The sequence below is a fragment of the Symmachiella dynata genome (genome assembly GCF_007747995.1).
GTDB classification, from domain to species: domain Bacteria; phylum Planctomycetota; class Planctomycetia; order Planctomycetales; family Planctomycetaceae; genus Symmachiella; species Symmachiella dynata.
The window spans coordinates 173015-288357 of sequence record NZ_CP036276.1; the positions used below are offsets into that span (position 1 = coordinate 173015).

A 115343-nucleotide genomic window follows, 5' to 3' on the forward strand; every position below is an offset into this window, starting at 1 on the left:
CCAAGGGGTACGGTTCCATTTGCTGGCCTATCCCCGCGCTGCTCCGCAAAACGTGGCCGTTCGTGTGACGGACGTGCGGCGGCAACAAACCAGCGAGGGCGTTGAGTTGTTAGTGTCGCTGCATTTGACGCGGGAAGGGGATTCGGACGAACGATTGGCGGTCCCGGTACAACTGGAGATCGACGGGGCCCGATCGGAAATCAATGTCGACATGGTGGGGACACAATACGAACTGAAGGATTACCGCATCGGTTTGACGGAAAACCAGAAACAGGGCTGGGGACGCGTGTCGATTCCCGCCGACGCCAATCCGGCCGACAACGATTTCTATTTTGCCTTCGATGAACCCCCCGAGCGGCACACGCTGATTGTGGCCGACGATCCAACCAACGTCCGGCCGCTGCAACTGACCGCATCGATTTCTCCCGATCCGCAAGCCAAGAGCGTTGCTACTGTCGTGACCGAAGATCAGTTGGGAACCGTCGAGTGGGAGCAAATGGCGTTGGTGTTGTGGCAGGCTCCGCTGCCCGACGCAGATGTCGCCCAACAACTGACCCGTTTTGTCGGCCGTGGCGGCCGTGTTGTGTTTTTCCCCCCGCGGTCGACCAGTGGACGGGAATTCATGGGCGTGGCTTGGCAAGACTGGCAGAAACCGCCCAAGGAAATTGGCATCGAAACATGGCGAAGCGATCAGGATATCCTCGCGCACACGCTCAGCGGCACCTCGCTGCCGGTTGGCGAACTGCAGATTCGCGAATACTGTGAACTGTCCGGTGAAGTGACTCCCTTGGCTCAGTTGCCCGGTGGCACGCCGTTGTTGGCACGCGTGACGACCGATCATGGCGGCGTATATTTTTGTGCGACCACTCCGGCGCCGAGTGATTCAACGCTGGCCACCAACGGCATTGTGCTGTATGTCGCTGTGCAACGGGCTTTGGCGTCTGGAGCCGAGGCGTTGGGTAATACACGGCAACTGATCGCCGGTGAACAGCCAATTGAATTGGCGACCACTTGGGAGCGATTGACCGGCGACGAAGAAGGGTTGTCCACGGAGTATGCATTTCATCGCGGCGTTTATACGGCGGGTGACCGCTTGTTGGCGGTCAACCGTTCGGCCGAAGAAGAACAAGCCTCCCTGTTAGCCGATGAGAAGGTGGCGGGGTTGTTCAATGGACTTGATTTTGCCCGTGTGGATGATGAAGCGGGAACGATCAATTCGTTGATCGAGGAGATTTGGCGGGTGTTCTTAGCCATTATGATGGTATCGATGATTGTGGAAGCCGCGCTGTGCTTGCCGAAAATTCGGCCGACTCAAGGAGCCGCCGCATGAACACCACACGCACGCTGACATTTCAGTGGACCGGTTGGTCGTTGGGCATCTCCATCGTCGTGGTACTGGTGACAGCCGCCTATTGTTACGCCGCCTGGCGCCGCAGCGGCTATCAGCGGACGTTCGGGCTACTGGAGTTGTTACGGCTGGTGTTGGTGATCTTTGCGGCAGTCATGTTCAACCAACCGGAATACATCGAAGAGTTCTTGCCGGATGAAAAGCCGTCGGTGGTGGTCCTCTGGGATGACTCACGCAGTATGGAAACGCGGGATGTCAAAACCGCTGGACAATCGGCCGATGCGTTGACAACACGTCGTGACGCCATTGCCCCGCTGACGGAATCCTCGGCATGGCACAAATTGCAGGAGCGGATCAATGTGGTCCTGCAACCGTTCTCGTCTCCGAAGAGTCCGGGAAGCAATCTGTATCAACCGCTGAATGATGCCATGGAGAAGCAATCCAATTTGTTGGGCGTGGTCTTTGCGTCGGATGGAGATTGGAATGAAGGCCCGCCTCCCGTGCAGGCAGCGACACGCATGCGGCTGAAGGAGATCCCCATTTTCGCGGTTCCAGTCGGTAGCTCGATCCCGTTACCCGATGTGGAGTTGTTGAGCCTCGATGCGCCCACATTCGGCGTGGCCGGTAAATCGGTCCGCATTCCGTTTTCGATCAATAGCTCGCTGCCGCGCGATCATGTGGCAACGGTGACGATGCGGACGTCCGATGGTGAGGAGTTGCAGAAAGAAATCAACGTCAAGGCCATGGGCCGCACCAGCGAATGGATCATCTGGAAACCGGAGCAAATCGGTGATTACCAACTCACGGTCAACGTCCCCACGCATCACGACGAATCGCTGACCGACAACAATGAGCTCTCTGCGCCGATATCAATCCGCGAAGAGAAACTACGCGTACTGGTTGTGGAATCCTACCCGCGTTGGGAATACCGTTATCTGCGTAACGCGCTCTCGCGCGACCCGGGTGTGGAGGTATCCTGCCTGTTGTTTCACCCCGGCCTGAGTAAAGTTGGCGGCGGCAATCGGGATTACATCAAAGAGTTCCCCGACGGGCTGGATGAACTCTCGCAGTACGATGTGGTTTTCTTGGGCGATGTGGGATTAGATGACGGGCAGTTGACCGTCGAACAGTGCCGGTTGCTCAAAGGGCTGGTCGAGCATCAGGCGAGCGGGTTGGTGTTCATGCCCGGTTTTTATGGACGGCAGTTTTCGTTGTTGGAAACCGAATTGGATGCGCTGTATCCGGTGGTTCTCGACGAAGCGCAGCCAGGGGGATGGGGCTCGCGGACGCCGAGTCATTTTGAATTGACCGAATTAGGCCGGCGGAGTTTGTTAACCAAACTGGCCGACACGCGCGAGGACAATATCGAGGTTTGGAGCGGATTGCCCGGCTTTCAATGGCACGCACCGGTGCTCCGCGCACGGGCAGGGACCGACGTGCTGAGTGTCCACGAAAGTGAAACCAATAAAAATGGCCGCGTCCCCTTGCTGGTGACGCGGACATATGGCGCGGGCAAAGTGTTGTTCATGGGAACCGACGGCGCTTGGCGCTGGCGGAAAGGGGTTGAGGACAAATACCACTATCGTTTCTGGGGCCAAGTCGTCCGCTGGATGGCGTATCAGCGCAATATGGCCAAAGGCGAATCGATGCGGTTGTATTACTCGCCCGACCAACCACAAATCGATCAAACGGTCATGTTCAATGCCAACGTGATGGAGAAGAGCGGCGAACCGTTGACCAAGGGAGATGTTGTGGCCCGAATCACGTCACCCTCAGGAAAACTGGAAACCGTGCGGTTTGTTTCGGCAGGGGATGAATGGGGCGCATTCGCGGGCCGGTTCACGACCGCAGAGCCTGGTCAACACGAAATGGTGCTGACCTGCAAGCAAACGGGCACAACGTTAGAAACCTCGTTTTTCGTCCAAGGGGTCGCCAACGAACGGGCCGGTCGACCGGCGCGGCCGGAAGTCTTGGATGAATTGGCCCGCGTCACCCGCGGAAAAGTTATCGCAGCCGACAAAATCGATGATGTGATGAACTCATTGGCTGCACTACCCGATCCACCCGCCTCGGTGCGGCGTGTACAGTTGTGGAGTCATCCCGTTCCGGCAGCCTGTCTGATTGCCCTGTTCGGCGTATTTTGGGTAGGACGCAAGGCGGCCGGCCTGATATGATAATACTGCGGTCAAACACCATTTCCTCATGCTCTCAAGGAACACGGCCATGAGCACTGTTTCCAAGCCCACTCACCATTTGGAACTGCCGCCGTCACTCAATTCGCAGCTCGACGAATTTCGTCGCCGAGTGTGGACGATCAAAATGATCGAAGCCGCCTGCGTGGCTGTCTTCGCAGTGGTCGTCGCCTTCTTGTCGGTCTTTGTGCTGGACCGCTTGTGGGATACGCCGCAGGCGTTGCGTCTGGGTGTCTTCTTCGCGGCTCTGGGTGGATGTTTGATTGTGCCGTGGTATTTGCATCGCTGGATTTGGAGCCAACGTCGCCCAGATCAATTGGCGCGCTTGCTGGGCAAGAAAATGCTGCTCGGCGATCACCTGCTGGGGATCATCGAGTTGGTTCGTAGTGATTCCGAACAAGCCCGCTCGCGCACGCTGTGTGAAGCGGCGATTGTTCAGGTTGCCGAAGACGCGCAGACTAAGAATTTTCAAACCGCGACTCCACGAACGCGGCATCGCTTGTGGAGCGGACTGGCGATCGTTGCCGTCGCCATCGCAGCCGGTTTGTCACTCTTCGTTCCGGCAGCCGCCAGCAATGCCTGGGCGCGTTTGCTCACTCCCTGGAACAACACACCGCGCTACACCTTTGCCGCTGTCGAAGCCTTGCCGGCGGAATTGGTCATCGCCCATGGCGAACCGCACCAGTTGCGGATTGCTCTCCAAGAAGATTCAAAGTGGCAGCCGTTGCAGGGCGAGATTCAAGTGGGGCGGCAACAAGCGATTGCCGCGGAGTTGAAGGACGGTGCGTACGAGTTTGAAATTCCGCCGCAGATCGACGACGGGCCCATGAATGTTCGTATTGGCGATTCGCGACAAAACCTGTTGATCCGCCCGACGTTGCGGCCCGAGTTGACCTCGGTTGTTGCCAACGTGCGGTTGCCGGAATATTTAGAACAAGACAAGCCGTTTGAACGCGACGTCCGTGGCGGTTCGATCTCCATGGTCAAAGGCAGCCAAGCCACGTTTTCAATGACAGCCGGACGCAATTTGCTGTCCGCTTCGGTCAATGGCCAGCCGGTCAAATCCTCAGGGGCTGACATCACGGGCATCCCGGTGACCGCCGATGAATCGCGCGAGTTGGTGATCGAATGGCGCGACGAATTTGGATTGGCCGGTAAAGAGCCGTTTAATCTAATGGTCAAAGCACACGACGATGAGGCGCCGACACTCTCCTGTGAAAACCTACCGCGAAAACGCGTGGTGCTCGATTCAGAACAACTGACGTTCCAGGTCAAAGCCCGTGACGACTTCGGCGTCCGCCGCATTGGCATGGAATGGCAAGGGTTGGATGAAACACTTGTCGAAAAACGGGCGGAAGGGGAACGCATTCTCGCCGCCGGTGGCAGCGAACTGGCCGCTCTTGATATCACCGGGACCTTTTCAGCGCAATCACAAGGAATCGAACCACAACCGATTAGCCTCCGCATCTTCGTCGAGGATTATTTCCCCGGCCGTGAGCGGGTCTATTCACCCGAGTATGTGATGTACGTGCTCAATGCCGAACAGCACGCGATTTGGCTCACCGATCAACTGAGCCGTTGGCATCGCCAGTCGTTGGAAGTTCGCGACCGCGAATTGCAATTGTATGGGGTCAACAAAGAACTGCGTGAACTCACGCCGGACGATCTCGACAAGCCGGAAAACCGCGAACGCATCGACCGTCAAGCCGCAGCGGAGCGAGCCAATGGGCGCCGTCTGTCGAGTTTGACCGACAGCGGCACGGAGTTGATTCGCCAAGCTTCGCGCAACCCGGAATTCGGCGTGGGCCATCTGGAACAATGGGCTGAAATGTTGCAGATCCTTAAAGACATTTCGGACAATCGTATGCCGTCGGTGGCGGATCTACTTAAAGAAGCGTCCGAAGCTCAAAAAACCGCATCCAACCAGCCGGCCAACAAAGCTCCCACGATTGGAAATGTGCGCGACATCAAATCGGGGCAACCGGCTCCGACGAAAGAAGACAAAGACGCAAAGCCGACAGCCGTGCCGGGCATCTCCGACGTGGAATCGTCGCAGCAGTTGGCGGACAAGAATAAAAAGCCGGAAGAAAAACAAGAACCGAAGGATCCGAGCAGCCCGTCATTGCGGTTGCCCGTCACGACGTTGATGGATAGCAGTGGACCTTCCAGCGGTAAAAAACCGCCGCAGAAAAAGAAGATGGACGAGGCGATCGCCGAACAGGAAGACCTGTTGGCCGAGTTTGACCGCATCGCTGATGAGTTGAACAACATTCTGGCCAACCTCGAAGGCAGCACGCTGGTCAAACGGCTCAAGGCGGCGTCTCGTGAACAATACAAAATTGCCGGCAAAATTGGCGACCAGATCGATGGTGCCTTCGGCGTCGCTACTTCGCGTATTAATAAACCAAGTCGCGAAGTATTCAAAGGTCTTTCCGGCCGTGAAGAGCAAAGCAGCCAAAACGTGTCGGTGATCATGGATGACATGCAGGCTTACTTTGAGCGCCGCAAGATGATGAAGTTCAAGTCGACATTGGAAGACATGAAGGAACAGGATGTCGTCGGCAACCTGCGTCAATTGGGAGATGACCTTCCCAAAGAACATGGACTGTCGATCGCGCAAGCCGAATATTGGTCCGACTCGCTGGACCGTTGGGCCGAAGACTTGGTCGACCCCGCCTGTGCCGGGCAATGTCCGGGATGTAAATCAAAAGGCAGCTTACCCCCTTCTATTATCTTGGCGGTGTTGCAGGTCTTAGAAGCGGAAATCAACCTCCGGGAGGATACGCGCGTCGCCCAACAGGCAAAGGCCGCGCTGGCCGAAGAAAAATATGAAGGCGAAGCGAATAAGCTGGCCAATACACAGAAGGGTTTGAAAGCCAAGATCGAAGATGTGGAGAAACGGATTCGCGCACTGAAGGATGGCGAACAACTCTTCGGCAAGGAAATTGCCTTGATGCAAAAAGTCGCCTCCGTCATGCAGGAAGCGGCCGAAATTCTGGCATCGCCGAATACCGATGCACCCGCGATTGCCGCCGAGACGGAGGTCATTGAACTGCTGTTGGCCTCGAAACGGATCAAACCCGGCGGAGGTGGCGGCGGGGGTTCCAACCCGGGTGGCGGCGGTGGTGGCGACACACAGGATGCGGCCATCGCGCTGATCGGCAGCGGCGTGAACGAGAAAGAAGTTCGCGAAGATCATGGCGCGCAGCAAGCGACGGGCGAAACGGGATCGGGATTGCCCGAAGAATTCCGCGCCGGTCTGGACGAGTACTTCAATCAACTCGAACGCCCGAGTCGATAACGGGAAGGAAGTTCACGATGCGATACGCAATGCGAGCAATCCTCCTCGCCGTTTGTCTCTGCCTCACTTCTGGTAGTCCTGCGGCGTGGGGCGAGGAAGCTGCCGCGAAGAAAAATACGGCCGACGAAAACAAGGCGGCCGCAGCGGCAGAGGCTGCGCAAAAGGATGCTCAACAGAAAGCAAAAGCCGCAGTGGCAAAGCAGGCGGCGGCACAGCAGGCCGCAGCAGCTGCGAAGAACGCGGCTGTTGCCAAAAAGTTAAAATTTATCGCTCAACAAAGACAGGCCAAGCAGAAGGCTGTGAAGGCAAAGGCACTCGGCGCCGTGATCTTTCTACAAAACGGTCAAGCCATGCGGGCGGATCAAGCCCGTAAGCAACTCCGGAATTTGTATAAAGTCGAGCTGGCGTACGCAAACCGTATCTGCGACATGTCGCCGGAGCAGCGTGAGCAGGTGGCGGTTGCAGCTGTGGAATCGATAGATGTCTTCATGAAGAAACTCAGTAAGAAAAAAAAACTTCGCGCGCGGGGCGGAGGGTTCATCAACGGTCAAGCGACCTTGAGTGTCGACCAGCGGGCGACGGTTCAAGCGGAAGTCAAGAAACTGGTTGATACAAACTTACGACCCGAACAGGCCGCTCGCTATCTTGAAGAGATCACCAAGCGGGACAAACGGTTTCAGCAAGCGACCGTTCAGTTTTTTGTGGCTCGCATAGACGAGAAGTTACGCCTGACGGAGGAGCAACGAACAAAACTTCAAAAAGCACTAGAAGACAATTGGCGGGAACAGTACGGCCAGACTGTTGAGGTTTTGATGATGAACCCTCAGTTCGTGCCACAAGTTTCCAGCGGGTCGCTGATGGCAATTTTAGACGACTACCAAAAAGATGTCTGGCGGACGCTGCAAAGAATAGGACCACAACAAGTCGGCATTTTTGGGCGAGGCCGCGTCAACGAAATAGTTGACGACTTTGAATTGCCTGAGGAGGAGGCAAATGCCGAACCGGAGAATGGCGGAGCTGATGTGCTCATTGAAGGCGGAATCGATGTATTGATTGAGTAATGGCCGTCTAACAACAAGGAACCACTCTGGTGCAGACCGTCGTCACAACAATCCGAACATTGCCGAGTAGTGGCCGCAGTCGACGTGTCGGTGGAGTAATCTCGAGACCAGTCAGACGCACGGCTATTTACGGAATCGCAGGTTTGTTGGTGTGCCAAGTAGCTGTGGTACGAGTGGATGCTCAGGACGATGTCCGTGCGGCTGCGATTGTCGAAGAACGCGAACGACTTCTAATCAATAGATTCCTGGGTAATTCGGCGGATGGCAACCACATTGCTCTTTATGTTTTGCAAAACGCGATTAACGTTGAACAAATCCGGGAACAAATTGATCAACAGTTGATGGCCCAGATAGCGGACATCGATCGTGGCTGTCTGCTGACCGATGTGCAAAAACAGAAACTGAGTCTCGCAGCCGCCGGGGACATCAAACGGTTCTTTGAAAAACTGGACCATTTGAAAGACAAAAATAATAAGGACCGCAACGGCCGACGTCACATACAAAAGTTTCTATTGGAAATCGCACCGCTACAGAAGCAATATGTCTCTAATCTATTTGGCGACCAATCTTTATTCGCAAAATACCTCCAGAGCACACTTTCGGCCGAACAATCCGCTCGTCTTGATCACTGGAATAAAACAAAGTGGCAGCGACATTTCGAGGCGCGTGTGATACTTGCTGTGAACGACTTGGAGAAGACGACTCCGCTTAACCCGGAACAGCGCAAACAACTCATTACTTCAATTGTCGCTGCCGGAAAGCCACTCATTAAAACAGGACATCTCGACTATCATGTCGTCTGGTATTACGCCGCTCAAGTTCCTCACGAGGAGCTCAAACCACAGTTTACTGCTATGCAATGGGAGGCCATCAGCCATCGCATGGCGCTCGGAAAGCGGTTGGAGGTGACACTCAAGCGGAACGGATATATCAATTGATCGCTGATTGGTGCGCGACCCAACTTTGGGCCGCACGGGCGGCTTAGAATAAATCGAACAAACAATCCACTCGTCTCATAACCAACAAGGAACCACGCTGGTGCAGACCGACGTTTCAACAACCCAAACATTGCCCAACCGCCATCTTCGTGGCTGGTCCGCTGTGGCGCAGTTGCTGCGCCATGTGGTGTGGGGCGGGTTGTTGTTGCTGTGCGGTTTCTGGAGCGGGATAGCTTTTGGACAAGACGATGATGGTTTGGTCGAGGGAGATGCGCCGCAGCCAGTGGCCGTCAATCGATTTCAAATCAGCCCCGAACAATTCGATCAATGGGTCTTCCGCGGCAATGGGAATGCGCGGCAAGCTCGCAAGCGGCTGGATTCGCAATTGACGATGCGGATGAACGAAATCCACCGCATCTGCAATCTCGATCAGACTCAAAAACAGAAGCTGTCGTTGGCCGCCGCAGGGGACATCAAACGGTTTTATGACGATGTCGAAAAGATGCGCGCCAAATTCATGGCCGTCCGCAACGACCGCAATGCGTTTGGAAATATCTGGCAGGAGATCCAACCGCTGCAACAAAAGGTCAGTTCCGGACTCTTCGAAACGGATTCATTGTTTCACAAAACAATCCGCGGCACATTAACGCCACAGCAACGGGTAAAATATGACCGTGCCGAACTGAAGCGGCGCAATTTCCGCTTCAATGCCCAGGTAGCGGTTGCGGTCAGTTTGCTGGAACGCCGCATGCCCCTGACCGAAGCGCAACGCAGTCAATTAATCAAGCTGATTTCAGAGGTCGCCCCGCCGCCGCTGCGATTCGGGCGATATGACCAGTATGTGGTCTGGTTTTTCGCCTCCCAAATCCCCGAGGCAACAGTCAAGCAGATTTTAGATGAGGCGCAGTGGGAGGTTTTTAAACCGCAGGTAAGGCAAGGGAAGGGCATGCAGCAAACACTTCGGCGCGAAGGGTATATCCCTTGATCTTAAAGGCACGTTTTTCATTCGACCAATTGCCGGAAGGCACGAATTTGATGACTCAAACCAAACCACGACGACCCAGACGCACCCGCTCGCCGCGCTCTGTCAGGCATCTGCTGCTTGCGGCGGTTCTGGGAGGATTGATTCTCTCGCCCGCTGTGTCGCCCGCAGTGGCGAAAGCGCAGGCACCATTGCCGGGTATCCGCCACGGCGACGTTGTGCCCCGCGATGTCCGCGAAATGTATGACCGGGGTTTGCAATACTTGGCCACCACGCAAGCGGCGGATGGCTCCTGGTCCGACGGCCAAACCGGCCCCGGCGTCACCGGCTTAGGGCTGATGGTGTTTCTCGCATCGGGAGAAGATCCGAATTACGGGAAATACAGCAGTAACATCCGGCGTTGTTTGCGGAGCATTATTTCCGAACAAAACGCGGGGACCGGTTTTTTTGGCAACAGTATGTATCACCACGGATTTGCCATGTTGGGCCTGGCGGAGGCCTATGGAGCGGTGGATGAGCGCAACCTGTGGCCCGTCGGCAAAAAGAACAATGCTCGCTCAATCGGCGAAGCGTTGGAGTTGGCCGTCCGCGCCGCAATCACGTCGCAGAAAAAAAACCCACTCAACGCATGGCGATATTCGCCCGATTCCAACGACGCGGATACCTCGGTCAGTGGATCGGTGATGGTCGGGTTGCTCGCCGCCCGGAATGCGGGGATCGAAGTTCCCGACACGGCCATCGATAAAGCCGTCGCCTATTTCGCCAGCATGACCTCCGGGTCGGGCGAGGTTGGCTATTCTGGCTTGGGTGGGTTTGGTGAATCGTTGGCGCGGAGTTCGATTGCCACTTTGGTCTATGCCGTCGCACATCGCAAGGACTTGGACAAATATAAAGCGACCGTCAAATATCTCACCGACCGAGTGGAAAGCGAAGCGGGCAGTTGGCCGGAATACGCCCGCTACTATCAGGCGCAAGCGTTGTTTCAAGGGGACGTCGAAGCCTGGGAGAAGTGGAACAAGATTCTTATTCGCCGGCTCAAGACCGTTCAACAAGCCGATGGCAGCTTTCAAGGCCAGTTCGGAGCATCGTTGAGCACATCCATGAATTTGCTGGCCTTAGCATTGAATTACCGATTTCTGCCGATTTACGAGCGATAAGCTATGACTTTTCAAAGCGCTATTTTAACGTCGATGTTGTGCTTATCGGCCCTCGCCGGATTTGGCGGATCGCTGAGCGCCGCGGATGATGTTCGCAAAGATGCCATTTTACGGTTGGCAAGCGGCGACTACATCACCGGTAGCCTGGGTGATTCCGCGACGCCCGATGTCGTGACCTGGAATTCGCCGCAATTTACAAAGCCGTTGACCTTCCCCGCCGGGCGAGTGGTTTCGGTGCATTTTCCCGTGGGCCTCGACCGCCCCGCACCGACGGGCGCTTATTGCGTGGAACTTGCCGGTGGTGACCAACTGTTCGGCGAATTGGTCAGCTTGTCGCCGACGGAGATGGTGCTCGACTCGACGCGGTTTGGCAAACTCAAGATCGCCCGCAGTCACATCCGACGGATTCTCAGTTGGGGCGAAGGCGCCAAGGTCATCTGGCAAGGTCCCAACGGTTTGGGGGGCTGGGATCACTCCGGTGAGACTGCCACATGGACTGAGGAAGGGGGGCAATTGGTCACGAACAACCAGGACGCCTTCTTGCAGCGCGATTTAGATCTTCCCAGCCGCGCCGGCATTGAATTAGAAATCTCTTGGAAGAAAAAAGCGGACTTTGTGATTGCGCTGGGCGTCGACGACAACCCCAAGAATATCCAACAAGCATTTCGCCTCGAGGTCTGGGAACAGGACTTGGTCTTAATGCGCGAAACCGATGACGAGGTCGACGTCACGTCGCTGCTCAAACTCAAAGCGGGTGACGGGCAATTGCATTTGCAGATCTATCTTGACCAAGAAAAAAACCGCATCTTTGCCTATACAGCTGACGGTCGTCGGTTGGGAGATTTGGAAGTCGCCAAGTCAAACTCCCCCGCCGCGTTTACGCTCGCCGGATTGCGCGTGATGAACAAACGGGGCGACCTGCGGTTGGATCGCTTGCGGATTACGGAATGGAACGGCGAAGCGCCCCATGATGTCCAGGGGAATGCATCGCGCGCACACCTTGCCGACGGCACAATCATCAACGGCAATGTGCAATCTTATGATGCGGAGACAAAGGAATTCATCATACTCAGTGACGACAAACCAGTCCGTATCAAAGAAGGCCAGGCCGTTAGTTTCTCGATGCCCGCTGAGACACCCGAGGAACCGCGTGTGATAAGCGCGATTTTTCCCGACAACAATCGCATTAGCGGGTCGATTGTCAAAATCGAAAAAGGCAAGATGTTCTTCAAATGCCCGGGTATCGAAAACGAACTCGTGTTTCCTGCCACGGATTTGCATTCGCTGGCCTCAACCGACAAACAACTCCCACCGCAGGCTCATGAAGAACGCGAAGGTCGATTAGAAATCCCCGGTCTTCGCCTGCGAGGCTATTTGGTCGACGCTCAGGCCGAAGCCGATGGCAGTTGCCTGATGTTTCATCCGCGGGAAGGGCTCTCCAGCAGTCCACTTAAAGCAGAGGCTTCCGGCCGGATCGTCTATCGCGATCCGCCGCCGCCACAACCAAAAAAACCGGTGCAGCAGCAGCGGAGACGGGTGGTCCGTCAGCGGCGCGGATTTTGGGGCGGCGTGATCGAAAAACTATCCACTGGAAATTCACCCGGCGCAGTCTCGGGACCGTCTGGACGGGCCATTCATCTTTATACCGGGGACGTGATTCCCGGTAAGGTGAAACGGATTGATGAAAAAGGGGTCTACTTCGATTCGACGATGACCGACGCCAAATTCGTGCCCAACGAAAAAGTCAAAGCTGTGGAATTTGTCAGAGCGCAATCGACTATCAAATTCAGCAAGAAAAAACGAGAGCGGTTGTTAACGTTGCCGCGCATGCAAAAACACAATCCTCCCACGCACATGATTCGGTCAATCAAAGGGGACTACTTGCGGGCACGGATTCTGGACATGGACGAGGAATACCTCACCGTCGAAGTCCGGTTGGAAACGAAAAAAATTCGCCGCGAATATGTTTCACGCATCATTTGGTTGCATGGCGATGACCTGAATCTCGACGAATCGGCTGACGAAGCCCCAGTCGAGAAACCGCCCGCCAAATTACGGGTGCAAACCATGCGGAGTGACAGCTCCCGGTTGACCTTCGAACCGAGCGAAGTGACCAATGCAACGATTTCGGGTGCCAGCGATGTGTTGGGGCAATGCCAAGTCGAGATCAAGGTTGTCGATCAACTGATCTTCGGCGATGCTATCGAAGAGGCGGCGTCCCAGTTGACCTACCATCAATGGAAACTCAAGCACGCTGTCGAACCCAGCTACCTCTCCGCGTCGGGCGGGCAAAATACCGGCCTGGATTCCGCATTGGTGGGCGAAATGGCACCCGACTTTACTTTAAAGCTGATGCAAGGGGGCGACTTTCACCTCGCGGACCAGAAAGGGAAAATCATCATCCTCGATTTTTGGGCCACCTGGTGCGGTCCATGTATGCAGGCGATGCCACAAGTGGACGGCGTGGCACGCGAGTTCGAGGGACAGCAAGTCGAATTGATCACCGTAAACCTGGAAGAAAATCCCGAGCGTATCAGTCAAACGTTGGAACGTCTCAAATTGTCGCCGACAGTCGCGTTGGACCAAGATGGGGCAGTCGCCGACAAGTATTCCGCTACCTCCATCCCGCAGACGGTGATCATCGATCGAGATGGCAAAATTGTGCGGCTGTTCATCGGCGGGGGACCGCAATTCGGTGAACAATTGCGCAAAGCACTGCAAGAAGTCATTTCCGGCAAACTGCCCGGCGAAGACCCACCAGCCGACGCGCAGCCTGCAGCCGATGAGCAACCGACCCCAAAAGAAGAGTCCGCAGCAGACGATGACTCCACAGCCGAATAGAGAGTCGACCGAGTCCTACGACTGAGCGGCGGAAATGCGGCGGACTTCATCGCGGCTCAGTTTATCGGCCCAATGGGTCGGTTCAGGAAGGCGATGTCCGGCCAGCAGGCTTTGCGTGACTTCCAAGGCTGTGGCAAAATCGATGCGATGCCCCGGGGAAACGTAAATCAACTTCGAGCTGTTGCGCGATTTGAGCGCCATCCCCAAAACTTCTTCGCCATCCACCACGGGACGCGCTTCGCGATGCGCCATATCATCCGTCTCAACGTGGCCACACAATAATTTCTTGCTGATCCCCACCGTCGCCACGTCAGCGGCGATACCTAACATACTGGCAATACCCATGCGGCGGTTGTGCATGACGCCGTTGCCATCGACAAAGACCAGATCCGGCATGCGATCCTCCCGCCGGACTTGATCCAACAGCTGCAACAACAACGGCAATTCCCGGAAGGACAAAAACGTAGGGATATACGGAAACGCGACCGCGGCTGTCAGTGTGGTCGACCATAGCAGTTTGCGTGTGGCCACATCGATCAACGCGTATCCAGCAACAGCCTTCTCGTCCGTGATGTAAGAAAGGTCCACCCCGCCCACGGTTTGCGGCCGCGCTGCGGGACGCGTCAGTTGCAGTCGCTTGGTGTATTCCTCTTGCAGCGCGCTCAATGTCCGTAGCGGCTGTGATGATTGAAAGTCATCGAAAAACCACCGTGATAATTCAATGCGATCTTTCTCGACCTCGATGCCTTCGGATTGCAATTGGAGACATTTGTCGGCCGCATCCCCTGTGTAATACAAGCCCAGTTCGCCAGCGGCGCGGACAATGCGGTGCACGGGCAATGCGGCTGCGACCAGCGGATCCAAAACAAAGCTACCGACCCAGCGGGTCGCGCTATCGCTACCCAGCGCTGCGGCCAATGCACCATAAGTGGTCACGCGGCCCGGTGGAATCTGGGCAATTAACGCCCGCAACGCGGCCGGCAGATCGGGAATCTCAACGTCAATTTCCATGCAGCAACAGTTCCGGCGGCGGGAAATGAACTCAGCCGCGCAACTTCAGCGCGATGGCACGATGATACAATTGCCCAGCAATGGCAATCAAGCAGCGCAGCAGTGAGCGTTGGCGAGTTCGGCTACGCAACCGGGACGGAGTCGACCAGCATGGGGCGGCCGAAGAAATAACCTTGCGCGAAATCAAATCCGATTTGCTGACAGACTTCAGCTTCTTCGGGGCGCTCAATCCCCTCCGCCAGAGCGGCGATCCCGAAATCACGAACCATCGTGACCAGCGATTCGACCATCTGTTGCTGTTGCGGATGGAGATGGATATCGCGAATGAGTTTGATATCGAACTTGAGGTAATCGGGGGGAACCGCAACCAAGTCGAGCAACCGCGTCTGTCCAGCGCCGAAGTCGTCGTAGGCCAAGCCAATATTTAGCTCGGTGATTGCCTCCCGAAAGGTCTGCATCTCCTCTAAGTCCGTGACAGCTCCTTCGTGAATCTCAATGGTTAATGGCCGCTCGGGGAATCGTTCGCGGAGCTCACGCAGATTGTCGAGCAGTCCCAGTGTCATCTTTTCACACGGGTGTGTGTTAATAAACAAGTTGGTCGCGGGAATGATCTGATCGCCGGTTCGTACTCCTTCCCAGCGTAGCATCGTGCTCAATTCCGCAGCCAAATGTAATCGTTCGGCCACCAGAAACATGTCACGTGGTGTTTCCAGTCCATCAATCCGGCTCCGCGACAAGATTTCATATCCGATGACGCTCTTGTCGGCGAATGCGATGATTGGTTGAAAGACCGGAACGACCGCGCGGGACGACATCAGGTTGTGAAACCGTGCCAGCATCCCACTCAGGTCGCAGGAGGAATCAGAAACGGTATTGTTGAAGCTCTGTGCAGCTTCGCGTTTCACTCGAAAATCGATTGTAGCGAATTGGATCAAGTCCCCTTCGCCAATCGGAGTCGTCCCAGCGACGCGATGGCCGTTGACGAATGTTCCATTGGTGCTATCCAAATCTCGGAGAAAGAGTTTATCTCCGACCGACACAATTTCGGCATGTGCTTTGGAAACCGCGGGCGAGGGCAAGCAGAGTCCCAGCTCGGCGGAGCGACCGATGCGAAACGGGACCGAGTTGATCGGAATATGTTGCACCCGATCGCGCTGATCGATGAGCCCTTCCAAGAACCATAGTTCTTGATCGGTCGCAGGTAGTATTTGAGTCGTCATGGCGAGCTACTCTACGTAACGTTCCGCGGTTTTGGGAAAAATCAATCGGGACCTTGCGACGCAGTGATTCCGCTAAATGATTGTTTCGATTTTCCAGCGCTACATTAAAGTGTGGCTCGCGAAATGCTCCTAAGCAAACGCTCTCCGTGAGTTTCCGTGGTTGTGAATCGCGATCGTAGCAAAAACAGCGGTTGTTCACGGAAATCAAGGTGAAACATGACTTCGTGCCTAGGGGTTTCCCGTGTGCTGCAAGCGTTATTTTCGCGATAAGTCGCCCAAACCATCGTGCGGAATCGCCGGTTGCGGTGCGGACGGATCCTCCACTCCGGGGCCAATCAGTACGAATGGTGCCCAGAAGAAGGGATGTGACCACCGGGCATTGTTGCGGACGCGGCGACGAGCTGTTTGTAATGCTTTTGCATAGTTCACCGGCTGATCTGTTTTGGACTGATCGGCCATCTCTTGAAAGAATTCTCCCACCAGTTCCGAGGTCGATTCATCTTCGACCGTCCAGTGGCTGGCAACCACGCGCCGCGCACCGGCTTTAAAAAAGGCACGTGCCAAGCTAAACCCGGCCTCCATCGTTCCATCGGGACCGACATTGGTTTCACAGGCACTGAGCACAGCTAACTCGCATTGATTCAGCTTTAAGGTATAGATTTCATTCAGCGCCAGGACACCATCAGACTGTTCCGCAGCGGACGCAGTCTGGGGAGGCGTTAACAAAATGCCTCCTAGCAGGTTGCCGTGCTGTTGGTCAACGAACGCATGCGCGGCAAAGTGCAAATAACGTTGCCCCGGCAACGCCGCCAACACATTGGCCTCAGTCGCTTTTTCGCCCCGCAGGGCTGTGACGCGTTTCTGATCGAACAGGCTAGCGACGCGGCGGCTTTCAGCGTCGGTATTCGGTAACCGGTCGACTTGGCCTCGCATGCCGAGATAGTCACCGTCAATCGGGTCGGCTGCAGCGAGTAGTTTCTGAGAACGATTTGAAAGCGGATAGGCTGGATCGCCAATTGTGAGCAATGTCGCAGCACCGCGCGTGTCGTTACGCGGCTGCGCTACAAGCGCGGCCAAGGCCCCTGCGGAAGGAGCATACGAAATCGGTGGAAATTCATCCAAGACATACCGCGGCTGTGGTTTGTCGCTGAGTACCAAGGCTTCCAAGGGAAGTTTATGCAGCGCTCCATCCGGAACCACGATCAACCGGTCGGGCTTGGATTGACGAATGTGATCCCTCACCGCTGCCGGCAATAGAATGTCCGCCATGGCTGTGGAACTCGGTCCGAAAGCATCTTCCTCTTTTTTAACACGTTTTCTTCGGACGCCACGTACGGACTCGACTCCTTCGATCATTAATGACTGCAGGTAGTTGTCGACCAACACGTCTGCGCGGGCGCGGGTTAACGGCAATGGTTTTTTTGTGACCTGAATCCCGGCGGGGGTGGGGATATCGACACGCTGTCGTTTCAGCCCGCGCGTCGACAACGCCATTCGCCGTTGCCGTGCTGTGACCACGTTTGCATTCACGTGATATCCGACCGGGATGTCCAACATAAAGACTTCCGGTTGTTTCATTTCATCGCCGATGACCACCAAATAGCCGCGACTGCGGCCCAAATAGTAGTACAACAACATTGTTCCTGGGCGGACCACGTCACGTTGCAGTTGGCTCCATTGGTTCAGGTTTTTGACCAGCAGATTGCGATATTGCGGACTGGCATCGAGAATCTGGTGCCAGATTTTCGCATATTCATCTTGGGCCTGTTGCAACTCAGCTAAGAGGAGTTGAGTCTCTTCACTGTTGGCGTCCGACTCGGCCATCTGTTGCGCCTGCGAGCGAACGTGATTGATGCGGCGTTTGAGGCTCTGTTCTTTTAGCAACAGTGGTTCATCTGCTGTGCCATACAGTCCCTGGCGGGGGTCGACACCGGCTGATTTGAGTTGGTCAAGAAACGTGCGACTGCGACCCCGTTCGGCATAGGCCAAGGCTTGTGCATAGTCGCCGTCGCGGAGGCTCAGGTGAAACACTGCGTCAAAGGCGGGGGCAAATTGCGAGAAGAAATCAGCGCGATGTTGTTCCGCTCCATACGTATCAACGCGCGTCTCTTCGGCAATGTCGATCGCTTCGTCCAGCAATTCTCGCGATTCCAATTCGTCACCGTCCAAGTGCCGAAGCTGCGCCAGCCTCCACAAACTGACGAATCGCATGACTGGATAGGTGTCGGAATCGTCGTTGAGTACATGCAATGCCGCGCGATACGACTGTTCGGCTTGTTTCAAATCGCCCTGCAATTGCGCCGTCGCACCCAAATAGTTATAACTCCGAGCGGTAAGGGCATGCTGCCCCGATTGTTGTTGTTGCTGCAGAACCTGTTGCCAAAGTGCATTGGCCTGTGCATAGTCTTTATCGACCAGTGCAACAATCGCCAGGCAGTGTTGAGCGGTGCTCATCACCGGGCCGTCGGCGACGTTCAACTGTTTGCAGAGTTGCAGCGTCTTGTTGGCAAATTCTCGAGTCTTTTCAAAATCCTCTTCAGCGGCATACATCGTTGCCAAAGCGCAATAAACCGCAGGTTCGCTGACAGAATTGGCAGACGACATGCCCGAGGACTTGGCGATAGCGAGTGCTTCTTCGCATTGCTCAATCGCGTCAGCGAATTGACCTTGGGACTTGTAGGTCTTTGCCAGGTTGAGCAACAAGTTTCCACGATGGCCGTCCGCTTTCGTGCCGCACTTGCGGCAGATTTCGATGCCGCGACGGTACAGACGAACCGCTGTGGAATAATTCGCAGCCAAGGCTGCGTTGGTTGCCAGCAGATTGTAGGTTTCAGCAAGATCACGATCTTCCGGCAGTCCGTATTGCTGGTAGAGTTGGAGGCACTCTTCGCACAGCGCGTCGGCCTCGGCCAGATTGCCTGTTGCTTGTTCAACGAGTGCTAAGTTATTCAATGTGCGCGGCAACTGGCTGAGGTCCAGCGGATTTTGCTCCCGTCGCGTTTTTAAAGCTTGTGTCAAAAACTGGCGGGCTTCGGGATAGGAACCAACGGCGGCGTGCAATGCGCCGCGCTCACTGGTGAGGTGATAGGCCGGTAGGCTGTCCTTGGACCAATTCCAAGGCTGATCCGAAACCAATTCGACTGCTTGTCGGTATTGTTGTGTGTAGCGCAGCAGGTCTTTGAGTTTCCAAAATGCATTCATCGATTCCAACGAATCGTGGCCTTTGCCGGCCGCCTGTTGAATGATGTTGTAATAAAGTTGTTCCGCTTGTTCGGCGGCTTGTCGCGCGGCGTCGGCTTGGCCATGACGATTCAATAGAATCGAGTATTGGCTATACAGGTCGGCACGAGACATCGCCGTCGCGGGACCGTCGTTGGTTTTGAGTGCCAAGGCGCTCTTCAGGGCACCAATTGCACGGCCGAGATCCCCCATCGCCTCGTATTGATTTGCGAGCTCAGCCAAGAGTATTTGTCGGCCGCGAACGTAATCATGAGTTGCGGATAATGTCAGCAACGATTGCAACTGGGCGACAGATTGTTCGGCCTGTCCCGTTTTGCGAAGTGCGCGAGCCAAGTTGTGGCCCAGGACGATTTGGTCTCTCAGCGGCAAGGCTTCGCGATGGTCGCGCAGAATCGTCCCTGCAAAATTTGCAGCCGTCTGCCAGCGCCGGTCTGCGAGGTCTTGCTCTTCAAGACGATCGGCGATCATCGCCAACGTCACCAGTCCCTCCATTTTCAGGACCGGGTCCAATGGGCGATCGACTGGGAGTGCTAGCGCTTGTTGCAAGAAATCTTCTGCCTGTCGGTAATGCGCCAATGTGAAGTAGCATTTCCCCAGTCGCATGTCGGTGGATCGCAGGCGACTCGGTTCTCCCGCTGTTTGCAAAGCTGTGCGCAAGCCAACCCCCAGTTGGACAGCTTTATCGTAATGCCCCAACCGATAATAGATCTCAAACAATTGCTCCGCACAGATTCGGCGCGTGGCACTGTCCTGTGGGTCTTGTTCGGATGTCTCGTCGTAGACTTGCCGAAACAATTGCTCGGCTTGCAGGAAACGACCCGCATTGTAGGCCACATGCGCCTGTTGCATGATGTCACGATGAGGCGGCGCCGACATGACCGACTGGCCATCAGTGAAGATCGCGACGAATAGTCCGCAGCAAAAGATTGCTGCGCGCGGGAGATGAATCAATTTGCCGCCATTCATGACTTGGGATTCTCGTTGAGGGGGGGAGAAAACCTGTGTTTACTCGCTGCTTTGCGCTGCTGCGTACTTTTCCGATGGGAAACATGTCCGGCGGCGATTGTTGTGGCGATGACCGCCAGCACGGATTGGTCGACATGTGTCGAGCTGAGTTCATCGCCGGAACCAAAATAGGACTCCGAGTCTTCCGCAGGCACTGGGGAGGTGATCCACGTTTCGTCGCCTGTATGCGGTGATTCGTCTCCTTCCGGCAGCTGCCAGGGGACCATGGCGGGAACAGATTGCACCAATTTGGCATCGCTTTCGGCCAAGATGCCGGGCTGAACATCCTCTGGATTCACCGTGTCGGAATTCTGGGCTGTGGAGCTTTGTTCGATAATCCGGTCAAAGACAAAAGCGCTTTCATCCCCTTCAAAATAGGCGGAGTTCAGCAACAGGTCATCGTCGACAGGCACCGCCCAACTTCCAGTCCGAAGCTGCATCGCGTTATTACTATCAGCCACCAACGCGCCGTTCCCACCAGCGGCATCTACGTCGCCCAGAGGTGCATCAGAATGCGCGTCCGTAAATTGTCCGACTAGTTGCGGATCAGTTACCCCACCGCCAGTGAGAGAGTACAGGCCGAGGTCGTTATCCGATCCGTGAAATACGAAATAATTCGATTCATCTGTGTCGGTCACAGAATTCAAATGCGGAGCTTGCGAAGACGTTTGGGCCGCGACCGCGTCTGAAATAGCGGCCGCTGCCTGCGAAGAATTGATGAGTTCATTCGTCGAGTCAAAAGGATTCTCGATACCTGTCTCAGCGTCATTCAATACCAGTGGTGGCGGTTGGACATCAATCGTGACCGCGGCCGCTGCCGAGGTGGAGTCCGACCCGACAACTCTGTAGCTGAAGCTGTCTTGACCGACATAGTCGGCATCGGGTGTGTAGAGAAACTCCCCATTGGCGTACAATCTGACCGTTCCATGTGCCGGTCCGGAGACAAGTTCCACCTGCCCAATGTCTCCATCTGCGGGGCTGTCATTGTTCAACACGCCGCCGTCGCTGACCAACAATGGTGTATTTGCAATGACCGCAAAGTCATCACCCTCGGCTGTCGGCATTCGGGCTACTGACAAGGTTACTGTCGATGTCTCCGAAAGCGCACTCCCATCGCTGGCCGCGTAGGTGAATTGATCAACGCCGTAAAAACCCGCATCGGGTATATACGAGAACGTCCCATCGGATGCCAAAATCACGCGACCATGCGCCGCTCCTCGGACCAATACCGCTTGCAGATCGGACGACTCTACGTCTGAGTCGTTGTCGAGCACGCTATTGTTGGTGTCCAATCGACTGTTCTGCCACAGCTGATATGAGTCATTGTCGGAAACCGGAATGTCATTTTGTGATATCACGGTGATCCTGAATGTCGTATCCACCCATTCCCCGCCGGTATCGATTGCACGAATGGTGATATCCGACGTCCCGAATTGATTCGAGGCTAAATTCACCGACAATTTTCCCGTCACCGGGTCAATGGAGATGTCGGAGAAGAGCAGGGGGTTGGTATTGTTGGTCACTGTATAATTCAGCGCCGTATCCGCATCCTCCACATCGGCAAACGCGTCAAACAAATCGATGTGGTTGAGGAGAGAGTCCTCAAGGACGGTAATATTCGCAATTCCGACTGTGGTCGGTGTGTCATTCTCAGGAGCGACAGTCACCGTGAATGTGGTCTCAATAAACTGACCTTCCGTGTCGGTCGCTCTTACGGTGATCAAGCCTGTTCCGAATGCGTTGGCCGCATAGGACAACGTGAGAGTGCCCGCGCCCCCATCAATGTTGATGCCGGAAAACAAACCGGCGTTTGTGTTGCCGGTGATCGAGTAGACCAAAGTTGAGTCGGAATCCTCAACATCGGCAAATGCGGTGAACAGATTGATCACCGTATCGGCTGCGTCTTCTGCAACAGAGACATCGCCGATCCCAGACGTTGTCGGATCATCATTTTCCGCGGCAACGTTCACCGTAAATGTCGTTTCCACATAGAGGCCGTCGCTATCGGTGGCTCGGACAGTAATGACCGAACTGCCGAAGGCATTTTCATCGAACTGGAGCGTCAATGTGCCGGCTACACCATTGATGAGGAGACCCGAAAAGAGCGCGGCGTTCGTATTGCCCGTAATGGTGTATGTTAGATCGGCATCCGCGTTTTCATTATCACTGAAGGCGGCGAAGAGGTCGACCACCTCGTCGGCGCCGTCTTCGGTGGTGTTGACGTCGCTGATTCCAGACGTTGTCGGTGGTGTATTATCAAATAGAACTTGAAGAAAGATGTCCGAACCGCCCGAGGAAACGACCGTCTCCGTTGAGGCGGTGGGATCTAGGTCCGTCGTGCCAAAGACCGAACCGGTACTCAACAGCCGACCGTTCATGTCAACGGCGATGCCATAAGCATAAGCGTCGCCCGCTCCTTCGGAGGTGGCTGCCCATTGAAAGTCACCTGCCGAATTTAGTTTTACGGCAAAAGCGGAATAGGAAGCCGTTGAAATCAGGTTGAAAATATCGAGCCCCAAGGGGTTGAAGTCGGCTGTGTTTTGATATTGTCCAACGACAAAGACGTTGTTATTAGCATCGACATCCACACCGTAGGCGATATCTTCGTCCTCTCCCCCCATGCTGGCGGTCCAAAGCAGCGCTCCGGAGGAATCCAGTTTGGTGACAAATATATCGTTGCCGCCTTCGCTGGTTAACGAGGCCACACCCACACCGGGATCAAAGTCAACCGTGCCTGTGTAGCTGCCGACAAACACAATATTGTCATCCGCATCGACAACCACGTCGCGCGCAACATTCTGACCCGCTGCTTGAGTGGTGGTGACCCACAAAAACGTACCATCCGAGTCAAACTTAGAGACAAACGTATCGAAGCTATCGGCACCGCTGATTCCGAAGGACGTACCGACTCCCGTATCGAAGTCGACAGTATCCATGTAGTAACCGGTCGTCACGATATTGCCTGACGAATCCAAGTCGATTCCTGAAATCCCGTCAATGCGGCCGGCACCGAATGTTTCGACCCAGACCATATCGCCGTCACTGTTCATTTTTGCGAGATACGCATCGAAAGAACCGTTCGTGGCGATTGGTATGATGACCCCAGCAAGCGGGTCGAAGTCCGCTGTCCCGGTGAATGAGCCGGCGGCATAAACGTTGCCGGCAGCGTCGACTTCGAGGTCTGTTCCGGAAATGAATCCGGCGCCGATGAAGGTATTGCTCCATTCGTATTCGCCGGCAGCATCTAGTTTGAGGACGAATGCATCGGAGGTACTGCCTCCAGCCTTGATGTCCGAATCAACGCCGGGATCGAAATCCACGCCGACTGTACCATCGAAGTTTCCAATGACATAAATCTTGCCGCTAGCATCGACCGAAATACTCTGCCCGGTGTCGTCTCCCGTCCCGCCAAAACTTTTGGCCCACAGAAAGTTTCCATCAGAGTCGTACTTTGCAATGAAGACGTCGCTGCCTCCGTTGCTCACCAAGTCTGTCACACCGGCCGTCGGATCAAAATCAACAGTCCCGCGAAACTCACCCGTGACATAGACGTTCCCTGCGCTATCGGTATCCAACTCATAACCAACATCGTCCTGGTTATCGCCAACTCCAAAGGCAAATCCTAGGTCGGCAGACAGGAGCGTCCGTCCTTCCATGCATTCAAAATCTAACCGCCGAAATAGCGCAAGTTCGCACCGATCCGTACCCAGTCCCATGATTTGCCGCAGGCGCGGAGTTCGCGCATCGGTTGGTAGCCCGATAATGCGTTCCAGCTTGCGGATAAGATGTTCGCCGATGTTTCCCAACATAGTGGTTCCCAAGAATGGCACCGAAGACCGTTTGAAATTCAGTTCTTCCTTGAAACAAATTGAGGAGTCATTGCTCAGAGTAACGAGCCGATTATGAAACGAATTGCGAACGGGTCATTCGCGACTCGACAAGGGAATCGACAAAAACAGGTCGGGTTTCACTTTGTCATCGTAGGAACCGACGACCACCGTCTTGCCGGTATGGCCCGGTTTGGTTTTGGGTTGCCAGGACATACCTCGCAATCGAATCCGCGGTCCGCTCAGGTCCCGCCGCTGCGGCCGGCCCTTTCCTGGGTTCACATTCATGGCCGTGTTAAAAACGCGGTCTTGCTGTTTCTTCAGCTGCGAGCGTTGGCTTTCGGTCAATTGTGCCGGTTCGGTGAAAGCTTCGGTGGACGTCAGCTCCGGCCGTTTTTCAGGTGTCGCGAAGACCATCAGGCGTTCAATCCCCAGTGGGGGCGTGACTTCAAAATAGCCATCTTGCGGAATCGTCAGCGGCTTGCCCGGCTCCAAACGTGGAACATATCCAGCTGAATCATGCCGGTCGGGCACCAAAAAACTCCGCAGCCCGTTGTTTGATTCATGAAACACGTACAGAAACAATTCCGTATCGGCTTCGACAACCAAGCGAAACTCCTGCCCTAATTGGAAGGTGTGTTTCGCTTCGTCGACGGCCGATTCGCTGCCATCCTCGTTGCGGAGTATGATCGAATATCGCAAAGATGTGATCCGCTTCAGGCCCGTTGTCGATAGACTTTCGCCGATGACCTTGCCATCGCTGTCGACTTGGCGGCGCGGCGCAGCTGTGTTGGGTGAACTGTCATCAGCGAATGCGCTGAGGGCGGATCCAGCACTAATTACAACAATCCACAGTGTGACAAAGTAGCGAATCATGTTGGTACTTCCCCTGTTCAATTCTCGGTGCTCCGGTTCACGACATGCAACGGGACTGTTTTTCTGGCCCACCACGTTGCCGGCGGGATTGGGGGTTTGGTGAACGGGTAGGATTCTCCCGTCTTCAATTTTTGAATCACGTTTTGAAAAATTGACGGCTTGGCAAACGCCGCTTCCAAGTTGTGCTGATCACTTTTTGTGTACCTGGCGCCGAACTGGCCTTGGACAAAACCGTCCCGCTTTTCGAAATACAGCGGAGCAGCAGAACTCGGACGTTGCGGCGCTCCTTGCAATGGATCACTTTCGGTGAGATACAACACCACCAAATCGTCACCTGCTGACGCGGCACTCGGTTCAAAGGCAGTCAGCCAACGTCCCGATTCAAGCGGTTCGGTCCAATGAAATTGAAACAAGTTGCCGTCGCTGCCAAAGACAAGCATCGTGAGATAGCCGCTATGGGGCGCACGGACGCGGATCGTGGCAAATTCATCCGGTTGAGGATTATCGTCGTCATCGACAAACACTGTTTCGGATGGTTTGCCGGCGACCAGCATTTGAACGTCCAAGTTGCTGTCGTGCCGCAATTGCGGGGCCGATTGAAGTTCCGTCAGCCATTGAGCCGTGTGCAGAAAGCTGTCGTTGTTGTAAGCTGCGAGCACTTTTGCTTCGTCATCCGCAGCATATGCGGGAATCATGGGTGTTGCGAGATTCTCAAATGGGCGTCCCGACAACTCATCGCCCTGCGGAGCACGTGCGGCTGGCTGAGTTGCAGAGGAATGTTGCCAGCCCGCCGCAGCCACCACCGCCAATGCTCCCATAATCCCCGCGATTAAAGCAAAAACTCGGACCTTGTGTTTCTGATCGCCCGTGTCGGCCAACGGCGATGCGGTAATGCGATTGGCAAAGGGCAACAACGCCGCAATCACTTCGGCACACGATTGATAGCGGTCCTGTGGGTAGTGCGCCAGCATGCGGCGAATGACTGCCGACAGTTCCTGGGGAACATCCTCGCGAAAGTCGGTCGCATTGGGCCGCGGTGCACTCACCACGGCGCACAGCAGCTCTTCGCGCGTCTCACTCACAAACGGCATCCGCCCGGTCAGCATGTAGAACAAAGTACAACCTAAGCTGTAAATGTCCGCTGCCGCCGTCACGCTCTGCGCATCGGCCCATTGTTCGGGGGCCATCACTTCGGGGGTGCCTAAGGAGACCGCCCCTTGGGTCAGTTGTGACGAACTGCTGCGCTTCGTCGATTCCGGATCCCGCAGTTGCGCAATTCCCAAATCGAGAACCTTCAACCCGCCATCCGGCGTGACCATGATGTTGGCCGGTTTGATATCGCGATGGATCACGCCGCGCTCATGCGCGTGTGCCAAGACTTCGGCGACGGTGATCACCGAATCAATCGCCATCCCGATCGACATCTCACCGCCGTCACTGTAAAGTTCCTCGACATACTGTTTGAGGTTTCGTCCACGAACGTATTCGATCGCAATAAATTGAACGTCCCGGTCGTGCCCCGCGTGGAAAATGGTCGTGAGATGTGCGTGTTGCAGTTGCGCCAGCAGTTGTGCTTCCCGTTGAAAGCGTTCCATGTTCAAGCTGGCATCCGACTGTCCCGTTCCGGTGGCGGTCTGAATCGTCTTGATCGCTTCCAGACGCGGCAAACGTGTGTTACGGGCTTTGAACACATCTCCCATCCCGCCGCTGCCCAGTTTTTCCAGCAGGATATAGTGGTCCAACCACAAATCCTCGGGCTTGCCCGCCATCGTTTTTTGTGCCTGAAACGACGTCAGTACCGGAAACCGTTCCTCGGACCCGGAATTCCAACTTGCATCCATCAATTGCAATTGCGCGAGAATGGGGACCAAGTCCTCCGCTGAACCAGCTGCCTCGGCAGCTGCATCCCATTCCTCCAGCGTCACTAACTGCAGATCAATGAGTTTTTGTTTCGCCAAAGCGGCTTCGAGAATCGGGCGCGTATCGATAGCAACGGCCACCGTCGAATCGGCGGCGATGAGTTGCGATTCATCACTTTGTGGAGAAATTGCGTTGTCGATAACGGCAGCCACTGCTGAAACCTCTGGGTTGACGAATAAGTCTGACCGTGGTTTGCAAAAAAGTCGGCAATCCGTTCGCCCTAATCGATCTCGAACGAGAACGGTCCACGTTGCGCAAGCATGAACCGCAGTGAAACCCTAGGTTGCGTTTGGTGACCTGTCAAAAATGCCCGCCCGACCCTCGCACATATGGCTGGCCTTCGTTTCCGCAGCATTGGTGGAACGGTCCCTATCGTCACAACCCGCATCGCGCGAACTGCCGGCGTCTGCTCGTGTCGTTCACTTAGCCACCGGTGCAACTTTGCCAATGCGGTTTGTAACTCTTGCCGAATTGGCGGTTCGAGATGGACTGAGATAGGAGCCGCGCGATCCGCAGCGCGGGAATTTGCACAATTGCAACCGAATATGAATTCGATGGTTGCGGCGGACGGGTTGCCCCAGCAACGGATTTTGGCCGTATTTGGCATTTGTCTTGCGTATGCCAATGGCGTGACAGGACGTGACGCTTCGTCTGTTCACGAGCTAAAACAATCAATCGCAATCATGACCAGGGGGGAACCTGAGAATGTCCGCGTGCTTTAATAAAAATCCGCAAAAAACAGCCTGCGATACAGAAACATCGCAGGCAATCTGCCGAACATCCACCGTAAAAGCGACCGTGGATGCCATTGTTGACGACATGGCGCGGCGCCGCGTCGACCTATCACAGGTCACGCTCGACGAGATGAAAGGGTATCTCACCACGGCGCTGCGGCGGTGCGACAAATCCGCAACCGCCATGCGCCGTCCGAAATGTGTGACATGATTAGCGTCCGGCTATTTACTTTTAGCCGGGGCACGCTGGGTCACCGGGACGAATTTTTGCGCCCGTTCACCGTAGATGTCGCCCACATACAAATTGCCCTGCGAATCCTGCGCAATACAGTGCACACCGACCGCTTCGCCCGGCTTTAGCCGTGAGACGTCCGGTTTGTCTTTGTTCTCGCCGATGTCGCCCAGCGGGATCGACCAGACTTGTTGGACGCGGCCATCGGTGTTGAAACGCATGAACAATTGGTCCTTGTATTCCGGCGCTTTGCCGTCCCGTACCCACCAATGGGGTGACGATCCACAGACCCAGATTTCATCTTTCTTGTTAATCGAAATCCCCCAAGGCATGATCAAATTCGACCATTGATCAACCAGTTCACCCTCCTGCGTGAAGATCTGAATCCGCGCGCTATTGCGATCGGCGACGTACAGCAAGCCTTTGGAGTCGAGTTGAATCGCGTGCGGCAAGACAAACTTGCCCGGTTCCGTACCGTAGCTACCCCAGGCCTTCACAAATTGGCCATCCTTATCGAAATGCACGATGCGACGATTCCCGTAACCATCGGTAACGAAAATATCTCCTTTGGGCGTAATCACCATATCGGTCGGCATATTGAAATGCAGCTCATCATCCCCTTTTTCACCGCGGACGCCGAGCGTCTGTAGCAGTTCTCCTTCGGGAGTAAATTTCTGCACGACATGCAAACCAAAGTCGGCCACCCAGATGTTCCCGTCGGGACCGATCCGCAATTGGTGCGGGTTAAGGAATCGATCCTTTCCCCAGGAACGGACGAATTCGCCACTGGCCGAATAGACCTGAACCGGATCGGGACCTTTGCGAAAGAACCACACCTGATCCTTGTCATCGACTGCTAACCCGGAGACCCAACCAGCACCGCTAATCGTCTCCGGCCGTTGTGGCCATGCGGGGTCGACATCGTATTCGGTGATCGTCGGGGTCACCGCATGCGTCGGATTCTGCGCAGCTGCTTGGCCAACAAACAGAGACGATGCTGCCAATGCCAACATCAACGGAACAGCGGAATAGAAATGATTCATAGAGACGATTCCTGGTGTTGAAAGGCTGTCGGGTGCGTCGCGACGCACCCGACAATGTTTATTGAGTCGGCAATCAAAATCCAACCGTCAATGCACCCATGTTTTCGGGTACCCGTCAAACGGCGAATCCTCGCCCGGTTTCCAGAGGACAATCTCGTCAATGCGTTTCGCCAGTGCAATGTCCAATTGCGTGATGCCTTTCACGCGATGCGTCTGCAGTTTGACGATCACTTGTGCATACCCCAGCGCCAAATCGGGGTGATGATAGGCGGCATCGGCGAGATAGCCGATTGTGTTGGCCAGCATCAATGTGTGTGACCAGCCGGGGGTTTTGTATAGCCGGCGAATCCAACCATCGCGGTATTCCCACTCGGGCATTGATTGCAGCGTCTGTTTGATTTCTTCGTCGGACAATTGAACGTAATCGGGCATGGCCTTTTCCTTTCAGATTCTGGAGCTATCGAATGGCCCCTCCGTTGGCGGCGATGACTTGTCCCGTGATGTAGTCGGCATCGCGCGAAACCAAAAAACGGGCCAGTTTGGCAATATCTTCCGGCGTGCCCCACCGCTGCAGCGGCGTTTCTGCAATTACTCGTGCTTGCCACGTCTCGCTCGCATGATCACCCCAGGCGGTTTGAATCCATCCCGGCGCAATGCAGTTCACGCGGACTTGCGGTGCGACACTGACCGCTAATGAACGGGTGAAACCCATTACCGCATTTTTCGCTGTCGCAAACAACTCTCCACTGTCCCCCTCCATACCTCGGTCCGCCTGATCCCAACCGATATTGAGAATCACGCCGTGACCCACCTCCTGCATACGGCGACCAACCTCTTTGCCAATCAGCACCGCCGATCGCACATCAACGTCCAGCAACCGTTGTAACTTTTCGCCATAGTCCAACGTTGCTCCATCACCCGTCAATAGATCCACACCGGCATTGTTGATCCAGATGTCGATGCCGTTCCAGTGACTCCAAGCTGCGTCGATTAGCCTCTGTGCGGAATCGGGCTCTCCTACATCAGCGGAAAGCAGATGAGCTTCGCCGCCGGACGACTGAATCTCCTCACACACTACAGTTGCCGCCTCCAGTGATTGACGGCAATGCACAATGGTCCGCGCTCCCCCGCGCGCCAACTCCAAAGCAATCGCACGGCCGATGCCTGTCGACGCACCGGTCACGATCGCCCGTAGCGAGGATAAATCCGCGAATTGTTTCCCGTCTGTCATTCCCGCACCGTAAAAAAACGCCTGTTAGTTCCGAATTTGTTCAAACAATCAATCAACATGGAGTGAAATCAAACGAGTCCCCCGAAGGGGTTCGTCATCGTAGCCTAGGGTAAGCGGCAACGCCGCGCCACCCTTGGATAATGGCTTCGTGACGATTGTCCTTGCTCGTCCCCTCGATCGGTCGTCCATCCCACCCCACTCTACATGCGACGCCTTCCCCATGTCCATCGAATCCACTTTCCGCCGGTCTGGTGGCAGGGTTGAACCGCAGTGCGCCTCAGAGTAGAAGTGTGGTAGTGACATCGTGAATTTTTACTCAGAGATCCAAGGAACCCTGCCCATGCCTGCGCTACGCCGGAATTTGCTTCTGACCGGTTGTTTGTTACTTGCCGCTTTTTCCACTCCACATACGATTCGCGCTGACGTCAAGATGCCGGCGCTGTTCAGCGACCATATGGTCTTGCAACAAGGGCAACCGATTCCGATTTGGGGCTGGGCCGATCCCGGCGAACAAGTGCGGGTGACGCTTGGCGGTGACGTTCGCACGGTCACCGCCGATGCGGAGGGCCGGTGGAAGGTCCTGCTCGGCAAACTGAGCGCCGGCGGCCCGCACAAGTTAGAAATTCAGGGGAACAATGCCCTGACGCTCAGCGATGTGCTCATCGGCGAAGTCTGGGTTTGCTCCGGCCAATCGAACATGCAATGGGACGTATCACGTTCGAATGACAGCGACCTAGAAATCGCCTCAGCAAAGTATCCCAACATTCGGCTGATCACCGTTCCCCAAGTCGGCACACAGGAACCACAGGACGACTTCAAGGGCAAATGGGAACTCTGTTCGCCCGAAACGGTTCCCTCGTTCTCCGCCGTTGGTTACTTCTTTGGCCGCCAATTGTACCAGACTTTGGATGTCCCGATCGGGCTGATCGACAACTCGTGGGGCGGTTCCTCCGCCGAAGCTTGGGTCCGCCGGGATCTGCTCGAAGCCGATGCCCAGTATGACCCCCTGATGGAGCGTTGGGAAAAAACCGAATCGACGTACGACCATGACAAAGCTGTCGCCAACTACAAGGAAAAACTCGTTGCATGGAAAACCAAACAAGCAGCCGGTGAAAAAGTTGGTCGTCAACCGCGTGCTCCACGCAATCCGCTGACGAATCAGCATCGCCCGGGCAACCTCTACAACGGCGTGCTCAAACCTGTGATTGGTTACGGAATTCGCGGTGCGATTTGGTACCAGGGCGAATCCAATGCCGGCCGCGCCTATCAATACCGCAACTTGTTTCCGCTCATGATTCAAAACTGGCGCGACGAATGGGGCCAAGGCGATTTCCCCTTCTATTGGGTGCAACTGGCCGACTTCCGCAACGAAGTCCCCGGACCGGCCGATTCCACCTGGGCCGAGTTGCGTGAAGCTCAAACCATGACGATGACCAAATTGCCCAACACGGGCGAAGCGGTGATCCTCAATTTGGGTGAGTCGAGCGACATCCATCCCAAGAACAAACAAGACGTCGCCAAACGTCTCGCCCGCTGGGCGCTGGCTCACGATTACGGCATGGATATCGTCTATCGCAGCCCGATTTACAAATCGATGGAGACAGACGGCAATAAAATCGTACTCACATTTGACCACGTGGGCGGCGGGTTGGACACCTTCGACGTGCCAAAACTGATCGGCTTCACGATTGCTGGAGAAGACCAAAAGTTCGTGCCGGCGACCGCCAAGATCATCGGCAAAAACCAAATCGAGGTGACCAGCGATCAAATCGAAGCCCCCGTAGCAGTCCGCTACGCCTGGGCCGACAACCCCGTCTGCAACGTGCAAAACGTCGAAGGCCTACCGCTCACGCCGTTTCGCACCGACGACTGGAAAGGTGTGACCGCGGATTCGCACTAGCCATTCATCGTTGCATGAAGGCAAATCCCCCCCAACCCCCCGGTTCTGCCGGGGGGTTTTTGTGTTTCAGGTCCAGTAAATCAAAGCAATTCGTTTCGTCTCTGCTAGACAAATTCTGCGATTCCGTGGATCAACACCGTACTCGTTGCATTACAGAAGGTGATTAACCGCCGGAGATCGCACATGTCCCAGCCCGCCACCAGCGAACAACCACCCGTTGACCCGCCCCTGTCGCTACGGTTTCGATTATTTTTGTACGCGTTGCTTCTAGCGTGCATCGGACTGCCGCTTGCCGGTTGGTGGTGGATTCGTTACCGCACGGCGGTTGCGCTGGAACTCCAGGGATTGGGTGGAGACGTCACATTTTATGAAGGACAGACCAACGTATTATTCCAATCGCCTCAACGGATCTCTTTGAATTCCAATAAAATTGACGACGCCTTGGTCAGCCAAATCTCCCGCTACGGAAATTTGCAAGAACTGGACCTCAGGGGAGGTGAACTCTCCGAGGTCGGCATGGCTGATTTAGGGAGGCTGACACAACTCAAGAGGCTTTTCTTGTCCAATATGCAGATCAGCGGCGGTCTGGAACACCTCGAGAACCTCACTGATATCGAGGACTTGATGCTGTACGGGGCGACCATTGGCAATGAGGAACTGAAGACGATCGGACGCCTCACAAATTTGCGTTCCTTGAACTTGGGGCGTACGCAAATCACCGATGCGGGACTGCAGCATCTTTCCGGGTTGACCAAACTGAGAGAACTGTGGTTAGCCGACACCAAGATCAGTGATGCTGGGTTGGCCTTTCTACCAACAACAATGCCGCTCGAACTCTTAGATCTTTCGGGTACCAATATCACCGACGACGGGTTGGCGCAATGGAAGCTGGCTACGGCGCCTCGCTTTTTGGATTTACGAAGGACACAAGTCACCGGCCGCGGATTTGCGTCGATCCCATTTTTGCAAAACGTCTCTAGTTTGGATCTCGGCGAAACACCGCTCGATAATGCTGGTTTAAGTGAAATCGGCCAATTAAAAAACCTCGAAGTTTTGCGTCTTTATAAATGCCCCGTCACTGACGCGGGACTGGAAAATTTGAAATCGTTGTCGTCATTGCAAGACCTGAATCTTTCACAAACCAGCGTCACTGAAGAGTCCGTCCCCTTGTTGAAGTCGGCCTGGAGGCTCAAGTCGATATCACTCAAGGGTTTGGATATCAGCGATGACGCGATCATGGAATTTCAGAGCGCTCAGCCAAACTGCAAAATCAGGCGGTGACGTCGCCACGATAGAATTCCTGCAGTCTCGTGGATCAACACACTCGTTCCTGCACCACGGAAGCCGTTGTATACCGCCGGAGATCGCACATGTCCCAGCCCGCCATCAGCGAACAACCACCCGTTGACCCGCCCCTGTCGCTGCGGTTTCGATTATTTTTGTACGCGTTGCTTCTAGCGTGCATCGGACTGCCGCTCGCCGGTTGGTGGTGGATTCGTTCCCGAGCGGCGGTCATGCAGGAAGTTCAGGCGCTCGGTGGAGAGGTCACATTGTTCGAAGGAAGTACGAGCGTCCTGTTTCAATCGGTGAAAGAGATTCGCTTGAATTCTAAAGAGATTGACGACGAGTTGGTCAGCCGTATTACCAGCTATGGAAATCTGGAAGAATTGCGACTCAGCGGAGGGGAGTTGTCCAAAGATGGCGTGGCCGAGTTGGGGAGTCTGACACAGCTCAGGATGCTTTCCCTGACGAATATGCAAATTCCTGATGGTCTGGAAGACCTTGCCAACCTCACTCAGTTGGAGGATCTCACGCTGGACGGGCCAGCGATTGGTGACGAGGAGCTGAAAACGGTTGGTCGGCTCACGAATTTGCGGGCCTTGTATTTGCATCGCACTCAGATCACCGATGCCGGATTACAGCACCTTTCCGGGCTGTCAAAACTGCAAAGACTGATGATTCGCGACACCGGGATCACTGATACCGGGTTGGCTTTTCTGCCAACAACACTACTTCTCGACTACTTGGATCTTTCCGGTACGAATGTCACTGACGACGGATTGGCACAATGGAAGCTGGCTACGGCGCCTCGTTTTTTAAGTTTACGAAGAACGCAAGTCACGGGCCGTGGATTTGCGTCGATTCCATTTATGCAAAACGACGCTGTTCTGGATCTCGGCGAATCACCGCTCGATAATGCCGGTTTAAGTGAAATCGGCCAATTAACAAACCTCGAAGACTTGCGTCTCTACAAATGCCCCATCACCGACGCGGGACTGGAAAATTTGAAATCGTTGTCGTCGTTGCAAGACCTGAATCTTTCACAAACCAAGGTCACCGAAGAGTCCGTCCCCTTGTTGAAGTCGGCCTGGAGGCTCAAGTCGCTATCCCTCCAAGGTTTGGATTTTAGCGAGGACGCGATCTTGGAAATTGAGCGCGCCCAGCCGAACTGTAAAATCAGGCGCTAGTGCTCTGTCAAATCTAAGATTTGGGGTGCCACTGCTGCCGCATTGCCATTAAGGCGATTACGCGAACCGTGTCTCCTGCCGGTCGCTGATGCTACTCAGGTACAGCATCGCTTTTTCCGGTTCGGGGGCGATTTGGATCAGCCTATTGGTTGCCAACAAGACATCGCGACGGCTGATTTGGCCGATGAGCTTGCCGTCGTGAAGCACGGGGAGTCGGCGATAAGGGGTGGTTAAGAAAACCTGAGCAATACCCAACAGATCCAAATCCGCGGTGATTGTTCTAGCTTTCTTGTCGCTAAAATTGTGCACTGCCGTCGAGGGCAACGGGCCGTGCTCGGTGGGTCCTTCCGCCTCGCTCAGGTCGACTTGTCGGCTTTCGGCAATCAAGGCTTCACGGCGGTCATGAACGATGCCCGAGAGGATGTTCTCGTTCAGCAATACATCGCGGCGACTGATTTGTCCCACCAATTTGCCGTCTTTCAGCACGCACAGCCGACGGTAGGGGGTATCCAGAAAAATCTGCGCACATTCCAGCAGAGTCGTCTGTTCAGAAATCGTGCGGCCCCGATCGGGGTTCTTGAATGCGCCGACTTCGGTGGTCGGCATATTTTCATACGCGGCGTCGACCAGCACGCGCATACTCGTTTTTTCGGAAAACACGCCTAGAAAATTGCGATCAGCATCGATGACCGGAACGCCCGACACGTGGTGTTTGAGCAGATAGGCGATAGCCTCGAAGACATCGGTTCGCGGGTCGAGCGTGACTAGTTTTGTTGCCATGAACTGACTGGCGGTCGGCGGCGTCGCACTGGGGTACCCCCGCTCGCTCGCCAAGCGGGCAATGAGCGTGAGCACACTCATGCAGCATTTTTCACTGAACATACCAAGATACGACCGGTCGCCGCCAACTACAGGTGCGCCGGTAATCTTATGTTTCAGCAACGATTTGATCGACTCAAAAACATCCTGGTCGGGATTCAACGTGACCAGTTTTTCGACCATGATGTCCTGCGCAAGTCGCGGGCTTTCCATGGGGCACCTCTCTCGTGTTCCAGGTGGCAACAGCTTGCAGAGTAAGACGTGAATGACCGGCCGTCAGAAGTGGAAGTGCAAAGCACAAGTATACCACTGTGAGAGAAAAAATACGAATTTGTTTTCTGCTCGGGGTTGTTTCGCTCAGCTGTAAGCGCCTGATAGCATTGAATTTCCGAATAAAACCAAGACAATCAATCCGTGTTGCGACAAAGCCGACAACGGTCGTCGGTTTGTTGGGCAATGGACACGATTTTGACGACAGCCCGATGGGGGCGACGTCTTTTTATTATAGGGAGTGAGCCGTGAAAGTCGGAGTTGTGGGATGTGGGTTTGTAGGAGCTACGGCCGCCTATGCGATGGTCATGGATGGCGTGGGACGTCAAATTGTTTTAGTGGATCTCGATCGCCAACGGGCTGAGGCCGAAGCAAATGACATCATGCATGCCGTCCCGTTTTCGCATCCCATGTCGGTCGTTTCCGGAGAGTACAGCGACTTGGCCGGCTGTCGCGTCGTGGTGATCGCCGCCGGTGTCAGCCAGAAACCGGGTGAAACACGATTGCAACTTCTGGAACGAAACACCGCAGTGTTTGAGAAAGTTGTACCACAAATTGCCCAGCATGCCCCGCAGGCCATATTGCTCGTGGCGACCAACCCCGTGGATGTGATGACACACGTCACGGTCAAGCTCGCAGGACGATGCGGAATCGACGAATCCCGTGTGCTTGGATCGGGAACAACGTTGGATACGGCGCGGTTTCGGACATTGTTGGGAAGACAATGCGGCATCGATGCCAAACACGTGCACGCCTACGTGATCGGCGAACATGGCGACTCAGAAGTCTTGACTTGGTCCTGTGCGACAGTGGGTGGGATGCGACTTAATGAATTTCAAAAGTACCGTGACATCCACATTGGAGTCGCTGAAAAAACGGAAATCGACCAAAAGGTCCGTGGCGCCGCCTATGAAATCATTTCCGGCAAAGGGGCAACGTATTATGGAATCGGCGCTGCCTTGTCACGCATTGTCGATGTGCTCATCCATGATCAACGAGCGATCCTGACGATCAGTGCGCGACTGCACGATGTGTTGGGCCTCTCCGATGTCACCATCAGTTTACCAACGCTTGTCGGAGGACAAGGCGTGATCAGTGCCGTGCCCATTTCGCTCAATGACGAGGAAACGGCCGCATTTCATGCCAGCGCCGCCATCGTCCGCGAGGCAACGGAATCGCTCAATCTCTAACCATTGGTCGAGTCTCTCTTGCCAATAAAATGCAAGACGAGCGCCATCATGCCCGATGCGGCGGCGGCGATTGCTAAGCCGCCATAGACTTTAAAATCGCTCCCCGCATATCCAGCGTAGGTGGGCCCCAACGCGCCGATCCCGAAGCAAGCCATATTGCTGAATCCGTAACCGACACTACGGCGATGGAACGGGACGTACTGCGCGATCAGCGAATTATAAATCGGCTGCGTCATAAAATGCACGAGGCCCAACAGGCAGGCAGCAGCGAACCGCGCCGGACCGGTGGCGACGGCCATCCACAGCAGCGGGCCGATGTTGGCGAACATGATCAGCGCCAATTGAATCTGCAATCGACCGGGCCGGGCAAATTTCCCGGCGATTCCTTGTCCCAACACCCCCATAATGAGCACGACCGCCGCCAGGAAATTACGAAAACTGGCAGGCTCTATAAACGAAGGGCGCAACTCAGCTGAGTTCAAATAGCGCGGTAAAAAATGCATGAATCCCGCATAGATGAATCCAGCCATCGCGCCGCCGGCAACCAAAATCAAATAAGCTCCCCAGCGGCCTTCATCGGCTCCGGTTTCACTGTTTGCAGTGGACGTCACGGGCGGTTGGCGGTGTTCGGTCAATCCAAAGAAGAGATAGGCCGCCAACCCCAAGCCCGGGATGACCAGCAACAAATAATACTGCTGCCAAGTCACTGCACCCGTCCAAAAGACAAGTGCTGCTAAAAACGGAGCACCGGCGATACCGATCGAACCAAAGATGCCATGCCAACCCAGCGCAACGCCGCGAGTCTCCGGCGTCGTTTCCCGCGAAATAAACGCCAAACCGGCTGGGTGATAAATGCTGGCAAAACAACCCATGGCGAACATCAATACGTACAACGTGTCGAATGACGTGCAGGTCCAAACCAACAGCGATGTCGCCGCGCAGCCCAGCAAATAGATCACCAACATCGGCTTGGACCCAAAGCGATCCGCGAGCCAACCGGCAAAGAAGGCCCCCACGCCGAACGGCACGCGCCACACCGTTCCCAGCACACCGGTTTGTTCGCGGGCAACGTCAAAATCGTCGCCAATCATCTGTTCCACGCTGGGCAGCGAGAGTTCAAACACGTGCACGAGCGCATGCGCCATCGAGATGAGTATGACCAGACGAAAGGTTGTGGCGTTCATGATCGGCGGGGATCGCTGTGGGCGGCATTGATGGTGATCGTGCGGGCCTTATTCATAGAAGTGCCAGGCGGGAACATCAAGCCCACCGGTGGGTAGGAACCCGTTTTGGAGCGAATAACTGTCCTGCTTTGCACAGGGACTCACGCTCGGCATAGGTCCCCGTGCACGCACCAATGGGATTTCTCGCCACCGGCCACCGGACACTATCCACTCGCCCACGTCAGTTGCGACCGCTGCTTAGCAGCGGCATAATGAGTTCAACAGCGACTTGAAAAATAACGCCAACGGGAGTGGAACAACGATGGAGACGGTCAAACAGCGGTTACAGCGCGATGCGATGGTCATGGTCTGCGGGATTGGGCGGGTCTGCCATCACAACATTGTGCAGATGCTCGGCATGCAGGGCGGAATCGACGCGATTTGGTTCGATCAGGAACATGCGGGGCTGTCGTTTGAAACATTGGAAATCGGCACCATGGCCGCCCGCGCGCACGGGATGGATAGCTTCGTGCGACTGGCACCAACCGATTATGCCGTAATCACCCGTTGCTACGAAGCGGGCGCCGGCGGCATCATGGCGGCTCAAATCGAGTCCGCTGAACAGGCCGAACAAGTGGTGCAGTGGTCCAAATTCTATCCCCGCGGCCATCGCGGATTGAACGGCGGGGGTTTCGACGGTCGCTTCGGAAATACGCCGGCAGCGGAATTCTGTGAACGCGCCAATCGCGAATTGTTCATCGCCATTCAAATCGAAACTGCAGGCGCCTTGGAGCAGTGCGACGAGATCGCCGCCATTGACGGCGTGGACCTGCTGTTTGTCGGCCCGGCCGATTTGAGTCAAAACCTGGGGATCACCGGACAATTCGATCACCCCCGACTGCAGGAGGGAATCGACCGCGTCGCCGCCGCTTGCAAAAAGCATGGCAAACACTGGGGCATCGTCCCCACCTCACCGGAGTCCGCCGACCGCTGCGTCGAAAACGGCTGCAAAATGCTCGTCCCACTCGCCGACGTAAAGATCCTCAACGCGGGAATTCGCGCGAACAAAGAGGCGTATGGGAAGTATTTTTAATCGTGCTACTACCAGACGCAAAAAGCCGACGACGCATACACGTCGTCGGCCAGTGAACTGTTGTTTGTTCGGACAAAGCTACACCGCCTGCCGCCGTTTGCGACGGTAACCATAACCGACAAGTGCAAGACCGCCGATTCCAAGCAGGGCAAACGTAGACGGTTCAGGGACTGCGTTGGGCGCCGCCGTCGCGATGACGAAGGGATTACCGTATTGATTTCCTGGAAGTGTGCCGGCAACACCGGTGGTGCCGTCTGCTAACGGTATTAAATCGATACCGGAAGCTGGATCTCCTGAGAAATTATTGAAGCCGGCAAACCAAACGATGAAGGTATCTTCGTTTGGAATAACGGTCCCCGCCCGAACAATTCCCATTCCGTTTGCAGGATCGCCCTGCGGCGGCGGAACGAAATAGATCGACGTTGCATCGATGAAAACGTTGACAAACAAGATTTCAAGCGACTGGGTCGCAGTATTGAATTCCACCGGGACCTGGGGGGAAACGCTTGTTTTGGTAGCGGTCAGGTCGAGCGCCTCGATTTCATCCGGTTGCAGTCCGTCGCTGAAATCAGCAGTGTCGAAAACGGTAATCGTCCCCGATAAGTTAAGATCTAATCCGGCAACACCTTCGTAATTCACGAAGTTGTAGACATATCCAGCTTGTGCTGATCCTGCTCCTCCCGCCAATAGCCCGGCGAGTACGACTAGTGCAGAAAACGATCTTCTCATGGTTGCGCCTTTCATGGGATCATCAAAAGAGGTGAAACGCTTGTAATGAAGCTGAAACGATTTGATTCACACTACATTCTGTGTTGTCACTAAACATTCGACTGACCGAAATTCAGAGAGGCTTTGCAATCGAATATGTTTCTCGTGACAACGTACTGAAAATACCGCCCAAGGACTTGGCCATCAACTAAAAAGTGCCTAATCTGCACAATTGTCGCAAACTTCATAATTGCCACTTTCGGCGAGGGATAGCCTCTGGGCCTAAGTGTCTACCTAGTAATAGATTGCGATCACAGAGTCCTCGCGTGCGCTGTAATCAGAGCGACTAGCTACTCCGCTCACCCATCACAATCCCGCGTTCAGTCACCTCAAACGGGATGATCGCGTCGTCGCAGGCGCTGCCGCGATGTTTGGCCACGTGTAGTGCGCGGCCCATGCGGTTGGCTTCGCGTGTTTTGCCCATATAGATGATCGTGTTCGCGTTGGCAAACACGTCTCCCGAATCAATCGGCCGCACCAGCATATCGTCCAACATCACGTCGTGCGTTGTGTACAGCAACAAGCAGGCGATTTCCGCATGGTTGTAACGATGCTGGTCGACCTCTGCGGAGTTGGCGCGGAATTGTTCGCGAAATAAATCGCGCGCCACCCAATCGTCCTCTTTGCGCAAAATCTGGTGGTAGACATAATCGAATGTGTCGAACTGAAACGAGTCGCTGGCTTTAACCGTCGGTTCGACGCCGTCGATCACACATCGCCGCACTCCCTGCACAAAGTTGCCGTAGAAAAAACGAATGCACATTTGCAGCTTCTTGAGCAACTCCAGCTTCCAGACCTTCCAGTCATCGAATTCCAAATCGCCGCGCGTTACGCGACGACCGTTGCGGGCAAAGATGTGTAGGTAGTCCCGCCGCGCAGACTCACGGTTCCAAACCTCGCTGGGATGCACTTGATCGCCAGGGGGTTGGAAGGAAAGTTCCCAGTCAAACAGCCGACGGGCATAGTCGTCCTGGTTTTGCGAATCGCCGCGGGTGGTCATGTCGAAAATGATTCCCGGCTCGCCTTCCTGTGCGACGCCCTGATGCGCGAACTGCAAGCCGAGTTGAGTTTTCCCAATCCCGGTGGCGCCGGCAACGACGGTCAACGTTCCAGGAATCAACCCGCCACCCAGGGCCTCGTCGAGTGCAGGAATACCGGTTTGGATGCGGTCTGTAGGCATTTTGAATGATTCGTCGTTTCGGTTCACCATTGCATGCGCTGACCAGTCAGAACGGCAGCGCAAAAATAACGTTCAATCTCTTCATTCATAAGATCTTCAGCGTAAGGTGGCAAGGCGGCGCGAGACGATTTATTGAAGCGCCTTCATGATGTTTCATCAACAGCAGCGGCATTCCCCCATCTTGCTCACTGTAAATGACGCTGCATCTGCTCGTCCGCTAGTGCAAAGTGCGTGACCCAAAAAACAATGCTGGACAAGCCGGCAGTGGTACTTGACTGTCGTATGTTTTTGTTTTTTCAACGGGCTGATAAGATGCTTCTGCGGTTCCTTGAAACGACCACGATTGATGCTGATACCGATGTTGTCGAACGGTTTGGAGAAAACAATGAATCTTGCAGCGCGGAAACAATGGCATTGTTTGGTACTGGCCAGTCTGCTTTTGGGAGTTGGACTCCGCGAGAACTTGGACGCGGCGGACGGATTTTCGGATCCGATCGATGTCTCGTTTACTGCTGAAGGCGACGGAACGACTCAAAAATATGTGTTACTGCTCCCTGACGGGTTTTCAGCGGAACAGTCTTATCCGTTAATGGTCGCGCTGCACGGGCATGGGAGTGATCGTTGGCAATTCGCGACGTCGACAGTCAATGAGTGCCGCGCAGCCCGCGATGTGGCTTTAAAACATGGGATGATTTTCGTCGCACCCGATTACCGAGCCAAAACGTCCTGGATGGGCCCACAAGCTGAGGCCGACATGATACAGATACTCAAAGCGCTCAAAACGAAATACAAAATCGAGAAAACCATATTGGTTGGTGCTTCGATGGGAGGCAGCTCCAGTCTCAGCTTTGCAGCGATGCACCCAGAGCTCATTGATGGAGTCGCAGCCATGAACGGCACGGCCAATCACTTGGAGTACGAAAACTTCCAGGATGCCATACAAGCCTCTTTCGGTGGCTCGAAACGAGAAATTCCCGCAGAATACAAACGGCGGAGTGCCGAGTACTGGCCGGAGCGGCTAACAATGCCGGTGGCGATAACGACCGGGGGTTTAGATAAATCGGTCCCTCCCGACAGTTGTACCCGGTTGGCGATTGTGCTCAAGAAACTAAACGCACACGTTTTGCACATCCATCGCCCCCAGGGAGGCCACAGCACAACCTCCGCAGATGCCGTCAAATCGCTGGATTTTGTTTGCGACCACGTACTGACAGAAGAGAAAACCACAGCGAAATGAGCCCGGAAAACCTATCAAACCGCTGGTGAAAATCGGCATTCCACCGGCGAAAAATACGCGAACCGGGTCGCACCAGACTTCAATTTTCAGCATGTAGACTTCGACGGACCGTGATGCCTCGTATGATGGTCGCGGCTTAGACACCTTGCAGATTCCGCCTCTGCGATTTATACTGCCCCTGATTAGAAAGGTTTGCCATTCGCAATGATGTACCGTGTTTTCGCCATTCTTCTGACATTAGCCGTGCCCTTACAGGGGGTTGCGGTGCCGCATTGTCATGGCGAGAGTGCAGCGGAACAACCGGCCGACCATCATCAAGCACCGCATTTCCACTTTGGACATGGTCATCATCACGATGACTCCACTGCTGCTGACCCAAACGGATCGGAAGCGCCCTCGCCTGCTGAAGAACACGACGACGATGCTGTCTATGTGACTTCGGATCTTACCGTGGGCCTCATGCAAGACCGGGCATTGACCTTGGATGCAAGCTCGCTGGCCCTGACGGTGGCTGACGATTCGCTTGCGATTCAATGTGCCTGTTTTGATTGTTTGGCTGCTCCGCCTGATTATGGTGTTGAGCACATCTTCCTCGCAACAGCTGCGCTCCGGCTGTAAATCAACCACCGCTTCGGCTGCGTGATGGCGATAGAACTCCCGTTCCGTCCCCAATTTCTCACGTCAGCCGCCGCTTGCGTCATGTGGTCTCTTTCCTCGTCTCCAGTTGGTGGCGAGCGGATACATGGTGGTTGGAGGCACTTGTTGTGTTGCGTCTACTTAAGATATTTGCCGTCGTTCTGGTCCTCGGCGGTGTGGTGGCTGGTGGCTATTTCACTCGTGACCGCTGGGTCCCTTGGCTGGTCAAACAGCAAGCGTCCGGTGATCCGTCGGCCGATTCTCCTACGGCGGGAGTGGCATTACCGAACGAGCAAGTCAATCTGTCGCCACAGGCTCAGAAAAATCTACAGCTCCGTTCCAAGCCGCTTCAGCCCACAACCTACTGGAAGACCGTTCAAATTCCCGGCACCGTCGTCGACCGGCCTGGCATCAGTGACCGAGGCGTCGTTGCTCCTGTCTCTGCCGTGGTGACGGCGATTCATCATTATGCGGGAGAGACGCTCGAATCGGGAGCAACGTTGTTCACGCTCCGTCTGGTGGGGGAATCATTCCAGACTTCGCAGACCGAACTCTTCAAGGCCATGAAGGAGAGTGAAATCACTCAAGAGGAGATTAAGCGACTCACCCCGCTATTCGAATCGGGAGCGGTTCCGCGTTCTAAAAACATTGAGTTGAAAAACGAATTGCGACGATTGGCGGTCACCATGCAGGCCTATCGCCAAGACCTACAAATTCGTGGTTTGACATCGGAGCAGATCGACTCGGTCGCGAACGGCACCTTCATCTCAGAGATTAGCGTCGCTGTTCCCGCGGGATTGGCCGTTCATGAAAACAGCCAGAACATCAATTCAGGCATCTTCGAACTGCAAGAACTCAACGTCGAACTCGGCCAGCACGTTCAAGCCGGGCAACGTCTCTGCACGCTCTCACAGCATCAATCTTTGTTCATCGAAGGTCGAGCCTTTCGACGAGAATTGCCGCTTTTGCAGCGGGCGGCGGAAGAGGGGTGGCCGATTCGAGCCGAATTGTTGGAGTCCTCCGAATACGACTGGCAGGCTTCGATTCCTCCCCTCACGATTCATCACATCTCCAACGAACTCAACGACGACAAGCGGACGATTTCATTTTTCCTGTCATTGGAAAACCAGTCCCGGTCGTACCAGCGAGACGGCCAGCGGCTTTTCCTGTGGCGTTTTCGTCCCGGCCAACGTGTGCAAATACACGTTCAGGTCGAACAGCTTGAAAACGTTTTTGTTCTTCCCGCAGCTGCGGTCGTGAAAGAAGGGCCGGAGTTCTATGTGTTTCGCCACAATGGAAACATCTTCGACCGCAAACCGGTTCATGTGTTGCACCAAACACAGGGTGCCGTTGTTATCTCCAACGATGGCAGTGTCCCTTCAGGGATTTATATTGCTCAGACCGGGGCGGTGCAGTTGAACCGTGTCCTCAAATCCCAAAGCGGCTCGGCTCCTTCCGGCGTGCATGTTCACGCCGACGGTTCCGTCCATGCGAACCATTAAGGAGCCGCCATGTTAGATTCCGTCATTCGATTTTCGCTCCGACATCGACCACTCATCTTGATGTTGAGTATCGCTGCCTTGGTTTATGGGGGATACCTGTCGACGACGATGCCCATCGATGTCTTCCCCGATCTCGACCGGCCTCGTGTGGTGATTCTTACCGAGTGCCCAGGCTATTCACCCGAAGAGATCGAAACACTCGTCACGCAGCCCATCGAACAAGCAGTCCTCGGTGCCAATGGAGTGGTCGCCGTGCGCAGTCAATCGAGCATGGGACTGGTTGTGATTTATATCGAATTCGAATGGGACACCGAAATCCGTGCTGCCCGGCAGGTCGTGCAAGAACGTCTAGCAACGGTTCTCGGACTGATGCCCGAAGGCGTCCAGCCGTTACTGGCCCCACCGACTTCGATCATGGGGCAGATCATGCACGTCGGCATTCATCGCCAGAACGGACCGCACGGGGGACAATTGGCAACGATCGGCCAGTCCGGCATGCTCCTTGAGCAGGTGACGACCGATTCGGGCGTCAAGTATTACGCCTGGAAACCGCATCAACGGCACGAGCCTGAATCGTGGGAAGAAATTCCGATTGACGACTGGAATGAACTCGAGACGGAGCATGCGAATGCGGACGGGCAAACAATCCATCTCACAATAGCGGGGGAACAGTACGTTGCCACGTTCCTGTCGCCGAAACAGCAGTCGATGGAACTGCGCACCATTGCTGACTGGGTGGTCCGGCCACGCTTGCTGCGGCTATCAGGCATCGCCGAAGTCATTGTGCTCGGAGCGGACGAGAAACAATACCACGTGGAAATGAATCCGGAAAAACTTCTGGAATACGGCGTCTCGGTGCAGCAGGTCGAAGACGCTGTTCGGAACAATAACCTCAATACCAGCGGCGGATTCACCAAAGAAGGACAACTGGAGCGCCCAATCCGGGTCATCGGTCGCTTGGGTCCAGGTAGCGCACAAGTGATTGAAGACCTGCGGAAAATTCCGGTCGATGCCGGCACTAGTCGTCCGGTCCTCATTGAAGAAGTGGCGGACGTTCAAGAAGGTTCGCCGCAAAAACGGGGCGATGCCAGTATCGACGGCCATGCGGGAATCGTCATCACGCTCGTCAAACAACCGCACGTGGATACCCGAGGACTGACCGAACGCATCCATGCCGCCCTGATCGATGTCGAAGAGTCATTGCCGGCAGACATCCTGATCAATCGAGACTTGTTCCAACTCAAAAACTTCATCGACCGCGGCATTTATTATGTGGGCGAAGCCTTGGTGATCGGTGCGGTGTTGGTTGTCGTCGTGCTGGCGGTCTTCCTGATGAATTTCCGCACGACATTTATCACACTGACCGCGATTCCGCTATCGCTGATGATCACCACGCTCGTTTTCCGTCTGATTGGCGAAGTCATCGGTCGGGAACTATCGATCAACGTCATGACGCTCGGCGGTTTGGCTGTGGCGATGGGGGAACTCGTCGACGATGCCATCGTTGATGTGGAGAACATCTATCGCCGTCTGAACGAAAACAATGCCCGCCCCGAACCACGACCGGCGTTGTTGGTTGTGTATGAAGCCAGTCGGGAGATCCGCAGTGCCATCGTCTTCGGGACGGCTGTCGTCATTCTCGTGTTCCTGCCGCTGTTTGCCATGTCGGGCGTAGAAGGACGGCTGTTTGTCCCGCTGGGAATTGCTTACATCGTTTCGATTTTGGCTTCGCTGGTCGTTTCGCTGACGGTGACACCGGTCTTGTCGTTTTACCTGCTGGCAGGCTCCAAGGCGACGCATCGGCACCGGGACGGATTGTTGTTGCGCGTGCTGAAGTGGATGGCAAGTTTTCTGGTCCGTTTCAGTATGCGTTTTGCCGGAATCCTGCTTGTGCTTACGTGGGGACTGGTGGGTGTGAGTGCGCTGGTGCTCTCCCAACTGGGGGCCGATTTCCTGCCGCAATTTGACGAAGGCAGCGTGCAGGTCAACCTGACACTTCCCGCAGGGGCCTCGCTGCAAGCGACCAATGACGCCGCCGATATCGTCGATGCCAAATTGGAACCATTGCTCAAGACTTCAGCAAACCCTGAGGGCGAAATCCTGCACTTCGTGCGACGATCCGGTCGAGCCGAATTGGATGAACACGCCCAACCGGTCAATATGAGCGAGTACATTTTGAGCATGAATCCCGCTAGCGAACAAAGCCGGGACGAGACAATTCAAGGACTTCTCGCTGAACTCAAGCAGGAGTTACCGGGAGTCGATATCGAAATCGACCAACCACTGGCCCATTTGATCAGTCACATGCTCTCGGGCGTCTATGCCCACGTCGCTATCAAAATCTACGGCGACGACCTCAGCACGTTGCAGCGCTTGGCTCAACAAGTCAAAGGCGAAATAGAAGACATCCCCGGTATGACGACACCCGTCATCGAGTCGCAAGTGTTCGTCGACGAACTGCATATCGTTCTGCGCCCCGAGGAGTTGGCGTACTATGGCGTCAGCCGGGCCTATGTCGCCCACTACGTCCAAACGGCACTGCGGGGAGATACCGTCTCGCAGGTTTTAGAAGGTTCTCGACGATTTGATCTTGTCGTCCGACTGCGAGACGAAGAACGCACCGATTATTTCAGTCTCCGTGACCTGCGAATCGATCTGCCCGAGGGGCGCGGACAAATTAAGCTCGAAGATGTGGCCGAATTCCCCGATGGTAAGACCGGCCCCAACCAACTCATGCGTGAAAACGTCAGGCGACGAATGGTCGTTCGCTGCAACACGCAGGGTCGTGACCTAGGAAGCGTGGTGGCCGACATCGAAAATCGGATCAACAGCCGCATACGCCTGCCTGAAGGTTACTACGTCGAATATGCCGGACAATTCGAGAGCCAACGTTCCGCAACACTCATGATCAGCCTGCTCGCAGCCGTGTCGTTGATCGGCGTGTTTGTGGTCTTGCTAATGTTGATGCCATCCGTACGGGTCGTCCTGCAAATACTCAATGCAATTCCCACAGCCTTCATCGGAGGCGTGGCGGCATTAGCTTTGACCGGACAAACACTGACGGTCGCCAGTCTTGTCGGCTTCATTTCCCTGGGCGGCATCGCTGTCCGAAACGGCATCCTGCTGGTGACCCACTATTTTCATCTCATCGAGCAAGAAGACGAAGAGTTTTCAAAGCCCATGATCTTGCGGGGAAGCCTGGAACGCTTGGCCCCCGTACTGATGACCGCCATCACCGCTGTCATGGGGCTTCTGCCCATTGTCGTGGGGGGACAAAAACCGGGCCTAGAAATCCTTTATCCGGTCGCCACCGTTATCGTCGGCGGATTGATCACCTCCACTTTTTGTGAGTTCCTAATTCATCCCGGTTTGTTCTGGAAGTTCAGCGGTCGAGATGCCATCCGCCGCACCGAAGGTGAGTTAAGCGAGGAAGAACTACTGCAATAATGGTTATCGCAGTAAAGAAGTTACTATTTCCGTTTAAGGAGAATTGAAGTGTTGCGCATTCATTTATTAACAGCCGCTTTTGCACTGTGTACGCTGGTCGGTTGCGGCGAGACGCCCAAGCCGGAAGATACGAAAAAGACCCCGCCTCCGGCGGATTCCACCGACGCAGAGCACGGCCATAGCCACGGCGAGGGCCCCAATGGTGGAGCAGTCGCTGACTGGGGCGGTGGCAAATTCCATGTTGAGTTTACAGTGGACCACGATACGAAAATCGCAACCGTCTATATTCTCGACAACAATGCGAAAAACCCCGCACCCATCGATTCGGAGAAATTACTACTCAACATCACCGACCCCGTCTTTCAGGTCGAACTAATGCCCGTGCCGCTGGAAGGTGAAGCAGAAGGCACAAGTTCCCGCTTCATCGGCAAAGATGACAAGCTCGGCACTGTGCAAGAATTCGCCGGGACAATCAGCGGCGAAGCCGACGGTACGCCATACGCCGGTGACTTCAAGGAGGAGGCCCACAGTCATTAACACCCGACCGAGGTCAGATGTGAGGGGCAGAAGCGAAAGATCTGTGAAGCGTCGACAATCAACATGACCGCAAAAGCCCATGTCGCCGTCTCAGAGGCTTCAAATCAAAGCCCTCTGAGCGGCGGCCCCTCGCCTGACTCCCACACAAAAGAAAGGCATCTCACCGCTGTTCATTACAGATCAAAACCAGGAACAATTCGGTACAAAAAGAAAACCCTTTGACTGCCATAACGCATAGCAGTCAAAGGGACTTAAGGAATTGCCCCCACAAGGACTTGAACCTTGAACCTACTGATTAAGAGTCGTTCAAGGTCTGTTGTTCGGCGCCGGTTGGCCGTTGATTCACGGAGAATACCGTTTCGGATGAGAGGTTTCGTTGCGGTATTCTCCGTACGGTCGCCATTCTGTTGGCAGTTGCGTTGGCACTTTGCCATTCCACGCCGAAGAACCGGCCAGTATGGTTCAGCGCGGTTCGTAACGCACTAAAGGTCAGACGCAAGGGGTAAGTCATGGACGGATCAGGTTTGGCAGATCAAGTTGAGCGGACTGCAGTGTCACCTAGTGATTCCACGGCGGGGGCGAATCACACGCGCGAGGTTGATCCGCTGACCGTGACGCGGAGGCTTCAACGTGAGGGACGTTGGAAGGACATCGAGCCCGAACGGGACGAGATGATGAAACTGGCCAGAAATCGGTTCAAGGACAAAACGCAAAGACAGCAATGGGTTTACGGCGAACTCCACCGTATGTACCCACCGATCCAAAATGGGAAGATTTCTCATTTTACTCCGGTAGTAGATGGCGGCCAAAATGGGAAGATTTCCCATTCTGATGCTGGCCAGATCCAAGGACTGTCGTCCATTCCAGACGCGTGGCCGGAGCTGCCTGCCAACGCTTCGCTTGCTGCTGAAGTGGCATGGGTGCAGGCGAATAGGCTGCGGATCGTGGAGGAGCGATCATCGGGTGCGACCCTGGTTCATCTGGCCCGGGCTTTGTCTCCTGCCCCCTCGTGGGCTGCACTCGGTTGGTTGGAGACCAGCATCCGCTCGTATGCCAAGTACGTGGACGTGGCAGCTAAGGCCACCGCTTCGGGTGATGATGAAGGCAGTGTGTTGAGGCGTGAGCGTTTGGCTATTGAAGAGGTTGAAACGCTGTTGGATGAGATGCGTGAGGCTGCGGGCGACGCGGCATCCTAGCCACGCTGCGGGCCAAACCCGATCCCGCCGGAAACGTAACCAGACCGGTGCCCCCTCGACTAGGTTCCCTACGTATGTCCATTCCTAACCTATCAGTAAAATCAGCGTCAAGATAGGCAAGGAGCCACGATGAGGACTGCACGGTCGCTAGGGGACGCGCTGCGGGAACGCGGACGGAATGCCTGGCCCAGATATTCAGCCGATACGTTCCTGACGGTCGGGAGGTGCAGCGGTGTGTCGGATCGATGAAGCGTACTGCCAATAGCTTGCCCAAAACGCGCCGTGACAGCATACTTTAACACTGCCGCCAGCTGACTAGGGATCAGGCGAGAAGCGTAAACGCTAGCGATGGTCAACCGGCCGGAGGACTAGGAGCAAACCATGCATGAACTCGGAACTTTTGAGCTGACCTACCCTTGCTGGGCACTTGTTCACAAGGACTCGATCGTTAGCGATGAGGCTGGCAGGCCGACAGGTGTCACGTCGCCGATCAAGTTGCTAGTGTTCGACGACTCGTCCGGCGGCTCGATGTTCCCCCTGTTTACCGATAGCGATCTGGCGGCGCGGTTTAAGAAAGCCTCGAGCGGGCTGGACGACTTCGTGATCTTAGCGGTCAAAGATGCCACGATGATGGCCGATGGCCTCCGAATGGTGCGAGGCACCGCTGACACGGTGACACTCGACAAGCCGGAGGTGAAAGGCAAGCCTTACGCGATCTGGCCGCTTGAATACGCTATCCGGCGAGTCGAGGCCGGAGATCCACTTTGAGCCGTTGGTAAACCTCTGGATACGAACCATGAAAAAGGTAACGATAAACACGCCCGGCGGCCATGAAGTAACCCTTGCATACTTCACGAAACCGCCGCAGGCAAAGCGGACGTCCCTCTGGTGGCTTCAGCTGAAAAAGATGGGGATAAAGCCCAACTCTGTCGCTGAGGCCTACGCGAGGGATCTGCCGAAGCTGGTGAAGCAGTTCGCTGAACAGTTTCTCGCGGATGTCGACGTCGCCCTTGGGCTTGTGGTGGTGCCAGCATCCGCATCGCGGCAGTTTGAGCCCTACCTTGACGCCCTGGTCGAAGCGAACGCTGACATTCCCGTGCTCGACGGAGCCTTCACGAAACCGGAGGGGTTCCGGGCCGGAGACAAAGGCCGCACCTACGAGCAGGTGCTGGCGAGCACGGTGTTCGACGCGGCCAAGCTGCCCGAAGGGGCTACAGCCGTGACGAGCATATGGATTATCGACGATATCTACAACACCGGGAACACGGTAGGAGCAATGACGACTCGGCTCAAGGAACACCTCCTTGCCCTCAGAGAGATCGTGGTCGTTTGCCCGCTGTACGTCCCGTTGTGAGAGGGGTTGGCAGTTGGGTGCGTCGGTCACATCGCCCTGGAGCATTTTCCCGCCACCCGCGAATTAGCTCATGTGTGTCGGTCCGGAGCACTGTGGGGACGCGTAGTTGGGCGCAAAGGACACGCCCTCATTAGTCGCGATGTCATTGACAATATCTGGAGCAGATATCGTCAACTCGACGACTCGTTTTAATTAGACGTAGCGTCGTACTTAGTCAGGAATTCAATGTCGCCGGGCTGTCAGGCCGATCCGGTCCTCCGCTGTATAGATCTGAAGTGCAAGAAAGCCCCGTGGGACCTGCTTGCCGTTTCGAATCAGCCCGACCACCACGGCACCGACGACGGGCCGGCTTCCGAGGGGTACGCAGTGGGGATGCTCGGGAAGAACAGGCAGGTCGGCACTCAACCGACTCTAGAACTCGTGGAGATCACAGATGTTTCAAACAAGTTCGGGACACTCCTAAATCGTTTCGAGGAGACGTAGCGAAGACTAAATCCAACATTGACTTTTCAAGAGCTTACCGTCATAAAGCCGTCTCCCACATCCGGCATTCCGAGGTGCGGAAATTAGCTGTAAACAGTTCAAAGGCCATCCTCTCGTCCACATTTGGTGTCGATTACATCGCCCGGCGCATTTAGTGGTGCTGGTGCAAGCTCCTTGATGACGGTCTAACTATCAGTAAACTCAAGTGTTTGATAAAGTTTGGAGATGTATGTCACCTCCCTGCACCTCGTATTAGATGAGCGTTTCTCAGTGAAAAAGCTCAGTGAATACGTCAAGACTGCAAAGGCTGACGAAATCCTCTCTGTATCCCCCATTACCCTTCGGACTTGGGCAGGGATGAGGGGGAATTCCAACGCAACGAAACTTTGCAAATGGTTACCGACTTATCAAGAGGACTGATTTGGAAGCGTAATTGAAGAAAGTTGCCAAGCCGATCCGATGCAAGAGGCACGGCAAATGATTCCGTCCGGAGTAGAAGATTGAAAAAGTTTGCCCCGTATGTGCTGAAGCTCGCAAACCTCGTTGAACAATCGTCTGATCGAAGACGGTCGTATCATCAGAAGTCCATTGCACCTGCATTGGACGGCGAGCCTTCTCGCGTACTCCGAGATTTGGTTGACCTTGAGACACGCAGAGAGCATGGTGCTTTCTTTTCTGGTTCGGAACTTGGCAAGTCTTTGAGGAAAAGATGGGCGCAGCAGATTTCGCCACATTCCGTCATCTGCGACCCTGCATGTGGCAGTGGTGATCTGCTCCTCGCGATCACTACTCTACTTCCAATTAAAGAAGGGCTAAGGGAGACGCTTGACGCTTGGGGAACCAATCTGTACGGAGTCGATATTCACAAGGAGTTTGTCGATTCCACGAAGTACAGACTTGCGCTGCAGGCAATCGCATTAGGAGCAACACGAGAAAGAATCAACCGTGATGATGTTCTGAAATATTTTCCAGGTGTTCGGCTGGGCAATGGTCTCGAAGCTTCCGAAGAACTCGCGAAAGCCACACATGTTGTCACCAATCCTCCCTTCTCTCCAACTCAGGCGACTAAAGACTGCACGTGGACGCGTGGCCTTGTCAATTCAGCAGCTCTTTTCATGGAGTCAATCTCCAAGCACGCGACATCAGGCGCACGGATCTGGGCTATTCTTCCAGACGTCCTTCGAAGCGGGACTCGCTACGACAAGTGGCGAAAACTGATCGCCTCACGACTCCGAGATATCCGAGTTACACCGATTGGACAGTTTTCGCGCCATGCTGACGTTGACGTATTCGTAGTTGAAGGGATCGTTCGTGCTCGCTCCAATCGGAATGTTGGTGAATGCAGCTCCTTTCTGGTCGAAAAACCTCAGGATGCGTCGCAGATTTTGGGAGAACTATTCACTGTTAATGTCGGCTCAGTTGTACCACATCGCCATCCAGATGAAGGAGAGCAAGCTCCATATCTCACACCACACAACTGCCCAGCTTGGAAGCAAGTGACCACCATCGATGATTTTCGTGGGTTTCGTGGAAGGTTATTCAAGCCACCACTTGTCGTGCTTCGTCGTACGTCGCGTTCCGACGACTCCTACCGGGCAATCGGAACACTGGTCACGGGGAAGCGAGCTGTTGCGATCGAAAACCATTTGTTGGTGCTGACTCCCAACTCACGCATGATCGCAGATTGCAAAAGACTACTACAGGTTCTGAAGTCACAAGCCACGAACGATTGGCTGAATCGGAGGATCTGTTGCCGTCATCTAACCGTCTCAGCGGTTAAGTCAATCCCTTGGAACCTGGAAACGAAATGACCATTGCACGGATTCGATTTGCGCCAGACATTCTCCGACGATTGGGAGAGGAATTAAATCCTCACCCCGCCGTTGGAATCATTGAACTCGTGAAGAATGCGTATGACGCAGATGCTCGTAAGTGCACTGTCACCTTAACCGACGTGGACGACGCAGGAGGCCAAGTCGAAATATCGGACAATGGTGATGGCATGACGGTTGAGCAGATCAAGCACGGATGGCTTGTACTCGGTCATTCGCAGAAGGAGAAAAACCACCGAACACGGCTTGGCCGCATTCCTGCTGGTAGTAAGGGGCTTGGCCGACTTGCCGCGCTGCGACTTGGACGGTTTGCTCACTTGGAAACGCGCCCACGATCTCGCCGTGACGCTGCCTACGAACTATTGATTGATTGGAAGCTCTTTGATACCGCTTCGCTGATTGATGATGTGGACTTAGCAATTGATGTTCGCGCTCGCAAAAAAGGCACGTCTAGCGGTACAACTATCCGCCTCGACAAACAGCGTGACAGAATTGGAAGGCTGGAAGTCAAACGCCTTGCGCGGGCTATGCTGCTATTGGCGGACCCTTTTGGGGAAAACACCGAAGGCTTTCAGCCAAAACTCGTAGCGCCCGAGTTTTCAGACCTAGAAGCATTGGTTAAGCGACGTTATTTCGATCATGCGTCCTATCATCTCGTAGCTAGGTTGAACAAGAAGGGATTGGCGACCGCGCAGCTCCATGATGCACGCGGAGAAATCCTTTTCTCGTCGAAGCACACCGACTTGTTTCCGAAAAATGACGAACAGACGCTCGAGTGCCCTCCTGTCGAATTCGAGTTATGGACGTTCTTGCTCAACGGTGTGACATTTGCCCCGCTTCCAGTAACGATCCAGGAAGTAAAAGCGTGGCTTGCTGAATTTGGTGGCGTTCACATATACCAGAACGGTTTGAGGGTCGCTCCCTATGGTGACGCAGGTCATGACTGGCTCTCGTTGAACGTGGCGAGAGCACGAAGTCCTGAAGAACGCCCTTCAACCAACAACTCGATCGGCAGAGTTCGACTTGAGGACTCTGAGGAGATCTTGGTCCAGAAGACGGACCGGTCTGGTTTCATTGAAAGCCATGCATTTCACGAAATACGGCGATTTGCCCAGGCTGCTCTAGACTGGATGGCGGATCGCCGTATGGAACTCGCGGAAAAGAGGCGAGCAAAAGCAAGAACCAGTGCGCCAAAACGTACAAGCAAGACTAAGAAACGACTTGATGAGACGATCGAGGCAGCTCCACCCAAACTCCGAGAACAACTTCGTGAAGCCGCGGACCGCCATGACAAGTCTCGGGACAAAGAGGTGGAAGGACTGAAGAAAGAAGTCCAGTTGTATCGAACGTTGAGCACCGCGGGAATTACTGCTGCAACCTTCGCCCACGAGTCAACAGGAAACCCCCTCAAGGTTATTAGAGCATCAATCGGGACGATCGAAAGACGAGCGAAAGAACTATTCGGCAAAGATTACAAAAAGAAGCTGGATTCAGCGGTTGAACGCGTGAAGTCATCCGTAGAATCCTTGGGCGTGCTCGACACTGTGACGCTAAGCCTCCTTAGTCATGAGAAGCGAAGATTAGCAAAGGTTGATGTCCACCAGGTTATCAACGGAGTCCTTCAAATGTTTCACCCTTTTCTTGCAGTGCGACAGGTCATCGTCGACTTGGACCTGACCGAGGGTTCGCCCTGGCTCCACGGTAGTGAGGCTGCGATTGAATCCATCATAACGAACCTCGTCAACAATAGCCTCGTAGCACTTGAAGAAAAGGCTCCCACTGACCGCAAGATTCGAGTCAGCACAACCGTGAATGAGGATGTCTTGCGGCTAGTGGTAATCGACAGCGGCGATGGGATCAAAGATATTCGTGCCTCTGACATTTGGTTGCCGGGGAAGTCGACTCGAAAGAACGGTACAGGACTCGGACTTACAATTGTCAAAGACACCGTACTCGACCTAGGCGGAAACGTTGGCGTGTTGGAGTTAAGTCCACTGGGTGGAGCTGAGATTTTTGTGGAACTTCCGATCGTGGGGGCCTGAAGATGCCAATGATTATTGATGGCGAAACGCTTTGCAAGATTGCCGTCGTTGATGACGACGAGAATGTGAGAGCGAGTTATGCTGAAGCCCTGGAGGATCTGAGCGTTGAACCTGTTGAAATCTTTGGATTGGAAGGCGACGCTCCGACCGCTTGGGATTCATCAATCAAGGGTTGCGATGCAGTTTTGACAGACTTGGTTCTAAAGAGAAGTGGATATGCTTCTTTCAACGGTGGGACACTTGCAGTTGAATGCAAACGGAGAAGGATTCCGGCGATTCTGTGTACTTCGTACACTGATGTGAGTCATGAACTCCTTCGCTACGAGCGTCGCCATGTTGCTGCGATCTTGTGTCAAGCGCAGTTTGACCTCGATCCAATTCGAGAAGGATTGCGGCGTTCAATCGGCGAACTTGAAGGACGATTCATTCCCGAACGTCGCCCTTGGAGAACTCAGGTTGAGATTGTCGATGTGCCTTCAGGTGCTGACTACGTGTGGGTCATCGTCATGGGGCGCAGCCCCAGCGAGAAGGTTAAGGTATATACGAGCGAATTGCCTGCGAAAGAAGGAAGCACTGTCCATCCAGGAATGATCCTCCATGCGATGGTTAACACCGGCGCTAAGTTTGCGCAGGACCTCTACTTTGACGAGTGGGAAACTGAGTAGGAGGGGCCTTTCATGGGTTTTTTTCCCGGTAACTATGTGGCGATATTGGATGTCGGTCACGGCAACTGCTGTGTGATCAGCGATAATGGAGTCACGAGTGTCATCGATACAGGTCTTGGGACCTCGCTTCTCGAATTCTTGAGTGAACGCGGAATAACCACTCTTGATATGGTCTTACTTTCACACGCCGATCAGGACCACATATCAGGACTGATCCACTTGTTGGCGTCGACTGAGTTCTCCATTGGATGTGTTCGTCTGAACACGGATTCTGCCAAGGGCACAAAGCTCTGGAAGAACCTCGTCTACGAATTAGAAACTCAAGAGTCCAAGGGCAAACTCAATTGGGAAGTACAATTGACGGTTGATTCGGGTGAGGACCTTGCGGTCGGAAACGTGGGGCTTGAGGTTATAGCGCCTGGGAAGGCGTTGGCCGCTTTGGGGCCTGGCAATAAAACCAAGGATGAACGGAAGATTACGTCGAACTCGGTAAGTGCCGTCATTCTGCTTTCCAAGTCGGAAAAGCCGATTGCTGCTATACCAGGTGACTTAGACGAACTGGGACTTCAAGACTTGAAACGGCGACTAAATGGACAGAAGCGCATATCACCTGTTCTCGTCTATCCTCACCATGGTGCTTCAAGCGGTTCCAGTGGATCTGCCCAGTTTGCGATTGAAATCTGTGAACTCTTCAGCCCTAAGGTCGTGATATTCTCAATCGGGCGGGGTTTGCATGGCACGCCACGTCCTGAGGTAGTTGACGCAATTCGCAGGAAAGCGGGTAGAGTAAAAATCGCATGCACTCAGTTGTCGGAACACTGCTCAGCAACCGTACCTGCACTCGAACCAAGTCACCTCCTACCTGTGTATTCGGAAGGCCGGGGAGATCGCAAGTGCTGCGCCGGGACGATGGTGATTGATCTCGATGATGATGGAGAGCTTAGGCCCGCTGATGCAGACCACGGAGATTTCATCGACAAACATGCTGTAACCGCGCTCTGTCGGCTATAGCGTCAAAGAACAAAAAACTGTTAGTTTTTACCGAGTCTGCTTGCCATAGATCTTGAGGGAGATCGGCTGTATTCCGATGGCGACTGCAAATCTGCTTTGGTCACATCTGCCGACCGAATCTGATTACAAGCAGTTTCAAAACCGTTTCAAGTAGTGAACAATTTTGGGATGCGCCTCAAAACGCTCGCTAGACGCCTTGACCATTGAACCTTTGGATTGGTCGAGATCCTTCTCCAGTGAACACTTAGTGGTTTTGCAACTTGTTGTGTCAACTTCGAGATCTCAACGCCAGTGCTGTTTGTCACCAATGACTAACTGACCGCGTCCGAGAATTGCCGCCTACAGCAATGGCATTGGCCGTAGAAGCCTCTGGCAAATGCCGAAAACGCAGAGGGTTGCAGAATTGTCATGGCCGCCTTGTATGCCAGCGGAGCACGATGGGCGTAGTGACGTTAGGTGACTCCTCCTGCCGAATGGCCAAGAATCTCGACGGATCACTTCGGCACGTGCTCGTCGTAATACGTCGCACAAGTCTTGCGAAGATCCTTGATCACCCATTGTTGTTCTTCTCCAGTATCGATGCTCGTCTTCCTTCCGATAGGAGTTCGCCGTTGCGCATAGACGCTAGGTTGACAGTCACCGCCTGCACGAACGAGTGCCGTTTTCGGCCGTGACCCCCGCCGCTTGAAAATGAGAAATTTTCCCATTCCGACGACCGGATCCGCGGATTCGACTTCGGATCGTGGAATAACGGTCTTCCGACGCCACGGTCGTACACCTTGGCTGAGGGCGGCAACAGGTGCGGAATTAGGTGTTTAGCTCCGAGACGAAGCCGACTTTGACATGAGCCCAACATGCTACGGGCTGACGATGACGGTTGCGCTCTTTGATCAGCGCGGCAGTTGATACAATGACGCTGCCGGGCGACGGCCTGGCGTTCTCGATTCACGGCTCCGGCCGTCGGCGCTTCTCACCTTCAGCGATGGCGGTGGGGTCGATTGAAAGAAGGTGATTCTGATGTTGAGTGATGAGACCCTTGATAAGGCGCCGGCTGATTTGGTGTCGCCGTTCTTTGCCGCTACGGCCGCCGTTCACGGCAGTATCTATCCGCTTCAAGAGAACCTGGAGTTCGATGAATCTCGCGCTGTCCCTGACATTGAATTGATCAGGAACGCTTTAGCGGGTTGGCAGTCCATAGCAGATCGCGCTGGAGACAACTGTTATGAGTTGGCTCGCGACCTTCACGAATTCGGCCACCACTTCGTGGCAGTCAACAGCGGGCCCATATCAATCACGACGCCTTTGGGTGGCCCGCTCGTTGGCGGCCCATGGGACAGCGGCGATTTAGAATGGTGGGGTGATAATGAGTGTGAATGGAGCCGTGTCGGGACCGCGCCGAGTTGGCACCATGTCGCGCTTGGCGTTGCGCGCCTTTTTCTTGCTGAGATCCAGCCAGCGTTCAGGCGTCTTGAGGATGTGTTGAAACGCCACACGGGAGACGACCCCAATACTGCTCATGCTGTTGTGTTCACGTATGACGACATCGTCGGCAACGAGAGCATACTCCCAATCACGCTTCGGTGGCGCGAGTCCGACCTGGAGCGACTGCGCCTAAATCTCGAACGGGAATTGCTGCGAGCATGGGGAACGTGGTTTCCGGCAGGCTCGAAGTTCATAGCATTTGGCGACTTGCCGGAGGAAGAAAAGGAACAGGCGAAGTCTGGTTCCAGACCGGCGAAGGACGGCCGAACCCCGGATCAGCGAAATTACGACGTCACAGAGTATTTGGCGGAACACGGCGACCGAGACAAGAAGGTCACGTTGGAAGAGTTGGCCCACGCACTTGGCTGTTCGCCGCAAGCGGCCATGAGAACCGACGCTTGGAAGCTCTACAACACAAAATGGCAAGAGCGGCACGGTAAATGTCGAACCCGCAGCGGTAAGGGCCGGCGGCCTAACGTCGCCACTGATTTGACTGACGCGGCGGTACGGCGTCTCGCCGAGGAACAGGCGATTGACGACAGAGACAAGGTTGGTCAGTACGATCGTATCTGACGTTTCGTTCCACCCGGGCATTCCACACTGTGTGGAATGCCCGAGAAAATTCTGAAGTTATTTTGAGCCCGGGAATCCCGGGCTTTTTTCGTTTCTTGTCCCCTTTCTTCCGGCACGGGGAGTGGAACGCGGGTGTGCTGTTGAAGGCCGAGCGATTCGGCCAACGCAAACAAACCCGTGGAGAAATGAGAAATGGCTTTGATTGCCAAATTCTTGACGCCCCGTGAAATGGCGGTCCGTCTCAAGGTGAGTATTCATCTTGTCCGGTCCACTTTGGAAGACTTGGCCGACGTACCGCCGTGTGGATTCGCCGACTCCACGCCCGTGTATGACGAGGCTGCATTCGCGCGACTGAAGTACGAGCTAAACCTGCTTGAGGCCAAGGAGGGCGAGCGCAATGACTAGCAATCTGCTCGACCCCAACGACGCCAATCACGGGGTTGCGAAGGAAGCGACCAAGAAGACGACCACGAAACGAGGTAACAGTAGCTACACGAAGCGAGCGGATAAGGCGGCGCGCATCCAATCCGTTATTCGGGTGTACTGGCGGACGCACTCTGACCGCCAGATGGCGGAAAAAGCCGGTTGCACGCATCGGACTATTGCAAGCCATCGCCAGAAAATGGAGGAAGCTGGCGAAATCCTGCCCCGAATCGAGGAAAGTACCCAATTCATTCAACCATGCTTGCGTGAGGTGGATACTTTTGCCATCGAACCCGCGCCCGAGAACGACAAACTGTACGATCCGATCCGCGAAGACGACCCGGCGTTCCTGTCGTTGGTCGAGGATATTCGCGTAAACGGCATCATCAACAGCATCGGCGTTTCGGCGGACGGCTATATCTTCGACGGCCACCGAAGATTTGCGGCTGCCCGGCATTTAGGGCTGGATCGCCTCACGATCCGCATCGACCCTAACATCTCGCGACTCGCAGACCGCGATGCGTTTATTCGGAGGCTGCGTAGCTGCAACGAGCAGCGTGTGAAGACTACCGCAGAAGTGATGCGCGAAAGTTTGGTGACGATGGAGCCAGACACGTGGCAGCGGATGTGCGATTACCGCACTTCGGTCAGCAACGTAGACGGTGCGGAAGTGTTCCGCCTCATTGGTAGGAAGAAGCGTTCCCAAATCGTCCAGAAACGCGGCTTGGCCGATGCGATCGTTAAGGTGGTCAACGACTACTACTCCAAGTACGGCACGACGAGCGACCGCAAGGTCTTCTACCTGCTGCTCAACTTGCCTGGACTTCTGCGCAACGACGTTCGAAAGACGCCTTTCGCCAACAATGACGAATGCTACCAGGACGTGACGGACCTGCTCACTCGATTGCGTCTGGACGGGTCCATCCCCTTCGATGCGATTGTCGACGAAACGCGGCCCGTCGTGGAGTGGGACACGCACCGCAGCGTCGGTCCGTTCATCACGCGAGAGCTGGAAAACCTATTCTCCGGCTATTGGCGGGACCTGCTGCAATCGCAGCCGAACCATGTGGAACTGCTGGTCGAGAAAAACACCGTGGCTTCTGCGCTCCGAAAGATCGCAGCCAAGTACACCTTGCCGATGACCAGTGGGCGGGGCTACTCGTCTTTGCCCCCGCGCAAGGCGATGGTGGACCGGTTCCGCGCGAGCGGGAAAGAGAAACTGATCGTTATCGCGGTGTCCGATTTTGACCCCGAGGGCCAGGACATTCCCAACGCCTTTGGTTTGAGCCTGCGCGACGATTTCGACATCGGCCCAGACGAACTTGTGATCATTAAGGCCGCTCTGACGCACCAGCAGACGCAGGAACTCGACCTGCACGAAGGGCAGATGGCCAAAGAGGATTCGTCCCGGTATCAGCGGTTCGTGGATGCGTATGGAGACCGCTGCTGGGAGCTAGAAGCGATTCCCACCGATACGCTCCGCGAAATCGTGGATGGCACCATCCAGCGGACCATCGACATGGATGCGTTCCGGAGTGAAGTTGAAAAGCAGCGGCAGGAACAGCGCGAACTAGACAAACACCGTCGAAGCGTCCGGGAACTGCTGTCGGACACCGACTGGGGAGGGGAGCTGACATGAGCACTCTGGACCTTGCTTTGCTGTATGCCGACATGGGCCTGAGCGTGTTTCCTCTGCCTCGGGGATCGAAGGTTCCTCTCAAGGGTTTCCGGTGGACGGACTACCGTGAAAGGCAAGCCGATCGACATGAACTGCAGGAGTGGTTCGGTAGCGGCGAGCGGAATATCGGGATCATTACCGGCGATGTGAGCGGAGGGCTTGCGGTCCGCGACTTCGACGAGAGGGAGGCATATCACCAATGGCGTGAATCCCACCGCATGGAGGCGGAGACCCTGCCCACGGTCAAGACGGCCCGAGGATTCCATGTTTACGCGCGGGGTCGGGCCGATACGACGAAGCAATACTCTGATGGCGAGTTCCGGGCGGGCGGGACTTACGTACTCGCCCCACCAAGTTTGCACCCCAGCGGTGTGACCTACAGCTGGACCAGGTCATTTCGCGGTGTTGAGATTCCCGAGGTGGATTTGGGGGCGGTTGGATGGCTCCAAGACCCGTCGTGCAACATAGAAACGGAGAAACGTAGAAACGTAAGCAATGTCTGTGTTTCTATGTTGCAGATGGACGGCGTTTTGCAAGCAATCAAAAAGTGCATACCGTCACAAGTTGGACATCGACACAAGTGCCTGTTTCGACTGGCGCGTGAGCTCAAAGCGATTGCGGAGCTAGCCGACCTCAAGGCCAAGGCTCTCCGTCCGGTTCTTTTGGAATGGCATCATCAGGCGTTGCCCACAATCGGCACGAAGGACTTTTCGACTTCATGGTTGGAATTCTGCTCGGCGTGGGATCGAGTCCGCTATCCCGCAGGTACATCTCCCGTTGACGAGGCGTGGCAGGCCGCGTTGAGCGCAGATTTCCCGCCCGAGCTAGCGGATTGTGACAATGCGAAGATTGGTAGGCTCGCGGGATTGTGCTGGCAGTTGCAGATTAGGCAGGGCGAGCAACCGTTCTTCCTGGATTCACGAACGGCTGGGCAACTGTTGGACGTGGAACACACCGTCGCATGGCGATGGCTTCGAGGGTTGGTTTCCGCAGGTGTTCTGGAACTGGTGCGTAGCGGCGGCCGTGGGCGAGCAAACATATACCGATATTTGAAGGACTGATCATGTACGCGAATAAGCACGATCGGCTTACGGAAACGAGTACTGGTTGATCAACGGCGGCGGGGGATGACCTGATCCCGAGCCCAATCAGGAGGAAACGAAGTCGCTTTCGCGCACGCACCCGCGCGAGAGCCGAACAAAAAACCTTAGAACGTGAGGAATCTCGATGGACGCTGAGAAGAAAAACCAACTAACGAAACGACTGATGCGAGAAAAGCGATGGCAAGAGGCTGTCGATTGGAAGAATCGCCGCATCAAAAAGCACCGTGACGCAGGATTGCTCAGGCCGGAAGCAAGCGATGCGGCGTGGCGAGAGCTGGAGAAGGAATTCCCTCCGCTCGAGCAATCCCCCGACCATGTTGCGGCGCCCGTCCGCAATATACCGCCCGTGGATCCGTTGGATCAGCCGATTGCGCTGTTTGGCGGGAAATCGCTCCGGCAGATGACAGCAGAGCGGCGGAAGGAGTGGGCGGTTGCGCAAATCATCGAAACCGAATTGCCTTGGACAGATCTGCCTGAGGGATCGGAGATCGGCGAATACGTAGTTGAGGACATGGATTGGGCTGTGAAGAACCTGCTGCTCGTAACCAAGAGAATCGACGAGGAAGAGAAGCGTTTCGAGATCGACTGGAGCAAGGCCGTGACGCCTCCGCCAACCGCATGGGGCGTGGGAAGACTTCGCAGAATGCTGCGCGATCCCAGTGATTTCGAATGGCAGTTGCAAGACCACGCTGATACGCAATATCCAGGCGATGACGAAGGAGTGTAGCTCCGGGATGTGTGCGCCGCCGACGATGGAAGTAGAGGTCGTGAGATGACGACATCGAGGACGCCGGGTGTAATCCGAGCCGATGAGGCGTACAGCGCCGCTGAATTCCGGCGACGTGCTGGACTTGGTGATTTTGCGTGGCGCCAGGTTCGGAGAAAGATGCGAGTCGTAAAAGTCGGGAAGAAGTGCTTCGTCCTCGGTGCGGATTGGTTAGCGTACCTTTCCCGAATCGCAGATGATCAGGAATCAGCTTGACTTCGAGCACCTTTGCGGCGAACATAAAAGCGAGCCGTCAAGGTGCTGGAACACCAAGACGGCTCTATCCACAACGCAACCCTAGCGAGAGGGTCACATCATGGCTGCTACCAATTCTACACGCCGATCGCTTGTAGCGAAACGCGCGATCCTTTCGCAGGGGTTCTCCGTCATTCCGCGAAAGGTAGACGATGGAAGACATCAGAGTGAAGGTGACCAAGCATGGTCGCCGCAAATTTCTCGTCATGTACTATGACGATCCCCTCACCGGGAAGCGCCAACAGCGATCGACGAAGCAGACGAAACGTCGGGAAGCTGAGCGGGAAGCCGCCAAGTGGGAAGCCGAGCTGCGGGAGGGCCGGTACAAAAAAGCCAGCCAAATAACGTGGGCGGAGTTTCGCGAACGTTACGAGGATGAGCGGTTGGTTACCTTATCCGTCAAGATGCAACAGGCCACGTCGGCTTCGTTCAACCATTTTGAGCGACTGGTCGGAGTTGATCGTCTCGCGAAAGTGGTGACCGAAACGATTAGCCGATTCCAGATTGAGTTACGGAAGGTTTTCAATAAGGAAACGACAGTTGCCTGCCACTTGCGTCATCTAAAAACCGCTTTGAATTGGGCAGTCCGCAAAGGCATGCTGCGAGAATTGCCGGACTTCGATATGCCGAAGCAAGCGTCTGGCGTAAAACTGATGCGTGGTAGACCGATCACCTCGGAAGAATTCGAGCGAATGCTTGCCAACGTCGAAGCCGGCTTGCTGGATGAATTCTCGTTGCGGGACAAGCGACGGAAGCCATACAAGCGAAAGCCGAGCGACGCCCAGCGGCAGCGGATTCGAGCCAAGCGGGAAGCGAAAGCCCAAAAACAAGCCGGAATGTGGCGTTTTTATCTGCGCGGCGTCTGGCTGTCCGGACTACGACTTGCGGAATCCCTGAAGGTGTCTTGGGACCAGGATGAACCCTTTTGCATCGACCTAAACGGGCGACATCCGCGCTTCCGAATTTATGCCGAAGCACAAAAGGGACGTCGAGACCAATTCCTGCCCATGACACCGGACTTTGCCGAATTCATCCTTCAGACGCCGGAATCGGATCGACACGGGCCGGTTTTCAATGTGGGACGTGACGTGAACGTCACAAGCCGCATCGTTACAGCGATCGGGAAGAGGGCCGGCGTGGTGGTGAACAAAGCCGATGGGAAGTTTGCCAGCACTCACGACCTTCGCCGCGGATTCGGCACTCGCTGGGCGCCTCGCGTGAAACCGGCGACTTTGCAGTTGCTTATGCGGCATCGGCAGATTGAAACCACGATGCGTTACTACGTCGATCAGGACGCCGACGAAGTCGCCGAACAACTCTGGCAGGCCCAGAAAGTTGGCACTTTCGTTGGCACAAGCATCGTTAGCTCAACTGGCAGCGCAATTGAAAAGCCGCAAGTTGTTGATAACTCGCGGCTTACTGAGTGCCCCCACAAGGACTTGAACCTTGAACCTACTGATTAAGAGTCAGTTGCTCTGCCAATTGAGCTATAGGGGCTTGCGTCGTAACGTTTTGATTTGGTTGGGCTTATGGTGCTTTTCTTCCGGGGGGATATTACCGGAAATCACCGAAGCTGCCGTTACCAAAATCAGGCCGAAGCAAGTTCGGAGTTTAACCGAAATCGTCACCAAATTGCCAGTGACAAATTGCCCGTGAGCAGACCACCAACGACTCCGGTCTTCTCTCCCTTTGAGGTTAAGATCAGGCGCTCGGCTCAAGTTAGACTGTTGTTCCAGCCTAAAGGTTCACGGTTTTGCTTCCATTGCTCAGGGATGCCGGTCGGTCCAACCCTCAATGCGATAATTCCGCCAATGATGGCACATGTTGTGTCCATATCGCCGCCGACTCGAACTGCCGTCCACATCGCCTCGCTATAGTCATTGAGAAAGGCAGCAGCCATCCAGAGACAAAACGGGACGGTGTCCTGAGCACTAATCTGGACCCCGCAGCCAACTTGCGAAGCCACCGTAGACGCCCCCGTATCGAGAGGATATTTGGCTGCCCATTCAAGGCGGCGACGAACTTCGCTTTGATCAATCTTGGAGATGACCCAAGGGATCAAGTCTTCCGCAGGTTCGGATTTGCACCGCCATGCCCAGCCCGCAGCCAAGGCGATTGCAATAGCACCGACCTGAGCCTCTGAGTTTGCATGAGTCACTTCTGCTGAGAGAGCAGCTTGCTCAATGGTCAGTTCAACATCATCTGCGAACCAGGCACCAAGTGGCGCCACCCGCATTGCCGCCCCGTTGCCAAATGAGCCGCTTCCACCAAACATCTGCTGGCTCAGTGGCTTCCAACATTCGCCCAGCGCAACGTTCTCCAGCAAACGTCGAGCACCGGCCCCGTAACCACGATTGGGTTCCGCCTGAAATCGTTCGGCAAATCGCTGCGCAAGAACGTCCTGATCGACGCACGCACAGTCACGAAGTGTTTCCATCAGGGCAAGTGCCATTTCCGTATCGTCCGTGTAGTTCCACGGCGGTGTCGGGGGGCGGTGACCTGTCGCTTCGGCGGCAACGTCCGGCGAGAAGAATTGCTGGCCAAATGCATCCCCAATCGAAAGGCCGTCCAGTGACAAACACGCTCTGTCCCATCGATCGTTTGACATTTTCAAAACCTCAAGTCAGGAGTCGGTATGCATCACCTATGGTATACAACAAAACCGCACTGAGTACCTGCCCCGTGAGTGCTAGGATCAATTTAGTTCTTAAAGGAGTGGTGCCGGTTTACGCCGTCAAAAGCAGCCTTTCTTGTTGTTTTGGGAATAGTCCGAGGGACACCGGTTCGCAGGAAAAGTTCGCAATGCTCGTCTTGGAGACGATTGAATAACGAACCGTTGGGGCAGATTTGGTGTCAGAGGCATGGTAATCTGTTGTCTCGGAAGTCGCGATGCCGCTGAGAACTGCCGGCCAGAGAACGATTCGCGTTCCTACAAGTTCGATGAATTGACCACGTGCTTGTGACAATCAACACGGCTCGACATCCTGCGGCTGATCTGGGTGAGTTATCGATACGAATAGGGCGTGCTATCGATGAGAAGACGATCAACTGGGGTCGTGCGGCGGCGGTTATTGGCGCCTAGCAGCTGGAGCGGCGTTGAATGATTTGTTGGTGCGGGTCCGATTCAAGTAGAGGGTGTGACAGATATGTTCGAACGGATTTCGATTGAGCTCACGAACAAGTGCTCCAAAGGCTGTTCGTTCTGCTACAACGAGAGCGGCCCAGGCGGAGCTACGCTCTGGCAAGCGGACGAGGTCGTCGCTTTTGTCAAAGACTGCGCCGGTCACGGTATCAAAGCCGTGTCGTTTGGTGGTGGCGAACCCCTTGAGTTCGATGGAATCAACGAAATCCTGAAACGCCTTGATGGCGTGCTCTTTCGGTCGATCACGACCAATGGCCTGCCTCTCGGTCAGGGACAGTTGCGCCCCTTGGTGAACGCGAGCCCAGATAAGGTACACGTCTCCTTACATTTTCCCCAAAATCGGACAGAGGTCGCACGCGTCGTGCGGCACGTGCAGTTGTTGAAAGAAAATGGAATCAGAACCGGGGTCAATCTGCTGGTTGCAAAATCCCAGCTCGACGTTGCGAAGCGGGCAGCGGAATCGCTTACAGCAGCCGGACTGACGGACGAGGAAATTGTGTATCTTCCCATGCGAGGTTTTGACACACCGACGCCGGAGGAGATAGCCAGCGTTGCTGCAAGCCCGCAGTTTCAATCAATGACGTGCTTGCCGGAATGTGGCGCAAGCCAGCGATTTTGTTCCGTGCGTTGGGATAAATCGGTCGCTTGGTGTTCCTACACGGAGTCCCGCAGGAAATTGAAGGAGGCGACCTATTACGGTCTTTGTGCAGCCATGCACGACGTGGGCTTGAAGCCCTGTGACAAAACCTTGGTGGAGTTATCGATCGACCGTGACGTCAGCCTAGCTGTAGAACCGTTATCATACTTCACGTTCCATGCCGGCTTGACCGTGTCGGTGGATTACCCTGCTGCCCACAGCATGGACACAGAGTGGTTTGCAACCGATAAGAACGGGCATGTCGCATTTCTCGCTTCCAAAGAACCTGGAGCCGTTCCCAAGGTTTTTCTAGACGTCTTCGGGCACCAGTATTCGTTCTATGACCTTGAGGAGCACTTGTTGGACCCGGCAGCGGGTAATCATGTGCAGTTTAATCTGGTGGACTTTTTCGAGGCGGGGCCGGGCTATTTTTTCTGTATCGACAGGTTCAATGATCCACCTAATATGACACTTGAAGAGTGCGGATTTGCCTTATCATCTCTCAGTAAAGAAGGGCATGAAGAACTTCCGCATGGAAAACGAAGAATGGTCACTGGCCTCTTTAACTGGAACGAAGAATACTTTCACAATACTTCGGCTTCCAGCAATTATGGATATCACCAATCACGCATAGATGCGATTTGCTGGCTCAAGAACGTGTCCGTGATGGAGCGACTCCCGAGCGATTCCATGCTGCTTCCCGTCGAGGGGCATACGGTTGCGTGGGTCTATGAAACTCCCCGTGAATCAATGCGCACTTTATACGAAGAAGGGTTAGTGCTCTCGTTGTTACGAGAAGATTTTTACCCCAGCCCGCACCGATTTGGTTTCTATACGTATGCCAACGACGACTATGCCGGTGGTCCCTACCACCAAAGAAAACTCCCTCAAAACCCAGTTCACATCGACCAATTGGCTGGCAAAACACGGGAAGTGTGCAGCCACGTGCATTTTGCATCCGTGGAATTCAGTCAAATGCCAAGATTCCAGCCAGCAGAATATTTCCCCTGCGCCGTCACCTATGGTAAATGGGTTGATCTGGAAGGGAATGCTCACTCGTATGACTGATCAAAAACCCATGCATCATGCCACACAGCTAGGAAGCTCGCGATGACATTTTGGCCATTTCGAAAAAAGCAGGTTGAAACGCTTTCGCTGGACGAATTGCGTGCTCGGCTCATTACTGTGGCTTCCGAATCGAAACGAAGGCGACAAAAATGGTGCCAACTGTACAAGGATCAAGTCGTTGCCAACGTAGACGCACTCTGCAAGATCCCGGAAGAGCTGGCAAGTGACCCTGCTTCGATTAACAACTACGTACAAGCAATAGGTGAGGTCGCCCAATGCCTTGCGACACATTGCCAGACACCTGAGTTGTGGGAGAAGCTGTGTGGTACCTCTGAGGACAATCCGATTCTCCAGTGGAATCAATGGCTGGATCAGCTTCCTGAACGAATGGAGCGGTTAGAATATGACGAATTGATAACCGAAGCGAAATCAAACCTTGAACGTGCAAAAAGCTTAGGTGGACCTGCCGCCCGTCAATATGAAACCTTCATGTTGGGGCGTTTGGGGGAACTTCTGTTTCACTCCGGCAAAGTACTGGAGGCTGTTGAGCCTTTCGAGGCTGCTCTCGCGCGTTGCATAAATTCCGATGATATTGAAGGTGAATTGACCTACCTCAATTTTTTGTTGGAAGCTCATCGATATTTGGGAGATTCAAAACAAGCAGTCTCAACCGCCGAAAAACTGCTCAAACTCCAATCACAGTTGGGACATGACACCAACGAGATCGAGAAACGAATCCAATTGCTTCAAGAGGGTGAACCGTTGTGCCGCATCGTTTGCGTGCATGGTGGCAAGACGTATGAAATGGATGAAATCACCGGTATTGAAGAAGGTCGGTTTGGTTTTCAGTTTGTGCGAAACCGAATGGCATTACAAATGGCTTCCACAATTGTGCAACAGGGAAATGAACTTGCAACGAATGGGCAACTAGCTGATGCATTGGAGAAATACCAACAAGCTTCCGAGGTCGATCCGTATAACCCTGATCCGTTGTATCAAAGCGGGGTGTGTTTGTTGGAATTGGGGGCGTTTGCGCAAGCCAAGAATACATTCGCGGAAGTCGAACAACTGGCGCCGGGTTGGTTTCGCTGTCGAAGTGACATCTGGCTTGCGGAAGCACTTGATAAAGGAACCGTCACAGTCGAGGAATTCCAATTGTTGCGTGCTTTGGATGATGGCGGGTTAAATCCAAACGAGGCTTTGGCCATCGCCAAGAAAGCGGCGGACACCTATCCCGGGTTTGCTGCATTTCACTTGATTCTCGGCGATCTTCTCAGCCGAAGTGGCAATACGAACGACGCCATCGATTGTTACCGGGCAGGTCTAAAACTTACACCCGAGCCTGATTTAGAAAGCCGATTATTGTGTTCTCTTGCAGGTGCATTGCCAAAAGATGCACCAGAGAGATCAGCATTGATCGAGCGGGCACTTAGTCTTAAGGGTAACCTTACCGCCCAAGCGACAGCACGACTGATTGGCTTGCAGTAAGCGATAGTGAACCCCTTTTCGCAATTGCAATCCGTAACCCAAACTCTCCCTTGTCGTTCTTAACGGCCGTAGTGGTGCGGGCAACAGCACCTTCGCACACAAACACTTCCTGCCGACCGAGTTCTCACCGAAATTGCTGCCAGCTGTTAGCAATCGCATCGTGAACGGCGGCGTGATTCTCTCACTACGGCAATCGCGCGATAAAACCGTCCAATTCGCGGCGAAACTCCGCGGGTAGGGCATCGTTGTGGTTTCCGCCGGGGATTGAGACGAATTGTTTGGGGTGGTTGGCTGCCTCGAACAGGTTGCATCCAATTTCGTAGGGAACCACTCGGTCGGCGTCGCCGTGGCATTGCAGCAACGGGCCTTCGTAATTGCCGATTTTTGACTGCGAATCCAAGCGATTGCGCATCAGGGACCGCACCGGGAGCACAGGAAACGAGCGGGCACCGACGTCGGGGAGCGAGGTGAACGTGCTGACCAGAATCAGCCCCCGCGCCCCATCCTCGGCAGCCAGGTCGACGGCGACGCCGCCTCCCAGTGATCGACCCATCAGCACGATCTCCTCAGGCGCGATTCTTTCGCGCTGGGCGAGTAAGTCCCGGGCAGCGCGGGCGTCTTGTAGAATTCCCACTTCGTTGGGAACACCTTCGCTACGACCGTAGCCGCGGTAGTCGAAAATCATCACCGACAGATCGTGCGCATCATGCAACTCGCGAATTGTCGCGGCACGGTGACTGAGGTTGCCGGCGTTGCCATGCGCATACAGCACCACAGCCCGCGGCTCAGGATGCGGTAGGTACCAGCCATGTAAACTCGTTCCATCAGCCGATTCAAACCAAACGTCTTCGACACCGAGCCCTTCGGGGGTCCAATCCCCATCCGGATACGGAATGGGAGCGAAGACCAGCGAATTCTCGAGTGCAGCCAAGGGGGACTGCAATCCGCGGCCGGGTGCGTAGCAACCGCCGAGAATTGAGATGGCCGAAAGTACAGACAATCGGTAGGCCAACCAAACCACATTCATGCGCGGCCTCCTGCCGAGTCATGTGACGGTGACGAAATACTAAAGGGGGTATGAGAGAGTGAACGCACGTGTGTATCGCAACCGCCAAAATCTGTCAACGGCGCTTAGCTTTTGAGAAAGCCCGCACGACGGCAAAAATCGCGTCTGCGCCCTCCTGTGGTAGGGTTTTCGAGCAAATGACTTTCCCAGTAGGACGATGTTTGAGTCACAATTTGTCAACAGGTGGAAGAATTCAGCGAGCGGACATTCACGTTTCCTTCACACACACCTAGCCCACAATTGAAACCCGTCTAGCCAACCGGTAAAGTCAACACTAGGACCCGCGCGCGTCCCCCCATTTTTATTTGATATCCAACCGCCAACCCTCACGCCTGCCCCTTCAAGCCTCGAGCCTACTTCCCCAGCTAAGGATCCCCCCAGTATGAAATCCCTCGTCACCAGCAGTGCGGCCTTGTTGATTTTGGGCATGGCAGCGCTCTATTCGGCGACCGGTGCCACGCAACCGGCGCAGGAGTCCGCTGAACCCGATTTGCAAATCGCCGTCGAGGCCAAGAACCCGTGGACCGATTTGCAATTGAACAACGACCCCAAAAACTTTCAATTCGCCATCGTCACAGACCGAACCGGCGGGCATCGCCCGGGGGTCTTTCGAGGGGCCATCGACAAATTGAACCTGCTGCAGCCTGAATTTGTGGTGTCCGTCGGTGACTTGATCGAGGGAGGCACAGAGGATCCCGGGCGGTGGGCGCTCGAGTGGTCGGAATTTCAAAGCAATGTGGAACGGTTGGACATGCCGTTCTTTTACTTGCCCGGTAACCACGACATCAGCAACATGCCGATGTTCGAGGAATGGAATCGCAAATTCGGCCGGTCCTACTATAGCTTTCGTTACCACGACGTACTGTTTCTCTGCCTCAATAGCGAAGACCCGCCGCGCACGGGATCATTCCATTTCAGCCAGGACCAACAAGAGTGGGCCCAGGCTGTGCTGGCTGAGAACGAAGACGCCCGCTGGACCATCGTGCTGTTGCATAAGCCGACATGGACTTACGTCGATGCCGATTTAGAGGCCAGCGGTTGGGCGCCGATCGAAGACGCGCTGGGCGACCGGCCTTATACGGTGTTTTCCGGACACAAACACAATTATGCAAAATCGGTTCGCCGAGGACGTGATTATTACATGTTGGCCACCACCGGCGGCGGCTCGAATCTCAGTGGCAAAGACCAAGGCCGCTTCGATCATGTGGTGTGGGTCACGATGAAAGACGATGGCCCAGTGATCTCAAACTTGATGCTGGATGGCATCGATCACAAAAATATCCGCACCGTCCCCGACGTCCGCAAAGGAAAATAACCGACGGACTCTGTCCGGCTCAGGTTTTTACGTTCCCTGATTCACCTTCCCCACAGCTTCGGTTTCGCTGTGGGGTCACGTTACGAAACTCATTTTTCATGCCCGATCCTGCCCCCAAACTGCTCCACGGACAAACTGCGTTAATCACCGGCGGCGGACGTGGCTTAGGCCGCGCATTCGCCGAGCAACTCGCCTCTCTGGGTTGCGCTGTCGGTATTCACGGCATGCGCGAACATGGTCCGGCGGAATATGGTGAGGGAACCACACTGACCGATACCGCTGCAGCCGTCGGCGAGACACACGGTGTGCGGTCGCTGTCAGTGCTAGGTGACTTAACCCAAGAAGCCGACGTCGCTCGTGTCGTCGAAACTGTATCGGAACAATTAGGGCCGATTGATATTCTCGTGCACAACGCCGGCGGGGATATCGCTGCTGCCGGAGGCAAACCGAATCCCAATGATGCTGTTGAAATCAAGAGCATCGACGTCCGTTCGGTCATCGATCGTAATTTGTTGTCCACGATCTTGATCAACCAACAGGTCTCGAAGCTCATGATCCCCCGTAAAAGTGGGCGGATTGTGAATATCAGTTCCATCGCCGCCTTTCGGGGATCCGACGGCGGCGCGATTTATGCGACCGCCAAAGCAGCTCAAGTCGAATATACCCGTTGTCTGGCGGTTCAATTGCGTCCGCACAATATCACCGTCAACAGCATTGCCCCAGGCGACACGCGGACGGGCCGGTTTTTAGGCACCCGCGAGGTCGACGAAAACCGCTTGGTCACCGAGGGAACATTAGAGCGGATCGCGCTGGTCGATGAAGTCGCCCGCGTGGTCGAGTTTTTCGCCGGACCGTTGGGAGCCTTCGTCTCCGGTCAGGTACTCCGCGTCGACGGCGGCACCCAATGCTGGCCCGCCTAACAGGCGTGTTGTGCACGGGGCGGGATCAACTCTCAAGCGTAGGAAAAGAAGCCTCACGCAAAGCCGCGAAGAGCGCTAAGAAGGTACAGGGGTCGACCGATTCAAGAATGATGTCTGTGTGGTGGGGAAATCATTTTTGAAAGAGAATGGTTTCGGCCAATTCGATGTGATCTACGCAAGACAATGCTCAACAAATTGGCGCCGCAAAACTCTTTGCGAGCTTTGCGACTTTGCGCGAGGCTTATTTCTACCCAACGGTCACGCCAATTGCGGAAGGCGTCTATCAATTGTCCTACACGGGAAATGTGCGTCGCAACGCACCCTACCTTCTCTGGCCACTGGCCACTCGCTACCGGCCACTCTTTACTACGTCGTCGCCTTACGCTTTTCCGTCCATTTCATCAGGAACAACAAGACCGGACTGGCGACAAATATCGAGCTATAGGTACCCACGACCACACCGACGACCAAACAGAAGGCAAAGCCGTGAATTCCTTCGCCACCAACGGCGTAGAGAATGACGACCACGATCAATGTTGTCAGCGACGTGAGTAGAGTCCGTGCGAGAGTTTGATTCAAACTCGTATTCACCATCGTTTCGTCGAGCGATGGGTTTTTGCCGCGGACTTCACGGATACGGTCGAAGACCACGATCGTGTCGTTGAGTGAATAACCTACGATCGTCAACAACGCGGCGATCATGGGCAGATTGATTTTAAAGTCTTCAAAGCCCAGCACCCCTGGGAAGATGCTGTTGATGTAGGACGCCAAGGCGACCAAGCCGATCACGCACAACACATCGTGCACCAACGCGGCCACAGCAGCAAACCCGAAGGTGATGCGTTGGAAACGAATCCAAATGTAGGCGATGATCGCGATCAGACTGGCACCGATAGCATACAGTGCGTTGAACTTGGCATCGGAAGCAACCCGGCCTTCAAAGCGTTGCACGCCGGAGAACGCGGGGTTTTCCTCCATATCCATCTGTACTTTTTTCAATGCATCTTCAAGGTCGGCCTGTGACAACGCGCTATCGGCGATCAATTTAATCTTTTCAAAGCGTTGTACTTCGTTATCGGACCCTTGCGGCTCATATCCCTCGATCACGTCGAAGGCAAACAATGAAGCTTCGTCGGTGAACTTTGGATTGCCCTCTTCATCGACCAGTTGTTCGCTCAATTTGCGGGTAATGGTATCGAAGGTTAAGCCATTAAATGATTCGTTGTCGCTGCTGAATGATAACACCACCGCGTGACGCTCCGGTTGATTCGCGTTCTCCTCAGCAGGCGTTTCTTCGGTCTCTGTCTCAACAACTTCAACAGCCACCGGTTCGATCGTTCCAAATTCCATCTTGTCGCGCGTTAGCTGACCAGGGAATGCTTCATTGATCGCCTGTTCCACCTCTTTTTCACCGACACCCTCCAGGTTCGTTGCAGTCGAACGTACTTTGAAGGCAAGACCTTCGTCTTCCCCGTCCGCGCCCGGCAATGACTCCAATGTGATGCCGCTCTCGTTGAAGTTGGCTAAGAACTTCTCCTCCAACGCGTCCTTCGTCTCCTGATAGTCGTGTTTCTCCGTAAAGCGGAAACTGACCATCGTTCCGCCGCGGAAATCGATGTCGTAATTCTCGTCGCCCCGATTCCAAAAGGCCACCAATCCGATGGCAATCAATACCAGTGAAACTACGGCGGCAATATGCCGTTTGTTAATGAAGTCCCAGTGGGTTGCGCCGATGACACGCCGCATCTTCAATTCCGTCATCCAGCGTTTACGTTCCAGGATGTCGAAGAACAACCGGCCAATGTACAAGGCGGCGAACATGCTCATCACGATCCCGATAAACAGCGTGACAGCGAAGCCCTTCACTTGGTCGGTACCGATGAAATACAGAATCACAGCGGTGATCAATGTCGTAACGTTGGCATCGACGATCGTGGTAAACGCACGCGAAAAACCATTTTGAATCGCCATTCGCAAACTGGAGCCGCGCCCCAATTCCTCACGAATCCGCTCAAAGATCAACACGTTGGCATCGACCGCCATACCGATGGTTAATACCAAACCGGCCAAACCGGGCAAGGTGAACGATGCCTTGATGAAGGCCATCGTCCCAACAATCAGTACCATATTGATCAGTAAGGCCACATCGGCAATCACGCCTGCATAGCGACCGTAAAATCCCAACATGAAAATCAACACGGCAACCGACGCCAACATTAAGGCGGTCTTGCCTTGTTGAATCGTCGCTTCGCCTAGCAACGCACCAATCGTGTATTCTTGGATCGGAGCTTTTTCCAACGGAACGGGCAAGGCCCCTGCATTGAGCACATTGACCAGGTTTTGCACTTCTTCTTGCGTGAAGTTCCCCGTAATGGTCCCCCGCGCGCCAATTTCGGTAATGATCGCTGGCGCGGATTGCACCAGATCGTCCAGAAGAATCGACAACTGATACTGGAATCCATCCTCAAGCGGTTTGTATTGCCGCGTCAACCGGCGGAAGAGTCGCGCTCCGTCGCTGTTGAACAAAAAGCCCACTGCCGGACTGCCGTCTTCACCCAATTCCGGCGAAGCACTGCGGAGATATTGGCCCGTGACGTGCTTGGTTTCGTCTTCATCGACGACGACCAACAGTTCCTCAAAGCCGTCCGGTTTACCCACGATTTGGCGAGTCACGGCACTGGAATAACTTGGGTCGGGTTCGCCGTTCGGAAGCGGTTTGATCGGATGCCAGCGTGCGATTACCTTGCCTTCGCGGTTACGCACAATGGCCGAAGGCGAACTTTGCGCTTTGTTAATGATCGTCTGATGCTTTGGATTGCGGGGTGTGGCCACAATCGCGAATTCCAAACTTCCCAGTTTGGTCATCTTGTACTTGTAGTCTTCAACCGTTTGCTTGTCGGCGCCGGGGATGATGACCTCCACCCGGTCCGCTCCCACTTGACGTACGACGACGTCTTTTGTGCCATCGGGATTGATCCGCTTGATGATCGCGCCGACCATCTTACCCATCAAATCCCCAGAGACCTCGACCTTGCTTTTTTCAGCAGCCTTGACGTCCAGGGCATACACCAAGTTGGAGCCACCCGCTAAGTCGATACCCAGTTTGATCGCAGACCACGGGCTGTTTCCCGCGTACATCTGATACATAAATGGGCTGGAAGCGAGCGTGATCGCACACAGGATCCAGCCGATCTTACTCGCCAGATCCCGCAGCTTCAGGGCTTTGGCGATCAGGTGTCCCAGAATAAACGGGAGGCCGAAGCACAGAAATAGAACCAACACGATCTTCGCGAACTGCATCATCGCGCTGTCGCCGGTGGTGGCTTCTTCGGCGACAATTGTAACGCCGTTGGTGACTTCTTCGGCGGCAAAAAATAGATACATGAATTAACGTCCCGGAGCTTGATCCGTGATTCAAACAGTGTCATCAAACAGATGCCGGTGCAAACAATTTCAACCGGCCGCCGCGTTTCAGCCGCTTAACTTTTCTCCGCTTCCGTTTCCGCCGTGACCACCTGTTGGATGCTCGAACGGCGAAATCGCATGCGTGTATTTTCGTCGACCTTCACGGTCACTTCGTCACTGTCGGGCGAAATTGCGGCAATCGTGCCGATGATCCCGCCAATCGTGACCACTTTGTCATTCTTCTTCAGCGAATCGAGCAGCGATTGCCGCTTCGCCTGTTCCCGCTTTTGCGGGCGAATCATCATGAAATAAAACAGCACGCCAATTGCGACCAACGGCAACCACCAGTACGGGTTTTGCTCAGCATCCGCGGCTGGTGCGCCTTTCGCATCCTGGGCAAAAAACGCCGCTGTTGTCATCCAATAAATCATCGTTATTCACTTCCGCCGAGGCCTGCAAAACATCCTGATGTCAAAGACTGCCCATCCGCGTCTCGCATCGGGGCGATCATGGCGCGCGTCATGCGATACGCCCGAACCGCTCTCCGCTAGAGCGAAGCAACGATCCCAACATGTGGTCACGTGAACAGTTCGCCGCACACTTGCGGCGGCGATTTACGCAACTTCTACCCGCTATAACGGATAGAACGCCCGGTTTTAGAGTCTTTTCGCGGGAAAAGCAACGCTGTGGCACGGACGCCCCACGGCAATTGCCCAAAACTCGCGATTCCGCAGCGGCATCGCCAATTTGGGGCGGCATCTTAGATTCATTGGCCCCAGGCGGCAAGATGAACCTGACGAAACTCTTCGGCCCGGTTTTCAGCGATCGCCACACGCAGATCCCGCAGTAACTTCTGATAAAATGCGATGTTGTGCCAGGATAACAAGATCGGCCCCAACATCTCCCGGGCGATGAACAAATGCCGCAAATAAGCGCGGCTGTAGCGCGTGCAAACCGGGCAGTCACAGGCCGGGTCGAGCGGTCCAGGATCGCGCTGATGCTTCAAATTCCGCATTTTTACCGGCCCAGCGCTCGTAAACGCCATCGCATTGCGGCCGTTGCGGGTCGGCATCACGCAGTCAAACAGATCAACGCCGCGCAGCACCGCTTCGAGCAGATCTCTGGGCGTCCCCACTCCCATCAGGTACCGCGGACGGTCCGCCGGCAGCAGAGGAACCGTGCCGTCGAGCGTTTGGTACATTTCCCGCGGTGACTCCCCCACACTCAGCCCCCCCACCGCATATCCGGGGAAATCCAGCGGCAACAATCCCGCCGCCGATTCCTCGCGCAGTCCCAGATCAGTCCCGCCTTGCACGATTCCAAACAATGCTTGGTCATCACGGGTTTGAGCCTCTCGGCACCGCGCCGCCCACCGCGTGGTCCGCGTCACGGCCTCCAACATTCGTTCGCGAGGCACATCGTGCGGCGGGCATTCGTCGAGGCACATAATACAGTCGGCCCCCAGTTTTTCTTGGATATCAATCGCCCGTTGCGGCGTCAATTCCAACAAACTGCCGTCGATGTGCGACCGGAAAGCGACGCCGTCATCGTCGAGCTTGGCCAATTTCGCCAAGCTGAAGACCTGAAACCCGCCGCTATCGGTCAGGATCGGCCCGTCCCACTGCATGAAGCCATGCAGCCCCCCCATCTCGGCCACCACATCCGCCCCCGGCCGCAGCGCGAGGTGATAGGTATTTGACAACACCATCTGCGCCCCAGCTTCGCGCAGTTGATCGACCGTCAGCCCCTTAACAGTCGCCAACGTCCCCACCGGCATAAACGCGGGCGTATTGACGACCCCATGCGGCGTACTCCACCGGCCGGCCCGGGCCGATGTCGATTCGTCGGTATGGTCCAAGTGAAATTGAAAATGCTGCGACATGAATCCGCTTTATTAAAGACAACAAAAAGCGACCACGTCGCAACCAATCAACACGTACCCCGCCTTGCCACATCCACCCGCGAATCCGCTAGATGGGGGAAACACGCTGCAAATTCAAATGCCCTCAGCTAAATCAGAGAGCATTCCTGTGTACCACAAAACGATGCGGAGGATCAGGAAAATAATCAATCCCGCCACAGACATCCAGACTGCGATGCCGGCCGTCGCGGCCATTTTCTTCATAGACCGCCGCGCCTGGTCCTCAAGTTCCGGGCTGAGTCGATGCAATTCCTCTGGAACGGTTCCGGATGCCTCAGCCACCTGGACAATATGAATATATTCGTCAGTAAAGAGTTCGGTATTTTCCAGCGCCCGTCCTAGATCATCTCCCGCCATCACATCGCTGATCACCGCCGGCGCTGCACTAGCGAATGCCTGATTGCCGGTCGCTTTGAAGCTCGCATCCAATGAGGGGCCGATGGGCATACCGGCATCTTGCGTGAGGAAAAATCCCCAAGAAAATCGGGCTGTGGCAAATGATTGTAGACACTTCCCGAGTACGGGAATCCTCAAAAACAAACGATGCAGTCCCCGCTGTTGTCCCAAGCCGCGCGTCAATAACTGGTAGAGAAAGACAAGCGCAAACATTGATCCAAAAGCATATCCTAACCACGTCAATGCCCCGCTGGCACCGGAGAGGCCAAAACCAAGCGGGTCGAGGGCCTTGCCGGAAACGGGATCAGGAGTACCAAGCATTCCCAGCACCAAAATCATCAACGCCACGACAAAAATCGCCGCGAACAACTGGAACAACGGCCAGGCCACCCAGCCCATGAACTCGCGGCGCAGGCGGAGGTTTTTTTCGTAATGGTCCGCCAGCTCCTTGAGCACTTCCGGCATATTGCCCGTACTCTCGGCGACATGAATCATGTCCACAAACAACACCGGGAAATATCCATCCTGTTGTTTGAGCGCCCCGGTCAGATCGTCGCCGCTACGCAAATCGTCAGCGACCTCGCCCAACCGGCGGCGGCACGCGGCGTTGCCACTCTTTTTGGCGACAATATCCACCGCGCGAATCAAATCCACACCCGATCGCAACATCGTGCTGAGCGAGCGACTGATATTGGACAGCGTCTTTTTAGGAATGCGCGGACTGAACACGATGCGGCCCTCTCGGTGGCAATGGTAACGGAACGCACGCGAATGCCGTCCAGTGGCCATCACAGTCTCGGGTGCCAGGGACGGCTCGTCCGCCTGGGCCGCTGCGTGAGAGCGGCCCGAGCACCACAATTATTTTGCGAGCAATTCCTCGACCAGTTGATTGACTTGTTCGTAGGTAAACGCCTCGTCCGATTTGGTGATGCTGTCATTGTCAAAACGTTTTTTCAATTCGCCGTCGCGGCCATACACAAAGACCGCCGGAATCGCGCCCAGTTCAACAGAGTCGAACCATTCGGTCGCTTCTTGATTGAGTTGATAGTTTTGCAACGTCGAATTCATCTTGGTCAAAAACTTGAGGACCCGTTCACGATAATATTCCGGCGGCTTGTTCGGAATCCCGTCGTAATCCACGCTCATCGAGAGGCAAACCACGTCTCCATCGGCGTACTTGTTGTGCAGAGCCACCAGATTCGGAAACTCTTTCATGCACGGTCCGCACGAGGTCGACCAAGCATCCAGGACGACAACCTTGCCTTTGTTCTCCGCAATGATCGCCTGCATCTGCTCCCAGCTCACCGCTGTCAGCTCAATATCGCCCGCCGGCGCAGCCGCTTTGTCTTCTGCAGCCGGTTCGTCCGTTTTTTCCTCAACCGGTGCATCGACCGGGTCGGTGGGCGGATTGACCGTGACGTCGTTGTTCTCGTCACCCGGCTTGCCGCATCCGGCAAATACGACGCAAATACAACACAACCCGGCGAACAGTAAGCATCCCTTGGCCATTATCTCAAATCTCCTATCAAGTCGTTTCAAAACCCGTTGATGCGTTTCACTGACACTGTTCTGAACGTATCGAGAACAATCGCAACTCAGGTTTTGAAACTGATACTAAGCATTTATTACGCATACATCTTCCGTAAACGAGGGACAGAACCGTTTTCCCTCAGCGGTCATTGTAACAAACTCCCACCGCTTGGGGAGTGGGGTGGCTCGCAGGGCGTGAAAATCATGCCGTAGGCCCTTCCGTTACATCTCCTATTGGCGATCGACGCCCGATCGATTAAGACACTCCGTTTTTTTATCAATCTGATGATATCTCCTGAGGTTTCCCAAGACCACCGGAGATGCGGCGAAATCCCCAAAGTCAGGATTGGGAACGACACGATGAAAATTCGAAATCCGTATTTGATGAGGTTCGGCGCCTGGGTGTCGGCGCTGATCATTAAAACACTCTTCCGGACGGTGAAAGTACGTTGCCACAACGACCTGCCCGAAACCGATCCGCGGAATCCGGAGTGTGACCGCTTTTATCTGCATTGCTTGTGGCATGAGTCGATCGTCATGCCGGTCGGGATTTGCACGATCAAAAACATGGCCGGACTTGTCAGCCGACATCAGGATGGCGGCATCCTGGCGCTGACGATGAAACGCTTCCACATCCGCGCTATCCGTGGGTCAAGCAGCAAGGGGGGCACGCGGGCGCTCAAAGAACTGTTAACAGCAACTGAAAGTTGGCACATTACAATCACCCCCGACGGCCCGCGCGGACCGCGGCGCGCGGTGAAAGAAGGCATCATCTATCTAGCCTCGCAATCGGGAAACCCCATCGTCTGTTGGGCATTCGCCAGCAACAATGCCTGGGTCGTCCGTGGAAGTTGGACGGATCTCGTCGTCCCCAAACCATTCAGCACGGTCGAGGCCTTCGTTGCGCCCCCGGTCGTCGTCCCCCCCGGATTGGACCGAGCCGGCATCGAAACCTATCGACAACGCGTGCAACAGGTCATGGAACAATTGGACGAAAAAGTCGCCCGCGCCACAAACGCCGCCCCCGTCGCACCTCAGCTGCGACGCGCTGCGTAACGCTTCGGCGCCCCGCTTTTTCCCGGAAATTTTGCGGATGAGGGGGCGGAGGGCTCCAGATTGCGGTATCGTGGAGAATGTGATTCCGCACGAATCACATGGATCGTCCCGCACAACAACCGACGGGACGTGTGATTTCCCCGCCTGAGGTCCACTCCCATGATTCGCTTCGCTGCCCCCAAATATTGTTTCTTGCTCTGCGCCGGCTTGGCCGTTTCCGTAATCGCCTCGACCGCTGTGGCAGAGGAACACTTTCCGCAGTTTAAGCAATCGCTCGGCGAACGCGACCGGACTGTCAAAGTTATTTGCTTCGGCGACAGTGTGACCGGGATCTATTACCACACCGGTGGTCGGCGAGCGTATACGAAGTTGGTTCAGATCGCACTCGAAAAAACCAAACCCCGCGCAACCGTCCAAGCCATCAATGCCGGTATCAGCGGCCACACCACGCGCGATGCGCTGGCCCGCATCGAAAAAGATGTCCTCGCCCACAAACCCGATCTTGTGACGGTGATGTTCGGGCTCAACGACATGACCCGCGTGCCGCTGTTTGAATACCGCGACAACCTCACCAAGATCATCGAAATGTGCCGCGCCGCCGGCGCCGAGGTCTTGTTGTGTACGCCGAATTCGGTCTACGACACCAAGTCCCGTCCGGAAGCAAAGTTGGAAAAATACGTCGCCGCCGTCCATCAAGTCGCGCAGGCCCAGCAAGTTGAAGTCGCCGATTGTTACGCAGCCTATCAGTCACTCCGCTCGCGCGACGAATTCGCTTGGGCGACGTTGATGAGCGATGAAATTCACCCCAACTTGGACGGACACAAACTGATCGCCGAAGAAATCGTACAAGCCATTCTCGGCCGCCGCATTCTGCTCAAGGACATTCCCGTTTCGACGCCTTACATTCCCTGGACACGTGGCAAGCTGCAGAAAAAACAGCCGATCCATGTCCTGGCTATGCCCCCTTTCGATGCGCAAATCAAAGTCGCCATCCGTCGCGTCTATCCCAACGCCGACATCAAAGTCACCACATGGGAAACCGCCGGAAAGTCACTCAGCGATATCGAGGAACAATCCAAAACCATCCGCAAAATGGCGCCCGACTTGGTCGTGATCGCCGTTCCGATCGAAACCACCTCTTCGTCGCGGGAACAATACGTCCGCACCTACAGTTGGATTTTGAATTACGCACTCAGTTTCGGTCTGCGGACCTGGGATGTCATTGCTATCGATCCGGCGCTCGCCAGTGAGCCCAGCAGTCCGGAACAACGAACGCGTGCCCGACTGGTCCAACAACTCATCCGCGCCCAGGACTTGCCATTCGTGAAACGCCCAGAGGACAATTCCACTCCGGCCGGCGATGTCCTCAAACAATGGGTGGCCGAACAACTCGGCAAGCCCAACACGCGGTAGGGCCTTACCTGTAAGCCGCTGGGTGTGCCCTGTGCGACGAACGTTTCAAAGTTTTGCATCCTGCGCAATTTTTCGTGCGGCAAGGCTGATTGATGTTCCGGTGCACAGCAGCCATTTTGAAAATCAATGGCGGAGGATCCGGTCGAATGTTTTTCGTCGGAAATCATTCGGTCACTCTGCTGGGCTAGGATCGCCGTGCACGACGGCAAGCCGTCGGTTTGGGATGCTGCGATGTCACGCCCGTGAATCTGTGTTTGATCCGTGTTTAATCTGTGGCTAAAAAATATTGTCATTTTGGTCCGGCCTAGCCGCGCTGGGGGGGAGTCACGAGTTTGATTCCAATGGCGGCTCATCGCGGCGGACTTCGGCAGTGAAATTGCCCGGGCGATAAACGTCGGTGACGGTAAAGAGATATCCGCGCCAATGGCAACTGTCGCCCGTTTCAGGGACCCGTTCGAGTTCATCGTTCAGCAGTCCCGCGACAGTATGCGTTCCTTCGTCCGACGGTTCAAAATCCAAATCGAGCCGCGCGCACAGGTACCGCAGCGTCGTAATCCCATCGACGCGATACCGTCCCGGTTCGATCTCCACAACCGGTTCACGACGTAACAACCGTTTGGCGCGGCTGGGTTGCGCGCGGAGCATGGTGTCGAGGATATCCTCGTAGGTCACGATGCCGATCGTTGCTCCGTATTCGTTGGTCACTTCCGCCACATTGCAATACTGCGACCGCAGCAACTGCAGCGTCACTGCCAATGATGCGCACCAGGGAACGACCACCACCTCTTCGGCGCTTTGTTCCAGGTTCTTTTTAGGGAGCGACGAAAAATTTAAAATCGGAACCGCACCTTCAATCGATTCGCCCCCCGGTTCGATCAACAACACATAACCACTCGGCGGGATTTTACCACCCAAATCAGACAAAGCGACCGGCGGTTCGAATGTCAAATAACTGCCACGAGGACGCATCACTTCTTCCGTGGGAATCTCCGACAAGTCCAACAGATTGTGCAACAGTTGCCGTTCTTGACGAATGAGATCTTCACTCATCTCGGTCGTCTCCACAGCTCGCTCTAAGTCGTCGGTATCCAAATACGGCTCCGCTGTGAATTTGGGCCACAGCGTCCGACGGACTAAGATGGTCACCGATCTCAACATGGGAGCGACCGGATCCAGTACCCGCACCGCAGCGGCCAACGGAAAACTGACCCAGGACGACAACGATTTACGAATCGCGATCGCCAAACTTTTCGGCAGGACCTCACCGAAGACAATGATGGCGACGAGGCTGCCCAAACCAAACAGTCCCCCCGCAGCGGTGTGCCCCTCGGTTTCTAATTTGCGCGTGACCAGAATGCTGACAGTGAAGTACGTCAGATTGGTCACGAGATTCCAGAACAAAATGGCCGTCAACAGACGGTCCGGGTTCCGCAGCAGTGTGGCGGCCATCCGTTCGCGGGGTTTGCCCACACGAAACGCGCGCAGTTCATCGCGCGAGAGATAAAACAGTGCGGTCTCACTAGCAGAGAAAAAACCGGATGCGACCGTCAGCGCCGCCATGGCGAGCGTACCGGGAAGCCAAATTTCAGTAGCATCCAGAAAGCTGCTCATTGTTGTTTCGGTGTTGAAGCCTTCGTTTCGTATCGCACAGCGACAACGCGTCGTTGCCGCCGATCGTTTATACACGAATACTCAACGAAACCTTAGAGCGCCGACAGCTTTTTCATGGTTCGCTGAACCGACTAACCATCCGTCGACGAGCGCCCCAGCGCGACGTCGAATTCGCTGACCGCCGGGACCAGCATGGCCATCGTCGTGAATCCATATGTCACCGCCACAGCGATCAACACACCCAAGGTGTTGTCCAATAAGAACCCGGTGATGGCGTAGAACGTCAAAAACGGCAACGAGAGCGCCGCCATGGTGAGCGCCGGTGAGGGATTCTTGTACGTCAGTGAACCCCATAAACCGAGACTGCCTCCTAAGATGAACACCAGGAAACTGGGCAACTGCAGCAGGAAGGAGGAGCGTGATTCGATGATCAACATCAGGCAAATGAAGATGCCCAAAAACAGAAAGAACATCGTCCCCAAACTATTGGCAATCGCCGTCCGCGAACTGTCGTACGTGATCCCCGCATGCAGACCCAGCATGGCCGAAAACGCCGCCAAGCAGAGGAAACCCAGGATCAGATACGTGACGTTCTCTACCGAAAGCACTCCGGTCGCGGCAAAGTAGACCGCCATAATCAGCGGCGGCAGGATGATTTCTTTGGTGTTGTAAAAAATCCCCCCCAGTTTTCCGTAGATGAATTCCTTGGCCGTAATGTTGGTGACCAACAGCAGCTCCAGCGTTTTCAGATCCCGCTCGGTCGTCAGCGACGTGACCGCTTGCGCGTTGATCAACAACAAGCCAAGCAATCCAATCACCACGAATGCAAAGCCGCTCATGGAAATCATGCCCAGGACCAACGTTCCGTCAGAGACCGGATTGGCGACAATAAACGCCATCGCCGCTGCAAAGATCGCCAGATAGGCCGCCTTGATCGCAAAGATTTTACGGCCGTAGGCCTTGGTCCGCATCTCGCGCCAGATCACCGGATTCGTCCAGACCGTGCGGACTTTGCCCTTGCCGGTGGAGGTGTCAATGTCATCTTCCTTGGGGGCCACAAACAAATTCCGCGAGGGGTTCCAGACCCGCAAACGCAGAATCGCGACGACGTTCAACACCACAGCCAGACCCAACAGCGCCAAAATATTGGCAACCGGAAACACATCGCCCGAGGGGCCCAACGGATTAAGCACCTGCATCATCGCCCGAAACGGATTGAGCAGGCCGATCCAGTAACCGGCCACCGGTCCGGCGAATAGCGCGCCGGCTTCAACGGCGCCAATAAATAGCACGGTGCCCAGGACGCTGACCGCCAATGTTTGAAACGTTTTCTCGCGCCACAGGGCGACCAACGCACCCCAACTGCCCGAAGCCAGCGCTGTGACCGTACAGATCGCCAAAGACGCCCCAATTTGTGCCAGGGAAACCCCGCCAAACGCATACGTCAGCGCAAACACAGGCACCGACACAGCCAGCAGCACGCCCACCAGCAGCAAACTGGAAAACAATTTGCCCAACACCAACTCGCGGTTTTTCAGATCGGTCATCAACAGCAGAATCAGCGTCTGACGGTCTTTTTCTTGCGCGACGTTTCCCGCGGAAAACAGCAGGGCAAAAAACAAAACCAGCACCAGCTGCACCAGCGAGAAAATTTGAAACAACAGCCCGCCGAATCGAGCCACTTCGCCAACAGTCTGTGCCGACTGCCAACCAAAGGTGGCTTGGCTGGTAGTATACATCAGTACAAACATGCCAGCCACATAGCCCGCACGCATTACGTAATGCTTCAGCTGTCGCGGCGACGTGATCGCCTCGCGATTAAAAATTGGGCCAGCTAACAAGGTGAACTCCAGCAGAGCAGGGTGGTCAGGCCGTTTTGATGTGTGACATTTCGGTGGACAAACGCGCACTGACGGCTACTACGCCGGCCAGCCAAAACATGATGGCGCGCGTTGTCGATTTCCCGTGACGATCCACGGATTTCGTCGTCCGCAGCTAAGAAAACAGTTCGATTTGCGAATGACACCTCGGATCAGGCAGTTTTTTGTCCATCAAATGGCATTCGTAGCATCCAGTATAAAGAAGACGCTTTGCCGTCGCCAACCGCCGCCCCCTGACGAAGGCTGGAATTCTCTAAATGTGTACCGGTTAACGGGATCACACTGCGAATTGGAGAAGATCACAGCGACAACTGCGGCAACAGCAACTGAGAGGAAGAAAACCCATGGCAACCACCGACTGGGAAAACCAAGAATCCGAATCTGTCGAGTACTTGTCCGCGACCGATGACGACAAGCTGTGGGCTTTGCTGGCGCATCTCAGCGGATTATTGGTCCTGGTGGCCGCACCGGCCAACGTGATCGTGCCCTTGATCCTGTTTGTGCTCTACAAGGACAAGAACCGCTATGTGGCCTTTCACGCCCTGCAATCGCTGTATTTTCAACTCGCGATTATCGTTGTGGGAGTGCTAGCCGGGATATTTACATTCGTCACATGGGGTGTCGGGGTGATCGTCGCTATACCGGTGATCCTGGGATTGGCGGTCGCCGGGATCATTTATCCGATCATCGTCGGTCTGCACGCTCACCGGGGCGAGATGTATGAGTACGCCTTCGTCGGCGAGCTGGCCCGAAAACACATGGGCTTGTACTAGGCCCGCGCACACTCCGACCGATTGCCGTTACCAACTACGCTGCGTGGCAAATTCGGTGATCTCTTCCAATAACCGTTTGGAAACCGAATCGGGTAGTTCCGCCAATTGTTGACGCGCGGTCTGCGCGAACTCATTGGCCTGAGCGAACGCGTATTCGATAGCGTCGCTGCCGGCGACGAACTTTTGCAGCTTGTCCCGGTTGGGTTCAGTCGGATCGGCCAACAACCGACGAATTTCCGTGGCATCTTCAGGCGACGATTGGTCCAACAGGCGGATCAACGGCAGCGTGAGCTTTTGCTTTTTCAAATCCGAACCGAGCGACTTTCCGGTTTCGCCCTCGTTGCCCAACACGTCCAAGAGGTCATCGGCGATTTGAAAAGCGATGCCCAGACAGCGGCCATATTCCCGCATCGCCGCCGTGGTGGCTTCCCCCGCATCGGCGAAATGAGCACCCAGTTGGCAACAGACGGCGCACAACTCAGCCGTCTTGCCCTCGATGATCTCCAGATACTGAGCTTCGGTCAGATCCTGGTTTCCCCGCTCATGAATCTGCGCCAATTCCCCTTCGCAAACGAGATTCGTCGAGTGGCCAATCAACCGGCAGGCGAGGGTGCTTTCCAACCCACTGGCCAAATGAAAGGCGTGGGTGAACAAATAGTCCCCCAGCAGCACGCTGGTTTCGTTGTTCCAGCGAGAATTGATCGTGGCGACATGCCGGCGGATTTCCGCATCGTCCAGCACATCGTCATGCACCAACGTCGCCGTGTGAATCATTTCTACCACAGCGGAGAGCACCAAATGGTCGTGCGTCACCGCTCCGCAAGCTTTTGCCGAGAGCAACAGCAAGATCGGCCGCAACCGTTTGCCGCGGAAGCGGGTCATGTGCCCGAGCACGTCGTTGACAAACGGGTGCCAACTCTTAAGCTCTTCGGCAAAGATCTGTTCGACACGTACCAAATCGTCGCCGAACAGCTCATCGATTTGCCCCAGCAAACCGGACGCTCCCGTTGATCCTGCGACCACATCTTTCATGTCACTCCGCCTCGTCTTGAGTGTTTCTGTTCCATGCGTGTCTAGAGGCGTGGGCCAATCGGCGAGCCGGGAGACATTTTTAGCATGTGAATTCATTCTCGCAGGTAATGCCCGCTTTTTCCGCCCGCTTTTTCGAGCAATTCAATCTCGCCGATCGTCATTCCCCGATCGACCGCTTTACACATATCATAAATCGTCAGCGCCGCCACACTGACCGCCGTCATCGCTTCCATCTCCACACCGGTCCGGCCTTGAACGCGTGCGACCGCGATAATTCGTACAACATCATCGCCGGGAGTTTCGAATTCCACTTCCACCGCATCCAATCCAAGCGGATGGCAGAGCGGAATCAAATCCGCCGTCTTTTTGGCCGCCATAATTCCCGCCAAACGGGCGACTTCCAATACGTCCCCTTTGGACAATTTGCGATCGACAATTAGTTGCCGTGTCGCAGTCTGCATCCGTACCGTCCCCGCTGCGCGGGCCATCCGTGCTGTGACCGGTTTTTCGCTGACGTCCACCATGCGACTGGCGCCGTCCTCGTTAAAATGCGTCAATTCGGCCATCACCACACCCGTTTGCCGGAGCCAATCACCGTAATCGTCCACTGCCGATTCTGCGCCGCTAGTTTGCGAATGTATCGAAAATAGCGGCGTGGGAATCGACTTGCAACCCGGTGATGCCCCAGCTATCCCGTGGCGCCACATCACCTGGTTTTTCCTTCCTTCCCCCGACAGAACCGTACGCAACCTCATGCATTAACGCCGTCTGACAAAGAAAGTGGCGAGAAATGACTCTGCAGCACCCCAGCAACCTGCAGGCAAGCATCGGAAGCTTGGACATCCTCCGGTTTTGATGGTTATGAGTATTGTCGGGAGGCAACACCGAATCGCCCGCCGCGATGCCGGGGAAACCCGATCAACTATTTACTGACCCAGTTACGGATTCAATTCTTGCATCGGGTAATCCGGGGGTTTAAGATAGATAAAAGAAGTTGTTTGCCCCCCGGTGGGGATGGCGCATCATAGAATTGTCACCCGACCGGACCCCAATAGTCCCACACGCACTCCCTGGTCTGATTAACAGCCCAGGTGAATTTGGAAGATAGGTATAGCCGTGAACAAAATGACCTTAGTGGGAGTCTCGCTCGTTGCCGCAATTCCGGCCTTCGTCGTGGCGGCTCTGATGGTGATTGCCTTTCTCAATTACACCGGACAAGCCAGCGGGATGATGATGACCGTCGTAGGTTTGACATTGCTCGCCTCGTCAGCCTTGGCGTTAATGCCGGTGGGCATCTTTGTCTTTCACGGACGTCAGCGCGGTGCCGCCAAGCCTGCTAAAGTGGAGCCGATCAGCGAAGATATCCCCGTCACCGCCATGACGGGTGAATTTGATCTCTCCAGCGAAGTGGACGAAGCCAGCAGCGAATTCGAAATGAGCACCGGCGAATTCGAGGCCGATGAATTTGACGACTCGGAATTCATCGAAATCGATGATGACGAAGACGAGAATTTCTAAAAAACGCTCGTCCTTCTGCGTCCCGCGCCGTAGCTGTTCCCCAGGCGCCAGTTTAACTGCTGGCGCTGCGGTAGCTCATTAATGCGCGGTGGAAGACCGCCCGCGAGACGAACAGTCCCAGTATCGTGGACAAAACCAACACGGCTGTCAGCCAGGACGGGTTGAGTGTTTTGTCCAGAATCACGTGCGCGGGAACCGTGACCACCAGCAGGATCGGCAGCAGATACGAGAAGACGCTCTGCAGCGCCAAGCCGAATCCCGAACTGCCATCGTAAATGCTGCGGGGATACCTCGCGAAGATCGTGACGTAAAACCAAAAGTCATACAGCCCCTGATTGCGGCCAAACCAAATGCTCGTGCTGGCTAGGGTGATCATCAGGCTATAGAAAAACGTCACACCCAGTCCGATCAACAGCAGGTACATCACCACCTGTATCACGGTGATCCGCGAAAAGGCGTCCAATTGTGCCAACGAATAGCCCAATAGTGACAACGCGAATACCAAGTCCGTCAACCGCGCCAAATCGAGCTTTTCAAACGAAATCAAAAACTGCGTATCAATTGGTTTGAGCAGCGCAAAATCCAAATTGCCTGTGCGGATCAGCTCGCTAAAGTTCGCGCAGTTGGGCATAAAGATCGACTCAATCAGCTTGTTGATCATCATTCCGGTCGCCATGAAGGCAAAAAACTCGTAGCGACTCCAACCGTTGATCTCTTTGACATTGCCATAAATGATGTTGAACAGAATCAATTGAGCAGAAAACCACAGCGCGTTGGAAACCACGGTGATGAGAAAATTGCCGCGAAATTGCATCTCGCGCACGAGCGAATTCCGGGCAAAAATTCGGAGCACTCGATAGTAATGCGGTGTCGCCATGTCGCTGTCTTTCCTCAACCTCAATGCCGCCGTTGAGACGGCCTACTGAATCACGCCGCCACTCAGTTCGTGTAGTCCACACCCGGTTCACCGGCGATGATCTTGCCAATCACCTGGTTACCCACATCTTGCCCGGTCAGCGCCTGCTGAATCACAGCGACGTTTTCCGGCGGGGCGATCACGACATAGCCGATTCCCATATTGAACACGCGAAACATTTCGTCCCGGTCAATAGTTCCCAATTGTTGCAGCCAAGCGAATTCCGGCAACGGTTGCCAGCTGCCACGGTCTATCTCCGCCCGGCAACCCTCGGGAAGAATGCGGGCCACGTTCTCCTGCAACCCACCGCCGGTGTTATGCGCCATGCCATGCACCACGAGCGATTGTTTCAAAACCGCCTGAATGGCCGAGACATACAGCCGAGTCGGTTTCAACAACACCTCGGCGACAGTTGATCCCAATTCGGGGATCGTGTCGTCGATCGACAAGCTGGCTCCCTCGAAGACGACCTTGCGGATCAAGCTGTAGCCGTTCGAGTGAAACCCACTGGAGTCAAGTCCAAGAATCACGTCGCCCGGCTGAATTCTCTGCCCGTCAATCGTGCGGTTTCGTTCGACAACCCCCACCGAAAACCCCGCCATGTCGAAATCGCCGGCGGCATACAGGTCGGGCATAATGGCCGTTTCGCCCCCCAGCAGCGCCGAGCCTGTTTCCACACACGCGTCGCTCACCCCGGAGACCAACTCAGCAATCAATTCGGGTTCGTCTTTACCGAGTGCGAGATAATCCAGGAAAAACAGCGGCTCCGCTCCCAGGCAGAGGCAATCATTCACGCACATCGCAACTAGGTCGATGCCGATCGTATCGTATTTTTTCGCCTGAATAGCGACTTTGATTTTGGTCCCCACACCGTCCGTTCCGGAGACCAACACCGGGTCTTCGTACGGTTGCCCGGGACGATTCAGCCCAAACAGCCCGGCGAATCCCCCCGGCAAATCCAGCACCCGCGGCGTCCGCGTCCGTTGCATCATTTTTGGCAAACGGGCCATGGCTTGCTGGTACAACTCCAGGTCAACACCGGCATCTTTATAAGTCGCTGCGGCCATAATTGGCGATCCACGCTAGGGGAATGGCGGACGAAAACAGGGAATTGCCGCATAATAGCAAACAGCCAACTACCCGGCGACCTTCCGCCCATCGATAAAAAAACTCCCGCACCGGACGTTCGTCCGGGCGGGAGTTTGTGCTGATCGTGATTCGTATTCGTGATCGCTCACGAACAGTGATCAACTATCGTAGTAGAGGGCGAACTCGTGCGGGTGAGGACGCAAGCGGAATTCGTCGATTTCGTTCTCCCGCTTGTAGCTGATCCAGGTTTCGATCAGATCTTCGGTGAAGACATCCCCTTTGGTCAGGAATTCGCTGTCCGCTTCCAACGCGTTGAGCGCCTCTTCGAGCGATGCCGGGGTCGTGTTGGTTTCGGCCAACTCTTCCGGTGTCATTCCATAGATGTCCCGATCGAGCGGATCGCCCGGATCGATCTTGTTTTGGATTCCGTCGATCAGCGCCATCATCATAGCGGTATACATGATGTATCCGTTGGCCGTCGGGTCAGGACAGCGGAATTCCAACCGCTTGGCCTTCGGGTTGGAGGAATACATCGGAATCCGCACAGCTGCTGAGCGGTTCCGCTGCGACATCGCCAACGTCACCGGAGCCTCGAAGCCCGGCACCAACCGCTTGTAGGAGTTGGTCGTCGGAGCGGCAAAGGCCAGAACAGCCCGGCCATGTTTCAGCAAGCCGCCGATCGCGTGCAAGGCCGTTTCGCTCAAGCCGGCGTAACCGTCGCCCGCCATCAGTGATTGCCCGTCTTTCCACAACGACATGTGGGTATGCATACCCGAGCCATTGTCGTCGAAGACCGGTTTGGGCATGAACGTCACTGTCTTGCCATGGTTTTTGGCAACGTTGCGGATGATGTATTTAAACCACATGAACTGGTCCGCCATTTTCAGCAGATCGCAGAATTCCATGTCGATTTCACATTGACCGCCGGTTCCCACTTCGTGGTGATGGGCTTCGACGACAATGCCCAAATCCCGCATCGCATACACCATCTCGCCACGCAGGTCGTGATAGCTGTCGGTCGGGCTGACCGGGAAATACCCGCCTTTATAACTCGGCTTGTACCCCAAGTTCGGTTCTTCGATCCGCGAAGTATTCCAAGCGCCTTCGACCGAGTCGATTTCATAGAAGCCGTGGTTTTGTGCTTGATCGTAACGGACTTCGTCGAAGATGAAGAATTCCGGTTCCGGGCCGACAAAACAGGTATCGGCGATCCCGGTTTGCTTCAGGTAGTCAATCCCTTTGCGAGCGATGCTCCGCGGATCGCGGGCGTATTCTTCTCTGGTGATCGGATCGACAATGTTTGCGATGACGCTCACCGTCGGCCGGGCAAAAAACGGGTCCAGCTTGGCCGTTGCGGCATCGGGGATGGCCAGCATGTCGGATTGATTAATGGCCTTCCAGCCACGAATCGATGAGCCGTCAAAGCCCACGCCGTCTTCAAACGTGCCTTCACTCCAGGTGTCGACGGGATAAGAGCAGTGCTGCCAAGTGCCCAGCAAGTCGGTGAATTTCAGGTCCACCATTTCCGCGCCGTGCTCTTTAGCAAATTCAAAGAACTCTTTGGGGGTCATCGCTTTGGTTCTCCTTCAGTGTTTCTTCCAGTTTGTTATCCAAAAATATCCAGGGACGCAGATCGCAACTCTTTACAGATCGTAATCACGATTCGTAAAGAGTCACCAGGGCACACAGTACGCCGCCCTCCGTTGGCCACAATCAATCCACTGCCAAGTCGCGATCATTTCGCCGGTGATTCACGGCGATTTTGAAAATGACCGCGAATTCGCAGTGATTAAAAAAACCGAAAAGGTGTCGGTCGGAACACAACAAAGATGCGCGGTTTTTGCGCAGGAAATGCATGCAAATTCGGCGGCCCTGCTGGGGTCCCCCCAGATTTACCGCAGATTTTGTAAGCTTTAGCTGCAGCCTCAGCAAGAGTGCAACCAGCGTGCCAATTGCTACTTGCCGTACGAAACAGGAGTGTCTCGGGCCGCACCATCACCAGCGCGGGTCTGCCACAACACAACAGAATCTCTCGTCAGCTCGCCTGTCCCAGCGAAGTCGCCCATCATAACCAGGCAACTGACGGAATGAAACCGAAGGCACCCAACCTCAGCCCAATCCCCGCCTCAGGCTTCCCGGCGGCAGCCGGGAAACCCAAAGGTGAGGATGGCGGTTAAATGGCTTCTTCGCCGACTTCGCCTGTGCGAATCCGTACGATTTCGGAGAGGTCGGTGACAAAAATTTTGCCGTCCCCGATTTCTCCGGTGCGAGCATTCTCCAGAATGGACTCCACCGTTTTGGTGCAATCATCGTCGACGACGACGACTTCTAGTTTGACTTTGGGCAGGAAATCAACGGTGTATTCTGCACCGCGATACATCTCCTTGTGCCCACGTTGCCGTCCAAATCCGCGGACTTCCGTAACGGTCATGCCGTGGATTTCGATGGCGCTCAATGCGTTTTTGACGTCTTCTAGCTTGTAATGCCGAATAATGGCTTCGATTTTTTTCATGATTCGCCTGTGGTTTGAATTCTCGTGGGTATGCAGCAATGGAAGTGCCGACCGGCCAGCGGTGGAGATGGGGACGCGACGTTGCCATCGCGCCCCATCTCACCGATCCGCGTCCTGCGACACGTCCAATCCATTTCAAGGTCACAATCGGATACTTGGCTGGAGAGTCCTCTCCCACCGATTTGGGTGAGCAAAAATGTGACTCTCCCAAAGGGTTTCGCCAAGCATTCCAACGCTTAGTGATCGGCGGAATAAGCGGCCATGCCGTGTTCGACCATGTCCAACCCTGCCACCTCTTCATCAGCATCAACACGCAACATGCCGATGGCTTTCAAGCCGAGGAACAAGGGCAACATCGTTAAAAATGCCCAGGCGGGGATGACAGTCGAGCCGATGACCTGCGTGACAAAGTCAGCGCTATTTCCAAAAATACCGGTCGCGACTCCACCCCAAATTCCGCATAATCCGTGCACCGGAAACGCACCGACTGGATCGTCGATCTTCAGTTTGTCCAGTGCGATGATTCCCATCACGACCAACACACCGGCGACAGCACCAATGATGATGCTCTGGAGGTTCGTCACCTGATCGCAGTTAGCCGTGATGCCGACCAAACCGGCTAACACACCGTTGAGGGCCATCGACAGGTCCGGCTTCTTGAACATCACCCAACTGAGCATCATCGCGGCGAATCCACCAGCAGCAGCTGCGAGCATGGTATTGAGGGCAATCAGCATCGTGGCCATCGTGTTGTCGGTACCGGTGAATGCCAATTGACTACCGGGGTTAAATCCAAACCAACCCACCCACAGGATGAACACACCCAATGTTGCAATGGCCAAGTTGTGACCCGGCATCGGGACTGACTTGCCTTCCGCCGTGTAGCGGCCAATCCGCGGTCCCAAGACGATTGCTCCGGCCAATCCAGCAAATCCACCGACTGCATGCACGACAATTGAGCCTGCGAAATCGGCAAAGCCCATGGCGTCGAGCCATCCGCCGCCCCATTTCCACATACCGCTGATGGGATAAATCAAACCTGTCAAAACGGCACTGTACACGAGATATGCAGAGAACTTCATACGACCGGCAACGGCACCAGAGACGATTGTCGCAGCGGTTGCAGCAAAGGCGACTTGGAACAGAAAGTCAACTTGAGGATCCAATGCACCCGGTGCTGCGGTCACGCGATCAGCGCCTTCGGTAACGCCGATTCCCGCAAACCCAAAATAGCCGTTGATTGCGCTATCGCCTGGATACATCAATCCATAGCCAACCAGGTAAAACAATAAACAGCCGATGCACAGGTCCATCAAGTTCTTAAACAGAATATTGACGGTGTTCTTACTGGCATTGAAGCCAGCTTCGACCATTGCGAAACCAGGCTGCATCAAGATCACCAAGACGGCCGACAAAAACAGCACGATATTGTCGACAGCAAACGACAGTTCATCATTCGAAATGACGACGACTTCTTCCGCGGGAGCTTCCTCCCCTTCAGCTGCAGGAGCTTCCTCGCCTTCAGCGGGTGCAGCAGCGGCTGGTTCTGCCGGAGCGGCATCATCCTGAAATGCCATGAGTGGACGAGCAGGGATCGCCACACAGAGAAAGATGGCGGTTGCCAAGGTTATTGCAGTACGCATGTCACAGGTTCCTCTTTCCTAAAAAACAAAATTGGACGGTACGGATCGGTAGCGCAGAATAAAATCGGGGCGCACTTCCCCCACGCAGGAATTCAGTAGCAAGAGTTAGATTGGATCGAACTCGACGACACCGTGACTCCCCGGGGTGAAGTCCATAGAGCAGGGCGGCTGATTGGATGAGCCACCTTGTTCCGTCGCGATGCGTCGGAATTGTCTTGGCGATCTAGGCCGAAGTAGCAAAACCGGAAACGACATCCTGTCAGAACCCGGAATCTCCACAGCAGTCAGAAATCACCGACAGCAGGGAATTGCAACTTCCGTGCCTAACAGGCAGGCTCTCTGTGTGGTTTTCTTGCAATTCGTTGCCAGTAAAGCAATTGCGCCTGCAGAAATGTCTCAAAATACATCGGGTTTTGATAGGTTTTCTGGGGAGGTGCACCATATGCCATCGAAACATGCGCGCGAATCGGGCAGGAAGGCAGCGGGTTCGACCATATAGCGGCACGCAATCTGTGCAAGGCTCTCAAAGCGCGCAAACCGCCAATTCCCGGAATGAACTGGCAGATGGCTGCGGCCTCTGTTTTAAAGCAATGGCTCAGTTACGACTCAGAAAACGTTTTCAAATTACGTTTTTCAACGCCCCGCTAGGGCGAAGCTCCTGCTGAGCCGCTTATTCTGCTTAAAACTGCAGCGGTCCAATTGTTTTGGCATGCGTCTTGGTTCATCACGGTTCGGAAAGAGCGTCGCTTTCCCAGTTTGAAAACATGCTCTCAGATATCAAAAACAGCCACCCGCCGAAAAACTCGGCGGGTGGCTTGAGGAGACGCTTTCAGATTGTCGACAAACTTGGGCGTGTTGCCAACCTGACTTAGAAGGTCAGGATTGCGTCGATGCCGAAGATGTCTTGCGTGTACTCACCGTGCGGGAACCAATCGTGGCGGTATTCCGGACGGACGATCAAGTTGGCGATCGGTTTGTAGTTCACACCGAAGGTCGCTTCGTAGTAGGAGTGTTGTCCACCGGCGACGGGGGATTGTCCACCGTGATCGAATCCGGCGTCCGAGCTCCACCATTCCACCCGCGAACCAAGTTTCACTTGATCGTTGATGGTGTAGAACAGGTATTGGTTGATACCGTATTCGTCATTTTGTCCAGCACCGGTGTCAAACGAGACCAAGTCGCTTTGCAGAACGTAGTTCCACTTTTCGGTGATGTTCACATCCAACACAATACTGTGCGAATAGCCATCACCACGTTGGCCCATGTTGCCGGCCGTCAAGATGTAGGTCAACGTGGCATCGTCGGTCAGTCCCAATGCGGCACCACCGAGGAAGCTGCTGCCGCCATCGAATTGATCGAAGCCGGTGTCCCATCCCAACGTCCAACCACCGTACAGGGTCACATCGTCGCTGGCTTTGTAGGTCGCCAACGCACCGGTGTGAGTGAACGGTTCACTGTTGTACATGGTGTAGGCATGGCTGAAGAAGAAGTTCCCGGTCGCGGGGACGACTTCATAACCAACCAAGGTGAAAAAGTGACCAAACTTCACCGACAAGTCGCCATTGGCGATTTCACCGTAAGCCTGCGGCATCGCCCAACCATAGATACCGTGGTCCCAGCCATTCTCGTAATCCCACCGACCGGGATTGTTGCCGAAGGCTTGGGTGTCGTAGGAATCGGTACCGTACATCAAGTCGGCCCGTGCACCCCAGTCCCAACCGTTGGAACCGTCGGCGACTTTTTCAGCGTAAATCCAGCTTTGGTGGTTGTTGAATCGGTCCGGGATGTCGTTGAACATTCCGGTTGATTCGCTGGTGTAACCCCATTGGGTCCATCCACCAATATCGAACCCGCCAACGGGCTCGGAGAAGAGTTTCCAGGGGTCATTCGATTCTTCGCAACCACCACAGCCATTGTCGCAACCGTTGTCACAACTGGGCGCTTCACAAGCACAGCCACCTTGGCCGTAATAGTAGTTTGCGAATTCACCGGCATCGGCGCCTTGGGGGGCGAGGAATCCGATACCGCCAATGAGAAGCGTGGCAGCTAGTGCTTTCCCACGCGACATAACGTCGTAGATGTTTTGCAGAATGTCCGGCATCGGATCCTCCGTGCACGCACCACTCCCTTTGAGGAGTGACATGTTAGGAAATAGAGCGGGCTAGGGATTCGCGTTCCGTCCCAATGAGGACGTGTGGTCTTTGTTTCGCGAACTTACTTGCCTGCCGCTCAGTAAGGGTGGTCAATTCGTTCTAAGCGATGCGCGTAGCGCGATTCGCATATTCCAGCTATCGGGATGATTCTTGCAATTGACTCAACCCACGAACCCCGCTCCGGATTTTCGTTAATACGTGAAAAATCGCTGCGCGCCGAAATCCTTGTGTGAATTACCCAATGTACTGAACGGTTTCCAAGCAAAAACCATTTTTGCTGCGAACGAATCGCGCAAACCGCAGTTCTGTGTGATGGTCACGCGGATTTCGCCTATTCGATGGGCACGATGCGCAATCCGTCAACGAAAAAAAATCTCAAAAATTTCTAATGAGATAAGCATTCTAAGATGGAAATGCGGCGAACGCAGCGTGTTGGCGGGCACCGATCTTTGCTGCGATCGTGCGTTGCCAGCGGCTCGCGACGCCCGATTACAGCGTGACGAGCGACTTCATTTCGCGGACCGCTTCTTCGAATCCGACCATCAATGCGCGGGCGACAATGCTATGGCCGATGTTGAGTTCGCTCACTCCGTCGATCTCGGCAATCGGGCTGACGTTGCGATACGTCAATCCATGCCCCATGTGCACCAACAACTCGTGATCAATTCCCAAGTGGGTAGCCGTCACGAGTTGGTCGAATTCTTGGTCGCGAGCTCGCGCATTGGCTGCATCGGCATAACGCCCAGTGTGCAGCTCTATCGCATCGACCTGTAGGGTTTTCGCGGTTTCAATCTGACGTTCATCCGGATCGATGAACAGGCTGACTTCAATACCGGCTGCTTTGAGTTGCTCGGCGCACGTTTTGATCTTTGCAGCATGAGCAACAACGTCCAATCCCCCCTCGGTGGTGATCTCTTCCCGCTTTTCCGGAACCAGCGTCACTTGATCCGGTTTCACACTGAGGGCGATGGCGGTCATCTCCTCTTCGGCCGCCATCTCCAGATTCATTTTGACTTGCACCGTTTGCCGCATCACCTGCAGGTCACGGTCCTGAATGTGCCGGCGGTCTTCCCGCAGGTGCAGCGTGATGCCGTCCGCGCCACCCAACTCGGCCAAAACGGCCGCCCACACAGGATCGGGTTCAATGGTGCGGCGAGCTTGGCGGACAGTAGCAACATGGTCGATATTGACACCCAGGGCAGGCATAGCGGGACTCTCGTTCCATTTTCTGTATGGAGAAGAAATACGTGGAGCAGGATTCGCTCCACGGCGATTGCATGATTGACACGCGTATTGTGGCTGAGGTTCTCCCAGAGTTCCAGTGGGGGCGAACCACTCTCCTTGCGCGACCCTAATTGCGACCGAACGGTCCACTCGTCAGTCCGGACAGCCAAGAGCAACAATACATCGGGCGCGGCACGGTTGATTCCATGGCGAATTGCCACTGCGCGTCGGGATGGCTGGCTTGTGCCGAACCTAAGAGAATTTCCACCAAGGTCTCTTGGTTGTCATAGGTGATCACCCGCACGTCCTCCGGTTTGCGGTCAATGCGGGTCAGCAATTCGTCCAGTGCAGCTTCTTCGTAACCAATTTTATCAATCAGCTTGTTCTTGAGAGCGTCGTCGGCGGTATAGACCTGGCCGGTTGCCAGTTTTCGGACCTCCTTGACATTGAGTTCCACGCGGTTATCGGCAATCACATTGACGAAGCGGTCGAACGCCTGGTCAATGATGTTATTCCAAACCGTCTGTTCAGCTGGAGTCAATTCACGAAACGGGCTGAGCGCGTCCTTAAACGGGCCGGTTTTGATCGGTGTTGATTCCACGCCCACTTTTTCCGCCAAGCCGATCATTTGCATGCGAGGAATGATCACCCCAATCGAGCCGGTCCAGGTCGTGGGCTCGGCAAAAATCTTACCCTGTTCTCCGGCCCCCATGGCGACGTACAGGCCGCCCGAGGCCGCCATGCTCTTCATGTGGGCCACGACCGGTTTGGTTTCTCGTAACTCGACGAGGCGATGATAAATTTCATGGCTGTCCGCAACGGCGCCTCCTGGGCTGTTGATCGACAGGAGTACGGCTTTCACATCCTTGTCGTCCTTGGCCTGCTGGATACGTCTCAAAATCCGCTGCGTGTTGGGGGCCATGATCACCCCTTGCACCTTGATCACAGCAATTTTGTCGGTGGCGACCTTGCTGCCGGAATGAAAGTGTTCGATCGGGTCGTTGCCGTCGGTGAAGTAGGACTTGTAGCGCTCGTAGAAATAAAAATTCAGCGCAATCGATACGAGCAGCGCTATGAAAATGAGCCTGAGCAACCAACGGCGACGTTTGGGGGGGCGGTGAGTTTCAGCGTTGGCCATAGGGGGCATGCTCCGTTAAACCGAATCCAGAGTGTTCAATGTCTCAACCATCACGAGAAAGCAAAATCAGCGCAGTAGGACGACGCTGTGTTCAGCATTCGGGGTGATCATAACAAACCGGCGCAAATTGCACCTCAGTCGAACCAACCTTTGCGGTGGAACCACAACAACAAGGTTGCCACGGTCAATCCCATCCCCACCACCACGATCGGATAGCCATATTGAGAATTTAGCGCTGGCATGTTGGGAAAATTCATTCCATAAAACCCGGCGATAAAGCCCAGCGGGATGAAAATGGTGGCGATGATCGTCAACGTCTTCATAACTTCATTCGTGCGGTTACTGATCGCCGTTAGGTGGAAGTCACGGAGGTCGGAACAGGTTTCCCGGTAGGTGTCGATGGCATCGCCCAGTTGGATTGTGTGATCGTAACAATCGCGCAAGTAGACTCGTGATTCATCCTTGATCAACGAATGCCCGTCACGCAGCAGCGCGTTGACCGCTTCGCGATGTGGGCGCAGCGCTCGGCGGAGTTCCAGAAGTTCGCTCCGCAGCGTGTGAATGGAATGGATCGAGGTACTCCCGTCGCTGTTCATCAACGCGTCGTCCATCGCATCGAGCCGTTCACCGTAGGACTCGACCACGGGAAAATAGTGGTCGATGATCGTGTCCAGCAGCGCGTAGGCCAAATAGTCGGTCCCACCATACCTGAGGCGACCGCTTGTTTTGCGAATGCGATCGCGGACCGGGTCGAGGCAATCGCTGGGTTCATCCTCTTGAAAGGTGAGCACGAACTTGGGGCCGACGAAAATACTAATCTGCTTGGTCTTTAGTTTTTCACTCAGGTGAACCATGCGGGCCACGATGAACAGATGGTCGTCGTAGTCCTCAACTTTGGCGCGCTGGTGCACATTGACGACATCTTCCAAAGCCAGTTTGTGCAAACCGAACATTTCGCCAATACGATTGATCACCTCGACATTTGCGAGTCCATCGACATTGATCCAAGTGACGGTATAGGTTTCCGCCAGTTCCTTCAGCCCATCCAATGAATCAACCGTTTCGTCCACGAGGTCGCCGTTGGCAAAGGCCATCACGCTCACGGATTGTTTGGTGCAGGGCGTTTGTGTAATGACTGTCCCCGGTGCCGCACCTGGCAACGACCCGCGGTTGAACCGTTTGGCCTTAGGTTTTTTATGATGTCGATGTTTCATCGGCGACTGACCTTCCTAATGCTGTGTTCTGCGGCGCTTGCTCGCCCAATCGGCCGGGCACTGAGTGGTTGATGGGGCCCAGATGCCAGTCATGATGCGCACGGGTCATTCTTTGAATGGTTGCCGGTGGGAAGACCGTGTGGCTCAATCGGTCTGCCATCATGGATGACCGTCAGTCGGTTTTTCAAATCCGGGGAGCATGTGTGGTGCACGATTCGGTGGTCCGATTTTCTTATGCCATGATTCGATGGCTAATTCGGGCTAAACCGAATACCATAAGAGACTAAACAAGCCAAGGCTAGTTAAAATACAGCGGAGAGAAACCTGCGACGAATGGACTGGAAATGGCCACATTTCGGTTTCCCTCGGCAATGGTTGTGTTGTTCGAATTTGTCTGTATGGACCGTTGCATGCCCCGCATTCTTTCTGTTCTGGTCCGCTGAGGACATCGTCAACTATTAGTAACGCGGGCACCGCTGGCATTGCCTCTGTTTTGGCAACCGCCGAATCGATATGAAGTTGCACGGACAATGCGAGTAGCACCCAATTCCAATACGCACTTGTGATCAACGAATTAGGCATTTCCCCCCCCTTCTACCGTTTCCTCTAAAAGCGGGACGATCAAAACCAATACCTGGATTTTGGCAAGGTAGTCAGTATGGCGAAACAGTCAAAACCCGAACTTCGCGTCATTGGTTGGCGCGAATGGGTCGGGCTACCGGATTTGGGCATCAAAAAGATCAAGGCCAAAGTCGACACGGGCGCGCGGTCGTCTTCCTTGCATGCGTTTGATTTGCACGAATTTGAAAAAGAGGGTGTGAAATGGGTCCGTTTCAAAATTCATCCTCTACAGCGCACGGCAAAACGGACGATCGAAGCATCCGCGGAGATTCTCGAATATCGCACCGTGCGGAGTTCCAGTGGGGCGACCCAATTGCGGCCGGTGATTGTCACGCAGGTGGAATTGCTGGGCATCCGTTGGCCAGTGGAATTGACGCTTGCCAATCGCGACGAAATGGGGTTCCGTATGTTGTTGGGGCGTGAAGCATTTCGACGACGATTCCTGGTGGATGCGGGGAACTCCTTCTTCGGCGGTCAGCCTAAACGAAAAAAGAAACCGAAACCGAAACCGAATTCGAAACAGCAGCCGGCTGTGAACCACACGACATCGGAGCCATAATGAAACTCGGGATCCTTTCCTGTAATTTGAAATGCTACAGCACGCGGCGTTTACGTGAGGCCGCTGAGCAACGCGGACATAAAGTCAAAGTTCTCAACACCACCAAATTCGCCATTGACTTGGCCGAAGGGGACCCCGACCTCTATTTTCGGCAAAAACAGCTTTCGCATTACGACGCTGTCTTGCCGCGGATCGGTGCATCGATTACTTATTTCGGCACGGCGGTTGTTCGGCAATTCGAACAGATGGACATCTTCAGCGCGAATTCATCCGCTGGGATTTCCAACTCCCGCGACAAATTACGCAGCATGCAGATCTTGAGTCGGCATCATATCGGTATGCCGCAAACCACGTTTGTGCGTGACAAGAAAGACGTGCTGCCCGCCATTGAACGAATCGGCGGTGCGCCGGTGGTCATCAAACTGTTGGAGGGAACACAGGGAATCGGCGTGCTGCTGGCTGAAACCGTCAAGTCGGCCGAAGCGATTATCGAATTGCTGCAAAGCCAACGACAAAATGTGTTGGTGCAAAAGTTCGTCGCCGAAAGCAAAGGCCGCGACATCCGCGCGTTTGTTGTGGGCGACCGAGTTGTCGCTGCGATGCGCCGCGTCGCGCAAGGGCAGGAATTTCGCAGTAATGTCCATCGTGGCGGAGTCACCGAAGCGGTGGTACTTGATGAGACCTATTGCGAAACCGCTGTGCGGGCCGCTCAGATCTTGGGGCTCCGCGTCGCCGGCGTCGATATGCTGGAAGGGAAGCGTGGACCGCAGATCATGGAGGTCAATTCGTCCCCCGGCTTAGAGGGCATTGAACGCTGCACACAATTGGATATCGCCGGAGCCATCATTGATTACATCGCCGCCCAGGTTGATTTTCCCGAGATCGACCTGCGGCAGCGACTGACAGTCAGCCGCGGATATGGCGTGACTGAAATTCATGTTCCCGAAGGGTCGGAATACATTGGAAAAACCGTGAGCGAATCGGGACTGCGCGACAAGGACATCAACGTACTCACGCTGCATCGGGGCACGACCGTCATCCCCAACCCGCGCTCCGATCGTTGTTTAGAAGCGGGTGACCGGTTGTTGTGCTTTGGTAAGTTGGAATTGATGCGCGACCTCATTCCACGCAAGACAAACCGTAAACGTCGGCAGAAGGTGCGCGTGTTGCCGGAACTTCCGGTCGCCGAAGAAGTGCAGGGCGATGCAGATGGAGCCGAAACCTCTACGTAGGCAGAAAAAGACGAATGTCGCTATGAAGAAAGACCGTGTTCGAAAACCAATTGACAAGTGGAACGGTGAGTCCATTCCCCTCGGTGCCTCCCGCGACGTCAAGCTGACTGTCAGTGAAAGCTACAGCAGCATGTCCGTCCGGATTCCGATTCACATTCGCCGCGCCAAACAAGACGGTCCGGTGGTGTTTGTCACTGCGGCGCTGCATGGCGACGAAATCAATGGCACTGGGGCGGTTCGGCAATTGGTTCAGGACCCCGATTTCGAACTGATTCGCGGCTCGATGATTTTCGTGCCGGTGCTGAACTTGCTCGCCTTCGACCGGCATTCCCGGTATCTTCCCGACCGCCGTGACTTGAATCGTTCCTTTCCCGGCAGCGAATCGGGCAGCCTCGCCGGGCGGATGGCGCGGACGATTTTTGAGGAAATCGTCTCCCGGTGCGACTACGGAATCGACCTGCATACCGCCTCCGTTCGCCGCACCAACTATCCCAACGTGCGGGGTGATTTGTCCGATCCCGAAGTGCGGCGGCTTGCCGTGGCGTTTGGTTCGGAAATCATTATGAATGGCGTAGGACCACCAGGAGCGTTTCGCCGCGAAGCTTGTCTGGCCGGTTGTCCTTCCATCATTATGGAAGGGGGCGAGGTCTGGAAGGTCGAACCGGGCATCGTCGAGTCCGCCGTGCGGGGCATCAAAAACGTATTGCACAATTTGGAAATGGTCGACGTCGAGCCGGTCAGTCCCGATTACCAAGTGATTGTCGAGAAATCGAAATGGATCCGGGCCGAGCATGGTGGCTTTCTGCAGTTTCACGTCAAGCCGGGCGACATCATTGCCGAAGGCCAACCGTTGGCAACGAACACAACACTGCTGGGCCGCGGTCGCAGTATGCTTCATGCACCGTTCGACTCCGTGGTCATCGGCATGACCACTTTGCCCGCCACCAGCCCGGGTGAGCCGGTCTGTAATCTCGGTAAGCTCCCCAAAGGGACAAAACCATCGAAATTGCGTCGCATGCGCCGTGAGGAAGATGGCTTGGAAGGACAAGTCGTCGAAGAACTTTCTACCAACCTTCTCATCGTTGAGCCGGGAAAACCCATGAAAAAGGGCTGACCGGGCGCAGCAGAGGGGAAAATCACAAAAAACGACTCATCACTGAGCGGTTACGTTGGTTGTTCGCGTACAATGATCAAACCCTGACCTGTGCGAGTCGCCTAACAGCTGTGGGGTGTCCTCGCTTGCCGTTCGGCGAATTGGCATCTACATTTGAGAAGAGCGCCGCCGATACCCATTTGACAAGAACGAGTTTTAAAACCGAGTTGCGCTTGTTCCGGAAATTTACGAAACAACGTCAGTGGGACGCGTCAGAGGGTTTTGAAACAACTTCTAGGAACCTTAGGTACTCATGAATCGTCCTCATTGGAATTGTCGCTACCGAGCGACAAGGATTGCAGCCGGAATGATTGCGGCGATTCTGGTCGGAACATTCTGCGTAACTGTCTGCGCAGCGGAGGAGGCGCGTCCGGATGCGAAACGGGCCTTTGGGTATCTCGCGCAAATCTGCCGCATCGGTCCTCGAATCAGTGGCTCGCGGGGCATGATGCGGCAACAGCAGTTGATCGGCAAGCATTTTGCCGCATTCGATTGCGAGGTGAAGTATCAGCCGTTTGATGTTCGTCATCCGCTGACCGGTAATCCCGTGCGGATGAACAACATCATCATCTCCTGGAATCCAGAGGTCAAAGAGCGGTTGCTCCTGTGTTGTCATTACGACACCCGCCCACTGCCGGATCGTGATCGTGATGCCAATCAACGTCAGCAAGGAGTATTTTTGGGTGCAAACGACGGTGCCAGTGGAGTGGCGTTGTTCATGGAATTGGCACACCACATGAAAAATCTCCCCGCAACATGCGGTGTCGATTTCGTGATTTTTGATGGCGAGGAACTGGTCTATGGAAATCGCGGTGAATACTTTCTGGGCTCAACGCACTTTGCCGAAAACTATCGCGACCATCCCACCGAACAGCGTTATACAGCAGGGGTCTTGGTCGACATGGTGGCCGATCGGAATCTGCGGATTTATATGGAAAAAAACAGCCTCAAATATGCCCCCGATGTGACAAAAAGCATCTGGAAGTCAGCCGAGCAGGTGGGGGTCGACGAATTTGTGCCCCGCGCCAAACACGAGGTTCGCGACGATCACCTGCCACTGAACGAAATCGCTAAAATCCCGACGTGCGACATCATCGATTTCGATTACCCATATTGGCATACCACGCGAGACGTACCCAACTCCTGCTCCGGCAAGAGCCTGGCCAAGGTTGCCAAAGTCTTGTTACATTGGCTGCGGACCTACCCGGTTGCCCAACCGCCGGCAAAATAGCGATCGAATTACAGATGCGGGTCCCGCAGGAACTGTCGCGATCATTCGGCGTCGCATCCAAATTCTCAAACGTAACGACCAATAACTAACGATGCCCCCGAACGACCAGATTTTTATGGGAACGGCGATCGTGTTGAGTTGCGCTGCCGGCTTATATCACCATCGCTGGTTCTTGGAGCAGACTCCCAAAGGGCAACGCTTGGTCCGTCGTTTTGGCGATTCGGGGGGAGCCTGGGTATTGCGGGGACTGTTGATTTTTGGCATCGTCCTGGGAGGATTGTTGGCGATGGGAGTGATTCATCCCGTCCAGTGGGATTAGAAACCGCTGGAATTCGTCGATTGGGACGTGATTCGCAACAGTTTTCATGATATGCGGTTGCGGCGATTCCCGGCTTGTCGGTTCGGTTGGGGTGACGGTATTTCGCTGACTCAACTCAGGTAGGGGCTAGCCTTGAGGCGATTGGACCATTACAGTTAAACATATACACGTGGCTCGGAATCAACGACTGAAATCGACGCAGAGCCGAGTTACTCATAGCCGCGAACTTTAAAGAGTTCGTTCGAGGAGAAATATTCGTATGAAGGTTGTTCCCTTGGGAGACAAGGTGGTTGTCAAACGGTTGGATGCCGAAGCGATCACCAGCGGTGGGATCGTCTTGCCGGATAGTGCGCAACAGAAACCGGCGGAGGGCCGCATTCTCAGTGTGGGAGACGGAGTTCTCTTGAAAGATGGTAGCCGCGCCGACCCGCAGGTCAGCGAAGGCGACCGTGTAATGTTTTCCAGCTATGCCGGGACGGAAGTCTCCGTCGACGGGCAAGAGCTATTGATCATGAATGAATCAGACATCCTGGCCGTGATTTCCTAATCGCGTTCGTCGGATATGATTTTCGCTGTTAAGTCGCTCAGTTAAGAAATGAGGCCGATTGTGAAGCTCAACACATACGTTTCAGCCGTTTTAGTCGCCGGCGCTGTTCTGTTGGTTCCATTTGTCACAATGGCAACCGCTGCCGCCGCCGAGGAGGGTCCCGCCGTCAAAATGGTCGGCCCTCAACTCGACGCACTCAAAAAATCACGCGCACAGGCCACGAAATTCCTCCGCGCCAGTCAGGCCGACGATGGCAGTTGGACCTCGCCGATGGCCACAGGCATAACTGCCTTGGTCACGACGTCACTACTGCGCAGCGACGTGCCGGTCGATGACCCGATGGTCGCCAAGGCACTGAAAAATTTGGAAGGTTTCATCCAAAAGGATGGCGGAATCTATTTCGATCAGTCGAACCACCGCAACTATGAAACCAGCATCTGCGTATTAGCATTTGACGCCGCCAATGCCGATGGTCGCTATGACAAGACGTTGGCCGGAGCTGCGAAATTTTTGCGTGGCTTGCAGTGGGACGAAGACGAAGGCTTAACAAAGTCGGACGATAGCTATGGTGGCGCTGGGTACGGCAGCCACGAACGGCCGGACCTATCGAACACGCAGTTTTTTATGGAAGCGTTAAAAGCGACCGGCGCCGGCGAAGATGATCCCAATATCCAAAACGCATTGCTGTTTGTTTCGCGGTGCCAGAATCTGGAATCGCAATACAACACGACGAAGTTTGCGTCAAAGATCAATGACGGCGGCTTTTATTACACAATTGCCGCCGGCGGAACTTCGCAGGCGGGTGTTGAGCCCAATGGCGGATTGCGTTCCTATGGCAGCATGACCTACGCCGGACTCAAGAGCATGGTGTACGCCGGACTGGATGCGGAAGACAAGCGCGTCAAAGCCGCGCTGCAATGGATTACGGACCACTATACGGTGTCCGAAAACCCCGGCATGAAACAAATGGGCGTGTTTTATTACTACCACACGTTCGCCAAGACGCTGGACACTTTGGATCTGCAGATGCTGGAAGACAAGGAGGGCGGCAAGCACGATTGGCGCAAGGAGTTGGCCGAGATATTGATGCAACGGCAACTCGAGAACGGGAGCTGGTTGAACACCACGCCGCGGTGGTACGAAGGGGACCCGAATCTGGCGACCGCTTATTCGCTGTTGGCCTTGAGCTATTGTCAGCCTCAACCGGTCAAATAGGCGGTTGCAGAGCACGGGACCGATTTTCGCCATGCGCATTGTTGAATTGATCGCCCGTCACGTTCGCATTCCGCTGAAAAAGAAGATCGAACACGCTTCGCATGTTCGTCGTGAAAACGACACGCTGGTCGTCAGTTGCCGTCTCGATGACGGCAGCCTCGGCTGGGGCGAAGGGCTACCGCGTCCCTATGTCACCGGCGAAACAATCGAAACCGCCCTGGGCCAATTCTCGGAGACCGACTGGCGGACGCAACTCGCGGATGATTTCGACAGCCTCGCCGACGTAGTTTCACTCTGCCAGCGGATCAAATTGGCCGGCAGCCCTGACGGCGGGCAGCGCGATTGTTTTGGCCATTCAGTTCGCTGCGCGGTGGAGTTGAGCATTCTCGACGCAGTCGGCCGCGCGACGGAGACTCCGTTGTCGAAAGTCACTACGCTGGTCCCCGAATCGATGCCGATCCGCGAAGCACGCGACGAGGTCCGCTATAGCGGCGTGATCACCGCGATGGGTGGCATCAAAAAAACAATTCGGGCGGCCGCCATGCGTCTCTACGGTTTTCCCGACATCAAATTAAAAGTCGGCATGGACGGAGCCAACGACCCGGCTGCCGTGGCTTTGATGCGGCGCGTGTTTGGACCGGACCGTGATCTACGCATCGATGCCAACGAAGCCTGGACGTGTGACAACCTCGAGGACAAACTAAGCCCATTGTTGCCGCATGGCATTAGCAGCGTCGAACAACCGGTGCCGCACGCCGCCGTCGACGGTCTGGCTGCGATCCGCCCACGGCTCGATGTGCCGATCATGTTGGACGAATCGCTGTGCGGCTTAGACGACGGACACCGTGCCATCGAACGGGGCACCTGCGATCTATTCAACCTGCGCCTCTCCAAGTGTGGCGGTTATATCAACTCTATAAAATTAGCGGCGTTGGCCCACAACGCGGGGCTGGGGTATCAATTGGGATGCCAAGTGGGAGAAACCGGAATCCTCTCCGCTGCCGGACGGCATTTTGCGGCATCGATTGGCGGTATTCGTTGGGTCGAAGGGAGTTACGACCGGCATCTCGTCAAGGAACGGCTGACGGTCGAAGACCTGACATTCAAAAGCGGAGGCCGCGCCCCGGCGCTCATCGGGGCAGGATTGGGCGTGAATATTGACCGTGCAGCCGTAGAGCGCGTGACATTGCGCGAGGAACATCGTCCAATAGGGTGAAAAGGAAATCTGCCCGGCCGAGAAGTACCGATTTTGGGCAGCCGATTCCTATCGTTTTCCCCATCACAACCCGGCATCGCTGGGTGGGAAAACATCGATTGCGTCGTTCCTTCCCCCCCCCTAAACGAATCGTTCCATGCCACAAACACGCAAACCGGCCGCTGAGTGGGTGGCGATTCAGGCAAATCCCAAAGCGGGGTCCGGCGCCCAGCGCGAACAGGTCGGCCTGCTTGTTGACTCATTGCGCGAACAGGGGCTGCGACCACTGTTGTTCAAAAACCGTGACCGCCTCAGCCATGTTTTGACAAACCCGGAGTTAAAAAGCCGTTTGCGGTGCATAGTTGCGGCGGGTGGGGATGGGACGGTCGGCGACGTTCTGCATCGATATCCAGGGTGTCCGATCTCGATTTTGCCCTTGGGGACCGAGAATTTGCTGGCCCGCTACCTGGGAATCCCCCGTTGCGGACGCTCCGTGGGGGAGATTATTGCAGCCGGCCATGTGCGAACCGTGGACCTAGCCAGCGTGGGCGATCGGCGTTTTTCTTTGATGGCCAGCATCGGTTTCGACGCGGAAGTGGTGCATCGGCTGGACGCAATTCGCACGGGGCACGTCCGGAGGGCAAGTTATCTCAAACCAATTTGGGATTCTTTGCGTAGTTACCAATATCCCGATTTGCGAATCCGACTCGACGACGATCCGCAAACGTATACGGCAAAACTGGTCATGGTTGTTAACATCAATGCGTATGCCTTAGGAATCCAACCCGCTCAGTCGGCTCGTGACGACGATGGCCTGCTGGAGGTGTTATTATTTGAGCGAGGCTCAACGTTCCAAATGTTGCGGTACTTTTATAAGGTGATGCGAGGCACACATGAGTCGTTGGTGGACATACGCAGACTACGGGCATCGCGGATTCATGTAGAATCCGATGGCGCGGTCCCCGTACAAATCGACGGTGATCCAGCCGGCACGACCCCGGTGGATATCCGCGTCTTGCCTGCGGCGGCTCAATTCGTTGCCCCCGCGAGCAGGGTAAAAGTCACGACATAAACTTATTGATTCGAAACAGGAACGATCCATGCCGGAGAATCCGGTCAGCATTGGCAACTTCAGCTGCGGCGGAGACAATCCGTTGGTGTTCATCGCCGGTCCTTGCGTGATTGAGTCGGAAGAATCGACCTTAGCGATCGCTGTCCGTTTGGCGGAAATTGCCGCGGAACTGAATATTCCGTTGGTCTTCAAGGCAAGCTTTGACAAAGCCAACCGCACGAGTCTCGATAGTTTCCGCGGGCCTGGTCTGGAGAAAGGCTTGGCGATCTTGGCCCGGATTGCCGCAGCAACCGGACTGCCCGTCACGACTGACATCCATACGGCCGAACAGGCGGAGCCGGCTGCGGAAGTCTGCACGATTCTACAAATCCCCGCATTTTTAGCGCGGCAAACCGACTTGGTCGTCGCTGCGGCACAAGCCACCGCGCGACACGGCGGCGTGGTGAATATCAAGAAACCCCAATTCGTTGCTCCCGAGGACATGGTTCACGCCGTTAAGAAATGTGAAGCGGCCGGCAATGGGCGTATCATGCTGACCGAGCGGGGAACGACGTTTGGCTATGGCCGGTTGGTGAACGACATGCGGTCGGTTCCGATTATGCAATCGCTGGGAACGCCGGTGATTTATGATGCGACGCACAGCGTGCAATTGCCGGGAGGCAGCACGACGGGTGGACAACGGGAAATGGTTCCACCCCTGGCCCGCGCAGCCGTAGCTGCCGGCTGTGATGGTCTCTTTTTCGAAACACATCCCGATCCTGATCGGGCGCTCAGCGATGGTCCGAACATGGTTCCACTGAGTGAGGTCTCCCAATTTCTCAGCCCGCTATTGCGCATTCGTGAGGTCATCACGGCCAATCCGCCGCTCAAATCATAACCCCTCGATGTGGCGTGGGTGTTCTTTATTGATCGTTGTCTCTTTATCTGTCATTCTCAATGTATGGTCACTTCAATGGTTGATTACGACGTCGTTTCCGGAGAAAAAACGGTGCATGCTACCCGCTGCTCATTTCACGTTGTCGCACTGTTTCTGGCCGGTTTGTGTGTGCTTGGCTGCGGCGGAGGCAAGCAGGCTACGCCGGGATCGAATACGGCGGCAACGAACGGTGGCGGTGAAAACGAAGTCACCAACGAATTGCTGTTTAGCGCCGTTTCGCAATTGGATGTTGAGAGTTTAGGAATCAGCACCGATCCCGAATCGGCCATCTCGTTGATCAATCAGGCCTTTGTGCTTTCCACGGAAGAAATGGGTGAAATCACAGAGGCCGCGAGCAATTCCTGGAGCGGATTGCTCTCCGAAGCAGAACGAAACTTTGCCTCCGGTCAGGAATTCTCAACGCGCGATGGGCTCCACATGTGGGATGCATTGTTGTCGCGGGATCTGGCCTATGTTGCCTCCGGCAGTGGCGAGACGGAACTTGAGCAAGCCAATGCCCTGTTCAAATTTGTGGTCCGCAATTTGTCGTTGGCAGATCGCCACCCCAGCGACTTGCCGCTCACGCTCCAAGAAATCTGGATGGCCGGCCATGCGACCGCCGCCGATCGCGCCTGGGCATTTGGTTCGTTGTTACGGCAATTGGATATCGATAGCGTGCTGCTGGCGCCAGCGGATGGAGACGATGCAGCGACGCAACCGTTTCTCGTGGGTGTGATGTTGGATGGCAAGGTCTATTTGTACGATCCGCGACTGGGACTGGCGATTCCTTCTGCCGATGGAAACAGCACCGCCACATTGAGCGAAGTGCTCGCCCAGCCTGAGTTGCTATCCGCCCTTTCCGTCAGCGACGATCGTCCCTATCCCCTCACAGCGGAACAGCTAAAAACGGCACGCGTGATGTTGATCGGTGATTCGGCCTATTGGGCGCTACGGATGCGAGCATTAGAAAAGGCATTCATCGGGAATGATCGCGTTCGGTTGTACGACGGCCTGCAGGATGATGCCGATCAGCCGGGGCTTGTCAGCCGAGTTGTCCAAGCGGGTGGGGATCTGTGGGATCGCGAGTCGGTTTCCGTGTGGGATTATCCCGAAAGCCAATTGGCCGGCCACGCCTCGATGTCACTTTCGCAGCAAGATGCTTTACGGACTGTCAAAGATTCGTGGAAAGCGGGTTGGCAGGAGGAAGGGGACGATTTCTCTCGCCAAGATGGGGTCACGTCCGCCAGTCAATTCGCTGCTCGTTTGCGGCAACTGATGGGGGATTATCAGGGGGCGATCAAGTTGTACGTCCAAATCGGCAAGACAAATCGCGACTTTCAAAAACTGCAAAAAGGTGAGGTGGTCCCCCAACTGTTTCCACAACAAGACGAAGGAATCGGTTTTGATGAGGGAGAACAGGCGGAAAAGATTCGGAAAATGGAAAATACGAAACGGTTCGCAGATTTTGAGAATCGGCCTAAGGCTGAAAAAGAGGCAATGTTAAAGGGTTTGGCGCAGTACCACGCAAACAAAATTCGCCAATATCGCAGTGCCGCAAACGACGCCGCCTATTGGGTGGGGCTTTGCCAGTTTGAATTGGATAAAATCCCCGCCTCGAAGAATACATTTGAGCTGTATTTAAAGAGCTATCCTGCGGGGAGTTGGACGACCGCAAGCCGATACGGGATTGCCCTGGGACAGGCCGCCGAAGGAGACTACGCCGCCGCGGCTGAGACCCTGGCTGCCACACCAAAGTCCGATCCAGCGTATGATGGCCACCAAGTCCAAAGCCGACTTTGGAAACAACGCGCAGAGGCCGCTGTTGATTCCGAGAAATAACCGTGGGGACCGTCGATAAGCACGCCAGTTCAACCACCAAGTTCGTTTCACCAAACCGCCGCGCCATTGGGCACGAGGACTCTGCTATGCTCTGTCGTTTAGTTGTATTGGCCATCACCATTGTCCCCTTGCTCTCCGCAACCGGTATTGCGGCGGAGTCGTTGCCAAAGAAACCGAACATCGTCTTCATCATGGCGGACGATCTGGGTTATGGCGAATTGAGTTGTTATGGGCAGAAAATTTTGCGGACGCCGAACATCGACCGGATGGCCGCCGAGGGATTGAAATTTACTGATGTCTATGCGGGCAGCACCGTCTGTGCTCCCTCGCGCTGCGTGTTGATGACTGGCCTGCATACGGGACATTGCCGTGTTCGCGGAAATCAACGCGTGCCGCTCCGCCCCGGCGATGTCACGGTCGCTGAAGTGCTTCGCGATGCGGGATACGTCACCGGAATGTTTGGTAAATGGGGTTTGGGCGAACCGGGAACCACGGGGTTGCCGAATCGCCAAGGATTTGAGCATTGGTTCGGCTATCTGAACCAAGGCCATGCACACAACTACTATCCCGAATACTTGTGGGACAACGAACAACAATTTCCCTTGGTCGGAAATGTCGCCGAGAAAGGTGTCGCCAGCAAAAAGGCGATCTATTCGCACGACATCGTCACGGATCGCGCACTGGGATTCCTTGACGACGTGGGAGACAAACCATTTTTTCTCTATGTCCCGTTCACGTTACCGCACGTCAACAACGAGTTGCGGCGCGCGACCGGTGATGGCATGGAGGTCCCGAACTACGGTCCTTATGCGAATGAAAGCTGGCCCAACCCTGAAAAAGGGCGGGCGATGATGATCCATATGCTGGACCGCGACGTGGGACGCATCATGGATAAAATTCGCCAATTGGGCCTCGATGAGAACACGCTCGTGTTTTTTACCAGTGACAACGGCGCGCAACAGGAAGGTGGCTCGAAGCTCGAGTTCTTCAATAGTTCCGGTCCGCTCCGCGGGTTCAAACGAGATCTCTACGAGGGTGGAATTCGCGTACCGATGATCGCCCGCTGGCCGGGAGTGATCGAAGCTGGGACTTTGAGCGATCTGCCCTGGGCGTTCTGGGATTTCCTACCGACAGCCGCCGAACTCGCCGGCGCCGCTGCTCCCGAAGGGATCGACGGTCTCTCGATAGTCCCCACGCTGGTCGGCGAAGATCGTGCCGGGCATCCTCAACAGCAGCACGACGAGTTGTATTGGGAGTTCCACGAACGGGGCAGCAAACAAGCAGTCCGCCGCGGCAAATATAAAGCCGTGCGACTCTCCCCCGAATTGCCGCTCGAACTGTATAACCTCGAGACAGACCTGGGCGAAACCAACAACATCGCCGACGCACATCCCGAATTGGTGGCGGAGCTGGAAGAATATCTGGCCGGCGCACGCAGCGAATCGAAACACTGGCCGCTCAAAAAACGCCAACGCCGCCGAAAATAAAATGGGGCTCAACCCACCCTACAACACTATCTCCCTCTCCCTCTGCAACAAATTGCATCTATACAAGGGGAACCAATCATCGGGTGGCAGCGATTGCCAACGGCAATCGGTGTGCCGTAGGCACAAGAAGCAGCAGTTTCAGCTGTCCCTGCCGATGAGACTTTACTCGTTTCAGAGCGCGGGAATTGCGGCTTCGTGCGGGCTGCGCCCGCCCCGATTGCTGCCGCAATCGCGGCTACCCCGAACTCTATACCATCCGAACACTTGCTTGATTACTTATCTCGTAGATGCAATTGATTGCTCTGGGAGAGGGCCGGGGTGAGGGTTTTCGCACCACAAGCGATTCTCCACTTCACCCCAAAAACTGCCTACCCCTTTGAGCACCGGCAGTTCCCCGAGGGAGGGCAACGCAATAGCACAAGACGCAGCAGTATCAGCGATCTCTGCCATCGAGAATTTGCTGGTTATAGAGCGCGGAAATGGCGGCTTCTTGCGGGCTGCGCCCGCCCCGATGTCTGCGCCATCGCGGCTACCCCAAACTCCTTGCCGTCTTACAGGCAAAGGTACCTTGCAATGCAACCGAGGCCTGCGATGTGCTACGCAGCGGCGGGGCGGATGGCGGGGATGGTGTCGGGGGCATTCAGAGCGTCGGGGTTCGCCTTTAA

At 55.0% G+C, this 115343-nt stretch carries 86 protein-coding genes and 1 tRNA gene (2 of these 87 running past the window's edge); 52 read left to right on the top strand and 35 right to left on the bottom strand.

Going from position 1 to position 115343, the window contains the following annotated elements; translation table 11 throughout:
- From Mal52_RS00625 to Mal52_RS00660, 8 genes are all read left to right on the top strand, one after another.
- Positions 1-1330, top strand: the 3' portion of a protein-coding gene (locus tag Mal52_RS00625; RefSeq protein WP_145373688.1) for a BatA domain-containing protein. Its footprint begins 653 nt before the window's first position; 1330 of the gene's 1983 nt are visible here — the last part of the coding sequence; its start codon lies beyond the left edge, outside the window; it ends in the stop codon at positions 1328-1330.
- The gene (locus Mal52_RS00630) at positions 1327-3522 is read left to right on the top strand and encodes a VWA domain-containing protein (protein WP_145373689.1); all 2196 of its coding nucleotides are present in this window, start codon (positions 1327-1329) and stop codon (positions 3520-3522) included. Before Mal52_RS00625 ends, Mal52_RS00630 begins: the two co-directional genes overlap by 4 nt.
- 49 nt (positions 3523-3571) lie before the next feature.
- Entirely contained in the window at positions 3572-6841 is a 3270-nt protein-coding gene (locus Mal52_RS00635; protein ID WP_145373690.1) for a hypothetical protein, read from the top strand.
- Between the two features lie 17 nt (positions 6842-6858).
- On the top strand, positions 6859-7902 hold the full coding sequence (locus Mal52_RS00640) for a hypothetical protein (RefSeq protein WP_145373691.1): 1044 nt from the start codon (positions 6859-6861) through the stop codon (positions 7900-7902).
- Between the two features lie 143 nt (positions 7903-8045).
- Positions 8046-8840 carry a hypothetical protein gene (locus Mal52_RS00645; RefSeq protein ID WP_145373692.1) on the top strand — a complete coding sequence of 265 codons (795 nt, stop codon included), beginning with the start codon at positions 8046-8048 and terminating at the stop codon, positions 8838-8840.
- Between the two features lie 100 nt (positions 8841-8940).
- Positions 8941-9825: a hypothetical protein gene (locus Mal52_RS00650; protein WP_145373693.1), complete on the top strand. Its 885-nt coding sequence runs from the start codon at positions 8941-8943 to the stop codon at positions 9823-9825.
- Between the two features lie 50 nt (positions 9826-9875).
- Positions 9876-10979 (top strand): prenyltransferase/squalene oxidase repeat-containing protein, encoded by a 1104-nt coding sequence (locus Mal52_RS00655; protein ID WP_197534576.1) that lies wholly within the window; start codon positions 9876-9878, stop codon positions 10977-10979.
- A gap of 3 nt (positions 10980-10982) precedes the next feature.
- A complete protein-coding gene (locus Mal52_RS00660; protein WP_145373694.1) occupies positions 10983-13820 on the top strand; it encodes a TlpA family protein disulfide reductase in 2838 nt (945 codons plus the stop codon).
- A 15-nt stretch (positions 13821-13835) separates the two neighbouring features.
- Here the strand turns inward: Mal52_RS00660 and Mal52_RS00665 are convergent, their stop codons facing one another.
- From Mal52_RS00665 to Mal52_RS00690, 6 genes are all read right to left on the bottom strand, one after another.
- On the bottom strand, positions 13836-14831 hold the full coding sequence (locus Mal52_RS00665; protein WP_145373695.1) for an endonuclease V: 996 nt from the start codon (positions 14829-14831) through the stop codon (positions 13836-13838).
- Positions 14832-14953: 122 nt separating this feature from the next.
- Positions 14954-16051, bottom strand: a complete 1098-nt coding sequence (locus Mal52_RS00670) for an EAL domain-containing protein (protein ID WP_145373696.1) — start codon at positions 16049-16051, stop codon at positions 14954-14956.
- A 255-nt stretch (positions 16052-16306) separates the two neighbouring features.
- A complete protein-coding gene (locus Mal52_RS00675) occupies positions 16307-20257 on the bottom strand; it encodes a CHAT domain-containing protein (protein ID WP_145373697.1) in 3951 nt (1316 codons plus the stop codon).
- Positions 20254-24105, bottom strand: coding sequence for a tandem-95 repeat protein (locus Mal52_RS00680; protein WP_145373698.1), 3852 nt, complete (start codon positions 24103-24105; stop codon positions 20254-20256). The genes Mal52_RS00675 and Mal52_RS00680 overlap by 4 nt, the downstream gene beginning before the upstream one ends.
- 114 nt (positions 24106-24219) lie before the next feature.
- On the bottom strand, positions 24220-24999 hold the full coding sequence (locus Mal52_RS00685) for a DUF4384 domain-containing protein (RefSeq protein WP_145373699.1): 780 nt from the start codon (positions 24997-24999) through the stop codon (positions 24220-24222).
- A gap of 17 nt (positions 25000-25016) precedes the next feature.
- Positions 25017-27071: a serine/threonine-protein kinase gene (locus Mal52_RS00690; RefSeq protein WP_145373700.1), complete on the bottom strand. Its 2055-nt coding sequence runs from the start codon at positions 27069-27071 to the stop codon at positions 25017-25019.
- A gap of 553 nt (positions 27072-27624) precedes the next feature.
- Between Mal52_RS00690 and Mal52_RS00695 the strand changes: the two genes are divergently transcribed.
- On the top strand, positions 27625-27864 hold the full coding sequence (locus Mal52_RS00695) for a hypothetical protein (RefSeq protein ID WP_145373701.1): 240 nt from the start codon (positions 27625-27627) through the stop codon (positions 27862-27864).
- An 11-nt stretch (positions 27865-27875) separates the two neighbouring features.
- Here Mal52_RS00695 and Mal52_RS00700 read toward each other — a convergent pair whose 3' ends face one another.
- The 3 genes from Mal52_RS00700 to Mal52_RS00710 all read right to left on the bottom strand — a co-directional run bounded on the left by Mal52_RS00700 (position 27876) and on the right by Mal52_RS00710 (position 30159).
- The gene (locus tag Mal52_RS00700) at positions 27876-28928 is read right to left on the bottom strand and encodes a peptidyl-alpha-hydroxyglycine alpha-amidating lyase family protein (protein ID WP_145373702.1); all 1053 of its coding nucleotides are present in this window, start codon (positions 28926-28928) and stop codon (positions 27876-27878) included.
- An 87-nt stretch (positions 28929-29015) separates the two neighbouring features.
- Complete coding sequence (locus tag Mal52_RS00705) at positions 29016-29360, bottom strand: 4a-hydroxytetrahydrobiopterin dehydratase (RefSeq protein ID WP_145373703.1); 345 nt, start codon at positions 29358-29360, stop codon at positions 29016-29018.
- 25 nt (positions 29361-29385) lie between these two features.
- Positions 29386-30159, bottom strand: coding sequence for an SDR family NAD(P)-dependent oxidoreductase (locus tag Mal52_RS00710; protein ID WP_145373704.1), 774 nt, complete (start codon positions 30157-30159; stop codon positions 29386-29388).
- A gap of 340 nt (positions 30160-30499) precedes the next feature.
- Between Mal52_RS00710 and Mal52_RS00715 the strand changes: the two genes are divergently transcribed.
- From Mal52_RS00715 to Mal52_RS00725, 3 genes are all read left to right on the top strand, one after another.
- Positions 30500-32059: a sialate O-acetylesterase gene (locus Mal52_RS00715; RefSeq protein ID WP_145373705.1), complete on the top strand. Its 1560-nt coding sequence runs from the start codon at positions 30500-30502 to the stop codon at positions 32057-32059.
- Between the two features lie 183 nt (positions 32060-32242).
- Entirely contained in the window at positions 32243-33340 is a 1098-nt protein-coding gene (locus tag Mal52_RS00720) for a leucine-rich repeat domain-containing protein (RefSeq protein WP_145373706.1), read from the top strand.
- Between the two features lie 89 nt (positions 33341-33429).
- Complete coding sequence (locus Mal52_RS00725; protein WP_145373707.1) at positions 33430-34527, top strand: leucine-rich repeat domain-containing protein; 1098 nt, start codon at positions 33430-33432, stop codon at positions 34525-34527.
- Between the two features lie 57 nt (positions 34528-34584).
- On the opposite strand, the gene Mal52_RS00730 is transcribed toward Mal52_RS00725, so the two are convergent.
- Positions 34585-35559, bottom strand: a complete 975-nt coding sequence (locus tag Mal52_RS00730) for a CBS domain-containing protein (protein WP_145373708.1) — start codon at positions 35557-35559, stop codon at positions 34585-34587.
- Between the two features lie 305 nt (positions 35560-35864).
- Here Mal52_RS00730 and Mal52_RS00735 point away from each other — a divergent pair, with 305 nt between their 5' ends.
- Positions 35865-36806 carry an L-lactate dehydrogenase gene (locus Mal52_RS00735; protein ID WP_145373709.1) on the top strand — a complete coding sequence of 314 codons (942 nt, stop codon included), beginning with the start codon at positions 35865-35867 and terminating at the stop codon, positions 36804-36806.
- Here Mal52_RS00735 and Mal52_RS00740 read toward each other — a convergent pair.
- Positions 36803-37990: an MFS transporter gene (locus Mal52_RS00740; RefSeq protein ID WP_145373710.1), complete on the bottom strand. Its 1188-nt coding sequence runs from the start codon at positions 37988-37990 to the stop codon at positions 36803-36805. The two genes, Mal52_RS00735 and Mal52_RS00740, sit on opposite strands and share 4 nt — an antisense overlap.
- 301 nt (positions 37991-38291) lie before the next feature.
- Here Mal52_RS00740 and Mal52_RS00745 point away from each other — a divergent pair, with 301 nt between their 5' ends.
- The gene (locus Mal52_RS00745; RefSeq protein ID WP_145373711.1) at positions 38292-39062 is read left to right on the top strand and encodes an HpcH/HpaI aldolase family protein; all 771 of its coding nucleotides are present in this window, start codon (positions 38292-38294) and stop codon (positions 39060-39062) included.
- A gap of 78 nt (positions 39063-39140) precedes the next feature.
- Here Mal52_RS00745 and Mal52_RS00750 read toward each other — a convergent pair whose 3' ends face one another.
- Positions 39141-39806: a PEP-CTERM sorting domain-containing protein gene (locus tag Mal52_RS00750; RefSeq protein ID WP_145373712.1), complete on the bottom strand. Its 666-nt coding sequence runs from the start codon at positions 39804-39806 to the stop codon at positions 39141-39143.
- A gap of 310 nt (positions 39807-40116) precedes the next feature.
- Positions 40117-41010: an RAD55 family ATPase gene (locus Mal52_RS00755; RefSeq protein WP_145373713.1), complete on the bottom strand. Its 894-nt coding sequence runs from the start codon at positions 41008-41010 to the stop codon at positions 40117-40119.
- 385 nt (positions 41011-41395) lie between these two features.
- Here Mal52_RS00755 and Mal52_RS00760 point away from each other — a divergent pair, with 385 nt between their 5' ends.
- The 18 genes from Mal52_RS00760 to Mal52_RS30425 all read left to right on the top strand — a co-directional run bounded on the left by Mal52_RS00760 (position 41396) and on the right by Mal52_RS30425 (position 64695).
- Positions 41396-42247 carry a carboxylesterase family protein gene (locus Mal52_RS00760; RefSeq protein ID WP_145380486.1) on the top strand — a complete coding sequence of 284 codons (852 nt, stop codon included), beginning with the start codon at positions 41396-41398 and terminating at the stop codon, positions 42245-42247.
- Positions 42248-42451: 204 nt separating this feature from the next.
- The gene (locus Mal52_RS00765; protein ID WP_145373714.1) at positions 42452-42865 is read left to right on the top strand and encodes a hypothetical protein; all 414 of its coding nucleotides are present in this window, start codon (positions 42452-42454) and stop codon (positions 42863-42865) included.
- Positions 42866-43011: 146 nt separating this feature from the next.
- The gene (locus tag Mal52_RS00770; RefSeq protein ID WP_197534577.1) at positions 43012-44385 is read left to right on the top strand and encodes an efflux RND transporter periplasmic adaptor subunit; all 1374 of its coding nucleotides are present in this window, start codon (positions 43012-43014) and stop codon (positions 44383-44385) included.
- A gap of 9 nt (positions 44386-44394) precedes the next feature.
- Positions 44395-47832, top strand: a complete 3438-nt coding sequence (locus Mal52_RS00775; RefSeq protein WP_145373715.1) for an efflux RND transporter permease subunit — start codon at positions 44395-44397, stop codon at positions 47830-47832.
- Positions 47833-47880: 48 nt separating this feature from the next.
- Positions 47881-48369 (top strand): hypothetical protein, encoded by a 489-nt coding sequence (locus tag Mal52_RS00780; protein ID WP_197533612.1) that lies wholly within the window; start codon positions 47881-47883, stop codon positions 48367-48369.
- A gap of 509 nt (positions 48370-48878) precedes the next feature.
- Complete coding sequence (locus Mal52_RS00785; protein ID WP_145373716.1) at positions 48879-49565, top strand: hypothetical protein; 687 nt, start codon at positions 48879-48881, stop codon at positions 49563-49565.
- 381 nt (positions 49566-49946) lie between these two features.
- Positions 49947-50333, top strand: a complete 387-nt coding sequence (locus tag Mal52_RS00790) for a hypothetical protein (RefSeq protein WP_145373717.1) — start codon at positions 49947-49949, stop codon at positions 50331-50333.
- Between the two features lie 28 nt (positions 50334-50361).
- Complete coding sequence (locus Mal52_RS00795; RefSeq protein ID WP_145373718.1) at positions 50362-50919, top strand: hypothetical protein; 558 nt, start codon at positions 50362-50364, stop codon at positions 50917-50919.
- Between the two features lie 983 nt (positions 50920-51902).
- Positions 51903-53213 (top strand): N-6 DNA methylase, encoded by a 1311-nt coding sequence (locus Mal52_RS00805; RefSeq protein ID WP_197534578.1) that lies wholly within the window; start codon positions 51903-51905, stop codon positions 53211-53213.
- The gene (locus Mal52_RS00810; protein WP_145373720.1) at positions 53210-55276 is read left to right on the top strand and encodes a sensor histidine kinase; all 2067 of its coding nucleotides are present in this window, start codon (positions 53210-53212) and stop codon (positions 55274-55276) included. Before Mal52_RS00805 ends, Mal52_RS00810 begins: the two co-directional genes overlap by 4 nt.
- Positions 55277-55284: 8 nt before the next feature.
- Positions 55285-55941, top strand: coding sequence for a hypothetical protein (locus Mal52_RS00815; RefSeq protein WP_145373721.1), 657 nt, complete (start codon positions 55285-55287; stop codon positions 55939-55941).
- A 12-nt stretch (positions 55942-55953) separates the two neighbouring features.
- On the top strand, positions 55954-56952 hold the full coding sequence (locus Mal52_RS00820) for a ComEC/Rec2 family competence protein (RefSeq protein WP_145373722.1): 999 nt from the start codon (positions 55954-55956) through the stop codon (positions 56950-56952).
- Positions 56953-57969: 1017 nt separating this feature from the next.
- Entirely contained in the window at positions 57970-59007 is a 1038-nt protein-coding gene (locus tag Mal52_RS00825) for a hypothetical protein (protein WP_145373723.1), read from the top strand.
- Between the two features lie 192 nt (positions 59008-59199).
- Entirely contained in the window at positions 59200-59412 is a 213-nt protein-coding gene (locus tag Mal52_RS00830) for a hypothetical protein (RefSeq protein ID WP_145373724.1), read from the top strand.
- Positions 59405-61069, top strand: a complete 1665-nt coding sequence (locus Mal52_RS00835; RefSeq protein ID WP_145373725.1) for a ParB N-terminal domain-containing protein — start codon at positions 59405-59407, stop codon at positions 61067-61069. The genes Mal52_RS00830 and Mal52_RS00835 overlap by 8 nt, the downstream gene beginning before the upstream one ends.
- A complete protein-coding gene (locus tag Mal52_RS00840; protein ID WP_145373726.1) occupies positions 61066-62169 on the top strand; it encodes a bifunctional DNA primase/polymerase in 1104 nt (367 codons plus the stop codon). Before Mal52_RS00835 ends, Mal52_RS00840 begins: the two co-directional genes overlap by 4 nt.
- Before the next feature lie 205 nt (positions 62170-62374).
- A complete protein-coding gene (locus tag Mal52_RS00845) occupies positions 62375-62938 on the top strand; it encodes a hypothetical protein (RefSeq protein WP_145373727.1) in 564 nt (187 codons plus the stop codon).
- A 1130-nt stretch (positions 62939-64068) separates the two neighbouring features.
- On the top strand, positions 64069-64695 hold the full coding sequence (locus Mal52_RS30425; protein WP_420824965.1) for a site-specific integrase: 627 nt from the start codon (positions 64069-64071) through the stop codon (positions 64693-64695).
- On the opposite strand, the gene Mal52_RS00855 is transcribed toward Mal52_RS30425, so the two are convergent.
- Positions 64657-64729: transfer RNA gene (locus Mal52_RS00855), tRNA-Lys, on the bottom strand. The two genes, Mal52_RS30425 and Mal52_RS00855, sit on opposite strands and share 39 nt — an antisense overlap.
- A gap of 217 nt (positions 64730-64946) precedes the next feature.
- Positions 64947-65840, bottom strand: coding sequence for an ADP-ribosylglycohydrolase family protein (locus Mal52_RS00860; protein ID WP_231962912.1), 894 nt, complete (start codon positions 65838-65840; stop codon positions 64947-64949).
- Between the two features lie 538 nt (positions 65841-66378).
- Between Mal52_RS00860 and Mal52_RS00865 the strand changes: the two genes are divergently transcribed.
- Positions 66379-68079 (top strand): radical SAM protein, encoded by a 1701-nt coding sequence (locus Mal52_RS00865; RefSeq protein ID WP_145373729.1) that lies wholly within the window; start codon positions 66379-66381, stop codon positions 68077-68079.
- A gap of 117 nt (positions 68080-68196) precedes the next feature.
- Complete coding sequence (locus Mal52_RS00870; protein ID WP_197534579.1) at positions 68197-69567, top strand: tetratricopeptide repeat protein; 1371 nt, start codon at positions 68197-68199, stop codon at positions 69565-69567.
- Between the two features lie 184 nt (positions 69568-69751).
- On the opposite strand, the gene Mal52_RS00875 is transcribed toward Mal52_RS00870, so the two are convergent.
- Positions 69752-70594, bottom strand: a complete 843-nt coding sequence (locus tag Mal52_RS00875) for an alpha/beta hydrolase (RefSeq protein ID WP_145373731.1) — start codon at positions 70592-70594, stop codon at positions 69752-69754.
- Between the two features lie 421 nt (positions 70595-71015).
- Here Mal52_RS00875 and Mal52_RS00880 point away from each other — a divergent pair, with 421 nt between their 5' ends.
- Both Mal52_RS00880 and Mal52_RS00885 read left to right on the top strand, forming a co-directional pair.
- Positions 71016-71948: a metallophosphoesterase family protein gene (locus Mal52_RS00880; RefSeq protein ID WP_145373732.1), complete on the top strand. Its 933-nt coding sequence runs from the start codon at positions 71016-71018 to the stop codon at positions 71946-71948.
- A gap of 98 nt (positions 71949-72046) precedes the next feature.
- The gene (locus tag Mal52_RS00885; RefSeq protein ID WP_145373733.1) at positions 72047-72868 is read left to right on the top strand and encodes an SDR family NAD(P)-dependent oxidoreductase; all 822 of its coding nucleotides are present in this window, start codon (positions 72047-72049) and stop codon (positions 72866-72868) included.
- 366 nt (positions 72869-73234) lie between these two features.
- Here the strand turns inward: Mal52_RS00885 and secD are convergent, their stop codons facing one another.
- The 5 genes from secD to Mal52_RS00910 form a co-directional block, all read right to left on the bottom strand.
- Positions 73235-76252 (bottom strand): protein translocase subunit SecD, encoded by a 3018-nt coding sequence (secD, locus tag Mal52_RS00890; RefSeq protein WP_231962492.1) that lies wholly within the window; start codon positions 76250-76252, stop codon positions 73235-73237.
- Between the two features lie 95 nt (positions 76253-76347).
- Complete coding sequence (gene yajC, locus Mal52_RS00895; protein WP_197533617.1) at positions 76348-76704, bottom strand: preprotein translocase subunit YajC; 357 nt, start codon at positions 76702-76704, stop codon at positions 76348-76350.
- Between the two features lie 335 nt (positions 76705-77039).
- The gene (gene tgt / locus Mal52_RS00900; protein WP_145373734.1) at positions 77040-78155 is read right to left on the bottom strand and encodes a tRNA guanosine(34) transglycosylase Tgt; all 1116 of its coding nucleotides are present in this window, start codon (positions 78153-78155) and stop codon (positions 77040-77042) included.
- Positions 78156-78269: 114 nt separating this feature from the next.
- On the bottom strand, positions 78270-79379 hold the full coding sequence (locus Mal52_RS00905) for a type II secretion system F family protein (RefSeq protein WP_145373735.1): 1110 nt from the start codon (positions 79377-79379) through the stop codon (positions 78270-78272).
- Positions 79380-79448: 69 nt separating this feature from the next.
- The gene (locus Mal52_RS00910; RefSeq protein WP_145373736.1) at positions 79449-80099 is read right to left on the bottom strand and encodes a TlpA family protein disulfide reductase; all 651 of its coding nucleotides are present in this window, start codon (positions 80097-80099) and stop codon (positions 79449-79451) included.
- Positions 80100-80480: 381 nt separating this feature from the next.
- Here Mal52_RS00910 and Mal52_RS00915 point away from each other — a divergent pair, with 381 nt between their 5' ends.
- A complete protein-coding gene (locus Mal52_RS00915; protein WP_197534580.1) occupies positions 80481-81176 on the top strand; it encodes a lysophospholipid acyltransferase family protein in 696 nt (231 codons plus the stop codon).
- 159 nt (positions 81177-81335) lie between these two features.
- A complete protein-coding gene (locus tag Mal52_RS00920) occupies positions 81336-82589 on the top strand; it encodes an SGNH/GDSL hydrolase family protein (protein WP_145373738.1) in 1254 nt (417 codons plus the stop codon).
- A gap of 324 nt (positions 82590-82913) precedes the next feature.
- Here Mal52_RS00920 and Mal52_RS00925 read toward each other — a convergent pair whose 3' ends face one another.
- Together Mal52_RS00925 and Mal52_RS00930 are read right to left on the bottom strand one after the other, a co-directional pair.
- Positions 82914-84200, bottom strand: a complete 1287-nt coding sequence (locus Mal52_RS00925) for a CNNM domain-containing protein (protein ID WP_145373739.1) — start codon at positions 84198-84200, stop codon at positions 82914-82916.
- Between the two features lie 131 nt (positions 84201-84331).
- Positions 84332-86041 (bottom strand): ABC transporter permease subunit, encoded by a 1710-nt coding sequence (locus Mal52_RS00930; protein WP_145373740.1) that lies wholly within the window; start codon positions 86039-86041, stop codon positions 84332-84334.
- A gap of 383 nt (positions 86042-86424) precedes the next feature.
- On the opposite strand from Mal52_RS00930, the gene Mal52_RS00935 reads away from it, so the two are divergent.
- Positions 86425-86853 carry a DUF4870 domain-containing protein gene (locus Mal52_RS00935; protein WP_145373741.1) on the top strand — a complete coding sequence of 143 codons (429 nt, stop codon included), beginning with the start codon at positions 86425-86427 and terminating at the stop codon, positions 86851-86853.
- 27 nt (positions 86854-86880) lie between these two features.
- On the opposite strand, the gene Mal52_RS00940 is transcribed toward Mal52_RS00935, so the two are convergent.
- Together Mal52_RS00940 and moaC are read right to left on the bottom strand one after the other, a co-directional pair.
- A complete protein-coding gene (locus Mal52_RS00940; protein ID WP_145373742.1) occupies positions 86881-87885 on the bottom strand; it encodes a polyprenyl synthetase family protein in 1005 nt (334 codons plus the stop codon).
- A 92-nt stretch (positions 87886-87977) separates the two neighbouring features.
- Positions 87978-88451 carry a cyclic pyranopterin monophosphate synthase MoaC gene (moaC, locus tag Mal52_RS00945; RefSeq protein WP_145380492.1) on the bottom strand — a complete coding sequence of 158 codons (474 nt, stop codon included), beginning with the start codon at positions 88449-88451 and terminating at the stop codon, positions 87978-87980.
- Positions 88452-89001: 550 nt separating this feature from the next.
- Here moaC and Mal52_RS00950 point away from each other — a divergent pair.
- Positions 89002-89403 (top strand): hypothetical protein, encoded by a 402-nt coding sequence (locus tag Mal52_RS00950; RefSeq protein ID WP_145373743.1) that lies wholly within the window; start codon positions 89002-89004, stop codon positions 89401-89403.
- Between the two features lie 52 nt (positions 89404-89455).
- On the opposite strand, the gene Mal52_RS00955 is transcribed toward Mal52_RS00950, so the two are convergent.
- The 9 genes from Mal52_RS00955 to corA all read right to left on the bottom strand — a co-directional run bounded on the left by Mal52_RS00955 (position 89456) and on the right by corA (position 101292).
- Complete coding sequence (locus Mal52_RS00955; protein ID WP_145373744.1) at positions 89456-90280, bottom strand: ABC transporter permease; 825 nt, start codon at positions 90278-90280, stop codon at positions 89456-89458.
- A 62-nt stretch (positions 90281-90342) separates the two neighbouring features.
- Positions 90343-91386, bottom strand: coding sequence for a phosphoribosylformylglycinamidine cyclo-ligase (gene purM / locus Mal52_RS00960; protein WP_145373745.1), 1044 nt, complete (start codon positions 91384-91386; stop codon positions 90343-90345).
- A gap of 180 nt (positions 91387-91566) precedes the next feature.
- Positions 91567-92979: a type I glutamate--ammonia ligase gene (gene glnA, locus Mal52_RS00965; protein WP_145373746.1), complete on the bottom strand. Its 1413-nt coding sequence runs from the start codon at positions 92977-92979 to the stop codon at positions 91567-91569.
- Between the two features lie 602 nt (positions 92980-93581).
- Positions 93582-93920: a P-II family nitrogen regulator gene (locus tag Mal52_RS00970; RefSeq protein ID WP_145373747.1), complete on the bottom strand. Its 339-nt coding sequence runs from the start codon at positions 93918-93920 to the stop codon at positions 93582-93584.
- Between the two features lie 236 nt (positions 93921-94156).
- Complete coding sequence (locus tag Mal52_RS00975; RefSeq protein ID WP_145380493.1) at positions 94157-95497, bottom strand: ammonium transporter; 1341 nt, start codon at positions 95495-95497, stop codon at positions 94157-94159.
- A gap of 934 nt (positions 95498-96431) precedes the next feature.
- Entirely contained in the window at positions 96432-97664 is a 1233-nt protein-coding gene (locus Mal52_RS00980; RefSeq protein WP_197533621.1) for an outer membrane beta-barrel protein, read from the bottom strand.
- Positions 97665-98205: 541 nt separating this feature from the next.
- Complete coding sequence (locus Mal52_RS00985; protein WP_145373748.1) at positions 98206-98922, bottom strand: pyridoxine 5'-phosphate synthase; 717 nt, start codon at positions 98920-98922, stop codon at positions 98206-98208.
- Positions 98923-99067: 145 nt separating this feature from the next.
- Positions 99068-100078: a signal peptide peptidase SppA gene (sppA, locus tag Mal52_RS00990; RefSeq protein WP_197534581.1), complete on the bottom strand. Its 1011-nt coding sequence runs from the start codon at positions 100076-100078 to the stop codon at positions 99068-99070.
- 134 nt (positions 100079-100212) lie between these two features.
- Positions 100213-101292, bottom strand: a complete 1080-nt coding sequence (corA, locus tag Mal52_RS00995) for a magnesium/cobalt transporter CorA (protein ID WP_145373750.1) — start codon at positions 101290-101292, stop codon at positions 100213-100215.
- A 658-nt stretch (positions 101293-101950) separates the two neighbouring features.
- Between corA and Mal52_RS01000 the strand changes: the two genes are divergently transcribed.
- The 12 genes from Mal52_RS01000 to Mal52_RS01055 all read left to right on the top strand — a co-directional run bounded on the left by Mal52_RS01000 (position 101951) and on the right by Mal52_RS01055 (position 114678).
- A complete protein-coding gene (locus tag Mal52_RS01000; RefSeq protein ID WP_145373751.1) occupies positions 101951-102472 on the top strand; it encodes an ATP-dependent zinc protease family protein in 522 nt (173 codons plus the stop codon).
- On the top strand, positions 102472-103704 hold the full coding sequence (locus tag Mal52_RS01005; protein WP_145373752.1) for a RimK family alpha-L-glutamate ligase: 1233 nt from the start codon (positions 102472-102474) through the stop codon (positions 103702-103704). Before Mal52_RS01000 ends, Mal52_RS01005 begins: the two co-directional genes overlap by 1 nt.
- A 22-nt stretch (positions 103705-103726) precedes the next feature.
- Positions 103727-104818 (top strand): succinylglutamate desuccinylase/aspartoacylase family protein, encoded by a 1092-nt coding sequence (locus tag Mal52_RS01010; RefSeq protein ID WP_145373753.1) that lies wholly within the window; start codon positions 103727-103729, stop codon positions 104816-104818.
- Between the two features lie 292 nt (positions 104819-105110).
- A complete protein-coding gene (locus Mal52_RS01015) occupies positions 105111-106088 on the top strand; it encodes a M28 family peptidase (RefSeq protein WP_231962493.1) in 978 nt (325 codons plus the stop codon).
- 91 nt (positions 106089-106179) lie between these two features.
- Positions 106180-106407, top strand: coding sequence for a hypothetical protein (locus Mal52_RS01020; RefSeq protein ID WP_145373754.1), 228 nt, complete (start codon positions 106180-106182; stop codon positions 106405-106407).
- Between the two features lie 259 nt (positions 106408-106666).
- Entirely contained in the window at positions 106667-106954 is a 288-nt protein-coding gene (locus Mal52_RS01025; protein WP_145373755.1) for a co-chaperone GroES, read from the top strand.
- Between the two features lie 60 nt (positions 106955-107014).
- Positions 107015-108169, top strand: coding sequence for a prenyltransferase/squalene oxidase repeat-containing protein (locus tag Mal52_RS01030; RefSeq protein ID WP_231962028.1), 1155 nt, complete (start codon positions 107015-107017; stop codon positions 108167-108169).
- A 31-nt stretch (positions 108170-108200) separates the two neighbouring features.
- Entirely contained in the window at positions 108201-109385 is a 1185-nt protein-coding gene (locus Mal52_RS01035) for an enolase C-terminal domain-like protein (protein ID WP_145373757.1), read from the top strand.
- 136 nt (positions 109386-109521) lie between these two features.
- Complete coding sequence (locus tag Mal52_RS01040; RefSeq protein WP_145373758.1) at positions 109522-110436, top strand: diacylglycerol/lipid kinase family protein; 915 nt, start codon at positions 109522-109524, stop codon at positions 110434-110436.
- Between the two features lie 28 nt (positions 110437-110464).
- Positions 110465-111313, top strand: a complete 849-nt coding sequence (kdsA, locus tag Mal52_RS01045; protein WP_145373759.1) for a 3-deoxy-8-phosphooctulonate synthase — start codon at positions 110465-110467, stop codon at positions 111311-111313.
- A gap of 75 nt (positions 111314-111388) precedes the next feature.
- Complete coding sequence (locus tag Mal52_RS01050) at positions 111389-113191, top strand: hypothetical protein (protein WP_145373760.1); 1803 nt, start codon at positions 111389-111391, stop codon at positions 113189-113191.
- A gap of 86 nt (positions 113192-113277) precedes the next feature.
- A complete protein-coding gene (locus Mal52_RS01055; RefSeq protein ID WP_145373761.1) occupies positions 113278-114678 on the top strand; it encodes an arylsulfatase in 1401 nt (466 codons plus the stop codon).
- A 596-nt stretch (positions 114679-115274) separates the two neighbouring features.
- On the opposite strand, the gene Mal52_RS01060 is transcribed toward Mal52_RS01055, so the two are convergent.
- Positions 115275-115343, bottom strand: the final stretch of a protein-coding gene (locus Mal52_RS01060) for a polysaccharide deacetylase family protein (protein WP_197534582.1). It continues 927 nt past the right edge of the window; 69 of the gene's 996 nt are visible here — the last part of the coding sequence; the start codon falls outside the window, past its right edge; the stop codon is at positions 115275-115277.

What these genes read in the sequence shown, in the direction of transcription:
- Mal52_RS00630 (WP_145373689.1), top strand. Translation starts at nt 1,327, where the DNA reads ATGAACACCACACGCACGCTGACATTTCAGTGGACCGGTTGGTCGTTG.
- Mal52_RS00635 (WP_145373690.1), top strand. Translation starts at nt 3,572, where the DNA reads ATGAGCACTGTTTCCAAGCCCACTCACCATTTGGAACTGCCGCCGTCA.
- Mal52_RS00640 (WP_145373691.1), top strand. Translation starts at nt 6,859, where the DNA reads ATGCGATACGCAATGCGAGCAATCCTCCTCGCCGTTTGTCTCTGCCTC.
- Mal52_RS00655 (WP_197534576.1), top strand. Translation starts at nt 9,876, where the DNA reads ATGACTCAAACCAAACCACGACGACCCAGACGCACCCGCTCGCCGCGC.
- Mal52_RS00660 (WP_145373694.1), top strand. Translation starts at nt 10,983, where the DNA reads ATGACTTTTCAAAGCGCTATTTTAACGTCGATGTTGTGCTTATCGGCC.
- Mal52_RS00665 (WP_145373695.1), bottom strand. Translation starts at nt 14,831, where the DNA reads ATGGAAATTGACGTTGAGATTCCCGATCTGCCGGCCGCGTTGCGGGCG.
- Mal52_RS00670 (WP_145373696.1), bottom strand. Translation starts at nt 16,051, where the DNA reads ATGACGACTCAAATACTACCTGCGACCGATCAAGAACTATGGTTCTTG.
- Mal52_RS00675 (WP_145373697.1), bottom strand. Translation starts at nt 20,257, where the DNA reads ATGAATGGCGGCAAATTGATTCATCTCCCGCGCGCAGCAATCTTTTGC.
- Mal52_RS00680 (WP_145373698.1), bottom strand. Translation starts at nt 24,105, where the DNA reads ATGTTGGGAAACATCGGCGAACATCTTATCCGCAAGCTGGAACGCATT.
- Mal52_RS00685 (WP_145373699.1), bottom strand. Translation starts at nt 24,999, where the DNA reads ATGATTCGCTACTTTGTCACACTGTGGATTGTTGTAATTAGTGCTGGA.
- Mal52_RS00695 (WP_145373701.1), top strand. Translation starts at nt 27,625, where the DNA reads ATGTCCGCGTGCTTTAATAAAAATCCGCAAAAAACAGCCTGCGATACA.
- Mal52_RS00700 (WP_145373702.1), bottom strand. Translation starts at nt 28,928, where the DNA reads ATGAATCATTTCTATTCCGCTGTTCCGTTGATGTTGGCATTGGCAGCA.
- Mal52_RS00705 (WP_145373703.1), bottom strand. Translation starts at nt 29,360, where the DNA reads ATGCCCGATTACGTTCAATTGTCCGACGAAGAAATCAAACAGACGCTG.
- Mal52_RS00710 (WP_145373704.1), bottom strand. Translation starts at nt 30,159, where the DNA reads ATGACAGACGGGAAACAATTCGCGGATTTATCCTCGCTACGGGCGATC.
- Mal52_RS00715 (WP_145373705.1), top strand. Translation starts at nt 30,500, where the DNA reads ATGCCTGCGCTACGCCGGAATTTGCTTCTGACCGGTTGTTTGTTACTT.
- Mal52_RS00720 (WP_145373706.1), top strand. Translation starts at nt 32,243, where the DNA reads ATGTCCCAGCCCGCCACCAGCGAACAACCACCCGTTGACCCGCCCCTG.
- Mal52_RS00725 (WP_145373707.1), top strand. Translation starts at nt 33,430, where the DNA reads ATGTCCCAGCCCGCCATCAGCGAACAACCACCCGTTGACCCGCCCCTG.
- Mal52_RS00730 (WP_145373708.1), bottom strand. Translation starts at nt 35,559, where the DNA reads ATGGAAAGCCCGCGACTTGCGCAGGACATCATGGTCGAAAAACTGGTC.
- Mal52_RS00740 (WP_145373710.1), bottom strand. Translation starts at nt 37,990, where the DNA reads ATGAACGCCACAACCTTTCGTCTGGTCATACTCATCTCGATGGCGCAT.
- Mal52_RS00745 (WP_145373711.1), top strand. Translation starts at nt 38,292, where the DNA reads ATGGAGACGGTCAAACAGCGGTTACAGCGCGATGCGATGGTCATGGTC.
- Mal52_RS00750 (WP_145373712.1), bottom strand. Translation starts at nt 39,806, where the DNA reads ATGAAAGGCGCAACCATGAGAAGATCGTTTTCTGCACTAGTCGTACTC.
- Mal52_RS00755 (WP_145373713.1), bottom strand. Translation starts at nt 41,010, where the DNA reads ATGCCTACAGACCGCATCCAAACCGGTATTCCTGCACTCGACGAGGCC.
- Mal52_RS00760 (WP_145380486.1), top strand. Translation starts at nt 41,396, where the DNA reads ATGAATCTTGCAGCGCGGAAACAATGGCATTGTTTGGTACTGGCCAGT.
- Mal52_RS00765 (WP_145373714.1), top strand. Translation starts at nt 42,452, where the DNA reads ATGATGTACCGTGTTTTCGCCATTCTTCTGACATTAGCCGTGCCCTTA.
- Mal52_RS00775 (WP_145373715.1), top strand. Translation starts at nt 44,395, where the DNA reads ATGTTAGATTCCGTCATTCGATTTTCGCTCCGACATCGACCACTCATC.
- Mal52_RS00785 (WP_145373716.1), top strand. Translation starts at nt 48,879, where the DNA reads ATGGACGGATCAGGTTTGGCAGATCAAGTTGAGCGGACTGCAGTGTCA.
- Mal52_RS00790 (WP_145373717.1), top strand. Translation starts at nt 49,947, where the DNA reads ATGCATGAACTCGGAACTTTTGAGCTGACCTACCCTTGCTGGGCACTT.
- Mal52_RS00795 (WP_145373718.1), top strand. Translation starts at nt 50,362, where the DNA reads ATGAAAAAGGTAACGATAAACACGCCCGGCGGCCATGAAGTAACCCTT.
- Mal52_RS00810 (WP_145373720.1), top strand. Translation starts at nt 53,210, where the DNA reads ATGACCATTGCACGGATTCGATTTGCGCCAGACATTCTCCGACGATTG.
- Mal52_RS00815 (WP_145373721.1), top strand. Translation starts at nt 55,285, where the DNA reads ATGATTATTGATGGCGAAACGCTTTGCAAGATTGCCGTCGTTGATGAC.
- Mal52_RS00820 (WP_145373722.1), top strand. Translation starts at nt 55,954, where the DNA reads ATGGGTTTTTTTCCCGGTAACTATGTGGCGATATTGGATGTCGGTCAC.
- Mal52_RS00825 (WP_145373723.1), top strand. Translation starts at nt 57,970, where the DNA reads ATGTTGAGTGATGAGACCCTTGATAAGGCGCCGGCTGATTTGGTGTCG.
- Mal52_RS00830 (WP_145373724.1), top strand. Translation starts at nt 59,200, where the DNA reads ATGGCTTTGATTGCCAAATTCTTGACGCCCCGTGAAATGGCGGTCCGT.
- Mal52_RS00835 (WP_145373725.1), top strand. Translation starts at nt 59,405, where the DNA reads ATGACTAGCAATCTGCTCGACCCCAACGACGCCAATCACGGGGTTGCG.
- Mal52_RS00840 (WP_145373726.1), top strand. Translation starts at nt 61,066, where the DNA reads ATGAGCACTCTGGACCTTGCTTTGCTGTATGCCGACATGGGCCTGAGC.
- Mal52_RS00845 (WP_145373727.1), top strand. Translation starts at nt 62,375, where the DNA reads ATGCGAGAAAAGCGATGGCAAGAGGCTGTCGATTGGAAGAATCGCCGC.
- Mal52_RS30425 (WP_420824965.1), top strand. Translation starts at nt 64,069, where the DNA reads ATGTGGCGTTTTTATCTGCGCGGCGTCTGGCTGTCCGGACTACGACTT.
- Mal52_RS00860 (WP_231962912.1), bottom strand. Translation starts at nt 65,840, where the DNA reads ATGTCAAACGATCGATGGGACAGAGCGTGTTTGTCACTGGACGGCCTT.
- Mal52_RS00865 (WP_145373729.1), top strand. Translation starts at nt 66,379, where the DNA reads ATGTTCGAACGGATTTCGATTGAGCTCACGAACAAGTGCTCCAAAGGC.
- Mal52_RS00875 (WP_145373731.1), bottom strand. Translation starts at nt 70,594, where the DNA reads ATGAATGTGGTTTGGTTGGCCTACCGATTGTCTGTACTTTCGGCCATC.
- Mal52_RS00880 (WP_145373732.1), top strand. Translation starts at nt 71,016, where the DNA reads ATGAAATCCCTCGTCACCAGCAGTGCGGCCTTGTTGATTTTGGGCATG.
- Mal52_RS00885 (WP_145373733.1), top strand. Translation starts at nt 72,047, where the DNA reads ATGCCCGATCCTGCCCCCAAACTGCTCCACGGACAAACTGCGTTAATC.
- secD (WP_231962492.1), bottom strand. Translation starts at nt 76,252, where the DNA reads ATGTATCTATTTTTTGCCGCCGAAGAAGTCACCAACGGCGTTACAATT.
- yajC (WP_197533617.1), bottom strand. Translation starts at nt 76,704, where the DNA reads ATGATTTATTGGATGACAACAGCGGCGTTTTTTGCCCAGGATGCGAAA.
- tgt (WP_145373734.1), bottom strand. Translation starts at nt 78,155, where the DNA reads ATGTCGCAGCATTTTCAATTTCACTTGGACCATACCGACGAATCGACA.
- Mal52_RS00905 (WP_145373735.1), bottom strand. Translation starts at nt 79,379, where the DNA reads ATGGCCACTGGACGGCATTCGCGTGCGTTCCGTTACCATTGCCACCGA.
- Mal52_RS00910 (WP_145373736.1), bottom strand. Translation starts at nt 80,099, where the DNA reads ATGGCCAAGGGATGCTTACTGTTCGCCGGGTTGTGTTGTATTTGCGTC.
- Mal52_RS00915 (WP_197534580.1), top strand. Translation starts at nt 80,481, where the DNA reads ATGAAAATTCGAAATCCGTATTTGATGAGGTTCGGCGCCTGGGTGTCG.
- Mal52_RS00920 (WP_145373738.1), top strand. Translation starts at nt 81,336, where the DNA reads ATGATTCGCTTCGCTGCCCCCAAATATTGTTTCTTGCTCTGCGCCGGC.
- Mal52_RS00925 (WP_145373739.1), bottom strand. Translation starts at nt 84,200, where the DNA reads ATGAGCAGCTTTCTGGATGCTACTGAAATTTGGCTTCCCGGTACGCTC.
- Mal52_RS00935 (WP_145373741.1), top strand. Translation starts at nt 86,425, where the DNA reads ATGGCAACCACCGACTGGGAAAACCAAGAATCCGAATCTGTCGAGTAC.
- Mal52_RS00940 (WP_145373742.1), bottom strand. Translation starts at nt 87,885, where the DNA reads ATGAAAGATGTGGTCGCAGGATCAACGGGAGCGTCCGGTTTGCTGGGG.
- moaC (WP_145380492.1), bottom strand. Translation starts at nt 88,451, where the DNA reads ATGGCCGAATTGACGCATTTTAACGAGGACGGCGCCAGTCGCATGGTG.
- Mal52_RS00955 (WP_145373744.1), bottom strand. Translation starts at nt 90,280, where the DNA reads ATGGCGACACCGCATTACTATCGAGTGCTCCGAATTTTTGCCCGGAAT.
- purM (WP_145373745.1), bottom strand. Translation starts at nt 91,386, where the DNA reads ATGGCCGCAGCGACTTATAAAGATGCCGGTGTTGACCTGGAGTTGTAC.
- glnA (WP_145373746.1), bottom strand. Translation starts at nt 92,979, where the DNA reads ATGACCCCCAAAGAGTTCTTTGAATTTGCTAAAGAGCACGGCGCGGAA.
- Mal52_RS00970 (WP_145373747.1), bottom strand. Translation starts at nt 93,920, where the DNA reads ATGAAAAAAATCGAAGCCATTATTCGGCATTACAAGCTAGAAGACGTC.
- Mal52_RS00975 (WP_145380493.1), bottom strand. Translation starts at nt 95,497, where the DNA reads ATGGCATTTCAGGATGATGCCGCTCCGGCAGAACCAGCCGCTGCTGCA.
- Mal52_RS00980 (WP_197533621.1), bottom strand. Translation starts at nt 97,664, where the DNA reads ATGCCGGACATTCTGCAAAACATCTACGACGTTATGTCGCGTGGGAAA.
- Mal52_RS00985 (WP_145373748.1), bottom strand. Translation starts at nt 98,922, where the DNA reads ATGCCTGCCCTGGGTGTCAATATCGACCATGTTGCTACTGTCCGCCAA.
- sppA (WP_197534581.1), bottom strand. Translation starts at nt 100,078, where the DNA reads ATGGCCAACGCTGAAACTCACCGCCCCCCCAAACGTCGCCGTTGGTTG.
- corA (WP_145373750.1), bottom strand. Translation starts at nt 101,292, where the DNA reads ATGAAACATCGACATCATAAAAAACCTAAGGCCAAACGGTTCAACCGC.
- Mal52_RS01000 (WP_145373751.1), top strand. Translation starts at nt 101,951, where the DNA reads ATGGCGAAACAGTCAAAACCCGAACTTCGCGTCATTGGTTGGCGCGAA.
- Mal52_RS01005 (WP_145373752.1), top strand. Translation starts at nt 102,472, where the DNA reads ATGAAACTCGGGATCCTTTCCTGTAATTTGAAATGCTACAGCACGCGG.
- Mal52_RS01010 (WP_145373753.1), top strand. Translation starts at nt 103,727, where the DNA reads ATGAAGAAAGACCGTGTTCGAAAACCAATTGACAAGTGGAACGGTGAG.
- Mal52_RS01015 (WP_231962493.1), top strand. Translation starts at nt 105,111, where the DNA reads ATGAATCGTCCTCATTGGAATTGTCGCTACCGAGCGACAAGGATTGCA.
- Mal52_RS01020 (WP_145373754.1), top strand. Translation starts at nt 106,180, where the DNA reads ATGCCCCCGAACGACCAGATTTTTATGGGAACGGCGATCGTGTTGAGT.
- Mal52_RS01025 (WP_145373755.1), top strand. Translation starts at nt 106,667, where the DNA reads ATGAAGGTTGTTCCCTTGGGAGACAAGGTGGTTGTCAAACGGTTGGAT.
- Mal52_RS01035 (WP_145373757.1), top strand. Translation starts at nt 108,201, where the DNA reads ATGCGCATTGTTGAATTGATCGCCCGTCACGTTCGCATTCCGCTGAAA.
- Mal52_RS01040 (WP_145373758.1), top strand. Translation starts at nt 109,522, where the DNA reads ATGCCACAAACACGCAAACCGGCCGCTGAGTGGGTGGCGATTCAGGCA.
- kdsA (WP_145373759.1), top strand. Translation starts at nt 110,465, where the DNA reads ATGCCGGAGAATCCGGTCAGCATTGGCAACTTCAGCTGCGGCGGAGAC.
- Mal52_RS01050 (WP_145373760.1), top strand. Translation starts at nt 111,389, where the DNA reads ATGGTTGATTACGACGTCGTTTCCGGAGAAAAAACGGTGCATGCTACC.
- Mal52_RS01055 (WP_145373761.1), top strand. Translation starts at nt 113,278, where the DNA reads ATGCTCTGTCGTTTAGTTGTATTGGCCATCACCATTGTCCCCTTGCTC.